Here is a 112614-nt window from a genome sequence, read left to right as displayed (position 1 = left end):
GCGGTCGTAGACCGGCTTCATCACCAGGCCGGTGCGGTGGATGAACTGGCCGAGCTGCTCGACGTAGGCCTCGACGTCCTCCAGCGGGCGGGTCGCGACGCCGGACTTCATCGCCGCCAGCGCGACCGCCGGGGCCAGCATCACCAGCAGGCGCGGGTCGAACGGGCGCGGGATCAGGTAGTCCGGCCCGAACGTCGGCACGTCGCCGCCGTAGGCGCTGCCGAGATCGCCGGCCTCCATCCGCGCCAGCCGCGCGATCGCGCGCACGCAGGCGAGCTTCATGTCCTCGTTGATCACCGTAGCGCCGACGTCGAGCGCGCCGCGGAAGATGTACGGGAAGCACAGTGCGTTGTTGACCTGGTTCGGGTAGTCCGAACGGCCGGTCGCGATGATGCAGTCCGGGCGGACCGTCTTCGCGTCTTCCGGCAGGATCTCCGGGTACGGGTTGGCGAGCGCGAGGATGATCGGCTTGTCCGCCATCGTCGCGACCATCTCCGGCTTGAGGATGCCGCCGGCGGACAGGCCCAGGAACAGGTCGGCGCCCTCGACGATCTCGGCCAGGCTGCGCTTGCCGGTGTCGCTGGCGTAGCGGGCCTTGTCCGGGTCCAGGTTCGGGCGGCCGCTGTAGATCACGCCCTCGCGGTCGTACGCGGTGATGTGCTCCTTCTTCACCCCCAGCGCGACCAGCATGTCCAGGCAGGCGATGCCGGCGGCACCGGCGCCGGTGGTCGCGACCTTGATGTCCTCGATGTTCTTGCCGGCGACTTCCAGCGCGTTGAGCACGGCCGCGCCGACGATGATCGCGGTGCCGTGCTGATCGTCGTGGAACACCGGGATCTTCATCCGCTCGCGCAGCTTGCGCTCGACGATGAAGCATTCCGGCGCCTTGATGTCTTCCAGGTTGATGCCGCCGAAGGTCGGCTCCAGGCTGGCGATGATGTCGACCAGCTTGTCCGGATCGCGCTCGTCGACCTCGATGTCGAACACGTCGATGCCGGCGAACTTCTGGAACAGCACGCCCTTGCCTTCCATCACCGGCTTGCCGGCGAGCGCGCCGATGTCGCCCAGGCCGAGCACCGCGGTGCCGTTGCTGACCACCGCGACCAGGTTGCCGCGGGCGGTGTAGTCGCGGGCGGTGTTGGGGTCGGCGGCGATCGCCTCGCAGGCGTAGGCGACGCCCGGCGAGTACGCCAGGGCGAGGTCGCGCTGGGTGACCATCGGCTTGGTCGCGGTGACCTTGATCTTGCCCGGCGGGCTGAGGCGGTGGTAGTCGAGCGCGGCTTGCTTGAAGGCGTCGTTGTCGGACATCAGGGCGTGATGTGATTTCGCTGGCGGGCTGGTGATTCTACCGGCGATATCCCCAACGGGCAGTGAGGGCGGCTGCATACGGGAGCGTGCGGACGGAACCGATCGCGGGGCCGCCCCCTCCCCGCCCGGGGCCGGGGCCGGGGCTCCTACAGCTGCAGCGGCTCGCTGCCGCCGGCGATCGCGTCCAGGCGGATGCGGTTGGCGAACAGCGAGAACGCCAGCATCCCGGCCAGCCCGTTCGCACGGGTGATCCAGTGCGGCATCCAACGCGCGGGTTCGAGCACCCCGTCGGCGAACAGCGGCTCGAAGCGCTGGACGTCGGCGAGGGTCATCTTGCCGGCGAACAGCCAGCGGCACAGCTGCAGTTTCTGCTCGCGCAGCGCCCAGCGGAAGAAGGTGTGCACCGAGACCAGCCCGCGCAGGTAGACGGTGTCCTTGGTGAACGCCGCGCCGCCGGTCACCGGCACCCCGCGGAACACCCGCTGGGCCGAGGCGAAGCTCTCCTCGGCGGCCTGGCCGGCGTCGAGGAAATAGCGGAACACCTCGATGAAGTCGGCGCCGCCCAGGGCCATGTCGACCGCCTCGATGCGCAGGCTGATCCGCTTCATCCGGCCAATGTCGATGCTGCCGGTGATCTGCTCGGCGAAGGTCGCCAGCCCCTCCTGGGTCTCGGTGCTGCGCGGCGACGACAGCCCCAGGCTCGGCAGCACCGGCTGTTCGCGGCCGTTGAGCGCGGTCAGCGAGTGGACGAAGGCCTCGTGCTGCAGGAGCTGGTCGCGGTCGTAGTCGCTGAAGGCGGCGTTGCTGCGCAGGCGGATGCGGGTGGCGCCGGCGGCGGCCTTGGAGATCAGCTCGGGATCGAGCTCGACCTCGATCACCCGCTCGCCGAAGAAGTTGTCCAGCTCGCGCTGCAACTGCAGCTGCAACGCGGTCGCCGACACGGTGATGTGCTCGGCCGGCGCCATCAGCTCGCGGTCGAGTTCATCGGCGATCGAGATGAAATGGCGGGCGGCCTCGCGCGCGCTCGGGCCGTCGCCGGGCAGGGCCTCGTCGGGACGGCCGAACAAGCGCACCGAATGCTGCGTCACCGCGGGTGTGCCCAGCGATTCCAACAATTGCGCCGCGGTCGCCCAGCTGCGGGCGGACTCGCGCAGGTACTGGCCGAGCGGATGGTCGGGATCGGCGGCGGCGGCGATCGCCTCCAGCTCGGTGCGGACCTCGCCGAAGTCGTGACGCGGGTATTCGATCCGCGGCAACGCCAGGCGGCCGGCGGCGCAGGCGTCGAGGAAGCACCGCTCCTGCCCGGCCGGCCAGCTGGTCAGGGTCAGCAGGCGGATCCCGCGCGCGGCACGGACCATCCGCGCATCGAGTGCGGCGTGGTGGGCGATCGCGGGATCGGCGGTCGTCGTCCCTTGCATCCGGCCATGCTACCCGTTGCCGGCGTTGCCGTACCGCTCTGCCGCCCCCGCCGGCGCTCCGGGCAGGAGCGACGCGGCGATCCGGCAGTGATGGAATAATCCGGCCCTCGACGCAGGCGCCTGCGAGCAGCGTCCGTCAGACACTCCACAGCCAGGAACCCCCATGAACGAAACCGGGACCGACAAGTCCGCCGTACGGGGCGACAGCCGCCTGTTCGAGATCGTGATCGGCATCGGCGTGCTGGTGATCTCGATGGTTTCGGTCTTCGTCGCGGTCAACGCCAACCGCACCCAGGAGCGCATCCTAGCCGCCAGCGTCTGGCCCTCGCTGATGTTCGGCACCAGCAATGCTTCGCTGGACGGAGCCCGCCAGGTCACCCTCGACCTGCTCAACCGTGGCACCGGCCCGGCGCGCGTGCGCTGGGCCGAGGTCCTCTACAAGGATGCGCCGGTCCGCGACTCCGGCACGCTGCTGTCGCTGTGCTGCGGTGTGCCGGCAAACGCCGGGGACGATCCGCGGCTGCTCGCCAGCGGCATCCAGCGGCGCGTGATCGCGCCCGGGGAGTGGATCAACCTGCTCCGCGTGCCCCGCCCCGAACCGGTGACGCCGGTCTGGGAAGCCCTCGACCGCGAACGTCACCACGTCCGGCTGCGCGCCTGTTACTGCTCGGTGCTCGACGAATGCTGGCTGCTGGACAGCGACCGCGACGATCCCGAGCCGGTCAGGCAATGCCCCCGCACCCCCGGAGTGCTCTGGGGCGGCTGAGCCAGGGACGCGACGCCAGCAAGGCTCTGGACAGCTTGGCATCGCCCGATGCCGTTCATAGCGGATTTATTGGCGCGGCTTGGCGGGCAGGTATTGCTGCTTGTCCCCGCTACGTTTCCCGTTCCGGTCCACGTTCACGCAGATGCGGCCGTCGCAAAGGGTGGCATCGGAGGCATAAAACGCCTGCACGACCGGCACCGCATTCTCGTAGCGCGCGAGCTCGTCCTGGGTCTGGGCGAGCTCGCGGCGGTAGTAACCCAACACACCCCAGCCGATCGCAAAGAACAGCACGGCCAGCATCACCAGGCCGCCGTACCAGGTCCACACAGTCCTACTGGCACCACGCAGTTGGGCCGAGGTGCCGGCGACGGCACGGCCATACTCCGATGCCACCGGACCCATTGCCACCTTGGCTTCCTCGGTGATTCGGGCCTGGGCACCGTTGACGATGCCGCTGATCCGCTGGTGCAGCTGGTCCACTTCGCTCTCGAGCTTCTGCAGCTTCTGGTCGACCGCAGCCTGCATCCGCGCCTCGCGCTGCTCGAACTTGGCGACCAGGGCCGTCAGCAGCCGGGCGACTTCCTTCATCGGATCTCCGCCGTCCATGCATCCTCCAATGATTATCCGAGGGAGAGGGCAGGCCCCTGGTGCTGATGGGCTTGGCGCTCCTGCTCCTGTTGCCGCTCCTGCTCGGCGAGCATTCTATGGCCCTCCTGGATCATCGCCTGGACCTCCGGCGACTGCTCGACCTCGGCGGCAATCCGGGAGATGGCCTCCTCGTCATCGGCAAACAGTGCGGCAGCCAATCGGTCGAGTTGAGGGTCGCCAGTGCTGAATGCCTGAGGATCGTGCTCGGCCGATGGCGTAACAGGGGCAGAGGGTTGAGCACGCCCGGGCTCATTGTAGTCGGGCTCATCAGTCGCTCGACCTGACGGCGAATCTGCCCAATGCGCTGGTGGATTTGTCCAGTGCAAGCCGCGATCGGCCGTCATTTCGTATTCGAAGCCCCTGGTACTGTGGAGAGTTACAGTGCCTTCTCCATCTAGCTCGATACGTGCCATTTCGAGTCGGGCTTGCTGGTTGATCCCAGTGATGACCACCGGCCGGAAATGCGAATCGGGGTCGTCAATGGCTGCGAGGACTTGGCTTCCTGCAACCGGGTTGCGCATCATCCCATCGAATAACTGGGCCGTAGGATTGTTATTGAAGTCCTGAGTCAGGCTGACATTGCCGTTTGTATGGATCTCTTCTCGCCACGCTCGCCCTAAGTGTTCCTCGTTCATTTCCAGCGCGTTGAATAAACGAATCCCATGCAAAGCATTGTCTCGCCCCGATATGATTGCTGTCTGAGCGCTCTCCCTCAAACCATTTATACCGTGCGTCCCGATCCACGTCCGCGTTTCATCTGACGTCAACTCGTTCTCTTGAAGATGCGCAAGCAGTCGGCCACCTCTAACTTCATTTTGGTTGTAAAGCTTGCTCGTCATTGCCACTATTTCGGCAGCTTGCTGAGGGTCGTTTTCAGCCAGTCGCTGCATCCATTCTATTTGAGATAGCGGCTCTCCCACGCGCTCCCATTTTCGTTCGATTTGAGCTTGACTTAGCTCGTCTACGAATGTTCGGCCTTGATCCGAGCGAAGGTAGTCTTCGAGCTTCGTTTTTTCGTCGACCGACAAGTCATTTCCTACTTGTCCGCGTGTTTTGAGCCGGCCTGATAACGACGCCAGCTCCAGGTCTGCGAACCGATCATCAGGCTGCGCCCACGCCTGATAGCCACTCAGCAGATCGTCAACCTTGTCCCCACGTCCCGGCTGTCCAAAGTCCCACTGGATTGCACCAACAGACCATCCTGAATTGCCCGTGCTGTGGGTAAGAGCATATGCAGGATAGGTGTTGATCTCACTCGCGCGTCCGATTGCGTTGTAGGCAATGGCTTCGAACGTTGATCGGTCGAGGGGGTTGTAAGTGCAGTTTTCTGTCATGACGCCGCTCCTTAGCTTTTCAGTTCAATCGCCAACTCTTCCAGCTGTTGAATTCGATCGTTTGTCATGTCAAGCCGACATGCTTCTGTAATGTCGCCCGCTTCCGAACGGCTCATCCCGTCGATGAATGGCTCAAGCTGACATCGGGCATCCCGATGCGCCTCCCACGCGGCAGACTCTTCTTCCAAATAGCTGACCAGATCACTTACGTACGCTTCATCGCTTTCTGCATAAGAGGCATACTTCAGCTTTGAGATTGACACGATCTCTGCATTCAACTCTTTTATTCGTTGGCTCGCCGCATACATTTCCTGGTAGGGACGGCAGGTCAATGGACTTACGCGCTCGCACTCTGCCATATTCTGCTCAGTCATTTGTGCGAAACAGCGCTCGCGATCATCGATTTTTCCTATCGCGAAGCAATTTTGATCCTGATCCGACGGAGAGGCATCAGCCTGTTGCGCTGCACGTGTTGTGCTGCATGCAGACAAAGCGACAAACAGCAATGTGGCGAAGCGCAGCTGCCGGCGGCCAGTACCCACGACGATGTCCATTCGATGCTCCTGCTGGGGAAATAGGCTACAGATTGATTTCGGAAGGGCCTGGATATTTGTCAAGAAGATCGGCTCTTTGCACCAACCTTATCAGCTCGTTCAGCACAACTTGAGCATTTTCTACCTGCCCCCGCCGTACAACATTGCCTCAAGTGACTCATCCTTTGAGCGTGAATTCAACCATGCATACTGCGCGTTGATTAATTGCGCACGCATCTTGCCGTCAAGCATGCGAAGCAACTCCTGATATAGATCATTAAGCCGCTTGTCCTGGCAGACTTTCTCCTGCGAGATGCATTGCATGCTTTCCAAGGTGACGTAAGCGCCCCTTTTCAAGCAGGAGTATTATTCCTCGGAAATGCCTGCCGGCATCCCCATTCTTGCCATTCGATCATCATCGAAATTTTCAAGAGAAGCATCTTCGAGCCCCATCTCGTCTTCACCGCCATCCTGCGAAGAGGCTGCTTCGGTCTCTATTGGTGCCATCCCCTCCGAGGTATCAGGCTCGGCCTGGACTTCGGATCCGCATGCCGAGGCCAGAAGCATCATTGCCAAAGCGACGACGTTCAGACTTCGCATCATCCATGTTCCCTACGAGGCGTAGACGTTGGAGGCATTCTTGCGTGCTTTCCGTGAGCTACGTGTTGGGGTGGCAGTGTCGGCGCCCGCCGAGGCCAGGACCACTGGGTTACCTGATGGCGCGGCCCATTGCCAGTGACAATGACAGATTACCGCGACATTCGACGGCGGCGGATAGGAACAGTGTTCGATATAGATGGGAAGTCTCCCACCCGGCGCTGGTCAGGCAATACCCGCAGCACACCCGGCGTGCTGTGGGGCCACTGAGTCCCACTCACGGCAGGCGCTACCGCTTGCCGTACTTGTCGTCCAGCCGCTTGTTCAGCGCCTTGCTCTGCACCCGCGCCTGCGATTTCTGGGCGAGGCGGTCGGCGAGCTTGTCGGCGGCGCCGGCGACCTCGTCGCGCAGCTTGAGGTAGTTGGCGAAGCGCTGCGGATCGAGCGTGCCGGCCTCGATCGCCGCGCGCACCGCGCAGCCGGGTTCGCGGGCGTGCGCGCAGTCGCGGAAACGGCACTGCCCGGCGAGCGCCTCGATGTCGGCGAAGCTCTCGCCGACGTCCTCCTCGCCGGTCGGCTTGAGCTCGCGCATGCCCGGGGTGTCGATCAGGCAGGCGCCGGACGGCAGCGGGATCAGCGCACGGTGGGTGGTGGTGTGGCGACCGCGCGAGTCGCTCTCGCGGACCTCGCCGGTCTTCATCCGTTCGATCCCGAGCAGGCTGTTGGTCAGGGTCGACTTGCCGGCGCCGGAGCTGCCGACCAGCACCGCGGTCCGCCCGGGTCTCAGCCACGGCGCGAGCGCGGCGACGCTGTCGCGGTCGCGTGCGTTGACCGCGCAAACCGCCAGCGATTCGTCGCCGAGCGCGCGCAGGGCCTCGACCGCATCGGCGACCGCGCCCGGCGTTGCCGCCTCGGCCAGGTCGGCCTTGGTCAGCACGATCACCGGTTCGATCGCCGGCTGCTCCCCGGCGTCGCCGGCACCGCGCACCAGCAGCAGGTAGCGCTCGATCCGGCGCGGATTGAAATCGTCATCCAGGCCGCTGACGACGAATACGGTGTCGACATTCGCCGCGATCAGCTGCTGGCGGTAGTGCTCGCCGGCGGCACCGCGCTTGATCGCACTCCAGCGCGGCAGCAGCGCGACGATCCGCGCCGAGCCGCCCTCGCCCTCGACCAGCACCCAGTCGCCGACCGCAGGACGCTCTTCCGGGGCCGTCTCGCCCTTGCGGTATTGCGCGGGCCGCGTCCATTCGGGCAACGACTCGGCCGGATAGCTGTTGGGAGACGAGCCGCTGTTGGGAGCCGAGTCACCGGTGTCCGGCGACTCGGCGACCAGGTAGCCGCTGCGGTGCTGCTCGACGATCCGTGCCGGCCGTGCGTGCGGATGCGCGTCGATCAGGTCGGCCCAGCCGGGCGGGAAGGCGTCGGCCGGCACGCCGGCCGGATCGGCACGGCGGCCGTTCACGGGCCAGCCGATCGACTGCAGGTCGGCAACGGAGGAGGTCAAGAGCGGCGGCTGTCGGATCGCATGGCCGGATTCTATCCGTGCCGGGCATCGCCGCGGTCGCGGATGCGGCGCCCGGAGCATCGGGGCCGCCGCTGGACACGGCCCGGCATTCGGATAGTCTGGCGGACAATTCGCGCTCCGCGCGCCCTCCGCCCCTGCCGTCCCCACGCCGATGTCGCCCTCAAGCTCGAAAACCAGCCTCAAGACCCGCGAACGCCTGTCCGAAGTCCGTTACGAGATCCGCGGCGAGCTGGCCCGGCGCGCACGCGAGCTGGAGGCCCAGGGCCGCAGCCTGATCAAGCTCAATATCGGCAACCCGGGCGCCTTCGGGTTCCGCGCGCCGGCGCATCTGCAGCGCGCGATCGTCGATGGCATCGACCAGACCGATCCCTACACCCACCAGCAGGGCCTGCCGGCCGCGCGCGAGGCGGTGGCCGCGCACTACAAGGCGCGCGGCACCCCGAACGCGACCCCGGAGCGGGTATTCCTCGGCAACGGGGTCAGCGAGCTGATCGACCTGTCGCTGCGCGCCCTGCTCAACCCCGGCGACGAGGTGCTGCTGCCCTCGCCCGACTACCCGCTGTGGTCGGCGGCGACGATCCTCAACGACGGCCGCCCGGTCTACTACCGCTGCCTGCCGGAGAACGGCTTCCTGCCCGATCCGGACGAGATCGAGGCGCTGGTATCGAGCCGCACCCGCGCGCTCGTGCTGATCAACCCGAACAATCCGACCGGCGCCAACTATCCGCGCGAACTGATCGAACGGATCGTCGCGATCGCCGCACGCCACAACCTGCTGCTGCTGTGCGACGAGATCTACGATTCGATCCTGTACGACGGCGCGGTATTCCAGCCGGTCGCGCCGCTCGCCGGCGAGGTGCCTTGCCTGTCGTTCGGCGGGCTGAGCAAGGTCCACCGCGCCTGCGGCTGGCGGGTCGGCTGGGCGGTGCTGTCCGGCGATCCGCTGGCGATCGGCGAATTCCATCATGCGATGGACCTGCTCGGTGCGCTGCGGCTGTGCGCGAACGTGCCCGGCCAGTTCGCGGTCGAGGCGGCGCTGCACGGCGACAACACCATCGACGCGCTGTGCGCACCCGGCGGCCGCCTGTACGAGGCGCGCCGCGCGGTGGTCGAGAGCGTCGCCGCCAGCCGCCACCTGGAGCTGGTCGCCCCCGCCGGCGCGCTGTACGCGTTCCCGGCGGTCACCGGCGCCGCGCTGGAGGGCGGCTTCGACGATCACCGTTTCGCGCTGGAGCTGCTGGAGACCGAGAACGTACTGGTGGTGCCCGGCAGCAGCTTCAACGTCCCCTACCGCAACCACTTCCGGGTGACCCTGCTGCCGCAGCCCGACGAGCTGCGCGAGGTGTTCCGCCGGATCGAACGGGTGCTCGACCGCAGGGTCGGGCGCGACGCCGGCGATGGAACCGTCCGTGCGGCGCTGGGCTGAACGACGCCGGCCTGTCCGAACGCTGCCGCATGCGCCGCAGGTGTTGCGGCTGGCCGCCCTCCTGCTGTCGACGATGGCGATGCTGTCGGCCTGCGCCGCCGGCAGCCACCGCAAGGAACCGACGATGACGACCTATCTCGCCCTCGGCGACAGCTACACGATCGGCGAGGCCGTTCCCGAAGCCGGCCGCTGGCCCGAACAGCTGGCCGCGGCCCTGCGCCGCGAAGGCGTCGCGCTGGCCGCACCGCGGATCATCGCCACCACCGGCTGGACCACCGACGAGCTGGCCGCGGCGATGGACGCGGCCGAACCGCTCGGCGAGTGGGGCTTCGTCAGCCTGCTGATCGGCGTCAACAACCAGTACCGCGGGCGCAACCTCGACAACTACCGCAGCGAGTTCGATGCGCTGCTGGTGCGCGCGATCGGCCATGCCGGCGGCCGTCCCGACCGGGTCATGGTGCTGTCGATCCCGGACTGGGGAGTGACCCCGTTCGGCGAGAAGGACGACCGCGGCGTGGACGTGATCGGCCGCGAGATCGACGCGTTCAATGCCGCCGCACGCGAGCTGTGCGCCGCGCGCGGGATCGCCTTCGTCGATATCACCCCGGTCTCGCGCGAGCGCGGCGCCGAGGCGGTGATGGTCGCCGCGGACGGCCTGCACCCGTCCGCGGCGATGTACGCCGAATGGGCCCGTGTCGCGCTGCCGGTCGCACGCGAGCTGCTGACGAGGTGATCCGGGCGGCATGAGCGACGGAGCGCGCCCGCTGCCATCCGCGACCGCGCGCGCGATCGCCGGCGCCTACCGGCCCGAACGCCCCCTGGGCAACTACTGGGACTACTTCTACGTTCGCGCCAAGCTGACCAGCGATCCGCTCTATCCGGGCGTGGTCGACGCCCTGCGCGGCACCGACGCGCCATTGCTCGATCTCGGTTGCGGGCTCGGCCTGCTGGCCCATGCCCTGCGCGATGCCGGCCTGGAGCTGGCCTACCGCGGCGTCGACAACGATGCAGGCAAGGTCGCCCGCGCTACGCGTGCGGCCAGCCGTGCGGGACTCGGCGATGCCGGTTTCGCCTGCGTCGACCTCGCCCGCGGGCTGCCCGTCCACCATGGCAGCGTCGCCATGCTCGACGTGCTGCAGTTCGTGCCGCGCGAAGCCCACGCCGGCATCCTCGATGCCGCGGTCGCGATGCTGACGCCCGGCGCCAGACTGGTGATACGCACCGGTTTCGACGACGGCGGCCGCCGGGCCCGGGTGACCCGCGTGGTCGACGTGTTCTCGCGCGTCCTCGGCTGGATGAACACCGCGCCGCGGCACTACCCGGAGCGCGACGCGCTGTGCGCGCGCCTCGCCAATGCAGGCCTGCAGGTCGAAGTCGCATCACTGTCCGGAGACACCCCGTTCAACAACTGGCGGGTGGTCGCACATGCGCCCTAGAGGCGCATGCGCGACTCGCCCAAAGTTTGCTGCGCAAACCTTGGGCCCCGACGGGCATGCTCCCACACTCCCATTCGCGCCTGCGGCGCAGCGTGCCTCCAAACCCCATTCGCGCATGCGGCGCGAATCGCCCCCTGACTCAGGGGGCTGGATTGCAGTTCCATGGCTCGGGTGGCTTTGGTTTACCCGGAGGAGCGGCGTGAGCCGCGATCGGGCCTGCCCATGGAAGCCTCATCTCGGTTGACGCCGCTCCTGCAGCGGCGGGTATCGGGCTGCGCTCAGCCTGCTTCCAGATCCTCCGGCAGCACGCTGCGATAACCGAGTTCGTCCATCCGGCGCAGCCACAGCGCCAGCGCCTCCACGCTGCGACCGTGCGCAGCCCCCTCGTGCAGCAGCACGATCGCGCCGGGCCGCAGGCCGCCCTCCAGCCGGGTGACCACGATGGCGGGGTCCTGCTCGACCGTATCGAAGCCGCGCGTGCACCAGGCGACCCGCGCCAGGCCCTGCCGCTTCAGCACCGCGGCCACGAACGGGTTGGCCATACCGACAACCGCGCGGAACCAGCGCGGCGGCTGTCCGGCGAGTCCGGCGAGCACCGCCTGCGCCTCGCCGATCTGCCGCGCCAGCGCGCGCGGGCCCAGCATCCAGAACCTCGCCGACGGATGATCGAGGCTGTGATTGCCGATCGTGTGCCCGCGGCGGACGATCTCGCGCACCAGCGCAGGCCGCGCCTGCGCCCGCGCGGCGACCAGGAAGAAGGTCGCACGCGCGTGGTGCGCGTCGAGCAGGTCGAGGATCGCCTCGGTGTCGTCGGACGGGCCGTCGTCGATGGTCAGCCAGGCCGCCGGTTCGTCGACAGGCAGCCGCGTGAGCACCGGACCGAACAGTCGCGACTGAGGCTTCAGCGTGCCCCAGACCATCGCCGCGTGCGTCAGCAGCAACGCCGGCAGTCCCCAGTGCCAGCCGGCCCAGATCCACAGCGCCACCACCGCCAGCTGCGACGTGCCGAACAGCCACGCCCAGGCGCGAGGGCGACGCGGCGGACGATGCAGGAGCGGAGCGGACATGCGCCCGATCATGCCATGCCGAGCGCAAGCGGATGCCGGCCTTACCGACGACCCTGACCGCCAGGTCGCAGCCGGTAGAATCGCCGGATCTTCCGCGGACGGTGAACGCAGGCCATGCAGGGAATGCCCCGCTGGATCGTACTCGCACTCGCCCTGATGGCGCCGGTGGCGGCGGCCGACCCGGGCATCGATTTCGAACATCACGACTGGCTGCTGGCCTGCGACAACACCGGCACCTGCCGCGCGGCCGGCTACCAGTCCGAAGCCGCGACGCTGCCCGTCTCGGTCCTGCTCACGCGCCATGCGGGGCCAGGGCAACCGGTGAATGCCGTGGTCCAGATCGGCGAAGCCTGGGACGCATCCGAGCCATCCGCCGGGCCAGCATTTCCGCTGTCGCTGCGGATCGACGGCCGCGACCTCGGCACGGTCGCCGCCGGCAATGGCGACCTCGTGTCCGGCACGCTTTCTCCGGCGCAGACCGCGGCCCTGCTGGAGGCGCTCGCGCGCGATAGCCGGATCGAATGGACGTCTGCGGATGGAAAGGTCCATGTGCTTTCCGATCGTGGCGCCGCCGCCGTGCTGTTGAAGATGGACGAGGCGCAGGGCCGGGTCGGCACCCGTGGCGCGCTGCTGCGCCCGGGAACGCGCGACGAGTCCGCGGTGCCGCCGTCGCGTCCGCTGCCGGTGGTCCGCGCGCCGGCGACCGACGACACCGACATCGTGTTGCCGCCCGGCGAACGGGCCGCCCTGGTCCGCGAGCTGAAGGCGCAACTGGAGCCCGACGCCTGTCCTGATCTCTCCTCCGGACCCGATGCGGAGGCGGACGAGGATGCGGAGCGTCTCGCCGTTACCGGGCTGTCGCATGGCAAGCGCCTCGCATCGTTGCCCTGCTGGCTCGCCGCGTACAACGCCGGCAGCGCCTACTGGGTGATCGATGCGGACGCCCCCTACCGGCCGGTGCTGGTGACCACCAACGGCAGCGGCTACGGGGGTGGCCGGATCGACGCGTCGCACAAGGGACGCGGCCTCGGCGACTGCTGGAGCTCGCGAGGCTGGACCTGGGACGGCGTCGCGTTCGTCGTCAGCCACGAGCAGACCTCGGGGCTGTGCCGCGGCTTTCCGGGCGGGGCGTGGACGCTTCCGACCCGGGTGAGCGACGTGCGGGCGGGCGCGTCGGCCGCCGCACCGGCGGCCCACGGCGACGAAGGGTAAAATGGTGGGCTCCCACGCCCCACGGTATCCCGACATGTCCCTCGCCCCCGCCGTGCGCTCGCGCATCGAGTCCCTGCTGCAATCGAACAGGGTCGTCCTGTTCATGAAAGGCGCGCCAGATGCGCCGCAATGCGGCTTCTCGGCCAAGGCCGCCGGTGCGCTGAACGCGCTGCTGCCGGATGGCTACGCCCATATCGACGTGCTGTCCGACCCGGAAATCCGCGAGGGCATCAAGGAATACGGCCAGTGGCCGACGATCCCGCAGCTGTACATCGACGGTGAGCTGGTCGGTGGCAGCGACATCGTCGAGCAGATGCTGAATTCCGGCGAGCTGCACGGCGTGCTCGGACTGCCGGCCCCGGACCGCTCCCCGCCGAAGGTCAGCGTGACCACGGCCGCGCGGCAGATGCTGCGCGAGGCCGCCGCCAACGCCGGCGAAGGCTACGCGGTGCAGGTCGAGGTCGACCCGCGTTTCCAGACCCGCCTGCAACTGGCGCCGGCCGACGCCAACGCGATCGCGGTCGAGATCGACGGCCTGCGCCTGCAGTTCGACCTGGCCGGCGTGCGTCGCGCCGACGGCCTGTCGATCGACTGGGTCGACGACGAACGCGGCCGCGGACTGGTGATCGACAACCCGAACGCGCCGCCGAAGGTCCAGGCGATCACACCGGCCGACGCCGCCGAACGGGTCGCCGCCGGCACCCTGACCCTGGTCGACGTGCGTCCGGCTGCCGAACGCGAACTGGCCTCGGTCAGCCTTCCGTTCTCGACCCTCGACGAGGGCGGCATGCAGCGGCTGGAGACGCTCGACAAGGGCACGCCGATCGCCTTCCTGTGCCACCACGGCGGGCGCAGCGCGCAGGCGGCCGAGCACTTCCGCGGCCTCGGCTTCCGCGAGCTCTACAACGTCGAAGGCGGCATCGACGCCTGGGCCGATCTCGACAGCTCGATCGCGCGCTACTGAGCACTTACCCCTCATTCCGGACCACAAGCGTCGAGGCAACTCGACGCTTTTTTGTTGTCTTCACGCCGACCGAATCACTCCATCTGGTTGCGCACCTTTTACTTCTAGTTCCCAGCCTGTATGGGACGAGATCGTCAAGTTGGGGAAGTCTGGGGAGACTGAGGATGACGTTCTCCGACGCGTCCTCGGACTATCACCGGCTCCGGAAACGACATTGCCACCCTCTATCAGACGGGCAAAGACCGGCCGAGGTCGTTCACTGGCGACCGACAAGCACACGACGCATGTCGCGAATGGCTGTTTACATGTCCCGTTCGCGAGCGGGGCATTCAATGACTGGAAGCTCCCACTCAGAGGCGACAAGGCAGCTATCCGTAAAGTTCGAGACGCCGCCACAGCGCTTGCTGAGAAGCATGGAGCGACACCTGGACAGGCGGCTGCCGTAGAAGGACCCTGATTGAGTCCGGATATCACTTGATCAAGTGGCATCTCAATTGCCGCTCTCGTCACAGCGGAACGCTTGGAGCAGCGAGCGCTTTCAACTGATCATCTGCATATCGATTGGATATCGGCCTCACAAGCAGACGGCCCGCGTCCCGGCTGGGGCGCGGGCCGTCTGCATCGCGGCCTCAGGCGGCGCGGCGCAACGCGACCTGCGGGAAGTCCAGCGGCACGTCGAATGCGATGTTGACGTAGTTGGTGAACAGGTTCAGCGCGACATGGGCGAGGATCTCGACGATCGCCTCGTCGTCGAAGCCGGCGTCGCGCAGGGCCTGCACGTCGGCGTCGTCGAGCCGGGCGCGGCGCTCGACCACCTTCAGCGCGAACGCCAGTGCCGCCGCGGTCGCCGGGTCGTCGCTGTGGCCGGACTGGGCCCGGGCCATTTCCTCGGCACTGGCGCCGGCCTTGCGACCCAGCGCGGTGTGCGCGGCCAGGCAATAGCCGCACGCGTTGCGATTGGCGACCGCCACCGCGATCTGCTCGCCGAGCTTCGCCGGCAGGCGGCCGGAGCCCAGCGCACCGAAGCTGCCCCACAGCGCCGCCAACGCCGCCGGCGACTGCGCGACAGTGCGGAACATGTTCGGAACGACGCCGAAGGCGCCCTTGATCGCGTCAAGCTGAGGGCGGCTGGCGGCGGGCGCGGTGTCGACGGTGGTCATCGGAATGCGGGACATGGGGTTTCTCCTTGAAGGGGGTGGACGCCGGAAGCGGCGCCACGCCAATGTCGCGCAGATCACGAGACCTGAAGTCACGTATAGTCCGAAATATCAAACAAATCGTCCAGAACTCGCCTCCGGATCTCAAGCCCCTCCATGGACCGACTGCACGCCCTGCTCCAGCGCTTCAGTGTCAGCGCCGGCATGTTCCACTCCGGCCCGCTGTGCGGGATCAACGATTTCCCCGAGCATGCGGACGCCGGCCAGTTGCACCTGATCCGCCGCGGGCCGGTCGAGGTCTGGCACGGCGGCGACGCCCGCGACCTGATCGAGGTGCCGAGCCTGCTGCTGTATCCGCGGCCACGTGCGCATCGCCTGGTCACCGATCCGCAACACGGCGCCGACATGGCCTGCGCCAACGTCCGCCTCGGCGCGACGCCGGACAATCCGGTCACCCGCGCGCTGCCGCCGGTGGTGGTGATGCCGCTGGATGAGCTGGCCGGAGGCGCCGGGGTGCCGGAGCTGCTGTTCGAGGAGGCGTTCGGCGGCCTGTGCGGGCACCGCCACGTGGTCGACCGCCTGTTCGAGGTGGTGCTGGTGATGGTGCTGCGCCGGCTGATGGACCAGGGCCGGCTCGATGAGGGTCCGCTGGCGGGTCTGGCCGATCCCCAACTGGCGCGGGCGTTGACCGCGATGCACGAGTCGCCGCAGAGAGCTTGGACGCTGCCAGCCCTGGCCGCGTGCGCCGGGATGTCGCGCAGCCGCTTTGCCGAGGCGTTCGCACGTACCGTCGGCCAGACGCCCGCGGCCTACCTCGCCGGCTACCGGATCGCACTGGCGCAGGACCTGCTGCGTCGTGGCCGCCCCCTCGGGCTGGCCGCCGAGGCGGTCGGCTACGGCAGCGCGACCGCGCTGTCGCGCGCGTTCAGCCAGCACTGCGGAGTCGCGCCGAGGGCGTGGCTGAAATCGCTGCAGGGGCGTGCGACCGGCCGCTGAGGCTGGAAGCGGTCCGCGGAATCAGCCCCTGAATCCGCCGGCGTCGAGCCAGGCCTGCTCTTCGGCGGTGGTCTCGCGGCCGAGCACGGCGTTGCGGTGCGGGAAACGGCCGAAGCGTTCGATGATCTCCTTGTGCAGCACCGCCCACTTCTCGACGTCCTCGCCGTCCAGGTTGCGGTGCAGCTCGACCGAACGCTCCTGGTCGGCCAGGTCCTCGGAATGCTCGAACGGCAGGTAGAAGAACACCCGCAGCGCCGGATCGACCTCGGCGTCGTAGCCGCGATCGACCGCCTCGGCGGCGTAGCGGCGCGCCATCTCGTCGTAGGCGAACGCCCTGGCGGTGCCGCGATGGATGTTGCGCGGCATCTGGTCGAGCAGCAGCACCAGCGCGAGCGCGCCCTCGGCCGAGCCCATCCAGGCCTCGCCCTTGCCGGCGGCGGCATCGTCCATTGCATCCTCGAACGCCATCTCGCACATGTCGTCGAAGGTCTCGTCCTTGGCGAACCAGCGTTCCGGCCCGGCATCGCGCCAGAAATCGACGACTTCCCTTGCGGTCACGTTCACGGCAATACACCTCGTTGCTTGCGTGGGCGCCCTACCATAGGGCCTGCCGGCCGATCCCGGTAGACCGCGGCGATTTCGCGGTCCGCATCGCGGAGCGGCTCATCCGCGCCTGCGGTGCAGCGCCCACATGCAGACGGGCGTCGCGACCAGCGCCGGCAGCATCAGCACGCGCGCGACGCCGGCTCCGCCCCGGGCATCGGCGATGCCCAGCACGAACGCCACGCAGATCGACGCCACAAGCGCGGCGGCCAGCACCAGCGCATGGGCCAGCAGGCCGCCGCCGAGCGGACGCAGCAGCCCGGCGACCATGCCCGCGACTGCAGCCTGCACGCCTCCGAAGATCCAGCCGAACGGCAGCATCAACAGGCCGGCCTGCAATGCCTCCTGCGCCGGGACGCCGGACCCTTCGGCGAAGATCAACAGCGCCAGCCACAACGCCAGGGTCCCGACCGGCGGGCCGAGCAGCACGAACAGCGCGGCGCAAAGTACCGCATCGCGGGTCGCGTCCCAGGCCTGCGCCTGCCATGGCGGCGACAGCGGCTCCGACGCCGCTCTGCGCTCGATCACCAGCCGCCCGGTCGCAGCGGCCAACGGCAACGTCCCCAGCGCCAGCCAGGGCCATGCGTCAACGACGTTCAAGCGCCAGCCTCGGCCTCCGGCTCGGTCGCATCGCCGCCGTCCTCGCCATCGCCGTCCTCGTCCTCGTCGCCCAGCTGCATCTCCAACTCGCTGATCCAGGCCAGGGTCACGCTTTCCAGCGTCACCGCGTGGATCAGCGGGCGCAGCGCGCCGCCGGAATAGGACGCGGCGATGAAGCGGGCATAGCGCTCGCGGTAATCGAGCCAGCGCGCATGCGCCTGTTCGAACGTATGCAGGGCCTCGCCGTCGAGCTGCCGGCGCAGGTGCGCGACCACGCAGTCGAGTTCGGCATCGGTGCGGCGGAAGGCCAGCGTCGCCTCGTGGTCGATCGCATTGACCGGCGCCTCGTCCTCGCGGGCATGCCGTGCGACCTCCTCGGCCTTGCTGAAGTAGTTGTCGGCGATCCGCGCGGCGGTCTCGGCACGGCCGAGCAGCCGATGCTCGAAACGGCGCAGCTCCTCGAGACTGGTCTCGGCCGTCTCCAGGCCGCGCATCAGCGCGAGCAGCTTCTGGTGACGCTCGATCGCGTCGACCTCGCCCCGCCGCTCGACCCGTCGCTGGACGAAGTAGAACGCCCAGGTCAGCGCAGCGCCGACGATCAGATACAGCAGCTTTTCCATCCGTTCCCGCTCCTCGTTGCCGATCCTGCCACCGCGTGCCCCATGCACGCGCCCGTAGTCGGTACTTTTCCGTGCCGATAGTGTGCCCGCTGGAGGTCTCAGACACTGCGAACCGCCTCGCCGGCGGTCACAGATCCCGGGCCATGACCGCGTCGTCGTACTGCCGCTCGCCGATCTGGAACCGGCGCTCGCCGACCACGGCGAAACCGGCGCGCCGGTAGAACGCCTGCGCCCGCACGTTGCCGGCGTATACGCCCAGTGCCAGCCGCCGGCTGCCGCGCCGGCGGGCCTCCTCGACCGCCGCCTGCAGCAGCCGCGCGCCCAGCCCGCCCCCGTGGAAGCGGTGCAACAGGTAGATCCGCTTCAGTTCGAGGTCGTCGTCCTGCGGATCGGGCAACGGCAGCGCCGCCGGGGTCAGCACCGCGTAGCCGACCGGCGCGGCGCCGAGGGCTGTCTCGGCCAGCCACAGCGCGGCATCGGCGCGCTCCAGCCAGTCGACGTAGACCTGCACAGCGTGCTGGCGGCGGCAGTGGGCGAGGATGTCGGCGCCGTCGAGCACGCCGGCGAAGGTCTCCAGGAAGCTCGCCGCGCCGACCAGGGCGAGCGCGTCTGCGTCGCTTGCGCTGGCCGGGCGGACCCGGACCTCGACCGGGACCGCGCTCATTCGTCGAAGCGCAGGTGGCGGACCGATTTGCCGTGGCGGCGGATCAGCCGCAGCGCCTCGATGCCGACGTTGATGTGGGCATCGACGTAGTCGGCACTGACCCGGGCATCGGAGGCCTCGGTCTTCACCCCTTCCGGGATCATCGGCTGGTCGGAGACCAGCAGCAGCGCACCGCAGGGGATACGGTTGGCGAAGCCGGCGGCGAACACGGTCGCGGTTTCCATGTCGATCGCCATGCAGCGCATCGCGCGCAGCCGCTCCTTGAACGCGTCGTCGTGTTCCCAGACCCGGCGGTTGGTGGTGTAGACGGTACCGGTCCAGTAATCGTGCTCAAGGTCGCGGATCATCGTCGAGACCGCACGCTGCAGCGCGAACGCCGGCAATGCCGGCACCTCCGGCGGCAGGTAGTCGTCGCTGGTGCCCTCGCCGCGGATCGCCGCGATCGGCAGGATCAGGTCACCGAGCTGGTTCTTCTTCTTCAGCCCGCCGCACTTGCCGAGGAACAGCACCGCCTTCGGGCAGATCGCCGACAGCAGGTCCATCACGGTGGCGGCATTGGGGCTGCCCATGCCGAAGTTGATCATGGTGATGCCGTCGGCGGTCGCGCTGGGCATCGGCCGGTCGATGCCGACGATCTCTGCGCCGGTCAGGCGCGCGAACACGTTCAGATAGCCGCCGAAGTTGGTCAGCAGGATGTGCTCGCCGAACGCGTCCAGCGGTACCCCGGTGTAGCGCGGCAGCCAGTTCTCGACGATTTCTTCTTTGTGTTTCATGGGACATGGGTCGGTGCGGGGAACCCCGCCATCTTAGGGGCTGTCGCGTATTTCGCCGCCCCCTGTCCGACGCCCGGCCCGCCCATGACCTTCGTCAGGGTTGGCACCGCAGGCGCAGGCCTCTACGGTCGCTGGGTTGTCCACCGCTTCACTGGGGAATTGCCGACATGCTCCGATCCGCCCACGCCACGCTCGCCGTGGCGCTTGCCGCTGCGCTTGCCTGCGTACCGGCCGCTGCCGCCGACCGCAGCGACGCCGGGAAGCCGCGCGCTTCCGAATCGCGCTTCATCGACGACCCGTACCCGAGCACCTACGCGCCGATCGCGTCGCCGCCGGTGCTGATCCGCAACGCCACCGTGCTGACCGGCACCGGCCAGCGCCTGGACGGCGCCGACGTGCTGATGCGCGACGGCCGCATCGTCGAGGTCGGCCACGGGCTGTCCGCGGACGGAGCGACGCTCATCGACGGTACCGGCAAATGGGTCACCCCCGGCATCATCGACGTGCACTCGCACCTGGGCGTCTACGCCAGCCCCGGCGTCAACGCGCACGGCGACGGCAACGAGATGACCTCGCCGGTCACCGCCAACGTCTGGGCCGAGCATTCGGTCTGGCCGCAGGACCCGGGGTTTGCCGCGGCGCTGGCCGGCGGCGTGACCTCGCTGCAGATCCTGCCCGGCAGCGCCAACCTGGTCGGCGGCCGCGGCGTGACCCTGAAGAACGTGCCGGCCACCAGCTACCAGGCGATGAAGTTTCCCGGCGCGCCCTGGGGCCTGAAGATGGCCTGCGGCGAGAACCCCAAGCGCGTCTACGGCGGCCGCGGCACCGCGCCGGGCACGCGGATGGGCAACGTCGCCGGCTACCGCGCGGCCTTCATCGATGCCGCCGAGTACCTGGCCAAGAACAAGCCCCGCTCCGCCGATCGCGGCAAGCGCCGCTGGTGGCAGGGCGACGGCGACGGTGCGGACAGCGACCAGGCCACCGGCGGCAAGCGCGACCTCAAGCTCGACACCCTGGCCGGCGCGATCAACGGCGACATCCAGGTGCACATCCACTGCTATCGCGCCGACGAGATGACCACGATGCTCGACCTCGCCGACGAGTTCGGCTTCAAGGTCGCCGCGTTCCACCATGGCGTGGAGGCGTACAAGATCGCCGACAGGCTGGCCGCCGAAGGGGTCTGCGGCGCGCTGTGGGCCGACTGGTGGGGCTTCAAGATGGAGGCCTTTGATGGCATCCAGGAGAACATCGCCCTGGTCGACCGGCCAGAGGGCGGCTGCGCGATCGTGCATTCGGACTCCGCCGAGGGCATCCAGCGGCTGAACCAGGAGGCGGCCAAGGTGATCGCCCACGCGAAGCTGGCCGGGATCGACATCCCGCCCGAACGGGCGATCCGCTGGCTGACCTCGAACGCGGCCCGGTCGCTCGGCATCCTCGACCAGACCGGCACCCTGGAGCCGGGCAAGATGGCCGACGTCGTGGTCTGGAACCGCGAGCCGTTCAGCGTCTACGCCCGCGCCGAACAGGTCTATGTCGACGGCGCGCGGGTATTCGACCTCGCCGATCGCAACCGCCAGCCGGTATCGGATTTCATGCTCGGCCATGGCGCGACCGACCGCGCCGGCATCACCGGAGGTGTCGAATGAAGCGCTTCAGCCTGACCGCGCTCGCCGCGGCCGCCCTCGCCTTCTGCGCCCCCGCGGCGGCCCAGGACCTGCTGATCCGCAACGCCCGGGTCCACACCGGCACCGCGCAGAACGCGGCGGAGAGCGAGCGGCTGGAGACCGGCTGCGTGCTGGTTTCCGGCGGCGTGGTGCGGGAGGTATCCCCGGGTCATGCGGACACCTGCAACCGTTCCGCGATGCCCGGCGTCGAGGTGATCGACGCCGGCGGCCGCCACCTGACCCCGACGCTGTTCGGCGGCATCACCGGGATCGGCCTGGAGGAGGTTTCCGCGGAGGAGAGCACGGTCGACGCGTCGCTCGCGTTCGGCGCGGAGACCAAGCAGATGGTGGTGCGGCCGGAGTTCGACGTCACCTTCGCCTACAACCCGGCGTCGGTGCTGGTGCCGGTCAACCGCATCGAGGGCATCGGCTGGACCCTGCTTGGCGCCGGCAGCCCGGAGGGTGGATCGATCGTCGGCGGCCAGGGCGGTACCGTGCGGCTGGACGGCAGCGCCGACCCGATCGGCGACCGCGTGCTGTTCGTGCAGCTCGGCGGCGGTGCCTCCGGATTGAGCGGCAAATCGCGCGCGGCGCAATGGATGCTGCTCGACCAACTGGTCGACGAGGCGCGCGGGCGGATCCCGGCCGACGCCAACGCCGCCCTGCTGACGCCGGCCGGACGCCGTACCCTGCTGCGCTACCTCGATGGCGGCGGCCGGGTGATGGTCGACGTGGACCGTGCCGCCGACATCCGCCAGCTGCTGCGCTGGTCCAGGCGCCAGAACGTGCGCATCGCGATCGCCGGCGGTGCCGAGGCCTGGCCGCTGGCCAGCGAGATCGCCGCGGCGAAGGTGCCGGTGTTCGTCGATCCGCTCGCGAACCTGCCGTCCAGCTTCGATGCGATCCATTCCAGCTTCCAGAACGCCGCGCGGCTGGCCGCGGCCGGGGTGCAGGTCGGCTTCACCCAGGGCGGCGACGCATCGCACAACGCGCGCAAGATCCGCCAGCTGGCCGGCAACGCGGTGGCCCATGGATTGCCGTGGGAAAAGGGACTGGCCGGACTGACCTCGGTACCGGCGCAGGCACTGGGGCTGGCCGACCAGGCCGGCCGCATCGCAGTCGGCCAGCGCGCCGACCTGGTGCTGTGGAGCGGCGATCCGCTGGAGGTCAATGCCGTCGCGCTGCAGGTATGGATGAACGGTCGCGCGGTGCCGATGCGCAGCCGCCAGACCGAGCTGCGCGACCGCTACCTGCGTCCGCAGCCGCCGCGCGAACAGGGCGGCCTGCCGCGCGCGTACCCGGCGTCGGCCGAGCAATAGGAGTGAGAGCACAGGGGTGAGGAGCAAGTAAGCGGCAAACGCGTAGAGACGCTTCTCCTCTCGTTTCTCACTCCTCGTTTCCCGCTCCTCCCTTCTCGCCCAGCACCACCACCCGGTTGCGGCCGGCGTGCTTGGCCAGGTACATCGCCTCGTCCGCGCGCCGGATCAGCGAGTCCGCTGTGTCGTGCGGCGTGCATTCGACCACGCCGATGCTCAGGGTCAGCTTTACCGGCACCCCCATCACCCGGCGGCAGCGCGACTCGACCTCCGAACGCAGCCGTTCGGCGGTGCCGCGTGCCGCGGCCTGCGTCGCCCCCGGCAGGTACAGCAGGAACTCCTCGCCGCCGACCCGGCCGAGCTGGTCGCCGAGCCGGGCCTGGTCGCGGATCACCTCGACCACCGCGCGCAGGCAGGCATCTCCGACCGGGTGGCCATAGCCGTCGTTGATCGCCTTGAAGTGGTCGAGGTCGAGGAACAGCACCGCCAGCGGCTGGTGGCCGCGGCGGGTCTCGACCAGCGCACGCTCCAGCCGGCTGGTGATGCCGTCGCGGTTGAACGCCCCCGTCAGCCCGTCGCGCTCGGCATGGCGCTGCGCGGCGTCGCGCTCGCGCCGGAAGGTCAGCATGCGGTCGGCCAGACCGAGCACCAACACCACCGCCGCGAACGCCATCAGCAGCGGCAATCCATACTCCAGCCATGGCGTCAGCGGGATGCCCGCGCCCAGCTGGACGGTTCGCGCGGTCGACACGCTGACCATCGGCACCCAGGCGATCAGCACGAAACCGGCGTGGCGTCCGCCACGCAGCCAGACCACCGACAGGGTGACGATCGCCAGCAGGTTGGCCAGCAGCAACAGGCCGTTGCCCAGCGGCGGGAACCACGACTTGTCGCCCCCGGTCGGCAGCAGCAGCCCGATCAGCAACAGGCCGGGCAGCAGGAAGCCGACCAGCAGCAACGCACGGCTCAGGCGCGGCGCACGCGGCCGCAACTCGGCGAAGTCGAGCAGGAACAGCACGGTCACCATCGTCGACACGGTGGCGACGAACCAGATGCCCTGTACGCCGAAGCGCGCCAGCCACGCCAGCGCGGCCAGGCTGTAGGCGTCGCCGTACGCGCACAGCACGTACAGCAGCTGCAGCGCCATGCTCAGCGAGAACAGCAGGTAGACGCGCTCGCGCAGCAGCGACCAGAACAGCAGCACCGCCAGCGATACGCCGACCAGTATGCCGCCACTGCCCCACAGCAGGCGCAGGTGCGCCTGGTCCTGCACGGCATAGTCATGGGCATCGACGATCTCGACCGGCAACGGGTAACGCGCGCCCTCGACGCCGACGTAGAGCGGACCTTCGCCGTCGAACGGGAACACCAGCGCGCGCCGCGAATACGCCGGATCCGGTGTCGAGGAAAAGATCGATGCGGTCGTCGGCCGGTAATCCGGGGGCGCAGCGACCGTGACCTCGGCGCTGTACGGGTAGTAGACCAGCAGCACGCGCCGGGTCGGGCCGCGCTTCCTGGCGGGTGCGACCCGGGAAGCCGGTTCGGGCCGTATCCGCCACCAGCCGCCACCCTTGACCGCACCGTCCAGATGGACGGTCTGCGGCAGCGGCCGGAAGTGCTCGTCGCCGGCACTGGCCACGGTCTCCGCCGACAACGCCGAGGTGTCATCGACATGGCGGTCGATCCGGGCGATGCCGTCTCCTTGCCGGGGCGCGCACGCGACCAGCAGGATCGACAGCAGCACAAGCACGAGTCTGCGCATGGCGCTCCCGTATGCGTGGCTCCAGTCTCGGCCCGCAACGTCGTCATCGCAAGTCCGTGCGGCCCGGGCCGGTGGCAGGAGACGTACGCGGCGCTATCGTAGGCCCGAGTGGATCTTCCGCTTCACCCGCCCGACCCGGAGCCCGCGATGCCGCTGACCTGGTACTTCGACTTCATCTCGCCGTTCGCCTACCTGCAATGGCAGAAGATCAAGACGCTGCACGACAGCGGCGTGGCCGTCGAGCCGGTCCCGATCGTCTTCGCCGCGGTGCTGTCCGCGCGCGGCCAGAAAGGTCCCGCCGAGATTCCCGGCAAGCGCGAGTTCACCTATCGCCACGTGCTGTGGCAGGCGGTGCGCGAGGGAATCGAACTGCGTTTCCCGCCGGCGCATCCGTTCAATCCACTACCGTCGCTGCGGCTGTGCATCGCCGCCGGCAGCGGGATCGCGGCCGTCGACGCGATCTTCGACCGGATCTGGCGGCAGGGCGAGGCGGTCGACAGCGCCGGCGCGATCGCGCCGCTGGCACGGGCGCTCGGCATCCCGGCCGACGCGATCGACCGCGCCGACGTCAAGGATGCGCTGCGGGCCAACACCGGGCGCGCGCTGGACGCCGGCGTCTACGGAGTGCCGACACTGGCGATCGGCGACCAGTTGTTCTGGGGCAACGACGCGCACGATTTCGCGATGGCGGTGCTCGCCGATCCAGCATTGCCGGCATCGGCCGAGATGCAACGGGTATCGAGCTTGCCGGTCGGCGTCCAGCGACGCGGCTGAACGCCTGCGGACCATCCGCCCCGCAGGCGTTTGCGACGGCAGACAGAGAGCCCAAGCTGCGACGCGGTTCTCGCTCGCGATGTGTCGCGGCGCAACATGAGGCCGCCCGCGGTTAGGCCTATGCTGGCGCCAGACCGCTTCCGTGACCGCCTGGGATCGCATATGCGCATTGGACTAGTCGTCGACTCCGCCTGCGACCTGCCCCTCGGGTACCTGCAACAGCACAACATCACCATCCTGCCGATCACCGTGAGGATCGGGGAGGCGGTCCTGGCCGACCACCGCAACGAGCAGGCCACGCTGGAGTTCCTGCATGCCCACGTCGCCGAACGCGGCGCCGAGGCGGAAACGATGCCGTTCACGGTCCAGCAGATCCACGACCTGTTCCTGGAACGGCTGGTGATCGACTACGACTACGTCTTCTGCATGACGATCACCCGCTCGCGCAGTCCGATCTACGACAACGCTCAGCAGGCCGGTTTCGCGATTCTCAACGACTACAAGGCCACCCGCGCCGCCGCCGGCATCACCACGCCGTTCGCGCTGCGGGTGATCGACACCCAGAACCTGTTCGCCGCCCAGGGCATCACCGCCGTGGAGGCGGTGCGCCTGCGCGAGGCCGGCGAAGGCGCGCCGAAGATCCGCGCCCGCCTCGAGAACCTGGCCCTGCACACCCACGGCTACATGATCCCGCGCGACCTTTACTACCTGCGTGCACGGGCGCGCAAGAAGAACGACCGCAGCGTCAGCCTGCTCAGCGCGGCGCTGGGCAGCGCGCTGGACATCAAGCCGGTGCTGCACGGCTACCGCGGCGAAACCGGCCCGGCCGCCAAGATCAAGGGTTTCGAACCGGCGGTGGAGAAGCTGTTCGAGGTCACGATCGGACAGATCCACGCGGGACTGATGACCCCGACCGTCTGCATGAGCTATGGCGGCGAGCTGGAGGAGATGCGCGCGCTGCCCGGCTACGACGCGCTCCGGCAGGCCTGCGCGGAGCACAACATCGAGCTGTTCGAGAGCGTGATGAGCCTGACCGGGATGGTCAACGTCGGCAAGGGCGCGCTGGTCGTAGGTTTCGCCGCCGAGCGCGTGCCCTCTTTCGGCTAGGAGCACCGCCGCGGATGTGCGCAGGACGGGACTGAGCCGCGACGGAGCTTGCATGGAAAGCCCGATCGCGTCCCATGCCGCTCCTGCGTCAGGAAGTCCAGCTCCCTGAGTCGGGGGGGCGATTCGTGCCGCAGCCGCGAATTGAAGGAAGGCATGCTGCACCGCAGGTGTGGATGGGGGTGTGGGACGCAACCACGCGGCCCAAGGTATGCGCGGCAGACTTTGGAATTGCCGGGCACAGGCCGGGAAGCGCGGCTCGCGCCTATGGGCGGCGGCGCCCACGACTTTCGGCCCGGGGCCGGGCGGCCGCGGCCGGGTTAGGCTGCCGGGTCTTTTGTCGAGGAACCCGTGCCGATGATGTCCCGCCGCCTGCTCGCCGTCGCGCTCGCCAGCGCACTGTCCGTCCCCGCCGTGCCCGCGTGGTCGCAGGATGCGCCGCCCGTCGACAAGGACGAAGAGGCGCAACTGGAACAGGACGCGCTCGAGCCGGTCGCCGCCGATCCGGCCGAAGCCCCGCCACAGTCGGCCAGGGGCCGGCGCAAGCCGGGCGGGAACGGCGCCGAGGAGCCGGCCTGGGACGTCAACGCGCCGCACGGCCCGGTCAGGACCGTGCGCTTCGAGACCGACGAAGGCACCTGGATGGACGTGGACGTGTCGCCGGATGGCCGCAGCGTCGCGTTCTCCCTGCTCGGCGACCTCTACACCCTGCCGATCGGCGGCGGCAGCGCGCGCCGGATCACTTCCGGTCCCGCCTGGGACGTGCAGCCGCGGTTCTCGCCGGACGGCCGCGAACTGGCCTTCACCTCCGACCGTGGCGGCGGCAACAACCTGTGGCGGGTCGGCGTCGATGGCCACGACCCGGTGCAGGTCACGAAGGAGGACTTCCGCCTGCTCAACAACCCGGCGTGGACACCGGATGGCCGCTTCATCATCGGCCGCAAGCACTTCACCTCCGAGCGCTCGCTCGGTGCCGGCGAGCTGTGGCAGTACCACGTCAGCGGCGCCGCGGCCGGCGGCGGCCTGCAGTTGACCGAGAAGAAGAACGACCAGCAGGACCTCGGCGAACCGGCGGTGTCGCCGGACGGCCGCCATGTCTACTTCTCCGAGGACGTCAGTCCCGGCCCGACCTTCCAGTACAACAAGAACCCGCATGGCCTGATCTACGCGATCAAGCGGCTGGACCGCGAGACCGGCGAGGTCGAGACCCTGGTCGCCACCCCCGGCGGCGCGGTCCGCCCGCAGCCGTCGCCGGACGGCCGCTCGCTCGCGTTCGTCAAGCGCGTGCGCGAGAAGTCGGTGCTGCATCTGCTCGACCTGGAGAGCGGCGAGGTTCGTCCGGTCTGGGACGGCCTCTCGCACGATCAGCAGGAAGCGTGGGCGATCTTCGGACCGTACGCGAACTTCGACTGGACCCCCGACAGCAAGGCGGTGGTGATCTGGGCACAGGGCAAGCTGTGGCGGGTCGACATGGCCAGCGGCCAGGCGCGCGACATTCCCTTCACCGCCAGCGTCGAGCAGACCGTGGCCGAGCCGCTGCGCTTCGCCCAACGCATCGACGAAGGCAGCTTCGCTCCGAAGATGATCCGCGACGTCGCCACCAGCGCCGACGGCCGCAGTGTGGTGTTCCACGCGGTCGGCCAGCTGTGGCGCAAGCGCCTGCCCGACGGCCGTCCCGAGCGGCTGACGTCCAATGCCAACGTCCACGAGTACCAGCCCAGTTTCAGTCCCGACGGCCGCCAGCTGCTGTACACGACCTGGTCGGACGCCGGCATGGGCGCGATCTACGTCCGCAGCGCCGACGGCGGCGGCAGCGGCCGGCGGCTGACCCAGGAGAAGGGCTTCTACTACGGCCCGCGCTTCTCGCCGGACGGCCGGCGGATCGTCTACAGCAAGTCCGGTGGCGGCGGCCTGACCGGTTCGTTGTGGTCGGGCGACCGCGGCGTCTACGTGATGCCCGCCGCTGGTGGCGAGCCGGTGCGCGTCGCCGATTCGGGCGAGACCCCGCAGTTCAGCGCCGATGGCGAGCGCATCTACTACCTGACCGGCGGCGGCCTGGAAAAGAAGCTGATGTCGGTGGGACTGAACGGCGAAGACCCGCGCGAGGTGTTCAACCTCAAGTACGTCGATTCGGTCAGCCTGTCGCCGGACGGCAAGTGGGTCGCGTTCACCGAGCTGTTCAACGCCTACGTCGCGCCGCTCGCCACCGCCGGCAAGCCGGTCGAGCTGAGCAAGGACACCAAGGCGGTACCGGTGACCCGGGTCAGCGCGAACGTCGGCAGCTATCTGCACTGGGCCGCCGACAGCCGCTCGCTGCACTGGATGGTCGGCGACCGCTACTTCTCGCGAGAACTGAAGGACAGCTTCGCGTTCCTGCCCGGCGCCCCCGCGGCGCTGCCCGAGCCGAACAACGACGGCGGCATAGCGATGGGCCTGCAGGTGCCGGTCGATGCGCCGAAGGACGTGGTTGCGTTCACCAACGCCCGCATCGTGACGATGCGCGATGCCGAGAACCGCGAGGAGGTGATCGAAAGCGGCACCGTGCTGGTGCGCGGCGACACTATCGAAGCGGTCGGCAGCAACGTCGCGGTCCCCGCCGACGCGCGGGTGATCGACGCCAGCGGCAAGACCATCGTGCCCGGCTACATCGACGTGCACGCGCACGCGGCGCACTTCGGCCAGGGCGTGGTGCCGCAGCAGAACTGGGCCTACTACACCAACCTGGCGTTCGGCATCACCACGATGCACGATCCGTCGGCGACCACCGAGTTCGTGTTCTCCGAGAGCGAGCTGCAGAAGGCCGGGCGCATGGTCGGCCCGCGCGTGTTCTCGACCGGCACGATCCTGTACGGTGCCGACGGCGACTTCAAGGCGGTGGTCGATTCGCTCGACGACGCCCGCGGCCATCTGTCGCGGATGAAGGCCAACGGCGCGTTCTCGGTGAAGAGCTACAACCAGCCGCGCCGCGACCAGCGCCAGCAGATCAACCAGGCCGCGCGCGAACTGGGCATGCTGGTGGTCGAGGAAGGCGGCAGCACCTTCCACCACAACATGACGATGATCCTCGACGGCGCCACCAGCATCGAGCACAACATCCCGGTCGCGCCGCTGTACAAGGACGTCGTGCAGCTGTGGTCGCAGACCGACGTGCGCAACACCCCGACCCTGGTGGTCAGCTACGGCGGCCTGTCCGGCGAATACTGGTGGTACGCGCGCGACAATGTCTGGGAAGACCCGAAGCTCAACCGCTTCTTCCCGCGCGAGACCCTGGACGCGCGCAGCATCCGCCGCGAGACCGCGCCGGACTGGGACTACTGGCACGTCGAGGTCGCCAAGGCGGCGAAGACGCTGCGCGATGCCGGCGTACGGATCCAGGTCGGCGGCCACGGCCAGTTGCAGGGCCTGTCGCCGAACTGGGAAACGTGGATGCTGACCCAGGGTGGCTTCAGCAACTTCGAGGCGCTGCGTGCGGCGACCTTCGACGGCGCCGACCTGCTCGGCCTGTCGGGCCAGATCGGCTCGATCGAGGCCGGCAAGCAGGCCGACCTGGTGGTGTTGAACTCCAATCCGCTGGAGAACATCCGCAGCACGATCGATACCCGCTACGTGATGGTCGACGGCCGCCTGTTCGATGTCGACGCCGACATGGCCGAGATCGGCAACCGTGGCGAAGCCGCGCCGCAGTTCTACTGGCAACGGCACCGCGACGGCCAGACCTTCGGCGTCGAATTCGGCCCGACCGCGATCTGCCACTGCCCGAAGGGGCACGGTGCGCCGGGCGGGCACGTGCATTGATGGGACGATATCCGGCTGCGCCCGGATCTCCCCCGGGGTCTGCCATGCAGGCCCCGGCCTACGGGCATGTTTGCGCCTCCACATCCCCATTCGCACCTGACTCTGGGGGCTGCGTCCGAGCCCTGGTGCTGTAGGAACAGCGTGAGCCGCGATGGGGCTTTCATGGGAGGCACTCGCGGCTTACGCCGCTCCTACAGAGAGGGGACTCATCCCGACTGGTGGGAGCCGGAGGTCGGCGGCACGCTGCGGCAACCGTCCTAGTCCTGTGAAACCTGTAGGAGTGGCGTAAGCCGCAATCCCCGGGCTGCACCCGGGAATCCCCGGATTTTGCTGCGCGAACCTTGGGCCCTGCCGTTGCGCTTCCACCCCCCATTCGCGACTGCGTTACGAGCCGCGCTCATGGGATGGCGATCGCAGCCGCGGGCTTTAACGCGCTGCGAATGCCCGATGCCCTAGCCTGACCACAGCCAACCGCACGAAAGGATCCCATGGCGGCCCGCTACTACCTCACCCTTCCCGATGGCAACGCCGCACGCGGCGAGGAGCCGTCGCTGTCGTTCACCGCCCAGGGCGGCGAGGCTTTCGCAGAGCAGCTGCAGGATGCGCTGCGCCACGACGCACTGTTCGAACGCTGGCGACTGATGCAGGACGATCCCGACGAGGTCGACCCCACGCTGGGCGCCACCGACCCAGACGCCACGGTCAGCGGCGAACAGCACCACCTGCGCATCAACCTGGTGGCGACCACATCGCTGCCCGGACGCGTGCTCAAGCACCGCATGCGGCTGCTGGCCGGGCGGCATTGGGAACTGCGCGACGTGACCTCGGCCTGAGCCGCCAAGCGCGCAGCGAACAAACGCGCTCGCAGGAGCAGCGTAAGCCGCGACGGGCCTTCATGGGAGCACCCCATCGCGGCTTTCGCCGCTCCTACGGGTCCTGCGAGGCCCAGTCTGAACGATCGAGGCGATAGACGAAGCAGTCGTCGTCGCCGAACCAGCGCCGTTCGACGAAGCGGAACCCGAACCGCTCGTAGAACGCATGCGCGCGCACGTTCGACGCCAGCGGATCGATCAGCGCCGCCACCACCTCGTCGGCGGCGAAGCATCGCACCAGCGCCTGCCGCATCATCTCCGTGCCGAAACCGCGGCCGAGATCGGAAGCCTCGCCGATCCAGATGTCGATCGCCCGCAGGTCGGCGGCTACCTCGCCCCAGTAGTGGCTGTCCTCGCGCGCCGGGTCGATGATCTGGATGAACCCAAGCGGCCGCCAGCCCGCGCCGTCGTCGACCTCGGCGATCAACAGCTCGCGCCAGTCCGGCCTGCGCCGCAATTCGGTCTCCCAACCCCAGTCGTCGTTCGGGTCGGCGGCGACCACGTGCGGCTGCTCGTCCCAATGGCGCAGCAGGTCCAGGTCGTTCTCGTCCGCATCGCGCAGGCGCACGCGGTCGCGCATCGGCTCAGCCTCCCGGCGTGTCGAACTCGGCATGCAGGCGTCCTCCTTTCTTCAGCCACGGCGTCACCATGCCGCGTGCGCGTCCGGGTTCGCGATGGAACAGCCCGACCCGCACCGCGAAGACCAGATCGAAGCGGCCGTGCTCGCGGCAGTAGTCGCCCAGGTCCAGATGTTCGAGCTCGGCGATGCGGAATTCGACGATACCGGCCTCGACATGGGCCGCGTTGCGGCGGCGCGCGGCAGCGATCATCTTCGGCGAGCGGTCGATCGCCAGCAGTCGCCCGCCGGAGAGCCGCTCGCACACGTAGCCGGCAGCCACGCCGTGGCCGCAACCGATCTCCAGCACGTGCGCGCCTGGGCGGATATCCAGCGCATCGACGACCCGCCGCAGGCGCCCGCCCATCTCAGCCGCCCCGGTCCGACCAGACCGCCAGCTCGTTGCCGGCCGGGTCGGCGAAATGGAAGCGACGGCCGCCGGGGAATGCGAAGATCGGCTTGACCACGCGCCCACCGCAGGCGACGACGGTGTCGAGCGTCGCCTCCAGATCCTCGGCGTACAGCACCACCAGCGCGGCGCCGGCGGCGGCGCTGGAACTGAGCGGCGCACGATGGAAGCCGCCGTCCATCTGGCCGTCGTTGAACGCGGCATAGTCGGGCCCATAGTCGGTGAAGCTCCAGTCGAATGCCTTCGAGTAGAACGCCTTGACGGCGTCCAGATCACTGGCGGCGAATTCGATGTAGTTGATCGTGCGGTCGGCGGGCATGGCAATCTCCTGGGGCAGGGTTCAGGCGCGCCGGTGCCACTCGCCCAGCGGTACCAGCACGGCCGGTTCGCGCGGCCGCTGCAGCAGCTCCGGCAACCGCGCCTCGTAGGCCTCGCGATACGGCTTAGCCTGGCGCTGCAGGAACGCATCGACCGATGCTTCGCGCCAGCGCTCGTACAACGTGAACAGGTTCGGATCCTGCGCATCGCGATGCAGGTGGCAGGATACGAAGCTGTCTTCCTGCGACATCTTCTCGATGACCGCGGTCACCGCCTCGCGCCATTCGTCGACGCGCTCCGGCTTGACGTGAAGTTTGACGTAGAAGACCAGATCCTCGTTGAGCATTGGCACTGCCTGTCAGTTTGCTGATGCGTGCAACGATACCGCGCCTTCATCCGCACGATGACAACGCGTCGTGACGATGAAGGAATGCCTCCAGGACCCGCATGCGGCCGTCCGGATTGCCATCCCACAGGCGGGCGACCTATGGTATCTGCCGGATATTCCCGCGAATTCGGATATGAAGCCTGGAAGCATTCTCCACGGATGGATCGGCCAGTTGCTATGCGGCCCGCTGCTGTGCAGCCTGCTGGCGAGCTGCTGGGCGGGGCTGCCGAGTACGCCGGAAGCGCTGGCACGGCAGCGCGCGGAAGGCGTCTTCGACGATCCGCGCGCACAAGCGCTCGCGGTGGCGGCCGAGCTCAACCGCACCGACGAGATGCGCCGGCTCATGCGCGATGAAGGTGTCGACCCGGACCTGTTCTTCGGCAAGCAGAACGACCGCCTGCCCCTGGTGGCCTGGCCGATATTGGCCCGCAGCCCGGAAGGGTTGAAGGCGATGCTCGAGAACGGCGCCGACCCGAATGCGCGCAGCCCCGACCAACGTGTCACCAAACATGACGACGGCAGCGGCGGCACCTATTTCCTCGGCATCACCGCGCTGCAGGTCGCCGCGCCATTGGACGATCAGACCTACCTCAAGCTGCTGCTGGAGCACGGCGCCGATCCGGATACCCCGACCCGGGGCACGGAGTCGATGCTGTACTACGCCAAGGTCAATGGCGCCCCCTGGTCGTCGATCCAGATGCTGATCGAGCGTGGCGCCAAGGTCACCGGCTACGCCGGCATGGGCGCCTCGATCATAGGCAGCTATGCCAGCTTCGCCGACTTCGACAAGGTCTACTGGCTGCTGGAGCACGGCGCCGACCCGATGGACCCGGCCGACCATGGCCCCAGCCTGCCCCCGCCGCAGTCACACGTCATCGACCATATCTACTGGTACCCTGCGAAGACAGCGGACGGTCGCCGATGGCAGCGCAAATCCCAGCTTTGGCTGCTCGAGCATGGTTACCCGCAGCCGGAGAAGATGTCGGACCACATCCGCAAGACGCGTGCGGACTTCGGCTGCCCGACCGACGAAAAGGATATTCCGTTGCCCCGCCCGGGCGACACCCTGAACGACACCAAGGAAGATTTCGATGTCGACCCCTGCCAATCACCAGGAGCGTCGGGCCTTTTTGGAGCAGCTGCAGGCCCAGGCTGACCCCGAATCCCTGCGCCAGGCCGATGCACTGCGCCGGCTCTATCACGACCGCGAAATGGCCGGGCTGGCCGACGATGTCTACGACGCCGCCATGCGCCAGGGCGAGCCCCCACCGGGCTGGAAGCGGGCCAGCGAGCATCTGGACGAGCTGCGTGTGTTGAGGCCGGAACTGGCCCAGTACAGCAGGGATCAGTTGCAGGAATTGCTGCAGCCCGTTGACTCCAGGTTCCGTGCCGAGATCTACCTGCCCGATGAAAGTGTGCTCGGCCCCGGCTACCAGCCGACGGCGGTGTTCAAGGGCTCGCGCGGCGAGGTGATGACGGCCGACGGCCTGGTCGACAGCACGGCGGAGGACTTCATCGCGAACAATTTCCCGCAGTCGGTCGGGCTGAAGACCGACTACTATGACCGCGCGATGGAGCTCGGCACCCGCTTGAAGCGTGCCGGTCTGGAGTTCGAAACCGCCGGCCATTCGCTCGGTGGTGGCATGAGCTCGGCGATGTCGGCGGTGACCGGGGCCCCATCCACCACCTTCAACGCCGCCGGCCTGCATCCGGAAACGGCCGCACGCTATGCCCGCACACACCCGAATGTCCAGTTGCATGACACCGACCGCACCGTCCGCGCCTACCAGGTCGAGGGCGAAATACTGACCGACGGTGTCCAGGAGAACCTGACCTCGCTGGGGGCCGTCCAGAACGCGCAACTGGCCGGGGTGATCCGCGAGACGGCGGAGCTGACCCGCGACCTGCCGCAGGGACGCGCCCTGCTCCAGCAGTTCATGAGCAACCAGATTTCGCCGTCGTCGCACCCGGTCGTCGAAGCGTTCCTGGCGCGGATATCGGAGCGCGACACCCCGCAATTGCTGCGCGAACTTCCGCTGGCCGCCGGCCAGGAGCAGCCACGACTGGCGGCGATGACCAATGGCGACGACGGCCCGGTCGCACGCGATGACATCCCCTCGCTGCGCGAACTGGTGCCGGATGCGGCCCCGCTGCTGACCAGCCTGCATGCGACCGCCTACGGCGCGCGCGCAGGCCAGCGGTTCGGCGAAGGCATCGAGTGGACCTTCTGCTCGACCGGCCGCTCGATGGATGGCGTCGGCGATCTGTATCGCAGCTACCACATGACCCTGGGCGCGACCGCCGACGGCTCGGCCCGTATCGTTGGTGAAGCGACCGGAACCGCCGTGCGTTGGGGCGGCGAGGTCGTCGCCCAGACCCACGAGGCACGGGCGGGATTCAGTGCCACGATCGAGCTGGCCGAAGGCTATCTGGAAAAAGGCCATGCGGATCTCAAGGCCGGCGTACTGCGCGGCATCGGCGACTGGCTGCCCGACTCGCTCGGCGAGCGTTTCCACGCAAGAGCCGAGCGTATCGAGCAGGCCGGCGAACAGGCGCGACGCCGGAGTATCGACGAAGCCGCCACCGAGCTCGGGGACGGACGCGACGCCGCCGAGTCGGCCCGTGCCGGATCGCGCGAACTCGGCGAGCGGATCACGGATCTCGGTCGGGATGCCGGCACCCGGATCCGAGACGGATACGCCGACCACGGCAGGCAGGTCGATCAGGCACTCGATCGCGGTGGCGACGCGCTGTGCCAGACCGGCCGTCAGGCACCGGCATACGGCGCAGCGGTCGGCGGCGCGACGACGGGCCTGTTGACGGCTGGCGTCGTGCACAACCCCACGACTCTGCACGGTGTCGCCAATCTGGAGCGTACCGGGCGGTTCGTCAGCCAGATCGGACCGGCCGCGAGCGAAGCGACCGCACGCCACCTGATGTCGGACACGGTATTGCCGAGCCTCGACCACCGCATCCGGGAAGTCGAACAGGCCGCGCGCGAGCGGCTGCAAGGTCGCCAGGCTCCGGTTGCCGGCGAGCAGACCCGGGCTGACGCCGTCGATGCGGCACCCGGGTACCCGTCACCGGCCATCGCCAACGCCCATGAGCGACTGGAGCGACTGCTGGCGGGCGGGATCGACCCGGCCTCGCGGGCCGAATGGGATCGTGAAGTGGCGATGCATCGCGAACGCATGGAGCCGGCACGCGAGGAGCGGGAACTCACGCAGATACAGCAACAAGTCGCACAGCCTGTGGAGATGGCACGCTGACGTCAGTGGTGGCGCGGCTGCGCCAGTCGCGCACACGACCTGCCCGGCGACCTGCCGGGCAAGCCGATCCAGGTCACCGGTCCATGCCACCGAGTGCAGGTCACCGCGTCCGGACCTCTGTGCTCAACCGCGCAGCGCGGCGGCGTGGTGCGCGACGTGCTCGCCGATGAAGCTGGCGATGAAGTAGTAGCTGTGGTCATGGCCGGCACGCATGCGCAGCTCCAGCGGATGCCCGGCAGCCTCGCAGGCGGCCTGCAGACGGGTCGGCTGCAGCTGGCTGTCGAGGAACTCATCGTCCTCGCCCTGGTCGACCAGCAATGACAGCTTTTCCGCACCGGGTTGCGAACCGATGATCAGCTCGCAGGCGTCCCACTCGCGCCAACTTTCCGCATCCAGTCCGAGATAGGCGCCGAACGCCTTGTGCCCCCACGGCACGCGTGTCGGTGCGACGATCGGCGAGAACGCCGACACGCTGCGATAGCGTCCCGGATTGCGCAGCGCGACGACCAGCGCGCCGTGCCCGCCCATCGAGTGACCGCTGACCGCGCGCGCGGTCGTGGTCGGGAAATGCGCATCGACCAGCGCCGGCAGCTCCTCGACTACGTAGTCGTACATCCGGTAGTGGGCCGCCCACGGCGACTGGGTCGCGTTGAGATAGAAGCCCGCGCCCTGGCCGAGATCGTAGCTGTCGGCATCGGCGACGCCTTCGCCGCGTGGACTGGTGTCCGGCGCGACGATGATCACTCCGTGCTCGGCCGCGTAGCGCTGCGCACCGGCCTTGGTGATGAAGTTCTGCTCGCTGCAGGTCAGCCCCGACAGCCAGTACAGAACCGGGCAGTCGCCGCGCGCGGCCTGCGGCGGCAGGTAGATGCCGTAGCGCATCTCGCAACCGAGCACGCCGGAGCGGTGCTGCCAGACTTCCTGGGTGCCGCCGAAGCAGGCATGGGATTCGATGCGTTGCATGTGCGTTCCTCGCGGCCCCTCTCCCGCCTACGGCGGTGGAGAGGCGTGTCTGCGAGCCACTGGCTCGCGTGCCGATCAACGCCCGCGCGCTGTACGCGAGGGCCGGGGAAGGGTTGGGGTGAGGGCGGATCCGGACGCCCTCACCCGCCCTTCGAGCACCCTCTCCCGCAGGCGAGAGAATGAAAGCAAGGTCAGTAGTGAATCACGGTGCGGATCGACTTGCCCTCGTGCATCAGGTCGAAGGCCTCGTTGATCCGCTCCAGCGGCAGCGTGTGGGTCACGAACGGCGCCAGCTGGATCTCACCGGCCATCGCCTGCTCAACCATCCCCGGCAGTTGGCTGCGGCCCTTGACCCCGCCGAACGCGGTGCCCATCCACTTGCGCCCGGTGACCAGCTGGAACGGCCGCGTGCTGATCTCCTGCCCCGCGCCGGCGACGCCGATGATCACCGACTGGCCCCAGCCGCGGTGCGCGCATTCCAGAGCCGCGCGCATCACGTTGACATTGCCGATGCACTCGAACGAATGGTCGACACCCCAGCCGGTCATCTCGACGATGACCTCCTGGATCGGCCGGTCGTGGTCCTTCGGATTGACGCAGTCGGTCGCGCCCATCTGCTTCGCCATCGCGAACTTGTCCGGGTTGGTGTCGACCGCGATGATCCGGCCCGCCTTCGCCTGGCGCGCGCCCTGGATCACCGCCAGGCCGATCCCGCCCAGGCCGAATACCGCGACGCTGTCGCCTTCCTGCACCTTGGCGGTGTTGTGGACCGCGCCGATGCCGGTGGTGACGCCGCAGCCGAGCAGGCAGACCTGCTCATGATCGGCCTCCGGGTTGATCTTCGCCAGCGACACCTCGGCGACCACCGTGTACTCGCTGAAGGTCGAGCAGCCCATGTAGTGATGCACCGGCTGGCCGTTGTACGAGAAGCGGGTGCTGCCGTCCGGCATCACGCCCTTGCCCTGGGTCGCACGCACTGAAGTGCAGAGATTGGTCTTGCCCGACTTGCAGAACAGGCACTCGCCGCATTCGGCGGTGTACAGCGGGATCACATGGTCGCCTGGCTTGACGCTGGTCACGCCCTCTCCGACCTCGACCACCACGCCGGCGCCCTCGTGACCGAGCACGGCCGGGAACAGCCCTTCCGGATCGTCGCCGGACAGGGTGAAGGCATCGGTGTGGCAGACGCCGGTGTGGCTGATCTTCACCAGCACCTCGCCCTTGCGCGGCGGCTCGACGTCGAGCTCGACGATCTGCAGGGGCTTTCCGGCTTCGAAGGCGACGGCGGCACGGCTTTTCATGGCGACTCCTGTTGCGTATGCATGCGGCCGATGCGGGCGCACCGACCGGGATGTTGAACGGGGGTTATTTCAGGTAAGCGCGGATCAGCGCGGTGACCTCGCCGACGCGGGCGTCGCGCTGCTGTTCGGAGGCGGCGGCGTGACTGAATTCCTCGCGGATGTGCGACTCCAGCACCTCCGACATCAGCCCGTTGACCGCACCGCGGATCGCCGCGATCTGCTGCAGCACCGCCCCGCACTCCGCGCCGCCTTCCAGCGCCCGTTCCAGCGCCTCGGTCTGGCCGCGGATCCGCCGGATCCGCGCCAGCACCTTCTTCTTTTCTTCGGGGGAATGCGGCATGCGGCCGGCTCCGGCTAATGAACAATACTAGGGTATAGTATATGAAGCCGGGCGGCGACGTACAGCACGCCCCACTGCAGGGTTCTGCTCAAAGCCAAGGCACTCTGGAAACCGAACCCGTTCCTCGGGCCGAAAAGAGGCTGATCGAGCGTCACGGCGCAGCCCGGACGAGCGCAACACATCCGGGGGCGCTCGCTAACCGAAGCACGCCCCGGGGGCGGCCGATGGGCCCCGGAGCTGGGCTGGCTGCCGCACGGCCAGGTACGGGACCTGCCGCCGGTGCGGCGCTCGGCATCGCCCGAGTTCCGCGGCATCGTGTCTGACCGGACACGCCGGATACTTCGATGCCTCACGCCAGGAAGCAGCCAGCTGCCTATCAGGACTGCATCACCCGGGAGCGCGGCTCCCGAAACTCGTAATGGAACACCTTGGCGACGATCTGCCAGCGCCCATCGAGCTTCACCAGGGTCAGCAGGTCGGTGAAGAACTTCGGTGGGATGGAGCACTCCACCCGGGCAATGGCCGTGACCGGCCCTTCCAGTTCGATCGACAGGATCCGGTCGGTGCGCGCGCAGCCGCGACTGGCCGGGGATGGCCGCGCATCGACGATCAGGAAGTACTGCTCCATGTCCAGGTGCAGCAGCGTGCCGTCCGTCGCCGAGAAGTAGTGCGCTTGCGGATGGAAGGCCCGGCGCAAGCGCCGGGTGTCGCTGAAATGCAGGCCGTCGAAATAGTCCTGCAGCACCGCCGCGATGGCGTCCTTCTCCCCGCTCTCATCCATTCCGCTCTCAGCCATTGCCGCGCTTCCGGAACTCGTCCACCGGCAGCCCGCCCAGTCCCCAGTTGTCGGGCTCGACTTCGTCGATGACCACGTGCGTGGTATCTGGATTCTTGTCGAGCACCCGCACCAGCAGTTCGGTGACGCCGGCGATCAGCTCGGCCTTCTGCCGACGCGTGGCACCCGGGGTTATCCGGACGTTGACATAGGGCATCACTCGACTCCCGTGCGAAAGAAGCCACCGACTTCGGCGATTCGTGCGCCAAAGCGCCGTGCGGTCGCCAGATCCCCCGGAATCATCTCGTCAACGGACGCATCCGCGGGCGTGGCTGCCATGAGTCCCGAGAACGACGCGAGATAGTTCAGGTCGTCCCGTGTCGCGGCCCGGGTATTGCTGGGCATCATGCCGGTACCGAGCCAGATCATCCCGTGCTGCTGCGACAGGGTGAACAGCGCCTGCAACGTGGACAGCTTGTCGCCGTTGATGCCCGCGCTGTTGGTGAACCCGGCCGCCAGCTTGTTCTTCCACCCCTGCCGGGACCAGACCGCCGCGCTCGTATCCAGGAACTTCTTGAACTGCCAGCTCACGTTGCCCATGTAGGTCGGCGACCCGAACACGATCGCGCGGGCGTGATCGAGCTGCCTCCATCCGCCATCCGCCAGCTCACCGCCCCCGTCGATCTCCAGCAAGCTGCCCAGGCAGCCTTCGGCGATGGCCTCGGCGATCCGCCGGGTATGGCCATGGCCGCTGTGAAACACGATGCAGATGTCCTGATTCATGCCTGTTCCCGATCACTGTGCCGGGGAACAGGCTATTGCTCAAGATATTGTTTATAAACACAATCCAGATACAAACATAAATTACACAAGGTAAATAATGAGCCGCCAGTTCAGCGCTGTCTCCCTCGGCAGCATCGAGCTCTTCTGCCTGGCTGCCGAGCTGGAAAGCTTCACGGCGGCCGCCGCGCAGGCCGGGCTCACGCCGGCGGCGGTGAGCCGCACCATCGCCAGGATGGAGGAGCGCCTGCAGGTACGCCTGTTCACCAGGAGCACGCGCAGGATCCGGCTTACCGACGGGGGCCGCGCCTACTTCGAGCAATGCAGGCAGGCACTGGGGCAGATCGTGGACGCCGAGCGCGAGCTGACCGGCGCACAGGCCGAGCCCACGGGCGTGTTGCGGATGAGCCTGCCGACACCGCTCGGACATCGCCGGGTGCTTCCCCTGCTACCGCGCTTCCGCGAGCTGTATCCGAAAGTCCGGATCGACGTGCAGCTGAGCAACCGCAACGTGGATTTCGTCGCCGAGGGATTCGATGTCGCCATCCGTGCGCGGCCACAACCGGACTCGGGCCTGGTCGTGCGCAAACTGATGGATGCCGGACTGGTCGTGGTTGCGGCACCCGCCTATCTGCGACGTCAGGGTACCCCGCGGTCGCCCGACGAACTCGGGCAGCACGACTGCATCCAGTTCCTGCTGCCCAACACCGGGCAGCCAGTTCCCTGGCTGTTCAAGGCCAAGGGGAAGGACCTGGAGATCGCGACGGAGGGCGCGTACACGTGCATGGAAGACCTTCTCGGTATCTCCACCCTGGCGTGCAGCGGTGCAGGCCTTGTCCAGACCTATCGTTTCATCGTGGAAGACGAGCTGCGCGACGGCCGGCTGGTCGAGGTCCTGCAGCCCTTTGGCGGTCGCTCGCGGCCGTTCTCGGTGGTGTACCCCGGCACCCGCCACATGCCGCTGCGCCTGCGCGTCTTCATCGACTTCCTCATGCGCGAACTGGCCGGCGGGCGCGGCCCTGCCGCCTGACGTCGTCCTCACCCCGTGTTCTGGATCCCCGCCGCAATCCCGTTGACGGTCGCCACCAGCGCGCGCAGGCGTTCGTCGTCGGGGCTGCCGGCTTCGCGCCAGCGGGCGAGCAGGTCGACCTGCAGCAGGCTGATCGGGTCGACGTAGGGGTTGCGCAGGCGGATCGACTGGCGCAGGCGGTGGTCGTGGGCGAGCAGGTCGGACTCGCCCTTGATCGCAAGGACCGCGTCGCGGGTGCGCTCGAACTCCTCCGCGATGCCGGGGTGCATCGTCGCGTGCAGGTCGCCGGCCAGGCGCGAGTAGCGTTCGAAGATCGCCGGGTCGGACTTGGCCAGCACCATCTCGACGTCGTCGACGAGGGTGCCGAAAAACGGCCAGTCGCGGGCCATTTCCGCCAGCGCGTCGCGGCCGTGCGCGTCGAGCGCATTGCGCAGCGCGGTGCCGACGCCGTACCAGGCGGTCAGGCCGCAGCGGTTCTGCGCCCAGGCGAACACCCACGGGATCGCCCGCAACGAACCGATGCCCGGCGCGCCACCGCCGCTGGCGCGCTTGGCCGGGCGCGAGCCGATCCGCAGCCGCTCGATCACGTCGATCGGGGTCGCCGCGCGGAAGTAGGCGGGGAAGTCCGGATGTTCATGGACCAGCGCCCGGTAGTGCGCGCGGGCGTCGCCGGCGAGCTGCGTGGCGATCTTCCGCCAGCCGGCCTCGCGCGGTTCCGGCGGCCGCGGGCGCAGGGTCGCGCGCAGCACCGCGCCGGTGGTCTGTTCGAGGTTGCGCAGCGCGATCGCGCGGATGCCGTACTTGCGGTGGATCACCTCGCCCTGCTCGGTCAGGCGCAGGTTGCCGTCGACCGAGCCGCGCGGCGCGGCGATCACCGCGCGCTCGGTCTTGCCGCCGCCGCGGCTGATCGATCCGCCGCGGCCGTGGAAGAACGCGATCCGGATGCCGCTGTCGTGGGCGAGCTGCGTCAGCGCGATCTGGGTCTGCTGCAGCGCCCAGCGCGAGGCGACGATGCCGCCGTCCTTGGCGCTGTCGGAATAGCCGAGCATCACCATCTGGCGGTTGCCGCGCGCGGCCAGGTGGGCGCGGTACAGCGGGTCGGCGAACAACGCCTCGAGGGTGGCGGGGGCGGCGGCGAGGTCGTCGACGGTCTCGAACAGCGGCGCGACGTCCAGCGGCACTTCGCCGGCGGCGTCGGTGCACTTGGCGACCCGCGCCAGCGCCAGCACCGCCAGCGCGTCGGCGGCGCTTCGGCTCATGCTGATGATGTAGGGGCCGAACGCGCGCTCGCCGAAGCGCGGCCGCAACTCGGCGACGGCACGGAACACCGCCAGCACCGAGGCCGCCGGCCCGGGCTCGACCGCCGGCGTCTCGACACTGCCGTCGACGATGCCGTGCAGGCGGACGGCGCGCACGCCGGGCGAGCGCTGCGCCCACTGCGGGTCGTCGAACAGCGCCGCCAGTGCGGCATCGTGCACGGCCGAGTCCTGGCGCAGGTCGAGCGTGGCCAGGTGGAAACCGAAGCACTGCACGCGCCGGCGCAGGCGCCGCACCGCGAACAGGCCGGCGTGCTGGCCGCCGTTCGCGGCCAGGCTGGCCTCGATCGCCTCGACGTCGGCGAGGAAGCTCGCCGCGTCCTCGTAGCCGCCCGGTGCCTCCTTCAGTGTCAGTTCGATGCGCTCGATCATCAGCGCGAGCAGGTTGCGGTACGGCATGTCGGCATGGCGCGGGCGCAGGCGTTCGGCCGCCAGCGGCAGCAGCCTGCGGTAGGCCTCCAGCCGCTCCAGCACCGCGGCGTCGATCGCTACCCGGTGCAGCGACTGGCTGAGCAGTTCGCCGAGCGAGGCCAGGTCGCGCCGGTACGCCGCCAGCACCAGTCCGCGCTGGCCGACCAGCGAGGCGACGACGGTGTCGGCACCGACGTTCGGGTTGCCGTCCATGTCGCCGCCGACCCAGGTACCGAAGCCCAGCAGCGGCGGCAACGCATCCTCGACGCCATAGCTTTCGCGCAGCGCCTCGTCGAACGCCTCGTGGAACACCGGCAGCACCTTGTACAGCACCTCCGACAGGTAGAAGCCGACGTGCTCGAACTCGTCGGCGACGCTGGGCTTGGCGCTCGGGGTCTCGGCGGTCTGCCAGCTCGCGGTCAGCGCCAGGCGGATGCGTTCGCGGTCGGCACGGCGCTCGGCCGGAGTCAGGCCACGGTCGATGTCGTCGACCAGGCAGGCGACGATCTGGCGTTCCTTCTCCAGCAGCGCGCGGCGCACGGCCTCGGTCGGATGCGCGGTGAACACCGGCTCGATGCGCAGGCGCGGCAGCAGCTCGAGCAGTTCCTCGGCGCTGACGCCCTGGCGGGCCAGGCCGCCGAGCACGTCGCGCAGGCTGCCCGGCTGCGGGCTGGCGCCGCGGCGCTCGTAATCGCGCCGGCGGCGGATCCGGTGCACACGCTCGGCGAGGTTGACCGCCTGGAAATAGGTTGCGAACGCACGCACCAGGTCGCTGGCCTGGGACAGTTCGATGCCGGACAACGCGCCGGCCAGCTCGTCGACCGGCGCGCCCGCCTCGCGGCGGCGGATCGCGGTCCGGCGCAACGCCTCGACGTCGGCGAGGAACACATCTCCGCGTTGCTCGGCCAGGATCTCGCCGACCAGCGCGCCAAGGGTTTTCACGTCCTCGCGCAGCAATGCATCGGTGGGTGCGAATTCAACGATCCGCAACGGTTCTTCGGACGACTCGGCGTACAGGGGACGGGCTTCGCTCATCCGCCGAGCGTACCGCACCGCAACATCGCATGCGCATCGGTTGCGTCCGCAACCACTCCCGGCCCGCACGCAGGCTTTGCAAGCCCCGGCGCAGCGGCACACACTATCGCCCGCTTCCGGATTGGAATGACCGCATGCCGTACCTGGGCCTTGGCCTGCACGTCGTCGTTGCCGTGCTCTTCGCGATCCACGCCGTCCGCAGCGGCCAGGACCGCTACTGGCTGATCATCCTCTTCATGTTCCCGCTGCTGGGCAGCGTCGTGTACGCGCTCGCGATCTGGCTGCCGGAGCAACGGCACTCGCCGCAGGCCCGCGCGCTGCAACGCGGCGTGCGCCAGGTGATCGACCCCGAACGCGAGCTGCGACTGGCGAGGGCGGCGTTCGACGACAGCCCGACCACCGACAGCCGGATGCGCCTGGGCGACGCACTGCTCGACTGCGGCCGCGCATCGGAAGCCATCCCCCACTACCAGGCCGCGCTGCGCGGCATCCATGCCGACGATCCGGACATCCAAGTCAAGCTGGCCCGCGCCCAGCTGGAGTCGGGGCACGCGTCCGAGGCCCGCGAACTGCTCGACCGGCTGATCGCCGCCCGTCCCGACTACCGCTCGCTGGATGGGCACCTGACCTATGCGCGGGCGGTCGCCGCGACTGGCGAGCGCGACAAGGCCCGCGAGGAGTTCGAGACCCTGGTCGGCTACAGCAGCAGCTACGAGGCCGTCGCCTGCTACGTCGAACAGTTGCTCGAATGGGACGAGACCGCACAGGCGACCGAGGTCGGCGAAGCCGCGCTGGCGCGTGCCGGCCGTCTGCCCGGCTACGCCCGCAAGCTGCAGAAGCCGTACCTGGTCCGGATCCGGCAGGCGCTCAAGCGGGTGCCGGCCATCGCCTGATCATCGACGGGCGCCACCGGCGCCCGATCGATCCCGGGCGTTGCAGGTTCGATGCGTAACGGCAACGGCGGCGACACCGCGCGCGGCTCCGCGAAACGCCGTACGCGCCGGCAGGCAGCCCTCGCGCCGTGCGGCCCTTGCGTCCATGCTTCGCGCACGACGGCCACGACCGCGCCGTCCGTGCGGGGACTTCAGTAGGCGAACTCGCGGAATACCGGATCCACGCTGCCGTTCCAGACGCCGTGGAACAGTTCCAGCTTGCGCTCGGCCGGCGTGATGCCGGCTTCGGTGAACTCCATCAACGGTTCGAGGTAGACGGTTTCGTCGGCACCGCTGGGGTTGACGTTCGCGCGTCGCTTCAGGCCATGCGCGGAGATTTCCAGCGCGCGCCGTGCAAGATCGAGCACGGTGCCGCCACGGAATGGCAGCTTGAAGGCGTGTTTCGGCACGCCGTCGCGCAGCGCCTGCAGTTCCTCCAGGCTGAAGTCCCTGACCAGGTCCCAGGCCGCGTCGAGCGCGGTGGCGTCGTACAGCAGCCCGACCCAGAACGCCGGCAGCGCGCAGATCCGGTTCCACGGCCCCGAGTCGGCGCCGCGCATCTCCAGGTACTTCTTCAGCCGCACCTCGGGGAAGGCGGTGGTGCTGTGGTCGGCCCAGTCGCGCAGCAGCGGGCGCTGACCCGGGTACGCGGGCAGCCTGCCGTCGAGGAAATCTCGGAACGACTGCCCGCTGGCGTCGATGTACTTGCCTTCGCGGTAGACGAAGTACATCGGCACGTCGAGCAGGTAGTCGACATAACGCTCGTAGCCGAAGCCGTCCTCGAACACGAAGTCGAGCAGACCGGTGCGGTCCGGGTCGGTGTCGGTCCAGATATGCGAGCGGTAGCTGAGAAAGCCGTTGGGCTTGCCCTCGGTGAACGGCGAGTCGGCGAACAGCGCGGTGGCCACCGACTGCAGCGCCAGCGACACGCGGAACTTCTTCACCATGTCGGCCTCGTCGGCGACGTCGAGGTTGACCTGCACGGTGCTGGTGCGGGTCATCATGTCGAGGCCGAGCGAGCCGACCTTCGGCATGTACTCGCGCATGATCTTGTAGCGGCCCTTCGGCATCCACGGCATCTCATCGCGGCGCCACTTGGGCTGGAAGCCCATGCCGAGGAAGCCAAGGCCCATGGGCTCGGCGACCGCGCGCACCTCGCGCAGGTGGGTGCTGGCCTCGCGGCAGGTCTGGTGCAGGTTGTCGAGCGGCGCGCCGGACAGTTCGAGCTGGCCGGCCGGTTCGAGCGACACCGACGCGCCGTCGCGCGAAAGCGCGATGACCCGGTCGCCTTCCTTCACCGGCTCCCAGCCGAACTGCACCAGCCCCTTCAGCAACGCTTCGATGCCACGCTCGCCATCGAACTCCGGCGGCCGCAGGTCGTCGCTGCGGAAACCGAATTTCTCGTGCTCGGTGCCGATCTTCCAGTCGTCCACGGGGCGGGTGCCGCCGCTGAGGAACTCCAGCAGGTCGCGGCGGCTCTCGACGGCGACATCCTTGACGTTGCTGGGACCGGACACTTGCACCTCGGACGGGAGAACGCGCGGGCGGCCGCTGCCGCGGGCGCCACGGATGGGCGGAACGCCGGTACCGCGGCGCGGTGCTCCGGACGGCAATGCCGCATCCTGCGGGGATGCGCACCTGGCGCAGTGTAGCGGGGGCATTGGGGCCGACAAGCGCGGCGCACGGAACACTGAAGCCCACGGGCGGGCGATCGATGGCACCTGTGGGCCGGACTTTACGTGCTTCTTTATCTGCAGGGCCCGCCTGCAGCCTTCATGGAGGATCCACCGCATGTCCATCCGCATCGTCGTCAGCGGCGCGCTCGCCGCCGCGCTTGCCGCCGTGCCGGCACTCGCCGCGCCCCCACCGGAAGTCGATGCCGAGCAGCCCGGCATCGACGCCGGCACCACCCTCGCGCTCGGCGGCTCGGTCTCGCAGCAGCTGGCGCAGTCGTTCACGCTGTACCGCAAGGGCTATCTGAGTCACGTGATGGTGCCGATCAGCTGCCAGCCCAAGGCCGTCGTGCACGTGACCATCGAGAAGACCAGTGCCGGCGCGCCGAACGGCAGCGTGCTCGCATACGAGGCCGTGCCGGGTCACGTGTTCACGTCGGTGCCGACGCCGGCGATCGGCATGCGGATGATCGAGTTCACCTCGCCGGCGAAGCTCGGCCCCGGCCAGTACGCCTTCACCCTGACCGCGAAGGACGGCGACTGCGGCGTGTACCCCGGCCCCAACGGCAGCAGCTACGGCGGCGGCCAGGGCTGGTTCATCGCCGACGGCAACCCGCCCGGCTGGATCGAGCTGTTCGATACCGGCGGCGTGCGCGATCTCGCGTTCCAGATCTACGTCAGGCCCTTGTGAGTCCGGGCCACAACGAGCGGCTGGCACGGAACCCCCGTCCCGCGGGGATTACCGGGCAGCGGCTCAGAGCTGCAGCCAGCGGCTGACCACGCCGCGCGCCTCGTCGACACCGAGCCGTGCGGCGCCGGAGAACACCTGCACGCCGACGCTGTCGCCGAACGCGGACTGCAACTCCTTGCGCACCGCCAGCATCGACTTCGCCTGCTGGCCGCGGCCGAGCTTGTCGGCCTTGGTCAGCAGCGCATGCGCGGGCAGTCCGCGGCTGACCGCGTAACCGAGCATCTGCCGGTCGTAGTCCTTCATCGGATGGCGGATGTCCATCACCACGACCAGCCCCTTCAGCGCCTGGCGGGTGCGGAAATAGCCATCGATGAACGCCTGCCAGTGCGCCTGCAGGTCCTTGGGCACCTTCGCGTAGCCGTAGCCGGGCAGGTCGACCAGGTAGCGGTCGCTGGCCGGCGGAATGCTGAAATAGACCAGTTGCTGGGTGCGGCCCGGCGTCTTCGACACCCGCGCCAGCGCATTCTGCTGGCACAGCGCATTGAGCGCCGTCGACTTGCCGGCGTTGGAGCGGCCGGCGAAGGCGACCTCGAAACCGCCGTCGGGCGGCAGTTGGGCCGGGGTGTGCGCGGCGAGCAGGTACTGGGCGCGGGCCAGCGGGTTGGCTGGTCTGTGGACCGGCTTGGCGACCGGCTTCGCGGGCGTCTCGGGCTTGGGGGCGGAGGGATGGGCCATCTCCATAGCATCGCATGCCGCGTCGATCGGCCGCCGCCGGCGGTCGAGACGCACTCCCGGCAGGCCCGTCGCAACGGCCGCATCGCAGGGCCCGCGTTGACCCGTCCATGGCCGGCGACGATAATTCCACGGTTCCGGCGTGCGTTTTGCCCGCCACTCAAAGAAAGTTCGGAGCCCAGCCTGATGAGCCAAGCCCGCGTCCTCGGCATGATCGGCGTCGCCGCCCTGGCGGCCGCAGCCGTCGCCTATGCCCAGACCACGGTCACCCCGATCCCGGAAAGCGAGCCGGTGGAAGCCGCGCCGCTGACCACGACCCCCGAGCAGGTCACCTGGGGCGACGCGGAAGCCGGCGCGACCAAGGCCACCACCTGCGCGGCCTGCCACGGCGTCGACGGCAACCCGAGCGATCCGCAGTATCCGCGCCTGGCCGGCCAGAACGAGCGCTACATCGCCCACCAGATCGCGCTGTTCAAGAGCGGCGAGCGCAATACCGGGATGGCCGCGGTGATGAAGCCGTTCGCCGACGCGCTGTCGGCGCAGGACGCGCGCGACATCGGCGCCTACTACGCCAACCAGAAGGCCGGTGCCGGCGTCGCCGACGACAGCGTCATCGCCAGCGGTCCGAACGAGGGTATGAAGTTCTACGAGGTCGGCGAGAAGCTGTTCCTCGGCGGCGACAGCGCCCGCGGCATTCCCGCCTGCATGGCCTGCCACGGCCCGGACGGCGCCGGCAACCCCGGCCCCGCCTACCCGCAGCTCGCCGGCCAGCAGGCCGCCTACACCCAGCGCCGCCTCGAGGAGTATCGCGCCGGCGTGACCCAGGAGCAGGACCCGCACCTGTTCAACGTGATGGCGACGGTCGCCAGGTCGCTGAGCGACGAAGAGATCGGCGCCCTGTCCAGCTACCTGCAGGGTCTGCACCCGCGCGCCGACGACTTCGCCGCGGCCGACGCCCCGGCAGCCCCGCTGCCGACCGCACCGGCGCCGGCCGAACCGTCCGCTCCAACCGAGGCCGTACCGGCGGAGCCGGATACCGACGCCGGTGGTACCGCCGGGACCTGACGACGGTCAGGACCGCGGAACTTCCCGGGCCTTCCCGGGTCCGACCCCGGGTCCCGGGTGAAACCGCCAGCCACGTCACGCCGGCCGCCTGCGCGGTCGGCGTTTTCGTTTCTGTCGCCTGGTGCGGACCGGTATGGTCGCCGGTGCTCCTCACCGAGCCGGATGCACAGGCAGCCGGATGCCCATCGGGCTGTTCCGCCACGGGGTTCCATCACCGTTTCCACTGGATGACGAGGTCGCCACGATGACTGCACGCTTCGCCCGCCACTCCGCCCTGCCCGCCTGGCTGTTCGCCCTCGCCCTGGCCACGCTCGCGCTGATGCCCGACGCGGCGAAGGCTGCCGATCCCGCGCTGGTGCCCGGCGTCGATTATGCCGAGATCCCCGGCGGCACCCGCCTGGGGCCTGACGACGGCAAGGTCGAGGTGGTCGAGGTGTTCGGCTACTGGTGCCACCACTGCGCCGATTTCGCACCGATGCTCGAGAACTGGAAGCACGAAAGGCGCAACGACGTGCGCGTGACCTATCTGCCGCTGCCACGGGGACAGGACGATGCGCTGGCCGCCGCGTTCTTCGCTTCCCGCAAGCTCGACAGCCTCTCGCGTACTCACGACGCGACCTTCCGCGCGATCCACGGCGAACGGCTGCTGCCGCGCAACCCGACCGTCGACGAGATCGCGACGTTCTATGCGTCGCTCGGCGTGGATGCGGCGCGGCTGAAGGCCGCGATGGCCTCCAGCGAGGTACAGGAACGGCTGCCGGAGGCCCGCGAGTTCGCGATCGGCAGCGGCGTCGAAGGCACTCCGACCCTGATCGTCAATGGCCGCTACCGGGTCATCGGACGCTCGCTGGAGGACGTGCTGCGGATCGCCGACGCGCTGGTCGCGCGCGAGCGCGCGGCCGCGCGCTGAGCCACGCGCCGAGCGTCCGCGACGCTGAACCGCGTACGGATATTGCCCACCCTGCCCTCCCGGCCGTCGTTCACGGCCGGTATCCTTCCCACACGCCGGGCGCACGCGCGATCGATCGCCGACGCCGCGTGCGCCACCCGATACCCCGTTGCGGAGAACGCCCGATGACTTCTCGCCCGACCCAAACCGGCCTGATCCGAGCCGGCCTGCTGCCCCTGTTGCTGCTCGTGTCCACGCTCGCGGCCTGCTCGTCCGAGACGCCCGCCCCTGCCGCCACTCCGGCCGAGACCGCCACCGCTCCGGCTCCGGACACAGGAACCACACCGGCGGCGCCCGCCGAGGCCGGCGAAGCGCCTGCCGCCGACGGCAGCACCCCCGAAGCGGCCGGGCAAGCCGCCGCGAACGACAATCCGGTAGTCCCGCCGCAGGGTCCGGCACCGGTGCTGGGGACCGACTATGTCGAGATCGCTGGCGGCCAGCCGTTCGCGCCGGCGATGGGCAGGATCGAGGTGGTCGAGGTGTTCGGCTACACCTGTCCGCACTGCGCGCAGTTCGAGCCGGTGTTCAAGGCGTGGAAGGCGCGCCAGCCGGCCGACGTCGTCGTGGTTCCGCTGGCGGCGCCGTTCGGCGGCTACTGGGAGCCCTATGCACGCGCGTTCTACGCCGCCGAGTCGATGAACCTGCTCGAGAAGACCCACGACGCGATGTTCCGCGCGGTCCACCTCGAGCGCAGCCTGCCGACCCCACCGACCGTGGCCAAGCCCGAGCAGATCGCCGCGTTCTATGCCAAGTTCGGCGCCGATGCCGGACAGTTCGCCGGCGCGATGAACAGCTTCGCCGTCAACGCCAGGATGAAGCGCGTCGGCCAGTTCCTGATGCGCAGCGGCGTCGACTCGACCCCGAGCCTGGTCGTCAACGGCAAGTACCGCGTGACCGGCGGCCGCAGCCACGAGGATCAACTGCGCATCCTCGACCACTTGGTCGCGATGGAACGCGCTGCAATGGAGCGCAACGCTGCGGACAGCGGCGCGGCCGCCGGCAGCCGCTAAGCGCACCGCGCAGGAGCCGTCGCAGCGTCGCAGCCATGTCCGCCCAGAACAACGACCGGCAGCGCCTGCGGCTGCTCAGCGCCAACATCCAGGCCGGCTCCAGCACCCGCCGCTACAGCGATTACGCGACCCGCAGCTGGTCGCACGTGCTGCCGGCCGGCAACAAGCGCGGCGCGCTCGACGTGATCGCGCGGCTGGCCGGCGAGCACGACATCGTCGGACTGAACGAGAGCGACCCGGGCAGCCTGCGCTCGGGCTTCACCAACCAGACCCACTACCTCGCCCAGCGCGGCGGCTTCGACTACTGGAGCCACCAGCCCAACCGGCGCGTCGGCGGCGTCGCATCCAGCGCCAACGGCCTGCTCAGCAAGCTGGAGCCGATCGAGGTCACCGACCATGCCCTGCCTGGCCGAATCGCCGGGCGCGGCGTGCTGCTGGCCCGCTTCGGCGAGGGAGACGTGGGCCTGACCGTCGCGGTCGCGCACCTGTCGCTGGGCAGCCAGTCGCGCGCCTCCCAGCTCGCGTTCATCGCCGAACTGCTGCACGACCACCCGCACGCGGTGCTGATGGGCGACTTCAACTGCGCGACCGACCGCCCGGAGATGCAGCGCCTGTTCCGCGAGACCCGGCTGCAGCCGCCGGCCTGCGAGGTACCGACGTTCCCGAGCTGGAGTCCGCAGCGCGCGATCGACCACATCCTGGCCAGCGATGGCCTGGTCTGCGCGGAAGCCATCGCGCTGCCGGCCGCCCTGTCGGACCATCTCGCGCTGTCGATGGAGCTGCATATCCCCAACGAGGCGTTGCGACGCTGAGACCAGTGCCCCGGATGCGTCCGGGACCTCCCGACGGCGTTCGTCGGCACCGCGATCGGCAAGACCGGCATCGACAAGATGCATGAAGTCAATCTGGCCGTTCTGGCTCGCCTCGATCGGAGTGTTGCTGCTGGTGGTGACGTTCCCGCAGCTTTCGCTGTGGCTTCCGGCGCTGTTCAAGGGCAGTTGAGCCGCGCGGCGGTGCGAAGGTTCCTGCGTCGATGGCGACAGGGCCCCCGGCTTCCGCTGCCGGCGCGGCTATCCTGTGGAGCACGGCCAACGCGAAGGCGCCATCCGGGGAGAACGGACATGACGACAACTGCGGTTCGATTCCGGCGCGGCGCGGCCTGGCTCGCGTTGCTGCTGGGTTGCCTGCTGACCCTGCCCGGCGCCGCGTCCGCGACCGACGATCGCGCCGGCTTCGTGTGCGTCGAAGGCGCGCGCTTCGTGCTCGACGGCAAGCCCTACCGGTTCGCGGGCGCCAATTTCTGGTACGGCGCCTACCTCGGCGCGCCGGACGGCATCGGCGACCGCGCGCGGTTGCGCGCCGAACTCGACCAGCTCAGGGCCGCCGGCATCGACAACCTGCGTGTGCTGGCGATGTCCGAGGCCAGCGATTTCAGGCGCGGCGTCGATCCCGCGATCATGACCGCGCCCGGCCCGCTCGAGGGCGGCCCGCTCGACAGGAGCATGTTCGATGAACGTCTGCTCCAGGGCCTCGACGTGCTCCTCGACGAGATGGGCCGGCGCGACATGAAGGCGGTGCTGTACCTGAACAACTTCTGGCAATGGTCGGGCGGCATGTCCCAGTACGTCGCATGGTTCACCGGCGAGCCGGTGTTCGATCCCGACGAGAGCGGTGACTGGAACGGCTTCATGCAGAACTCGGCGCGCTTCTATGCGATACCCGAGGCGCAGAAGCTGTACCGGAACGCGATCAAGGCCGTGATAACCCGCCGCAACAGCATCAACGGCAAGGCCTACGCCGACGATCCGACGGTGATGTCGTGGCAACTCGCCAATGAACCGCGACCGGGCAGCGACGCCGACGGCCATGCCAACTTCCCCGCCTACCGGCAGTGGATCCACGACACCGCAGGCTACATCCGCAGCCTGGCGCCGAAGCAGCTGGTCAGCACCGGCAGCGAGGGCGCGATGGGTTCGCTTCGCGACGATGATCTCTACATCATCGCCCACGCCAGCCCGAACGTGGACTACCTGACCTTCCACCTGTGGCCATCGAACTGGGGCTGGATGGATCACGACGACCCGGTCGCACGGCTGGAGTCGGGGCTTGAAACGTCGCTGGCCTACATCGACCGCCACATCGACATCGCGGGCAAGCTCGACAAGCCGATCGTGCTGTCGGAGTTCGGCCTCGACCGCGACGGCGGCTCCTACGACCCCGCTTCCAGGGTTACCGCGCGAGACCGCTTCTACCGGGCGATCCTCGCGCGCCTGCTCGAGCGGGCGAAAGCCGGCGACGCCATCGCCGGTTCCAACTTCTGGGCCTGGGGCGGACGTGGACGCACCACGAATCCCGACTTCATGTGGAAAGCCGGCGACCCGTTCACCGGCGACCCGCCGCAGGAGCCGCAGGGGCTGTTCTCACTGTTCGACAGCGACGCCTCGACGCTGGAGATCGTGTCCGGGCATGCGAAGGCGATGAAGGCGGTGGATTGATCATTCCGTCCGGGGTCCGGCCGGCGGCAGAGGAGATGCCGATGGAGCATCTGACGCTTCGAACGACGTGACCGCGGCCATCCCTGGCGCAAATCGACAGGCTTTGGACCGCCCGGCCCGGCCATCCATGCCCGGGCGTTCGGCAGGCCGCGCGGCAGTGCCGCGCAAGCGGCCTGCCTCACCCTTCCATCTGTTCCAGTTCGCGACCACGCGTCTCGTGCACGAACTTCAGCACGAACACCACCGACACCGCCGCCGCCAGCGCATACAACCCATACGCCGCCGCCAGCCCGATTCCCGCCAACAGCATCGGGAACGTCCACGTGATCAGGAAGTTGGAGCCCCACTGGAACAGTCCGGCGACCGCCAGGCCCGAGCCGCGGATCTGGTTCGGGAACATTTCGCCGAGCATCACCCACATCACCGGACCCCACGACAGGTTGAAGAAGATCACGTAGACGTTGGCCGCGACCAGCGCCAGCACGCCCATGTTGTCGCTGAGCACCAGCTTGCCGCCGGCATCGAGCGAACCGGTCGCGAACGCGACCGTCACCAGGCCGAGGCTGGCCGCCATGCCCAGCGAACCGATCCACAACAGCGGCTTGCGGCCGATGCGGTCGATCAGCACCACCGTCAGCAGGCAGGCGCCGATGCTGAGGCCGCCGGACAGCACGTTGATCAGCAGCGCGTCGCTCTCGGAGAACCCGACCGCCTGCCACAACACCGCGCCGTAGTAGAACACCACGTTGATGCCGACCAGCTGCTGGAATGTGGCCAGGCCGATGCCGACCCAGACGATCGGCCGGACCCGCCCGGTCGCCTTGCTGATCAGGTCGGAGAAACGCGGACGATGGTGATCCTGCGCCAGGCTGGCCTCGATCTCGCCGAGCTTGGCGGTGCCGGCCGTGGTGCCGTAGAGGCGGGTCAGCACCGCCAGTGCCCGCTCCCGGCGCGCCTTCACCACGAGGAAGCGCGGGCTCTCCGGGATGAACAGCAGCGCGACCAGGAACAGCAGCGCCGGCGCCCCCTCCATCCAGAACATCCAGCGCCACGCCTCGTGCCCGCCCCATAGCGGCTCGGTCGAGGCGCCGGCGAACTTCGCCAGCAGGTAGTTGCTCAGGAACGCGGCGAACAGGCCGCAGATGATCGCGATCTGCTGCACCGTCGCCAGCCGGCCACGGTAGTGCGCGGCCGACACCTCGCTGATGTAGGCCGGCGACATCACGCTGGCCGCGCCGACCGCGAGTCCGCCGAGCACGCGGTAGAACACGAACTCCGGCGACGACGTCGCCACGCCCGAGCCCCAGGCCGAGACGATGAAGAACACCGCCGCGACGATCAGCAGGGTGCGCCTGCCGTACAGGTCGGCCAGCCGGCCCGCGAAGAACGCACCGAACGCGCAGCCCAGCAGCATCGAGGCGACGTTGAAGCCGGTGCCGACCGAGTCGGAGTCGAACGCCCGCTGCAGGCCGTCGACGGTACCGTTGATCACGCCGCTGTCGAAGCCGAACAGGAATCCGCCGATGGTGGCGACCAGGCTGATGAGGAGGATGAAGCGGGTGTTCTCGCTGTCCTGTGCCGTGACGCCGACGGCGGTGCGGGCTTGCGCCATGTTGATTCCCCGTGTGGAAGTCTGTGGACCGGGTCGAGTATCGCCGCTGTACGCATGCCGTGCGCATCCAGATCGCATGTAACGTCGATGTAACGCACGAAGCACGCGAATACTGTCCCGAAACCCGCCACCCGGGCTGTCCCGGAACGAGGGGCGAACGCAAACCGGCACCTCTCCCGTCTCATCGGGAGGACGGCATGGCCACGCCCTATCCCGCTTCCATCCCGTTTCGCGATGGCGACGCAACGGCCGGTGGTCGCCCACCGGCCGTTGCCATTCACTGCTGTCCTACTTGCGTACCGGCGGTCAGAACCGGTAGTCGGCGCTGACGTACCAGAATGCATCCGGCAGGTCGTAGGTGCCCGCGTCGTAGCCGTTGAGCGAGCAGCTCAGGCAGACCGGAGGCTCCTTGCCGAACACGTTGTTGGCGCCGGCCGACAGCTTCAGCCCTTCGAGGTTGAAGGCATTGCTCCAGGCGACCTGCAGGTCGTGGAACGTGGTCGAACCCAGCGTGTTCTTCTCGACGCCGCCCATGCAGCCCGGCGCGTCGCCGACCGGCACGTTGCTGCAGTACTCGTCGACCGCGCTGATGTAGCGGCTGGTCCAGTTGACGTTCCAGTCGCCCAGCGCCCAGCCGATCGAGAGGTTGGTCTGCCAGTCCGGGATCGCGCTGTCGTTGACCTCGATGCCGACCTCGCGCTGCGACTTGTTGCCGTCGATGTCGACCGCCTCGTAGTTGAACACCGTGGTCGCCTGCAGCGAGGCGCTCAGCCTGCCCCAGCCCCACTCGGGACCGTTCCAGTTGACCTTGATGTCGAGACCGTCGGTTTCGACCGTGCCGAGGTTGTCGAGGAAGTTCTCCGGCGGATTGAGATTGCCGCTGGACTGGCGGGTGAACGGTGCGCAGGTGGGCGAGGACGCCACCGTGCCGCCGGCACGCAGGCAGGCCTCAAGCAGCGCCTGCAGATCGCGCGCCTGGATCGCGCCGTCGATCTCGTGGTTGTAGTAGCTCAGCTCGAAGTCGAGCCGGTCCGACCACGCCTGCCCTTCCGCCCAGGCCGGCGCATAGACGACACCGAAGGTGTAGCTGTCCGACTCCTCGGGCTCCAGATCCGGATTGCCGCCTGTGAAGGTGGTGATCTGGGTGTTGGCCTGCTCGAAGTTCGGCGGAGCGCCCTGCGCGGCGCAGCCGGCGGCGAAGTCGGGCGATACCGGCCCCGGGTTGCCGGTGGGGCCGCAGGGGTCCACCAGGGTCGCGCCGAACTGGGTCAGGCCGTACAGCTCGCCGAGGTTCGGCGCGCGGAAGCCTTCCGAGTAGGTGCCGCGCAGCACCAGGTCCTCGATCGGCTGCCAACGGAATCCCACCTTGCCGGTGGTGGCGCCACCGAAGGTCGAATAGTCGGAGTAGCGGATCGCCGCACTCACGTCGAGGGTATCCAGCAACGGGAAGTTGCCTTCGGCGTAGACCTCGCTGACGTCGTACTCCTCCGACACCGCCGCAGCGAACGAGTCCTGCGACTCGCCGCTCTGGCGCAGCGGGTCGGGGTTGAAGTCACCCTTGTAGTTGCGATGCTCGACGCCGGCAGCGAAACCGGCGTAGCGGTCGCCGATCGGGAACAGGTCGCCGGTGATGTTGGCCGACAGGATGTCGAGGGTCTGCTTGCTGGAGTCGATCTGGGTGGTGCGGATGTAATCGATCATCTCCTGGGTCATCGGCCGGCCCTGACCGCCGAACAGATCCAGCGGCACGCAGCCGGGCACCAGCGCGCAGACCGCGGGATCGCCGAGCGCGAGCTTCATCTTGGCGACGTTGTAGCCGTTGGTGAAGCGCTGCTCGGCCTTGTTCTCCGAGTGCACCAGGTTGATGTCCCAGTTGTAGCCGTTGCCGACGTTCCACAGGCCGTCCAGCCCGAGGTTGAAATAGATGGTGTCGACGTCCTGCTCGAAGATGCGCGGGCCGACCTCGACCGGACGCTTGGTGATGAAGCCGAAGTTGCTGGCCGGATCCAGGGTGATGCCGTACGGGTTGTACGGGTTGTCCTCGTGGACGATGATCGTGTCGGCGATGCCGCCGGTGCCGGCGAACGGACCGACGAAGATCGGCTCGGGCGCAGCCTGGTTGGTCGAGGTGCGGTTGTTGTACAGCGCCTTCGCGTGCAGGCGCACGTTCTCGGTGATGTCGAAGTTGAGGCTGGTGAACAGCGCCTTGCGCTTGCTCGGCGTCAGCAGCAGGTTGTAGGGCGCGAAGTTGAAGCGGTCGGCGCCGGTGAAGCCGTGGTAGGTGCCGGCGTCGGGATCGGCCGGGTTCCAGACCGGGTTGGTGGTGCCGTCGTCGAGGGTGACGTCGTACCAGAACTCGGTGGCCGGATCGCAGAAGCCGACCGTCCCGGCCGGACGCGACGGGTCGCAGAAGATCGCGCGCCCCTGCGGGGTGCCGGAGCTGCCGCCGCGCACGCCGGTGCCCGGGGTCGGATAGGCCGACTGCTCCCAGTCGCCGGAGCTGATCCGCTTCTGCTCGTAGTAGCTTGCACCGAACACGGCGTTGAAGCGCTCGCCGCCGCCGCCGATGGTCAGCGAGGCCTCGGTGGTCTCGCCGCCCTTCGAGTACTCGCCGTAATAGCCGCGGATCTCGGTGCCTTCGAAATTGCGGCGGGTGATCACGTTGACCACGCCGGCGATCGCGTCGGAACCGTAGATCGCGGACGCGCCGTCCTCCAGCACCTCGATGCGCTCGACGATCGCCAGCGGAATGGTGTTGACGTCGGCGCTGCCGGACACGCCCGAAGCCGACGACTCGTTGACCCAGCGAATGCCGTCGACCAGCACCAGCACGCGCTTGGAGCCGAGATGGCGCAGGTCGACCTGGGCCGAACCGGCGCCGATGCCGCCGCCATCGGGCGGATAGCCGAAGTTGCCGGACGAGTTGAACTTGGCGTTCAGCGCCTGGCCGCTGGCGGTGAGCTGCTGCAGTATTTCACCGACCGACTGCACGCCGGTCTCTTCCAGCTTCTGCCGGTCCAGCACGAACACCGGTTGCGCGGTGACCGCATTGGTCTGCTTGATCCTGGTACCGGTGACGGTGACCGTGTCGAGGGTCTTGGCCGGGTCGGTGGTGTCCGGCGGGGTGTCCTGGGCCGAAACCAGCATCGGTGTCGCCAGACCGATCAGCAGGGACGCGTGGATGGCATACGCCAGGGTGTTGCGTCGTTGCGCTTTCATCGAACTCTCTCTCCCTAAGAAAATGCGGTTGAACCACACATCGAATGGCGCGCCGCTCCCCTGTCGCTCTCCATGCGGCGCACAGGGCGTTGTAAACTTTTTGTAAAGCGGCCACAACAGGCAAAGTGACACAGTGCCATCCGGCACAGCCTGTCCCGGTCCGTCCCCGGGCCTCCCGTCGACCCGTGCGCCGGCTCCCGGGCGAGCGGCAGGGGCGCAAGTACTTGATCCGGCGGATGCAGGATGCGGCCCTTCCGCACCCGCGGCGGCCGCACGCGCGGAAGGCCGGTGCGCGTGGACCGACCGCGCGACACCGCCATCGCCACCCGCCGATGCGCGGTGCATCATGGAACCTCCCTCGCTACCTCCCACCACGATGGCTTCCGCGATCAATCTGCTGGACAAGTTCACCGGCTTCCACGAGACCTGGTCGCCGCGGGTGATCGCCGAGATGAACGACTACCAGTTCAAGGTCGTACGGATCCACGGCGAATTCGTCTGGCATCGCCACGACGACACCGACGAGGTCTTCCTCGTCGTCGAGGGCCGCATGACGATCGAACTGCGCGATGGCATCGTCCACCTCGCGGCGGGCGAGATGTATGTGGTACCGAAAGGGGTCGAGCACCGTCCGGTCGCGCGGTCCGAATGCAAGGTGCTGCTGGTCGAGCCCAGGGGCGTGGTGAACACCGGCGACGCCGGCGGCGCCTACACCGCGCCGAACGACGTCTGGATCTGAGGCGTCCGGACCAGGGCCGCGTCAGCCGCCAAGCAGCAGGCTGACGCCGACCAGCACCAGGAAGGCGGCGAATACCCGCTTGAGCGTCTCGCCGGATAGACGATGGGCGAGCCGGGTGCCGTATGGCGCGGCGAGCACCGAGGCCGCCGCCACGCCCATCGCTGCCGGCAGGTAGACATAGCCGACCGCATGTTCCGGCAGCGCGCCCGGCGGCGCGTGCAGGGCGTAGCCGACCGCGCTGGCCAGCCCGATCGCGACGCCGCAGGCCGACGAGGTGCCGACCGCGCGGACCGGCGCGGTACCCAGGGCGACCAGCAGCGGCACGGTCATGCTGCCGCCACCGATGCCGACCACCGCCGAAACCGCGCCGATGCCGGTGCCGGCGACGGTGATCCCGACTCCACGCGGCGGTGGCGCACCGTCGGCGGCCGTCGGGCGGCGGCGCCCGAACAGCAGCTGCGCGGCCGCAAGCAGGCAGTAGCCGGCGACGATGTAGCGCAGCACGTCGTCGTCGATCCTCACCGCCAGGCCGCTGCCGAGCCAGCCGCCGAGCAGCAGGCCGGGCACCATCCATGCGACCGTCGGCCACAGCACGCTGCCGCGGCGATGGTGCGCGCGCGCCGATGCCGCCGCGGTCAGCACGATGCTGGCCAGCGAACTGGCCAATGCCGCGTGCATCGCCGCCTCCTGTGGAACGCCGATCAACGGCAGCAACCAGGCCAGCGCGGCGACCAGGACCAGCCCGCCACCGACGCCGAGCAGGCCCGCGAGCACACCGGCGATCGCGCCCAGCGCAACGAACAGCAACAGCGTCAGCGGCAACGACATCGACGACCCGTGGAGGATGGACCAGCGCGCAGGGTACGTTAAAAATTCGCGCCGTTGTCCGCCTGTCTCGGGCGTGGAACGGGTCGTTGCCGAAGGCGCCGCAAGGCCGCGTCGGCAGGCCCGCGACCGGGCATGCGTTGCCGCGACCGTGTTCGAAATTTCCTTCATCTTCGCTCCGCTATAGTGCGGACGATGATCGCCTCCCCCTCCCTGCACGCCGCTCTTGCGTTGACGCTGATCGCGCTCGCCACGTCCGCCTGCGCGCAATCCGCTCCCGCCCCGGCCAGCGCGACGCCGGCCACCGATGCCAGTCCTTCGGCGGTCGCCTCGACGCTCGAGCCCCTGCACGATCCGCACCTCGCGCGGGTCGGGGCCGCGATCGAGGCTGCCGAGGCCGGCCGCTTCCGCGCCGTCGAGTTCCGCGACCTCGCCAATCACCCGCTGTTCGCCTGGATCGAGTACGCGAGCCTGCGCCGCGGCCTCGACGGGCTGCCGACCGCACGCGCGCGGGATTTCCTCGAACGCCATGCGGGCACGCCGGCCGCGGAAACCTTCCGCCACGCGTGGCTGATCCAGCTGGCCCGGCGCGAGGACTGGAACGGGTTTCTCGCCGACTGGCACGGCGATACCGACGACACCACCCTCGCCTGCCATAAGCTGCATGCCGAGCAGGCCCTCGGCCGAGCCGGCGGGGACTGGAACGTGCGGGCGCAAGCGATCTGGTCGCGCACCGGCGAGTCGCTGCCCAAGGCCTGCGACGCGGTCTTCGATGCGCTCGCCGCCCGCGGCGGCCTGGGCGCCGACATGCGCTGGCAGCGCTTCGACAAGGCGGCCGACGCCTGGCAACCCGGGGTGATGCGCAGCATCGCCAGGGGCCTGCCGGCCGACCAGCAGGCGCTGGCCAACGACTACGCCGCCTTCATCGATGCACCGCATGCGCGCGCGCTGGACTGGCCGAAGACCGAGCGCAGCCGGCGGGTCGCGTCGCAGGGACTGGCCCGGCTGGGCAAGGCCGACCCGGACCGCGCCGAGCAGTTGCTGCCGCAGTACGCGCAGGCGCTGCGGTTCGACCAGGCCGATCGCGGCCGCGCGCTGTACCAGATCGCACTGTGGACGGTGGCGTCCTACCTGCCGGACTCGGCGCGCCGGCTCAATGCCGTGCCCGACGCCAGCTACGATCCGCGCCTGCACGAGTGGCGGGTGCGCGAGGCGCTGTCGCGCTCGGACTGGAGCGCGGCGCTGGCCGCGATTCGCAAGATGGACGCCGAGCAGCGCGCCGAGTCTCGCTGGCGGTATTTCGAGGCGCGGCTGGCGGAGAAGACCGGCGACCGTGCGACCGCGCAGCGCCTGTACCGGCAGGCCGCGACCGAAAGCGACTTCCATGGCTTTCTCGCCGCCGATCGCGCCGGGCTGCCGTACACGCTGTGCCCGTGGCAGCCGCGCGCGGACGCCGCCGCGATCGCGAAGGTCACCGGCGATCCGGCCCTGCGTCGCGCGGTGTCGCTGGCGCGCCTGGAGCGGGCCGGCTGGGCGGTCGCAGAATGGAAGGACGCGTTGTCGCGCTTCAGCGATGCCGAACGCCTGATCGCGGTCGAGTATGCGCAGGCCAACGGCTGGTTCGATCGCGCGGTGTTCGGGCTGCAGCTGTCGAATCCGGACGAGCGCCGGCTCTACGACCTGCGCTTCCCGCTCCACCACGACGCGACGATCCGCCGCGAGGCGGCGAAGAACCGCCTCGACCCCGCCTGGGTTGCCGCGGAGATCCGCGCCGAAAGCACCTTCAACCCGCGCGCGCGCTCTTCGGCGAACGCACTGGGCCTGATGCAGATCCTGCCCGGCACCGGCGCCGCGACGGCGGCGCGGCTGGGCCTGCCCTGGGGCGGCGCGGCCAGCCTGTACGATGCCGACACCAACATCATTCTCGGCAGCGCCTACCTCCGGCAGATGATGGACGAGAACGGCGGCCAGCCCTACTTCGCGATCGCCGGCTACAACGCCGGCCCGACCCCGCTGCTGCGCTGGCGCACCCAGCGTCCGGGAATGGACCCGGATTTCTGGATCGAGACCGTCAGCTATCGCGAAACCCGCGAATACATCGCCCGCGTGCTGGCCTTCAGCGTGATCTACGACTGGAAGCTCGACGGCGACGCGCTGCGGCTGGAGGACAGGATCCGCGGCCGCACCCAGGGCCCGCGCAAGGGCTTCGTCTGTGCGGCGACGGATGCGCAGTCGGCGGCCGTGCGGGAGGACGGCGGCCAGCCATGAACGCACCGGCACGTCACGTGGTCGTGCTCGGCGGCACCGGCTTCGTCGGCCGTTCGCTGGTACGACGCCTGCTCGACGACGGCCGCCGCGTCACCGTGCTCAGTCGCGGCCCTGGACCCGACCCGGCCGCCTACCGGGCCAAGCGCGCGCTGCTGACCCGCGACGCCAGCCTGCTCGAAGGCGACGTGCACGACGTCGACTTCCTCCGCGCGGTCCTCGACGACGCCGACGCGGTGGTCAACCTGGTCGGCATCCTCAACGAGAAGGGCGACAGTGGCGAGGGCTTCGAACAGGTCTTCACCGAACTGACCCGTTCGCTGCTGACCGCGATGCACGACAACCACGTGCGCCGGCTGCTGCAGATGAGCGCGCTCAATGCCGGCCTCGGCGACAGCCACTACCTGCAGGCGCGCGGCCATGCCGAGCGCGAGGTGCGCGCATCGCGGCTGAACTGGACGATCTTCCAGCCCTCGGTGATCGCCGGTCCCGGCGACGGCCTGTTCTGCCGCTTCGACAGGCTGCTGAAGCGGGCTCCGGTGCTGCCGGTCGGTCGTGCCGAGGCCCGCTTCCAGCCCGTCTGGATCGGCGACGTGGTCGAGGCCTTCGCCCGGGCGATCGACGATCCGGCCAGTGTGCACCAGACCTATCCGCTGGTCGGCCCGGAGGTCCTGACCCTGGCCGGGATCATCCGCCTGACCGCACGCGCCCGTGGCCGTCACCGTCTCGTGCTGGCGCTGCCCGAGGCGCTCGGCAAGCTGCAGGCCGATGTCGGCGAGCTGTTGCCGGGCAAGCCGATCAGCCGCGACAACTGGCGCTCGCTGCAGCTCGACTCGATCAGCCGCGAGGACGGCCTCGCGCGGCTGGGAATCGAGGCGACGGCGGTCGCGGAGCGGGTGGAAGAGATCCTGACCGCCTCCTAGCCGGGCATTTGCCGGCCGGATCCGCAGGCCCGGCGAGCCGGCGTCCTCTTCCTCTTCGACTCGCTACGATGTTCCCGTGACCACCCTCCTCCCTTCCACCACGTATCTCGTCGGCGGCGCGGTCCGCGACCGCCTGCTCGGGCTGGCGCCGGGCGATCGCGACTGGGTGGTGGTCGGGCGCACACCGCAGCAGATGCTGGATGCCGGCTTCCGCCAGGTCGGGCGGGACTTCCCGGTATTCCTGCATCCGGACAGCGGCGAGGAGTACGCGCTCGCGCGGACCGAACGCAAGAGCGGGCGCGGCCACGGCGGCTTTGTCGTCCACGCCGATCCGTCGGTGACGCTGGAACAGGATCTCGCCCGCCGCGATTTCACCATCAACGCGATCGCCGAGGACGCCGGGGGCCGCCTGGTCGACCCGTTCGGCGGTGCGCGCGACATCGGGACGCGGACCCTGCGGCACGTCGGCCCGGCCTTCGTCGAGGATCCGCTGCGGGTGCTGCGCGCGGCCCGCTTCATGGCGCGGCTGGCGCCGCTGGGGTTCCGCGTCGCCGCGGAGACGATGGCGCTGATGCGCGGGATGGTCGACTCCGGCGAGCTCGCCGAGCTGGTCCCCGAGCGGGTCTGGCAGGAGCTGCGTGGCGCGCTGTCCGCCGCCGCCCCGGCCGCGTTCCTGCAGACCCTGCGCGGCTGTGGAGCACTGGCCGTCGTGTTGCCGGAAGTCGACGCGCTGTACGGGGTCCCGCAGCGGCCGGAGTATCACCCCGAGGTCGACACCGGCGTGCACGTCGAGCTGGTCTGCGACATGGCCGCGCGGCTCGCACCCGGCGACGACCGGATCGGCTTCGCGGCACTCGTGCACGATCTCGGCAAGGCACTGACCCGGGTCGACCGGCTGCCGGCCCACGTCGGCCACGAACACGCCGGCCTGGCTCCGCTGCAGGCGCTGTGCGCGCGGCTCAAGGTACCGAACGAACACCGCCAGCTCGCCGAGATCGCCTGCCGCGAGCACCTGAACGTGCATCGCCTGCGCGAGCTGCGTGCGGCCACCGTGCACGACCTGCTCGCGCGCTGCGACGGTTTCCGCAAACCCGAACGGATCGCGCAGCTGGCGGTGGTCTGCGAAGCCGACAAGCGCGGCCGCAGCGGGCTCGCCGAAGCGCCTTATCCACAGGCCGCGCTGCTTCGCGCCGTCCATGCCGCGGCGATCGCGGTACGGGCACAGGACGTGGCAAGAGGACTCGACGGCCCGGCCGTCGGAGCGGCCATGCGCAAGGCACGCATCGCGGCGATCGCCGCAGTCCGGGCCTGACACGGCAGAAGCCTGCAGGAGCGGCGCAAGCCGCGATGAGGCTTTCCCACGGAGATCCGGCCACGGCCCACGCCGCCCCGCGGCCGCCGGGCCACCCGGGCAAGCGGCGTACAAAAAGTGATGCCGGGCGGTCTCCCCACCGCCCGGCATCTCTCCCCCTCTGTGAACGCAGCGCGGGCGATCCCCCAATCGTTCCGTCAGCCGCCGTTCATGCTGGAATGTAACGGTTCCTGAATAAATTGCAAACCTTGTCAGGGGCCGCCGGCGGCCTTCGCACGCCGGATTGCGGAAAGGGGTCGCAGTTCCAGGTCCCGCCCGCCCGCGTCGGAACGGGCGGGCGGGCCGCTTCGGGTCGGCCCGCCTGCCGACGGTTCAGAACCGGTAATCCAGCCGCACGTAGTAGCTGCCGCCATTCATGCCGAACGGCATCGTCTCCCAGCCGTACTTGAAGCCGAGCTGCGGGAACGGGAACCCGTCGACCTCGTCCCACTTGTCCGGGTACTCGTCGAAGATGTTGTTGCCGCCGACGGTCAACGCCAGCGCGTCGGAGAACGCATAGCGGACGCTCAGGTCGAACAGCGTCTTGCCGCCCCAGGTCTGCTTGATGCCCGGGGTGAAGCCTTCGCCGGCGACCGAGCCGTAGTAGTTCGCGCGACCGGTCAGCTGCCAGGCATCCTTGTTCCACACCGCCTGCAGCACGTGGTGCTCGCCCGGCTGGCCTTCCTCGAGCAGGGTGACCTGGGTGTCGTCGAACAGCGCCTCCGGCGACAGGATCGGCGACTGCGAACGCCGCGCGGTCACCTCGGTCTTGTTGAAGTGCAGCAGCGCGGTCAGGTTCAGGGTCGATCCGCCGGCGAACTCGGTGTTGTGGTTGGCGACGATGTCGACGCCGGTGGTGCGGGTGTCGATCGCGTTGGTGAAGAACAGCACCTGGCCGACGCCGATCGGGTCGAGGATCGCGGCGATCGGGCAGTTGGCGTTGTCCGGTGTGCACGGGTTGCCGTCGGTGCCGACCGACTCGGGCTGTATGTTGCTGGAGAAGATGATGCGGTCGTCGATGTCGATGCGGAACAGGTCGACGGTCAACGAGAAGCGGTCGCTGGGGGTGAATACCAGGCCCAGCGAACCGCTGGTCGAGGTCTCCTCCTGCAACGGCTCGATGCCGAACGCGCGGGTCACGTCGCTGTCCTGGCGCGCGGTCAGGGTGTCGGTCAGCACGCCGGCGGCGTTGAGGTTGGTCGAGCGCTGGCCGTAGAACAGCTGCTGCACGCCCGGCGCGCGGAAGCCGGTCGCCAGGGTGCCGCGGATGGCGAACGCATCGGTCGCGTCGAAGCGCGCCGACAGCTTGCCGGTCGTGGTGCTGCCGAAGTCGGAGTAGTCCTCCCAGCGGGCCGCGGCGCCGACCAGGAAACGCTCGCTGAGGTTGGTCTCGGCGTCGATGTAGAGGGCGACGTTGTGGCGTCCGTCGTCGACCGCCTCACGCGGCGAGAAGCCGGGGAAGCCCTGGATGCCGGGCTGCGCGGTGTCGCCGGTCTGGCCGACGATCTCGATGCTGCGATCGTCGGTGCGGCCGTAGGTGTAGGACACCGGGTCTCCGGCGCGGATCGCGTAGTTCTCGCGGCGGTATTCCAGGCCGGTTCCGAGGTAGATCGGCTCGTCGTTGAAGCCGCCGACGCTGCCGCGGAAGTCGAGGTTGAAGGTGGTCTGGTCGTATTCCAGGGTGCCGGTGTCGGCCGAGGTCGGCGAATCGGCATGGATGCCGGCGGCCGGGTTGGCCGGATCGATCGGCTCGTACCACCAGCTGACGTTGACCGAGTTGCTCTCCTCGAAGCCGAACTTGCTGCGGCCGTGGTTGACCGAGATGTCCCAGTCCCAGTTGTCGCCCAGCGGAGCGCGATAGCCGACCGCGAGCGAGCCGTCGTCGACCGTGGTCAGGATGTTGGGCAGGAAGCCGTCAGGATACAGCTCGGGCACGGTGCGGTTGTCGCCGGCGCTGCGGAAGAAGCCCGAGGAATCCCCTTCGCGCCGCGACAGACCGCCGAACGCGTACAGCTCGCCATTGGCCACCGGCAGTCCGCTGTTGAACCACAGGTAGTAGTCCTTGGCGTCGGCGTCGCCCAGACGCTGGGTCACCCGCGGCGGGTCCACGCGCAGGCTGTCGGGGCCGGCGCGGTTGGTCTCGTTGCGGTTGCGCGCTTCCGCCGACAGGTTGACGAAACCCTCGGCACCGAGCTTGAAGCCCGTGTTGACCGAACCGTGCAGCATCTCGCCGTCGCCGGCGTAGTACTGCGAGCCCTCGGCCACGATCTCGGTGTGGTCCGTCTGCTTCTTCAGGATGATGTTGATCACGCCGGAAATCGCGTCCGAGCCGTACTGTGCGGCGGCGCCGTCGCGCAGCACCTCGATGCGCTCGATCGCCGAGACCGGGATCGCATTGATGTCGGTACCCGCCGAGCCGCGACCGATCGTCTGCTGCACATTGACCAGCGCCTGCTGGTGGCGGCGCTTGCCGTTGACCAGCACCAGTACCTGGTCGGGACCGAGCGCACGCAGGGTCGCCGGACGCAGGATGTCGGTACCGTCGGAGACGAAGGTGCGCGAGAAATTGAACGACGGCTCGAGCATCTGCAGGATCTGGCCCACTTCCATCGCGCCGGTCGTGCTGATCTCCTCGGCGCTGATGATGTCGACCGGTGCGGCGGTGTCCTCGGCGGTACGGCCGGGCACGCGCGAACCGACGACTTCGATCCGGTCGAGGGTGGTGGCCTCCTGGGCCTGTACGTCCGGAGCGGCGGGGAAGGCACTGGCGGCCAGGGTGGCGGCAATGGCCAGGCTCAGGCGATGGCGATGGGTGGCAGCAGCGGGCATGTCTCGATTTCCTTCCTCGATGGCGGATGGGCACCGGCCGTCCACGACCGGTCCGGATCGAGATTTACCCTTTCTTAACCTTTGCGCAATCAGACGAATCGCTTTTCTTCATCTGTCTTTGTGACGTCATTCGCGTTATTGCGATCTCGTTGCAGCGCGCAACCGCCGGTTCGCCACTCGGTGCCTCCGCCGGATCGAACCGCAGGCAGATCAAGGACTTGCCGGGAAAACGATTTCACGGAAAGCCCGCCCTCGACGTCGTGCGAGAGCCTCGGGCTACGGCAGCCGTGCGTCCAGGCCGAGCAGCCACAGCCGGGCCGGTGTCCAGCCCAGGCTCCAGCCGACCAGCACCCCGAGTGTGTTGGCCAGCGCGTCGAGGCCATCGGCCTGGCGCGAGGCGGTCAGCGCGCCCTGGGCGAATTCCAGTCCGATCCCCAGTGCGACCAGCGCAAGCGCCAGCAGCAGTTGCACTCCGCGGCGCGCGAACAGCATGACCGCGCCGGCGGCGAGGACCGCGTAAGCGAGGAAATGTTCGAGCTTGTCGATGCCGTCGAATGGCGCCGGTGGCAGCTCGCGGGCCGGCAGCAGCGAAGCGGCGATCACCAGCGCGACCAGCATCGACCAGGCCGCCAGCCACAGCGCGGGCCGGCGGAATCCGCGCATCGCGGGCGACTCTTCCCGGCTCACAGCCGGAAGCTCAGGTCGCCGGCGAGGAAGGCGGTTCCGAACTCGACGTCCTTCTCGAAGCCCATCGCCTGGAAGCGTTCGCCCATTGCGCTGGGCAGGGTCAGCTTCTTCACCTCCTCGGTGCGGCGCAGGCGCTCGCCCTCGTCGGCGATACGCTCGATCCGCTCCAGCACCCCGGCCAGGCCGTTGCCCATCAGGAAGCTGGCCTGCGAGCAATAACCGGCGAAGTCGAAGCCGGCACCGATGCCGGCCTCGGCCAGCGCGGTGAAATCGACCGACGCGGTGATGTCCTGCAGCCCCGGCCACAGCAGCGGGTCGGCATGCATGTGCTGGCGATAGAACGCGCGCAGGGTGCCGTCGCTGCGCTCGGGCAGGTAGTACTCGCCGCGCGGATAACCGTAGTCGACGAACAGCATCGCGCCGCGCTTCATCCCGCCGGACACCGCCTGGATCCAGTACGGCAGCTGCGGCAGCAGTTCGGCGCGGTAGCCGTCCGGCAAGCGGCGTTCGAGCCGCTGCTCGATGTGACGCACCGCGCTGGTGAGGAAGGCGTCGGCCGGGCGGGTGATGCGGGCGAAGCCGCGGCCATCGCCCACCTCGTCGATCACCACGAACTCCTCGTGCACTTCGCCGTCGACGATCGCGAAGCGCGGAGTCGGCAGCGCGTCGATCACCTCGTTGGCGAACAGCACGCCTTGCCAGTCGTGCGGAAAGGGTCCATCCACCCATTCGACCAGGTCGAACAGCGGAGGCGGCAGGCGCCGCTGCAGCCGTTCGCGCTGGCGCTCGCGCAGCTGCGCGCTGGGCTCGAGGATCGCGTAACGGTCGGGCAACGCGTCCAGCTCGGTCAGCCGTTTCAGCACGACCTCGGCGAACGCGCCGGTACCGCCGCCCAGCTCCAGGAACAGCCCCTCCGGGCCGATCTGCTGCATCACCGGCGCCAGCGCCTCGGCGCAGCAGGCGGCGAACACCGGTCCCAGCTCGGGTGCGGTGACGAAGTCGCCTTCCTCGCCGAACTTGCTCGCGCCGGCGCTGTAGTAGCCCAGTCCAGGCGCATACAGCGCCAGTTCCATGAAACGCGAGAACGGAATCGCGGCGCCGGCGGCGGCCTGGATCTCGGCGCGGATGTGTGCGGCAAGGCGGTCGCTGTGGGCGAGCGCGTCGGGATCGGGAGGCGGAAGCGATGTCATCGGCGCATTATCGCAGGGCCGAGGGCAGACGGCCGGGCGGTTGGCGGTGAAGCGCTCACTCGCTACGCTCGACGCGATCCCCTCCGCGACCTCCGCAATGCCCGAGACCCGTTCCGTTGCCCTCGTCACCGGCGCAGCCCGCCGCATCGGCGCCGCGATCGTCCGTCGCCTGCATGCGGCCGGGCACGACATCGCCCTGCATTACCGGGGCTCGGCGGATGCTGCGCAGACACTGGCGGCCGAGCTGGAAACCGCACGCGCCGGCAGCGTGCTGCTGTTGCAGGCCGACCTGGCCGAATTCGACCGCCTGCCCGAACTGGTCGCGCTGACCGTCGGCCGCTTCGGCCGCCTCGATGCGCTGGTCAACAACGCCTCGACCTTCGAACCCACGCCGATCGGCGACACCACCCCGGCGCAGTGGCAGCGGCTGTTCGCCAGCAACGCGCATGCGCCGTTCTTCCTCGCCCAGGCCGCCGCGCCTCACCTGCGCCACGCCGGCGGCGCGATCGTCAATCTCACCGATCTCTACGCCGAGCGCCCGCTGCGCGAACACACCGTGTACTGCATGGCCAAGGCCGCACTGCTGGCGATGACCCGGTCGCTGGCGCTGGAACTGGCGCCGCAGGTGCGGGTCAATGCGGTCGCACCGGGGGCGATCCTGTGGCCCGAACCCAACGGCAGCGGGATCAGCGGCGACGGCTGCAGCGCCAAGCAGGCGCAGATGCTCGAACGCACGCCGCTGGGGCGCACCGGCACGCCGGAGGAGGTCGCCGAAGCGGTGCGCTGGCTGCTGGTGGATGCCCGCTACAGCACCGGCCAGGTACTGCACCTGGACGGCGGACGGATGCTGTCGGTCTGACGGTTCTCGCGAATCCCATCGCATAAGCCCACTCATGCAAAACCCGTAGGAGCGGCGTAAGCCGCGATGAGGCTTTCCCATGAAGGCTCCATCGCGGCTTACGCCGCTCCTACGGCGGCGATCAGGTCACGCGCATGGACCGTGCGATCACTTGGCCGCGAACGCCTGCGCCAGCGGCACGTCCTCGAACCCGGCGGGCGTCTCGCCGCGGGTCACGTACTGGTACAGCGCGGCCGAGTACACGCCGCTGAGCGCGGACTGGTAGATGCCCAGCAGCAGCACGCCGATCACGAACAGCACGCCGACCGCGACCGCCAGTCCGGTCGACGCCTGCGCGGCGACGAAAGCGCAGCCGACTCCGACCAGGACCACCACGACGGTGATCAGGCCGAACGCGGTGCCGATCCCGATCTGGCCGATCGCGTTCTCGCCCCAGGTCCGCTTCAGCAGGTTGACGCTGCTCTTGAGCGCGTCGACCGGACCGACGTCGGTGCTGACCAGCACCGGCACGACCAGGAAGGTCGCCAGCGTCCACATCATGCCCAGGCCGCTGCCGATCAGCCTGACGATGAAATTGTTGTCGCGGCCCTTCATCGCGTTGAGCAGCATGCCGACGGTGGCCGCTATCGCGGCATAGCCGAGGATTGCGCCGAGCCGCGACTTCGCCGCGTGCAGCCCGTCCGACAGGGTCGGATCGCCGCCCTCGAGCCGGATCAGCGCCGCACCGACCAGGGCGCAGTTGAAGAAGATGATCACGGTGTACTGGCAGAAATAGAACACGAACGCCCACACCGCGCCGATCGCGCCGACGCCGTTCTCGAAGATGCGGAACGCGAAGGTCGGGATCGCGAAGGTCGCCAGCACCAGCAGCGTGGCCGCGGCCGAGACCAGCGGGAACAGCATCAATTCCTTGTCGGAGCGCAACACCGACGCGCTGGCCTTCACCAGCGCCCAACTGCGCTTGAACTTTTCGAACATGAGCCTGAGATCCTCTCCGCAAGGATCCCCCCTTGGCGCCGATTATGCCCGTTCCCGATGACGGATGAAGGAGCGGCCGATCGCCGGCGTCCGGGCGGCGGTGCGCACGGCGCCACGCGGCCGTCGCGAGGCCGGGAGCCCGGTCGCTGCCCTCGCCCGTCGGCCGCTGGCCCGCGGCGTGAGCGCGCACCGGGTGATCACGCCCGCGGATGTCGATCGGCCGCGGATCGGTGGGGCGACGCGGCTACAGCGCGACCGTCTCCATCGCCTGCTCGCGATCGGGGTGGCCGGCCCAGATCTGCGCCAGCGTGCGCCCGTCTCCGGGCACCACCACGTCCGGCGCGATCTCCGCCAGCGGACGCAGCACGAACGCATGCTTCAGCTCCGGCCGCGGAATGTGCAGGTTGCCGGCGCCCTGCAGCACGCGATCGTCGAACAGCACGATGTCGATGTCGAGGGTGCGATTGCCGAACCGCGGACCACTGCGGTCGCGGCCATGCGCGTCCTCCAGCGCGTGCAACCAGGCGTTGAGCGAATACGGATCCATCCCGGTCTCGATCACCGCCGCCGCGTTGAGGAAGTCGGCGCCGTCGAAGCCGACCGCGGCGGTGCGGTAGACCGGCGACAGCACGATCTCGCCGAACTGCTCACGCAACGCGTCGATGCCGCTGGCCAGGTTCGCCTCCGGGTCGAGGTTGCTGCCCAGGCTCAGGTACGCGCGGCTGACCCGCGGGCGGCTCATGCGGACGCCTCGGAGCGGGCCCGCAGCGCCGCGATGCCGGCCAGCACGTCGCCGCCGCCGGGCTGTTGGAACAGCCGCAATCCGAACTCCGGCAGGATCGCCAGCAGGTGGTCGAAGATGTCCGCCTGGATGCCCTCGTACGCGCCCCATTCGGTGGTCGCGGCGAAGCAGTAGACCTCCAGCGGCAGTCCCGTCGATCCCGGCGCGAGCTGGCGCACCATCAGGGTCTTGCCGTGGTCCACCTTCGGATGCGATTCCAGGTAGGCGGTGACGTAGGCACGGAAGCAGCCGATGTTGGTCAGACGGCGCGCATTGACCGGTTCGGCGCCGCGCTCGGGGGCCTGCGCGTTCCACTCGTCGAGTTCGGCCTTCTTGCGCCGGAAGTGCGACTGCAGCAGCGCGAACCGGCCCAGCTTCGCGCGCGTCGCGTCATCGAGAAAGCCGATGCTGCCCTGGTCGACGAACATCGCGCGCTTGATCCGGCGCCCGCCGGAGTCGCTCATCCCGCGCCAGTTCTTGACGCTGTCCTCGATCAACCGGTGGGTCGGCACCGTCACGATCGTCTTGTCGAAGTTCTGCACCTTGATCGTGTGCAGGGCGATGTCGATCACGTCGCCGTCCACGCCCAGCGACGGCATCTCGATCCAGTCGCCGACCCGGACCATGTCGTTGGACGCGATCTGCACGCTGGCGACCAGCGACAGGATGGTGTCCTTGAACACCAGCAGCAGCACCGCGGCGAACGCGCCCAGGCCGCCGAGCAGCACCAGCGGCGACTTGCCGATCAGCACCGCGACGATGCCGATCAGCGCGACCGCGTAGGCGATGATCTTGCCGAGCTGGATGTAGCCCTTGATCGGCCGGTTGCGGGCGGCCGGGCGCCGTTCGTAGAGGTCGTTGAGCGCCGACAGGAACGCACTGACCGCGATCGCCACCACCAGCACGATGTACGCGAGCGCGGCCTTGCCGATCACCATCGCCAGCGTCTCGTGCAGGTTCGGCACCAGGCCGATGCCGAAATGGATCACCAGCGCGGGCGCGATGTGCGAAACCTGCCTGATCACCCCGTGCGCGAGCAGGGCGTCGTCGATCCGGGTCGGACTCGCCCGTACCGCACGGGTCAGCAGCGGGCGGCCGATGCGCGCGGTCAGCCAGTCCACCAGCGCGGCCAGCACCGCCAGGCCGGCCAGCACGCCCAGGGTCACGGTCCAGTTCATGCCGTCGGACTGTGCGGCGAGCGCCTCGAGCTGGGCTTTGATCGATTCGGGTTGCACGTGTTCTGGTGTTCCAGGCTGGTCGGATCCCAAGGATGCCCTGATCCATTCCCTTCCCCAACGCCATCGTCGTTGGGGAGAGGACCGGAGCGATGGGGCTCTGCCGTAGTCCTTCAAGCCATCGAAGGACAACGGCCACGGCACTCGCGCCTGCGGCGCTCCCGTCACCTCGGCCCTCGTCCCCGGATGCGACCGGGGGAGGAAGTCGTTCAGAGTCCCCCAAGGGTAGGCGCACGGGGCCCCGGTTCAACCCCCGCACCGGTGACGCGGACCTCCACGATTCAGTCGGACGCCGGAGCGGCGACGGTATCGTCCGGCCGCGAACGTTCGATGACCACGCCGACCGCACGCGCGCCACGCACCGCTCCGGGCTTGCTCAGCCTGAGCCGCAGGCGACGCACGCCGAACTCGTCGAGGATGATCTGCGCGACCCGCTCGGCGAGCGTCTCGACCAGGCCGAACTCCGAGGCCTGCACGTAGGCGATCACGCGCTTGCTGACCGCCTTGTAGTTCAGCGTGTCGGCGATGTCGTCGGTCGCCGCCGGCACCCGGTTGTCGAACGCCATCTCGATGTCGAACACCAGCGGCTGGCGGACGCGACGCTCCCAGTCGTAGATGCCGATCAGGGCGTCGATCTCGAGGCCTTCGATGAAAACGTGGTCCATGAGGGGAAAAGTCAGAAGTGAGAGCGGAGGAGTGAGAAGTGGGAGAAGAGCTCGGGGGCCGAAGGAGGGATTGTCATGGCGGTAGCGGCTTCGATCCAGCAGATGTCCATGGTCCTTTGCCTTTTCTCACTCCTCACTTCTTTTCGCTCACCACTGGCTCCAAAGACGCCATGTCCCAGCGCGGGGTCACCCGCACCGAGGCATCGTCGTGCTGGCCGGCCTGCAGTCGCAGCGCACCGGCGAACGCGATCATCGCGCCGTTGTCGGTGCAGAACGCGGGGCGTGGAAACCCGACCCGGCCGCCGCGCTGCTCGGCCATCGCCTGCAGCTTCGCGCGCAGCCGCTTGTTGGCGCCGACGCCACCGGCGACGACGAGCGTGTCGCATGCCGGGGTATCGCCGCCGGCCGCATCCAGCGCGCGCGCGCACTTGATCGCCAGGGTGTCGACCACCGCGTCCTCGAAACCGCGGGCGATGTCGGCACGGGTCTCATCGGACTGGTCGCTGCCCTGCCAGGCCAGCAGCACCTGGGTCTTCAGACCGCTGAAGCTGAAATCCAGGCCGGGCCGGTCGGTCATCGGCCGGGCGAACCTGAATACGCCCGCACGGCCCTGTTCGGCCAGCGCCGCCAGCTGCGGCCCGCCCGGATACGGCAGCCCCATCAGCTTGGCGGTCTTGTCGAAGGCTTCGCCGGCGGCATCGTCGAGCGTCTCGCCGAGCAGGCGATAACGGCCGATCGCCTCGACGTGGATCAGCTGGGTATGCCCGCCCGACACCAGCAGGGCCACGAACGGCGGCTGCGGCCGCCCGGCCGGGTCGTCCTCCAGCAGCGGCGCCAGCAGATGTCCCTCCATGTGATGGACGCCGATCGCCGGCACCTCCAGCGCCCAGGCCAGCGCGCGCGCCACGCCGGCGCCGACCAGCAGCGCCCCGACCAGCCCCGGACCGGCGGTGTAGGCGACCCCGTCCAGTTCGCCAACCTCCAGGCCGGCCTCGGCCAGGGTCTGGCGGATCAGCGGCAGCAACTTGCGGACGTGGTCGCGGCTGGCCAGCTCGGGCACCACCCCGCCGTACTCGGCATGCAGGTCGATCTGGCTGTACAGGGCGTGCGCGCGCAGACCGGCGTCGGTGTCGTACACCGCCACACCGGTTTCATCGCAGCTGGTTTCGATGCCTAGGACTTTCATTTGCTTGAGGGCTGGGCGAGGGCTGGGGACTGGGGAGAGCGTAGGGCTCCAGGTCCGGGTGGAGCGGCCGTAGGAGCGGCGTAAGCCGCGATGGGGCTTTCATCGGAGCGCGCGATCGCGGCTTACGCCGCTGCCACGCTCTCCCCACGGACACAGCGACGGGATCCATTGTCCGTGGTGGTGGAGGGTCGGGCGCGACTTGCGCCGCCTCGGCCACAACCGCTATCATACGCGGCTCGCCCGGAAGGACCGGGCCTGTTCCCGTACCCGAGATACCACATGCCCAGCGTCAAAGTCCGCGAAAACGAGCCTTTCGAGTTTGCCCTGCGCCGCTTCAAGCGCACCTGCGAGAAGGCCGGCGTCCTCGCCGAGACCCGCAAGCGCGAGTATTACGAGAAGCCGACCCAGGAACGCAAGCGCAAGGCCGCCGCAGCGGTGAAGCGTCAGGCCCGTCGCGCCTCGCGCGACGTGACCAAGCGTCAGCGCCTGTACTGATCAGGCACGTGCGGATCGGGCCTGCCTGATCCGCGCCGAGCGGCCGTGAGCCGCCGGGACCGGAGTCCCGGACGCCGCTCCAGTCGCCGAAGTCCGCAAGAAGCCGGCCGCGCACTGCGCCGCCGGCTTTTTGTGTTGTCCAGCCGCCGTCCCGGCGCCCCAGCCCCATTCAGCCACACGGAGCCGAGCCATGAGCCTCAAGCAACGACTGATCGACGACATGAAGACCGCGATGAAGGCCGGCGACAAGCACAGCCTCGGCGTGATCCGCCTGGTCAATGCCGCGATCAAGCAGAAGGAAGTCGACGAGCGGGCCTCAGGACAGGGTGGCGAGCTGGACGACGCCGCGGTGCTCGCCGTGCTCGACAAGATGGTCAAGCAGCGCAGGGACTCGGTCAGCCAGTACGAGGCCGCCGGCCGCGAGGACCTGGCGAGGGTCGAGCGCGACGAGATCGAGGTGATCGAGCGCTACCTGCCGGCCAAGCTGGGCGAGGCCGAGATCGCTGCCGCAATCGATGCCGCGATCGCCCAGATCGGCGCAGCAACTGGTAAAACCAGCCCGGCCGACATGGGCAAGCTGATGGGCGTGCTCAAGCCCCAGCTCGCGGGCCAGGCCGACATGGGCCTGGTCTCGAAGCTGGTCAAGCAGCGGCTGGCAGGCTGAACGCGATGGCGGAGGCCCTGGCCACCCCGCATCCCGGCGTGGCGCTGCGCCCCGCCGTTCGCGCCGACGTGCCGCTGATCCTGGCGCTGATCCGCGAGCTGGCCGAGTACGAGCGCGAACCCGATGCCGTCGTCGCCACCGAGGGGATGCTGGAGCGGCAACTGTTCGACGAGCGGGCAGCGGAGGTGATCATCGCCGAGGCCGACCGCGAGCCGGCCGGTTTCGCGTTGTTCTTCCACAACTTCTCGACCTGGCAGGGCCGGCGCGGGCTGTATCTGGAAGACCTGTTCGTGCGCCCGCGGTTCCGTGGGCGCGGAGCCGGCCACGCCCTGATCGCCTATCTGGCCCGGCTGGCGGTGCAGCGCGACTGCGCCCGCTTCGAGTGGAGCGTGCTGGACTGGAACGCCCCGGCGATCGAGTTCTACCGGAAGATCGGCGCGGTCGGCATGGACGAATGGACGGTGCAGCGGGTCGACGGCGAGGCCCTGCACAGGCTCGCGGCCAGTTTCGAACGCCCCGCGGACTGACCGGATCCGCCATCGCGCGTGGCATCCTAGCCGATCATGGCCCGCATCCCCGACGCCTTCATCGATGACCTGCTCGCGCGTACCGACATCGTCGAGCTGATCAACGCGCGCGTGCCGCTCAAGCGCCAGGGCAAGGAGTACTCGGCGCGCTGCCCGTTCCACGACGAGCGCTCGCCCAGCTTCACCGTGTCGCCGACCAAGCAGTTCTACCACTGCTTCGGCTGCGGCGCGCACGGCACCGCGCTCAAGTTCCTGATGGAGTACGACCGGCTCGAGTTCCTCGATGCGGTCGAGGAACTGGCCCGCGCCGCCGGCATGGAAGTGCCGCGCGAGACCCGGCAGCGCAACGTCAATCCGGAAAGCCAGGACCTGTACGCGGTACTTGAAGACAGTGCGCGCTTCTACCGCAAGCAGCTGGACGCCAGCCCGCGGGCGCTGGCCTACCTCGACAACCGCGGCGTCGATGCCGCGACCCGCGAACGCTTCGGCATCGGCTATGCGCCGGGTGGCTTCAACGCGCTGCGCGACGCGCTCGGCAGGGACGAGCGGCGGATGAGGCTGCTCGAACGCGGCGGCATGATGTCGCGCAACGACAGCGGCCGCGTCTACGACAAGTTCCGCGAGCGGGTGATGTTCCCGATCCTCGACCGCCGCGGCCGCACGATCGCGTTCGGCGGCCGCGTGCTCGACGCCGACGACTCGCCCAAGTACCTCAACTCGCCGGAAACGCCGCTGTTCCACAAGGGACGCGAGCTGTACGGCCTGTGGCAGGTGCGTCAGGCGCACAGCAGGATCCCGCACATCGTCGTGGTCGAGGGCTACATGGACGTGGTCGCGCTGTTCCAGCACGGCGTCGACACCGCAGTCGCCACGCTCGGCACTGCGACCACGCCCGATCACGCCGAGCTGCTGTTCCGCAACGCGCCGGACGTGTATTTCTGCTTCGACGGCGACCGTGCCGGACGGGCGGCGGCGTGGAAGGCGGTCGAGTCGGTGCTGCCGCGGATGAAGGACGGCCGCCAGGCGTTCTTCCTGTTCCTGCCCGACGATGAGGACCCGGACTCGCTGGTCCGCCAGGAGGGTGCCGACGGCTTCAACGCGCGGCTGAAGCAGGCGACGCCGCTGTCGCAGTTCCTGTTCGACTCACTCGCCGCCGACGTCAACCTGGCCACGCTGGAAGGCAAGGGCCGGCTGGCCGAACGCGCCAAGCCACTGCTGGCGCAGATTCCCGACGGTGCATTCGCCGACCTGATGCGCCAGCGGCTGACCGAATTGACCGGCGTCGGCGCCCGCGCCAGCACGCCGGATACCCACGTGCCGGCGCAGCGCGCCCGTGCCGGGGCGGGTCCGGCGCCGGCCAAACGCAGCCTGGTGCGCAGCGCGATCGCGCTGTTGCTGCAGTCGCCTGCACTCGGCCTGGAGCTGCTGCCACCGTACCGTTTCGCGCCGCTGCGGCAGCCGGGCGTCGAGCTGCTGTGCGAACTGCTGCAGCTGATCTACGAGCGTCCGGACATCGGTACGGGCAGCCTGATCGAACACTTCGCCGGCCGCGACGAACAGGCCGCGCTGCAGAAGCTCGCCGCCGCTTCGATGCCCGGCGAGGAAGCTGCCTGGCGCACCGAGTTCCATGAGACGGTCGCACGGCTCGAACACCAGACCCTGCTGCAAAGGCGCGAGGAGCTCTGGAACAAGATGCGCGAGGGCGGCAACTCGGCGCTGTCTGCCGAAGAAAAGCAGGAACTGAGCCAGACACTCGCCGCGCTGTGGCGCGAGCGCGGCCGTGGAGCGCAGGGCGCCTGAGAAAACGCCGTTCCAGAAGTCCCGTGTGCCGCGGATGGCGTACTTGCGGATCAGGCATGCGAGCACCCGCTCCTGCGCGGCACCGGCGGCTCTGCTCCAGTGGATGCTGCCTTTATGCCGCCTAGCCCCACACCTCCCGCATCACCCGCGCGAAGTTGCCGCCCAGGATCTTGGCGATACGCGCATCGGAATGGCCTCGCCGCGACAGCAGCGCGGCAAGCGTGTCGAAACGGTCGGCGGTGTTGAGGTCGGGAATGAAGGTGTACAGCTCGTCCGGACGGTCCTTCGCGAAGATGCCGTCCTCCTTCATCCCGCGCATGAACTCGCGGTTGTCGTGCTCGAACTGGGGCGTGCGCTCCACCGGCGCGACCGGAATGTCGGTACCGATGCCGACATGGTCCTCGCCGCAGACGTCGATCGCGTGTTCGATGTGGCGCACCACGTCGATGGCCATCGGCTGGGTGTCGGTGCGCAGGTAGGGCCAGAAGATGATCCCGGCGACCCCGCCGCGGTCGGCCATCGCGCGCAGTTCCTCGTCGGTGGTGTTGCGCGGCAGGTCGGCCAGCGCGCGACAGCCGGTATGGCTGATCAACACCGGCGCCTTCGATGCCTCGATGCCCTCGCGGATCGTGCGCTGCGATCCGTGCGCGAGGTCGACCACGATGCGCTCGGCATTGAGCCGCTCCACCACCTCGCGCCCATAGTTGCTGAGCCCGGCGTTGCCCGGCTCCATGCAGCCGTCGCCGACGAGGTTGCGGCGGTTGTGGGTCAGCTGGATCACCCGCACGCCCAGTTCGCGGAACATCGGGATGCGCTCGAGGTCCTCGCCCAACGGCTCGGTGCCCTGGAAGCCGTAGATCATCCCGAGACGGCGGGAGGCCTGGGCGCGGACCAGGTCATCGTGGCTGCGGATCGACGCCAGCCGGCCCGGGTGGCGCTCGATGATCTCTCCCCATTTGCGGATGTTGGCGCGGGTCGCCTCGAACGCGGCGTCGTTCAACCAGAAGCGTCCGGACGGCGCGACCGTGAGCAGGGTTGCGGTCAGCCCACTGTCGAGCGCGGCCTGCAGCTCGCGCTCGACCGCCGGGTCGTCGTCTTCCAGATAGATCAGCATCAGTCCGGAAGCGCCGTCGATCGCGAGGGTGTCGCGGTACGGCGGCCATGCCGATGATCCGGCTTCCGCGGCGAACGAGGGCCACGCCGCCCCGGCCGCGGTGGCGGCCGCCAGCGCCGTCATCTGCTTGAGGAACCCGCGCCGGTCCGACATGCGACTCTCCCTGGTTGGACGCCCTCCCGGACTCTAGGGCCTGAGAGCGCCGTTGTGTATACCGCTCGACCGGAAGGGCGGTACCCGCGGTCGCACCCGACCCCGCCCAATGGCCCACCTGCGCCCGGACCGCACGGGTTAAGCTCACAGCTTCGATGCCTTAGGGGAGAACACGTGATGGGAATGGATCGAACCTGCCGCATGGCCGCGCTGGCCGCCGCGCTGGCCTTCGCCGGCACCGCCTTCGCCCAGGCCGCACCGGAGCCCGTGGGCACCGCCGACAAGGCGGTTTTCCGGCAGGAACAGGGCAACCGCATCAGCGAGAACATCCCGGCGATTCCGGATGCGCTGATCGAACGGCTCAACCGCTACCAGAACACCCGCGGCGCGGACGTGGCCGGCTGGCTCGACGCCGACTGCCTGCTGGTCGCCACCCGCTTCGCCGAGACCGCCCAGGCGCACCGGGTCTGCCAGCCGCTGGGCATGCGTGAACAGCTGACCTTCTACCCCGAGCCGGTCGCCGGCCTGGTACCGTCGCCGCCACAGGCCTGGCGCGACGGCTTCGTGTTCGCCAAGGACAACGGCGGCGACGAGTTCTCGCAGCTGTACTGGTTCGATGCCGAAACCCGCGGCAGCACCCTGCTGACCGACGGCAAGCGCACCCAGAACACCGGCGTCGTGCTCAGCCGCGACGGCAGCCTGATGGCCTACACCAGCACCGCCCGCAACGGCACCGACCGCGACATCTGGGTGCGCGACACCCGCAGCGGCGAGGCGCGCGCGGTGGTCACCGAGGGCGGCAGCTGGGAGGCGCTGGACTTCTCGCCGGACGGCCGGCGCCTGCTGGTCAGCCGCTACGTGTCGATCGCCGAGTCCTATCCGGGCGAGGTCGACCTCGATACCGGCGCGCTGACGATGTTCCCGGTCGACGGCGGCAAGGCCGCGTTCGACGGCTTCCAGTACGCGCCGGACGGCCGCGCGGTGTACTTCGTCTCCGACGAACCGGTCGACGGCAATACCGAGGAGTTCCGCACCCTGCGCTACCACGATCCGGCCAGCGGCGCGTTCGAGATCCTCAGCGCCGACATCCCCTGGGACGTCAGCGAATTCACCGTCGCTGACGACGGCCGCCATCTCGCCTTCGTCAGCAACGAGGACGGCATCGGCCGGCTGCACCTGCTGTCGCTGCCCGACCACCGCCCGGTGGCGCTGCCGGAACTGCCGATCGGGCTGGTCGGCGGCCTCGCGTTCTCGCCCGACGGCGGACGCCTGGCGCTGACCCTCAACAGCGCGACCTCGCCCAGCGACGCCTACGTGATCGACATCGGCGCCCGAGAGCTGACCCGCTGGACCCGCAGCGAGGTCGGCGGACTGGATGCCGATCGTTTCGTCGCGCCGACGCTGGTGCACTTTCCGACCTTCGACACCGTCGACGACGGCGACTCGACCGACGGCCGGCGGATGATCCCTGCGTTCTATTACCGCCCTGCCGGCACGCCGCCGGGACGCAAGCTGCCGGTGGTGATCCAGATCCACGGCGGCCCCGAAAGCCAGGCGCGACCCGGCTTCAGCCCGACCGCACAGTTCCTGGTCAACGAACTCGGCGTCGCCGTGCTGGTGCCGAACGTGCGCGGCTCGGCCGGCTACGGCAAGACCTACCTCGGCCTGGACAATGCCGCGAAGCGCGAGGACTCGGTGCGCGACATCGGTGCCCTGCTCGACTGGATCGCGGCCCGGCCCGAGCTGGATGCCGACCGCGTCGGCGTGTACGGCGGCAGCTACGGCGGCTACATGGTGCTTGCCTCGCTGATGCACTATCCCGAGCGGATCTGCGCCGGCGTCGACATCGTCGGCATCTCGCACTTCGGCACTTTCCTGAAGAACACCGAGGACTACCGCCGCGACCTGCGCCGTGCCGAGTACGGCGACGAACGCGACCCGGCGATGGCGGCGTTGTTCGACCGCATCTCGCCGCTCAACGGCGCATCGCGGATCACCTCGCCGCTGTTCGTCGCCCAGGGCCGCAACGACCCGCGGGTGCCGTGGACCGAGGCCGAGCAGATCGTCGAGGCGGTGCGCGGCAACGGCCAGCCGGTCTGGTACCTGCTGTTCAGCGACGAAGGGCATGGCTTCCGGAAGAAGAGCAACGCCGATTACTTCATCGCCGCGACGATGCTGTTCTGGCAGCAGCACCTGCTGGACGAGTAGCCGCGTGCGGAGGCGCTGCCGCGGGACCTACCGCAGCAGCGCCGTCGCCACCGGTTCCAGCTCGAGTCCCGGAACGATCGGCGCATCCGGCTGCAGCCACGGCAGCAGCCAGTGGTCGACCAGCAGGAACGCGAACAGCGCCATCAGGTAGACGATCGAGTAGTTGAACACCCGCATCGCGTAGAACTCGTCCGGCGGGTCCATCAGCTTCCATGCATGGGCAAGGAACACCAGGCCGAGCACCAGGGCACCGCCCAGATAGAACAGCCCGCTCATGCCGAACACCACCGGCAGCACACTGACCACCACCAGCAGCACGGTGTAGAACAGGATCTGCCAACGGGTGTACTCGACACCGTGCGTGACCGGCAGCATCGGCACCAGTGCGCGCGCATAGTCGTCGCGACGGAAGATCGCCAGCGCCCAGAAGTGCGGTGGCGTCCACACGAAGATGATCAGTACCAGCAGCAGCGCATGCGGCCAGTCCCACTCGCCGCGCATGCCGGTGACCGCGGCCCAGCCCAGCAGCGGCGGCGCCGCGCCGGCGATGCCGCCGATCACGATGTTCTGTGGCGTCGCCCGCTTCAGGAACACGGTGTAGACCACCGCGTAGCCGATCAGCGAGGCGAAGGTCAGGATCGCGGTGACCGCATTGACCCAGACCACCAGCACCATCATCGACAGCGCCGCGAGCACCAGCGCGAACGCCAGCGCCTTCGCCGGCGTGATCTGCCCGACCACGATCGGGCGCCACGCGGTGCGCGCCATCTTGGCGTCGATCCGCGAGTCCAGCAGCTGGTTGATCGCCGCCGCGCTCGACGCCGCCAGCCAGATGCCGAGGAAGCCGAGCACCGATTCGCGCAGCGGCGGCAACCCGGGCACCGCGAGGAACATGCCCACCAGCGCGGTGAACACGATCAGCGCGACCACCCGCGGCTTGGTCAGGTCCCAGTATTGCTTCGCGGTGGCGGCGAAGCCTTGGCCGGTCGCGGGCGTCATCAGTGTTCCGGCGCCTCCAGGCGGGCCAGCAGCGACACCATCGCGAACAGCAGCAGGACCGCGCCGGCGTTGTGCATCACCGCGATCGCAAGCGGCAGGCCCAGCATCACGTTGGCGATGCCAAGCCCGACCTGGACCAGCGCCATCGCCAGCACGAACGCACCCCAGCCGCGCATCCCCGGCAGCCGCATCAGCCGTACCGCGAACGCGACCAGCCAGGCGAACACGACCACCGCCATCATCCGGTGCGAGAGCTGGATCGCTATGCGCGCCTCGCCGTCGAGGATGCCGCCCTCGTAGTCGACGCCGATCCCGCGCCACAGCACGAAGGCCTCGCCGAAATCGTGCCGCGGCCACCACTGGCCGACGCAGGTCGGGAAGTCGTTGCCGCAGGCCAGCGCCGCATAGTTCGCGCTGGTCCAGCCGCCGAGCGCGATCTGCACGCCCAACAGCAGCAGGCCGAACATCACCCAGCGCCGCAGCTGCGGCGTGTCGGCCAGGCGGATCGGCACGCCGGTCGCGCGCCAGGCCATCCACAGCAGCAGCGAGAAGGTCAGCAGGCCGCCCAGCAGATGACCCATCACCACGATCGGCTTCAGCAGCCAGGTCACCGTCCACATGCCGAGCAGCGCCTGAAAGATGATCACCGCGAGGGTCAGCGCGGCGATGCGCGACAGGTCGGCATTGCTCCAGCGCAGCGCGGCGGCGATCAGGATCGACTCGCCGAGGATCGCCAGCACCGAGGCGGCGACGTGCTCGCCGTGCATGTACAGCGGAATGCCGATCGCGACCAGTCCGGCCGCGACCAGCACCTGGGCCATCCCGAAGCGTCGTTTGCGCGCGGCGAGCAGCGCCAGCGCCAGCACCAGCAGGCCGAGCGTCGCGGCCAGGTGGCGGTGCACCTGCTCGCGCCAGGCCTTGTGGGACTCGAACGGACGGATCGCGGTCGCGGCATGGTCGACCGCATCGGCGGTCGCGCCGGGCCAGGTCGCGCGGCCGTAGCAGGTCGGCCAGTCCGGGCAGCTCAGGCCGGCATTGGACAGGCGCACGAAGGCGCCGAACACGATCACGCAGGTCGCCAGCGCCACCGCCAGCCAGGCGATGCGGTGGAAATGCTTGGAGAACGTAGCGGCCTTGAATGCGGTGTTCATCGGATCTTGTCGTCGGGCCTGTCGGTCGGAACTGTCTGTCGGGAGCGGAGCCGCCGGGAGCGCCGGCCGGGCCGGGATCAGCGCAGCTTGAGCAGTTTGATCATGTCCTTGCGCAGGCCGCCCGGATCGAAGCCGGGAGCGTATCGCAGAACCACGAAGCCGTTCGGATCGAGCACGTAGACCGGCACGCCGCCGGCATCGGCCTGCGGCAGGCGGCCGCGCAGGCCGTCGTCGTCGCCGATCTCGAACAGGGTCGCCGGGCGCTTCGCCGCTTCCGGCCAGCGCCCCAGCCACAGCACGTGGACGCGGTCGGCGTCCTTGCTGAACAGCTCCCAGACCAGCTCGACCTGCCTCGCGGCTTCAATGCAGTCGGCGCCGCAATCGGCCGGCGCGGCGACGACGATGCGCCAGGTGCGCGCCTCCGGCATCCAGCGGTATTCGCTGCCATCGAGGCCGCGCGGCACAACCGTGCGGGCATCCACGGCCGGCTGCAGCAGCTCGCCGTGGTTCTTCATCCCCTGCGGCTGCCAGCCGGAGAAGCGCAGCAGACCGGCCACCGCCATGCTGCCGAAGAACATCACCGCGATCAGTACCAACGCGGTTCTGTTGCGGTTGCGCTTGCGGGTCTCGGTCTCGTTCATCGGTCCGTTCGTTTTCTTCTGAAAGTCAGTATCAGCGCGGTGGCCAGCACCGCCAGCGCTAGCGCGAACCATTGCACGGCATAGCCGCGGTGCTTCTCCGGCGGCAGGGTGTTCGCCAGCAGTTCCAGGTCGCGCTCGTAGCCGAGCTCGAGCTGCGGATCCAGCCGAAGCACGCGCGGCGCGAGCGGCAGCTCGGGGTCCCCGATCGCCTCCTTCACCGCCGCCATGTCCAGCCGCGTCATCAGCCAGACGCCATCCCGCTCGACCATCGGTGGCCCGAGCGCAAGCCCGGGCGATGGCGGCGGCGCCAGCAGGCCCCTGATCCGCAACGGGCCCGGTTCGGCCGGCCCGATCACCGGCAGGGTCCTGTTGCCATCGACCGGCAGCCAGCCCAGGTCGATCAGGATTTCCGCATGCTGCCGCGGATGGAACATCCGGTAGACGCGCACGCCGGGACGCCCCTCGCGGATCTGATTGTCGAGCAGCAGCGGCCGGCGCGGGGCGAAGCCGCCCTCGAGCTCGACCCAGTCGTAGCCGCGGGCGCGCCCCGGGTCCAGCGCCTGCGCCGGGACCGCAGGTCGCCGCTCCGCCAGCACGGCCTGTGCGGCATCCAGCATCGCCTGCTTCTCGGCCGCGCGGCGCGACTGCCACAGCCCGAGGTTGGCGAACAGCACCATCGCCGCGACCGCCAGCGGCCAGCCGATCAGCAGGTTGCGCCGGCGGCTCATGCCGACCCCGTCGACGACTTCCGCGGCACGGCCTGCGATAATCGCGGGCTCGCACCACCTGGCTGCCGATCGGAGGCCACCATGAACGACTCCCTGAAGACCCTGCTGGTCATTGCCTTCCTGATCGTCATCCTCTGGAACCTCGGCGCCGGTCTGTACTACATGCTCGTCGACAAGGGCGAGAGCAAGCGCACCGTCAATGCACTGACCCGCCGCATCGCGCTGTCCGTCGCCTTGATCCTGCTGGTCGTCCTGTCCAGCTACATGGGCTGGATCGAGTTCCATGGCGTCGGCAGCAACCCGTAACCCGGGATCCCGTCGCGGACAGCGGGAACCGGAAAGCAAAAGGCCCAGGGCACGGGCCGTCCGGCCCCAGCCCTGAGCCCTTGGCCCTCTCGTCTTACAGCACGTAGACGAACAGGAACAGGCCCAGCCAGACCACGTCGACGAAGTGCCAGTACCAGGCCACCGCCTCGAACGCGAAGTGGTCGTTCTTGCTGAAGTGCCCCTTCAGGCAGCGGAACCAGATCACCGCCAGCATGATCGTGCCGAGGGTGACGTGCGCGCCGTGGAAGCCGGTCAGCATGAAGAAGGTCGACCCGTAGATGCCCGAACCCAGGGTCAGGTTCAGTTCCTGGTAGGCGTGGATGTATTCCTCGGCCTGGAAGAACAGGAACACGCAGCCCAGTACCACGGTCAGGCCCAGGAACAGCAGCAACTGGGCGCGGTGGCCGGCCTTCAGCGCATGGTGGGCGATGGTGACGGTGACGCCGGAGGTCAGCAGGATCAGCGTGTTCAGCAGCGGCAGGCCCCAGGCCGGAATGGTCTGGAAGCTGCCGCCGATCGAACCCGGACCGTTGGTCGGCCAGGCGTTGCTGAAGCTGTCCCAGAGCAGACTGTGGGTCATCACGCCGTCGCCCTCGCCGCCCAGCCACGGCAGCGCGAACTGGCGGGCGTAGAACAGCGCGCCGAAGAACGCGCCGAAGAACATCACCTCGGAGAAGATGAACCAGACCATTCCCATCCGGAACGAGGTGTCGACCTGCTTGTTGTAGTTGCCGCCGACCGACTCGCGGATCACGTCGCCGAACCAGCCGAACAGGACCGCGACCAGCAGCGCGACGCCGACCAGGAAGGTCGGGGCGCCCCAGCCCGCCTCGTTCATCCAGCTGGCGAGGCCGATCATGGTCACGAACAGCGCGATCGACCCCAGGAAGGGCCAGCGGCTGCTGTGCGGGACGAAGTAGACGTTGGCGTCTGGCGAGTGGGCTTGGGCCATGGCGGCGGTTCCGTTCAGAGCTGGAGCGTTTGCAGATCAGGGCGCGGCCCGCGGCGCGGACGTCGCATTCCCGTGCGGGGAAGCGGCGGCCTGCTCGGCGGTCAGCACGTCGTTCTTGAAAAAGGTGTAGGACAGCGTGACCGTCTTGACGTCGGCCGGCAGGTCCGGATCGATGATGAAGCGCACCGGCATGTCGCGGGTCTCGCCCGCCTGCAGGGTCTGCGCGGTGAAGCAGAAGCACTCGGTCTTGTTGAAGTAGCCCGAGGCGCGCGCCGGCGCGACCGACGGCACGGCGCTGCCGACGATGGTGCGATCGCTGTTGTTGTGCGCGTAGTAGGTGGTGTCGTACGGCTCGCCGACCTTGACCCGCATCGTGGTCTGGTTCGGCTTGAACGCCCACGGCAGCTTCGAGTTCACGCCGCCGTCGAACTCGACCGTGACCCAGCGGGCCTCGGCGGCAGCGGCGGCGGTTTCCTCGGCGGCGGTGCGCTCCAGACGGATGCCGAACACCTTCTCGCAGGCGATCCGGTACAGCGGCACCAGCATGAACGAGAACGCGAACGCACACACGCCGACCCCGACCATGATGGCGGCCATGCGCGCGGTGGCACTGCGGCCGCGGGCGCCCTGTCCGCTCATCGTCCGAGCACCCCGCTGAGCAGGAACGCGACATACACACCGACCGCGATCAGCGCCACCCACACGGCCGTGCGACGCGCCGCCTTGCGGCGTGCGTCGACATCGTTGCGCGGGTCACTCGGTGCAGTCATGTATTGGAACAAGCGCCTTCTTTAGTTAACAGTCCGCACATGGATGTGCGGGTTCGTCGCGAATGGACGCGCGATAAATCAATGCGTGACGTCACCGTGGGCGAGGTCGCCGTCGCGGATCACCGGCGGGGTGCTGAAGGTATGGTGCGGCGCCGGGCTCGGCACGGTCCACTCCAGGCCCTTCGCGGTCGGCCAGGCGCGCGCCTCGGCCTTGACGCCGGCGGCCTTCGAACGCCACAGGATGAAGGCCATCATGAACGGCGTGACGAACATGCCGAACGCGCCGATCGAGCTGACCAGGTTCCAGTCCGCGAACACCACGTTGTAGTCCGGGATGCGGCGCGGCATGCCGGCCAGGCCCAGGAAGTGCTGCGGGAAGAACAACAGGTTGACGAAGATCATCGTCCACCAGAAATGGAACTTCGCCATGCCCTCGTTGTACATGCGGCCGGTCCACTTCGGCCACCAGTAGTAGACCGCGGCGATGATCGAGAACAGCGCGCCGGTCACCAGCACGTAGTGGAAGTGCGCGACCACGAAGTAGGTGTCGTGGTACTGGAAGTCGGCCGGCACGATCGCGAGCATCAGGCCCGAGAAACCGCCGATGGTGAACAGGATCACGAACGCGATCGCCCACAGCATCGGCGATTCGAACGAGATCGAGCCGCGCCACATCGTGGTGACCCAGTTGAACACCTTCACGCCGGTCGGCACCGCGATCAGCATCGTCGCGAACATGAAGTAGATCTCGCCACCGAGCGGCATGCCGACGGTGAACATGTGGTGCGCCCAGACGATGAAGCTCAGGAACGCGATCGACGCGGTCGCGTACACCATGGCCTGGTAGCCGAACAGCGGCTTGCGGCTGAAGGTCGGGATGATCTCCGAGACCACGCCGAACGCCGGCAGGATCATGATGTAGACCTCGGGGTGACCGAAGAACCAGAAGATGTGCTGGAACATCACCGGGTCGCCGCCGCCGGCCGCGTTGAAGAAGCTGGTGGCGAAGAACTTGTCGGTCAGCAGCATGGTGACCGCGCCGGCCAGCACCGGCATCACCGCGATCAGCAGGAATGCGGTGATCAGCCAGGTCCAGCAGAAGATCGGCATCTTCAGCAGGTCGATGCCCGGCGCGCGCATGTTGAGCACGGTCGCGATGACGTTGATCGCACCCATGATCGAGCTGATGCCCATCATGTGGATGGCGAAGATCACGAAGGCGACGTTGTTGCCGCCCTGCAGCGACAGCGGCGGGTACAGGGTCCAGCCGCCGGCGGGGCCGCCGCCCGGCAGGAACAGGGTCATCAGCAGCAGGCTGAACGCGAACGGCAGGATCCAGAACGACCAGTTGTTCATGCGCGGCAGCGCCATGTCCGGCGCGCCGATCTGCAGCGGGATCATCCAGTTGGCCAGGCCGACGAAGGCCGGCATCACGCCGCCGAAGATCATCACCAGCGCGTGCATCGTGGTCATCGAGTTGAAGAACTCGGGGCTGACGCCCTGCATGCCCGGCACCGCCAGCTCGAAGCGGATGTACACCGACATCGCCGCGCCGATGATGAACATGATGAAGCTGAACACCAGGTACAGCGTGCCGATGTCCTTGTGGTTGGTCGAGAAGAACCAACGCTCGATGAAACCCTGCTTGTGGGCGTGGTCGTCGTGAGCGTGCTCGTCGTGGTGCGGATCAACGTGGGTGACGGCCATGGCCTAACCTCGAAGGAACGTGCTTTCGCGTAACTAAAGGGGACGATCAGCCGGCGACTGCCGCGTCGGCGACGTCGGCAGTGGCGGTGGCCTCGGTGTTCTGCTCGCCGGCTTCCGCCGGTGCGGCTTCCTCGGCGGGCGCGGCGGGCGCGGCCTCGACCGGGGCCGCTGCAGGCTTCTGCGCGGCCAGCCACTGCTGGTACTCGTCCTTCGGTACCGCCTTGACCACGATCGGCATGAAGCCGTGGTCCTTGCCGCACAGTTCGGCGCACTGGCCGCGGTAGATGCCCGGCTCGTCGATCTGCGTCCAGGCCTCGTTGACGATGCCCGGGATCGCATCCTGCTTCCAGCCCAGCGCCGGCACCCACCAGGCGTGGATCACGTCGTCGGCGGTGATCACGAAACGGATCTTGGTGTCGGTCGGCAGCACCAGCATGTTGTCGACATCGAGCAGGTAGTGCTCGTGGTCCGCGGCGCTGACGGTGGCGCCGCTCTGGCGCAGTTCGTCGCTCTTGCGGTCCAGGCGGCTGGTGAACTCGACGCCCTCGCCCAGGTACTCGTACTTCCACATCCACTGGAAACCGGTGACCTTGACCGTCATCTCCGAGTCGCGGGTGTCGTACATGTTGATCAGCTTGCTGGTGGCCGGGAAGGCCATCAGCACCAGCAGCGCGACCGGGACCACGGTCCAGATGATTTCCAGGCGGGTGCTGTGGGTGAAGCCGGTGTCGGGCTTGGCGCCCTTGGAGTGGCGGAACTTGACCATCGCCACCGCCATCGCGCCGAACACCAGTATGCCGATGCCCACGCAGATCCACAGGGCCAGCATGTGGGCCTCGTAGGCGTTCTGCGACAGGTGGGTTACGCCCCGGCCCATGTTGAGCTGCCACGGCTTGGGATCCGCCGCCTGCGCCTGCGCCAGCACCGGCAGCGCCATCGCGGCGACGCCTGCTGCCCACTGCTTGAACCAACCGGCTTTCATCACTCTCGAGCCCCAGTAAATCGAATCAATCAAATGGTGTGTTGGGTTGCTCCGCGGGCTGCCCGACCCGGCCCGGTTCGCGCGCCGTGACAGGCAGATGTGCGCGGAAGGACCGTCCGAATCAGGTGGCTGGCGAGCCCATCGCGCCATGCGGGGGCCCATCACGCCGCGTCCGGCGCTACGGAAAACCGGGAAATGGTAGCGAGCGGGGGGGCCTGCGACAAGACGCCAGCGCCTTCGGATGCCGATGAGGCCGCCGCCCCGTCGCCTACAAACGACTGAAAACGCTCGCAAAAACCGCCACCACGGGAACAACCGGCGCGCGCGACCGGTTCGCCGCGGCACCTGCGGGGACGCAGTTCCGGCACCGTCCCTGCGCCGTTGCGGCAAGCTTCCGGCCACGGCCGGCGCCAAGTCGCCACCGTACGGGTGTCCGTGCAATCGAAGCCCTACACTAATGGGCTTTCCCCCGGCCGTTCCGTGGTCACGATGCCCGCCAACCCCACCTCCCCTGCCGTCGACCAGGACGGCCCGCCGTCCCGTCCGATCCTCTCTACCGAGCTGCCGCCCGTCCCGGCCGCCCCCCGCGCGGCGATCACGGCCGGCTGGCGGCGCGACGAGGCCGACCATGTCCACGTCCTGCTCGATGCCGCACGCCTGCCCGATTCCGACCGCGCTGCCGCGCAGGCGCTGGCCGCCGACCTGGTCACCCGGGTCCGTGCCCGCGCCGAGGACCAGGGCGCGATCGAGGCCTTCATGCGCCAGTACGACCTCGGCAGCGAGGAGGGCGTGCTGCTGATGTGCGTGGCCGAGGCGCTGTTGCGCATCCCCGACCAGGACACCGCCGACAAGCTGATCCGCGACAAGCTCGGCGAGGCCGACTGGAAGCGCCACATGGGCCGGTCCGAATCGGTCCTGGTCAACGCGTCGACCTGGGGCCTGATGCTGACCGGCCACCTGGTCGACCTGGCCGACGAGACCAAGCGCGACGTGCATGGGGCATTCAAGCGCCTGATCGGGCGTGTCGGCGAGCCGGTGATCCGGCTGGCGGTACGCCAGGCGATGCGGATCATGGGCCACCAGTTCGTGATGGGGCGGACCATCGGCGAGGCGCTGGCCCGCTCCAGGAAGGGCACCAACGCCGCCTACCGCTATTCGTTCGACATGCTCGGCGAGGGCGCGCTGACCACGAAGGACGCGCTGCGCTACCTGAAGGCCTACCACGACGCGATCCATGCGATCGGCAAACACGTTTCTCCCGATGTCCGGGAAGCCGGTGGCGACGCCTCCGGCGACAAGGTATTCGCCGCCCCCAGCATCTCGGTCAAGCTGTCCGCCCTGCACCCGCGCTACGAGCACGCCAAGCGCGCGCGGGTGATGGACGAGCTGGTGCCGCGTGTACTGGAACTGGCGCGGCTCGCGAAGTCCTACGGGATCGGTTTCACCATCGACGCCGAAGAGGCCGACCGCCTCGAACTGTCGCTGGACGTGATCGCCGCCGCCTACGCCGACCCGTCGCTGGACGGCTGGGAAGGCTATGGCCTGGCGATCCAGGCCTACCAGAAGCGGGCGCCGGAGGTCATCGACTTCATTGCCGATCTCGCCCGTCGCCACGGCCGCCGCATCCCGGTGCGCCTGGTCAAGGGCGCGTACTGGGACAGCGAGGTCAAGAAGGCCCAGGTCGACGGCCACGAAGGCTTTCCGGTGTTCACCCGCAAGCCGAACACGGACGTGTCGTACCTGGCCAACGCGCGGCGGATGCTCGAGGCCGGCGACGCGATCTACCCGATGTTCGCCACCCACAACGCACAGACCATCGCCGCGGTGTGGCAGCGCGCGAAGCTGCTCGGCCGTGAACGCCGATTCGAGTTCCAGAAGCTGCACGGCATGGGCGACGACCTCTACGCCGAGGTGATCCCGGTCGACCGGCTGGGGGTGCCGTGCCGCGTCTACGCGCCGGTCGGCAGCCACGAGGACCTGCTGCCCTACCTGGTGCGCCGCCTGCTCGAGAACGGCGCCAACTCCAGTTTCGTCAACCGCATCACCGACGAGGAGATCGCGATCGACGATCTGGTCCAGGATCCGGTCCAGACCGTCGCCGCGTTCGAATCCATCCCCCACCCCCGCATTCCGCTGCCGGTCGACCTGTACCGGAGCTTCGCGGCTTCAGAACAGCATTCGGAAAGGAGCAACTCCATGGGCGTCAACCTGGCCAACGACGATCGGCTGCGCGCGCTCGCCGAGCAGGTCAACGCCGCCGCGCAGCCGTGGCGCGCCGCGCCACTGGTGCCGGGCGCGAAGACATCCGGTCCCGACATCGCGGTGACCAGCCCGGCCGACCGCCGCGAGGTCGTCGGCCACTGGCAGGCCGCCGACGGCGCCACCGTCGAGCAGGCGCTGGCCAATGCCGTCGCCGCTCACGACGGCTGGAACGAGACCCCGGCCGCCGGACGCGCCGCGATCCTGGAACATGCCGCCGACCTGCTCGAACAGCGGATGCCCCAGTACATCGCGCTGTGCACGAAGGAAGCCGGCAAGACGATCCCGGACGGGGTCGCCGAGGTCCGCGAGGCGGTCGACTTCCTGCGCTACTACGCGCAGCAGGCACGCAAGCTGTTCGCGCCCGAGCCGCTGCCCGGCCCGACCGGGGAGAGCAACACCCTGCAGTTGTCCGGCCGCGGTGTGTTCGTCTGCATCAGCCCGTGGAACTTCCCGCTGGCGATCTTCACCGGCCAGGTCGCCGCGGCACTGGCCGCCGGCAACAGCGTGATCGCCAAGCCCGCCGAGCAGACCAGCCTGATCGGCTATCACGCGGTCAGGCTGCTGCACGAGGCGGGCGTTCCGGAAGCGGTGCTGCAGTTCCTGCCCGGCGACGGCGCCACCGTCGGTGCGGCGCTGACGAAGGATCCGCGCGTGGCCGGCGTCGCCTTCACCGGTTCGACCGAGACCGCACGCGCGATCAATCGCGCACTGGCCGCACGCGATGCCGCGATCGGCGTGCTGATCGCCGAGACCGGCGGCCAGAACGCGCTGATCGCCGACTCGTCCTCGCTGCCGGAGCAACTGGTCAAGGATGCGATCGGTTCGGCGTTCACCTCGGCCGGCCAGCGCTGCTCGGCCGCGCGGGTGCTGTTCGTGCAGGAGGACATCGCCGACAAGGTGATCGGCATGCTGGCCGGCGCGATGGCCGAGCTGAAAGTCGGCGACCCCGGCCTGCTGTCGACCGACGTCGGTCCGGTGATCGACGAGGACGCACGCCAGATCCTCGTCGACCACGCCGCCCGCATGGACCGGGAGGCGACCCGGATCGCCGAGGTCGAACTGGACGACGGCACCGCCCATGGCTGTTTCTTCGCTCCGCGCGCGTACGAGCTGAAGTCGCTCGACCAGTTGCATCGCGAGGTGTTCGGTCCGGTGCTGCACGTGATCCGCTGGAAGGCCAGCGAGCTGGACGCGGTGATCGCCGCGATCAACGCCACCGGCTACGGCCTGACCCTGGGCATCCACTCGCGGATCGACGAGACCGTCGAGAGGATCGCCAGCAAGATCAAGGTCGGCAACTGCTACGTCAACCGCAACCAGATCGGCGCGGTCGTCGGCGTGCAGCCGTTCGGCGGCCAGGGCCTGTCCGGCACCGGGCCGAAGGCCGGCGGACCGCACTACCTGCCTCGTTTCACCACCGAGAAGACTATCACCATCAACACCACCGCCGCCGGCGGCAACGCATCGCTGCTGACGCTGGGAGACTGAGGCGCCGGTCGCACACACGAAAAACCCCGCCGCTGGCGGGGTTTTTCGTGGCCCAAGGACTGCGGATGAGCAGACCTAGAACGTGTAGCCGACGCGCACGTAGTAGAAGCCGCCATTGAAGCCGTACGGCGCGTGTACCGGGTACTGCGCGCCGGCGATACCCGCCCACGGGTTGTCGTCGGGCACCTCGTCGAACAGGTTCTGCGCACCGACCTTGAAGTACAGGCCGGAGGCGAATTTCCAGCCGACCTCGGCATCCACCGTGACCGCGCTGCCGCCATAGATCGGCAGGCCGCCGTCTGCGATCGAGACCACGTCGCTGTCGAGGTGATCCTCGTAGAACGACCCGTAGTAGTTCACCCGCGCGCTGGCATGGAAGACCTCGCGCTGGTGGCTGACGCTGAGATAGCCCTTGGTCCGCGGCAGCGATTCCTCCAGCTTCTTGATCCTCGCCTCGCTGATGATGCCCGGGGTGAAGTCGTCGACCTCGGTCTTGTTCCAGTTGGCCGCCAGCGAGTAGGTGGTGGTGCCGCCGAAGTGCCCGCTCTCGTAGCTGGCGACGAGGTCCAGGCCGGTGGTCGTGGTGTCGAAGTCATTGACGAAGAAACCGACGCGGCTGAGCGAGGCCAGATCCGGGCGACCGCGGGCCGCCAGCTCATCGCGCTGGGCCTGGGTCACGTCGAAGTCGGTGCTGCGCGCGATGCGATCGGTCACTTCGATGCGGTACCAGTCGGCAGTGACCAGCCAGTTGCCGCTGTTCCAGACCAGGCCCAGCGAGGCGTTCTTCGATTCCTCCGGTTGCAGCGGCTCGGCGCCGGGAAACAGGCCGGCGAGCAGGGCCGGCGGCAGGGTGGCGGTGTCGCGCAGCTCGCCGTCGATGAAAGCGGTGGTCACCTGGCTGACGTTGGCCTGGCCCGGGGTCGGCGCGCGGAAGCCGGTACTGAAGGCGCCGCGCACGGCGAAGGTATCGGTGAAATCGTAACGGCCGGTCAGCTTCCAGTTGGTGGTGTCGCCGAAGTCGCTGAAATCCTCATGCCGCACCGCCGCCGCCAGCAGGAACTGCTCGGTAAGGCGGGCTTCGGCGTCGACGTACACCGCCCAGTTGTCGCGGCTGTGGCTGCCGGCCGTGCTCGGGTTGAAGCCCGGGAAGCCATTGGAGCCGATGCTGAAGCCCTGCTGGGTCAGCGGGCCGATCGCGGTCGAGGCGGCATCGCCGGCGATGATCTCGAACTCTTCCTCGCGCCATTCCGCACCGAACGCCAGGCTCAGCGGCCCGCTGGTGAAGCCGGTGTCGAAGTCCCGGCCGATGTCGAAATTGAAGTTCGTCTCCGTCTGCACGTTGCCGCCGGGATTGAAGCGGTTGCCTGCCGGCTGCTCGGGCCCCTGCGAGGCGTTGATCGTGTTGAGCATGTAGAAATCGATCTCGTTGCGACCGTAGCCGCCGCTCAGGTCCCAGTGCCAGCCGTCGCCCCACACGCCCTTGATGCCCAGCACCAGCGAGCGGTCCTCCATCTCGCCGCCAAACCGCGGAGTGAAGCCGCCCGGGTACTGCGACAGGAAGGTGAAGCAGTGCGACGGCAGCGCAGTGACCGCGGCGCCGACGGTCGAGTACGGCAGCAGGTTGCCGCTGCCGTCGCGCAGGGCGATGGCCGGGCACGGATTGCCGTCCAGCGAGCCGATCAACAGGGTTTCACCGCCGTCGTTCGAGTACACGCCGCCACGCGAGGTCGGGTCACGGAAGTAGAAGCCGCCCTCGACTTCGCGCCTGGCGTAATTGCCAAAGCCGTAGAAGTCGATGCTCTCCCCCGAAACACCGAAATTGGCGACGAACTTGAAATCTTCCTTGGTCTCCGGCGAGCCCCAGATCTGCGCCGGATTGCGCACGCCGGGGTAGCCTGCCGCCACGGCTGCCGCCGCATCATCGCGCTGCACGCTGCGCGACGTCGGATCGGCCGTCCGCCATTCGGCGGTCAGGGTGGCGAACCCGTTCGCGCTCAGCGGCAGGCCGACCTGGGCGTCGTACTGCTGGGTGAAGCCGTCGCCTTCGTAGTACTGCCCGGCGAAGGCCTCGACGGTACCGCCGTGGTCAAGCCGCTTCAGCCCGAAGTTGATCACGCCGGCAATGGCGTCGGAACCGTACTGCGCGGCCGCGCCGTCGCGCAACACCTCCACCTGCTCCAGGGCCAGCGACGGGAACACCGAGATGTCGGGACCCTGCGAGCCGTCCGACAAACCGTGGCCGAGGAAGGTGATCACTGCTGCACGGTGGCGGCGCTTGCCGTTGACCAGCACCAGGGTGTTGTCCGGCGGCAGGCCGCGCAGGTTGGCGGGGCGCACCAGGGTGGCGGCGTCGTCGATCGGAATGGTGCTGACGTTGAACGAGGGCACCAGCGTGCGCATCTTGTCGAGCACGTCGACCGAAGGCTGGTTATGGAACTCCTCGCCGCCGAGAATGTCGATCGGCACCGCCGATGAAGCTTCCGTGCGCGGCTTGGTTCGCGAGCCCAGCACCGACACCGTCTCCAGCGTGGCGGCGGCCTGGTCCGTTTCCGGCTGCGCCGGGGCCGGCTGCGGCTCCGAAGTCTGTGCAACGGCCGCACCGCTCGCGCCCAGCACGACGGCGGCCAAGGCCAATCTCACCCCTGAGGAAAGCAGAGTGGCGGCGTACCCACGGTGCGGCTTGTGCTGTTTGCTCATCTGGAACGTGCCTCCTCGAACGTGCGGTTGGGTTTGGGCAGCGGCTCCCGGCCTGCCGGGACCTGGCTCTTTCCAGGCCCCGGAATCGAGTATTAACGGAATATGAACATAATAACAACATATTTCGCACGATATTTAGGCGAATTCGGCAAAGTTCGCGCCACGTTGCGGCGGCCGGCAGGCAACAAAAAACCCCGCCGAAGCGGGGTTTTTTGCCGTTGCGGGGAACCGGACCGCGATCAGAAGCGGTACTGGCCCGAAACGCCGAGCAGGTGCGCGTCGCCGTCGAACGAACCGAACAGGCGCTGGCCGCCCGCCTGCGGCGGCGTGATGATGCCGATGCGCGGGGTATCCGGATCGATGTAGGTGTAGGCGAAGTTCACCTCGAGCGCCTCGCTGACGGTCCAGGTCGCGCCCAGCGAGTACCAGCGACGGTCCTCGTCAGGCAGGCGCGGGGTGCGGTGCGTGAACGTGGTCGGGGTCTCGTCGTAGGCGAAGCCCGCACGCACGGTCCAGGCCTCGTTGAGCCTGTAGTCGGCGCCGATCGACGAGAAGCGGGTGTCGCCCCAGTCGAACGCCTCGACCGAATCCGGGTCCGGGCCGTCGAAGTCGATGCGGACCTCGCGCAGCGAGTGCCAGTCGGTCTGCACGTGGCTGGCCGACATCGAGAACGCATCGGTGAACTGGTAGCGCACGTCGAGCGAGGTCACCGACGGGGTGGTCAGCTTGGCGCTGGCACCGCCGTCGTTGAACAGCACGCGGGTCATCGGGTTGGAGTCGAACACCGCGCGCACGTTGGCCGGCACGGTCCAGTCGACGTCGCCGTCCAGCTCGAAGTCGATCTCCGAGCGGTGCGACAGGCCGATCGTCAGCTTGTCGGTCGGACGCAGGTTGAAGCCGAGCAGCCAGCCGAAACCGACGTCGTCGCCCTGTACCTCGGCGAAGCCGTCTGCAGCCTGCGGACGCGCGAACGGCAGCGGGCGGGTGGCCGGGTTGCCGAACAGCGCGGTGCCGAAATCGACGCCCTTGGACAGGGTCACGTCGGCGCTGGAGAAGATCAGGCCGGCGCCGACCGAGAAGCGGTCGGTGATGTCGATCGCGCCTGACAGGGTCAGGTCGACGATCTTCACGTCCGACTCGGCGGCATAGTAGCGGCCGATCCAGTCGCGGTCGTACTCGGTCTTCAGGCCGAACGGCGCGCTGACCATCGCACCGATCGCGGTGCCGTTGTCGAACTTGTGCACGATCGACAGCGCCGGCACCGGGGTCACGTCGCCCGCCTGGCCGCCGTTGCCGCCGGTCAGCGGCTGGCCGAGCACGTCGTAGCCTTCCAGGTCGTCGGCCTCGTAGTTCAGGTCGATGACGGTGAGGTCGCCCTGGATGGTGGTGCCTTCGAACTGCGTCATGGTGGCCGGATTGTTGGTGACCACCGAGGCGTCGTCGTTGCGGACACCGGCGCCGGCGAATGCGCTGCCCATCGACTTGACGCTGTTTTCCTTCAGCTGGAAGCCCGAAGCGTGGACCTGGCCGAAGGCCAGCGCGCCGGTGATGCCCAGCGCGAGCGCCGACAGGCGCGTGATGCGGTGTGCGTGTTGCATGCGTGTCGTCTCCATTGGAGTGTTATTTGGTCTTCCGGGTCGTGCGCACGGTAACGGTTTCCCTGTTCCGGGCCTGCCGGAAGCCCCTCCCGACATACGACGCCGTATGCACTATAGCGCGCGGATTAACCCGATGCTAACAACCCATCGGCATATTCCCGTGCCCCGGCGCCCATCGCCCGGCACGGATGGCTTATCGTCGGGGGCAGGCGACGTGCGCCCAGTCCCACAGGTCATGCCTGTCCGGTAATGCGTCCCGAATCCCTCCACAACCGGCTTCCGTCGCGCCCGCTCCGATGTTCATCGCCGTCCCCTCCCGCAAGAAGGCGCCGCTGCGCTGGGCCACGCCCCTGCTGTTCGCCGCTCTGTGGCTGTGCTTCGCCTGGGTGACCCTGCTGCCGGCAGGCGAGCAGCAGCATCTGCTGATGGAATGGGGCGCGCTCTCGGGCGGGCTGACCTCGTCGTCCGCGGCCGACTGGCAACGCCTGGTGACGGCGTTGTTCCTGCACGCGGACTGGGTGCACCTGCTCGGCAACCTCGTGTTCCTGCTGATCTTCGGTTTGCCCGCCGAACGCAGCATGGGACCGTGGCGACTGCTGCTGGTGTTCTTCCTCGGCGGAGCGATCGCCAATCTCGCGGCGGTGATCACGATCGGCACCCCGGACGGGCTGATCATCGGCGCCAGCGGCGCGGTATCGGCATTGATCGGCGCCTATCTGGCGCTGTTCCCGAACGCCAAGCTCGGCGTGGTCCTGCCGCTGGGCCTGTACCTGCAGTTCCTGCGGGTGCCGGCGTCGCTGCTGATCGGGATCTGGGCGCTGATGCAGATCCTGTTCACCTGGTTCGGCCCCGCATTCGGCGCTGTGGCCTGGTCCGCGCATCTGGCCGGGTTCGCGTTCGGCGGTGCGTTCGCGCTCGCGACCCGGGCCGGCATCGCCCGGCGGATGCGGCAAAGAAGCGGCTACTGAGAAGATCCGTCTCGCGTAGCTCCGCGAACGGCATCGCGGCCGCGATCCGGCGCTTGAGGAAGCCCGCGCCCGCCCCCATCGTCTGACCGGGACCCTCCATACATTCCGAATCCCATGCCCAAGACGGTCTACAAGGTCACCTTCCTCAACGCCGGCAAGGTCTACGAGCTGTATGCCCGGAAGGTGGCGTCCGGTGCGCTGTGGGGATTCACCGAGGTCAGCGAGCTGGTGTTCGACGTCAGCGACGGCGTGGTGATCGACCCGACCGAGGAACGCCTGCGCGACGAGTTCGGCAACACCCGCACGCTGCACCTGCCGATGCAGAGCATCATCCGCATCGAGGAAGTCGAGCGCAAAGGCCAGTCGGCGATCCGCGATGCGGCCACCGGCGAGAAGGTGGTGACGCCGTTCCCGCTGCCGGCCAAGCCGCCGCCGCGCTGAGGCACTGGACTGAAAACCTTCACCGAAACGGAAGCGACGCGATGGACGGCCCCGGGCGCGACGGCGAGTCGGCCACCGAAGGCATCATCGAACTCAAGGACCTGCGCATCCCGGTCCGTAATGCGCGCCTGTACGGCTGGCTCTACGAGGATGGCGGCGGCGGACCATGCTGGTCGATCGAAATATCCGGTCGCGCGCACCGCTTCGGCGACGAAGAATTCTCCCAGCTGCTGCGCCCGCGCTTCTACGACGAGTCGATGCCGCTGCGCGTCGACGATTGGCGCAGGCTCGAAGGCCAGGCCTATCGCTTCCGTTGGCAGGACGACGAGACCGAAGGCGACAGCCTGCCGACGCTGTACCTATGCTCGCACGAAGGCCTGACACTGAGCGATTTGAGCCTTGGCGCGCGCACGGGCCATCGCTTCGCACTGCACTGGAGCGGCCTGGCCGAAGCCAACTGGGACGAAGACTACGGCCGCGAAATGCCGTTCCGGATCGAGCTGTCGATACCCTTCATCGAGCAGGAAGTGCGCTTCTGGCAGCACGACGACGAGGACTTCGAAACGGCCGCACGCACGATCATGCGTCACCACGGCCTGTCGGATGCGCACTTGCGCTATCGCGAATACCGCCGCTTCAGCGACGATCCCGGCAGCGAACACTACCGGCTGGTGCGGACGCTATTCGACCCTGTCGGGTGAACGGTGCGGCCCGTGACCGCGCTCAGTGTCCAATCGCGGGCGCCGTCGGCGGGGGCCGGGGCGCCGACGCCATTCTCTTCAGCTCCGCCAGCGCCGAGGCGATGTGGCTGTCGCCGGAGAGCACCTCGCCCGCCTGTCCGCCGTCGGCCTCCTCGCTGCCGGTCAGGTGACCGGGCAGGGTGGACTCGACATAGCTGGCCCGGCCGCCATTGGCCGCCCCTTCGGCCGGATGCAGCAGCACATCGGGAACGATGCCGGACGCCTGGATCGAGCGGCCATTGGGCGTGTAGTAGCGCGCGGTTGTGAGCTTGACCGAGTCGCCGTTGTCGAGCGGCAGCACGGTCTGCACCGAACCCTTGCCGAAGGTGCGGCTACCGACCACGCGCGCCCGGCCGTTGTCGCTCAGTGCGCCGGCGAGCACTTCCGAGGCGCTGGCCGATCCGGCATCGACCAGCAACACCACCGGTGCGCCGTCGAGGCGATCGCCCGGGGTGGCGGAGAACTCGGCGTCGCTGATCGCGAGGCGGCCGCGCGTGCTGACGATCACGCCCTGCTCGAGCAGATCGTCGGCGATCTGCACCGCCGCGGTCAGCAGGCCGCCGGGATTGCTGCGCAGGTCGATGACCACGCCATGCAGGCGTCCACCGGCCTGCTCCTTCAGCGCCGCCAGCTGTTTCTCGAAGTCGGCGGCGGTGTCGGCCTGGAACGCGCTGACACGGATATAGCCATAGCCCGGTTCCAGCATCTTGCCGCGCACGCTGGTGATGCGGATCACCTCGCGGGTCAGGGTCACGTCGAACGGCTTGTCGCGGCCCTCCCGGGCCACGGTCAGGGTCAGCGAGGAACCGGCAGGGCCGCGCAGCGGTGCCGAGGTGTCGCCCTCGTCGGGTTTGAAGGTCTTGCCGTCGATCGCGATGATCAGGTCGCCGGACTGCAGGCCCGCACGTGCGGCCGGGGTGTCGTCGATCGGCGCGATCACCTTCAGGGTGCCGTCGGGCTGGCGCTGCAGCTCCACGCCGATGCCCTCGTAGGCGCCGCGCGACTGTTCGTCGAACTCCTCGGCCTGGCTCTTCTCAAAATAGACGCTGTGCGGATCGAGGTCGAACAGCAGCCCGCGGATCGCCGACTGCATCAGGTCGCCGTCCTCGACCGGTTCCACGTAGGCCTGCTTGATCGCGCTGTAGACGGCGACATAGCGACGGATCTCGTCGAGCGGGATCCTGTTGTCGGCGGCCTCGCCGGCGTCGCTGGTGTCGCCCGCATCCGCGGGCGGCGCCTCGTCGGCCGCGGCCGGCGGCGCTTCCTGGGCGGCTGCGCCGTCCACCAGGCCGGACATCGCCAGCAGCAGCGCGGACAGCAGGACAGGGAAGCGGAATTTCATGCAGGCCCTCCGGGCGTTTCCAGTCGGATCACCGTCGCGGCGAGCGGCGGCCGTTCGAATATGAACACGTTAGGCGGTGGCGACGGAAGCTTTCGTTAACCTCTTCGGGTCCGTTGAACGCGCGATTCAGCGACGCAGCCATACGTTCGGGTCGACCGGCTGGCCGTTGCGGCGGAGTTCGAAATACAGCGCCGGACGGCCATGCCCGCCTGAACTGCCGACGGTGGCGACGGCGTCGCCGCGCTTGACGTTCTCGCCGGCATCCTTGAGCAATGCGTCGTTATGGGCGTACAGGCTCATGTAGCCGTTGCCATGATCGATGATCAGCAACAGCCCGTAGCCGGTCATCCATTCGGAATAGACGACCTGGCCGTCGGCCACCGCCTTGACCGCGGTGCCGGCGCCGGCGGACAGCAGCAGGCCGTCGCTGTTGCGGCCGTCGGGCATGCGTGCGCCGTAGCCCGCCAGCAGCGTACCGCTCAACGGCCAACCGACGCCGCCGACCTGCGGACCGCCGACGGTTGCGGTCGTCCTCGCCGGGGCCGGCCTTCCTGTCGCGGCGGCTTCGCGCGCGGCCCGCTCGGCCGCGGCGCGGCGTTCGGCGGCGGCACGTGCGGCGGCCGCGCGCAGTCGGGTCAACAGCTGTTCCAGCCCCCTGGCGTCGCGACCCAGCGCACGTTCGCGGGCCTGCCGGTCCTGGTAGCTCGCATCCAGTTTCGCGACCAGATGGGCACGGGCCTTGCGATCGTCCTGCAACTGCGCGAGCTGGCGATCCAGCGCTTCGCGGGACTCGCGCAGCTGCCGCTGGCGTTCGCCGATGTCGCGCTCGACCACATCGAGTTCCGCCAGCGCGGTGGTGAGTTCGCCGATACGGGCGACGCGGTCGCGCTGCAGGTAGCGGTGATAGGCGAGCAGGCGGTTGGCCTCAGCGACGCTGTCCTGCGACAGCAGCACCTTCAGCGGCGCCTGGCCGCCCTGGGCGTGAGCCGCGCGCAGCAGCCGCGCCAGTTCCTCGCGCTGGCCCTGCATCGCCTGCCGCATGTCGGCCCGGCGCGCCCGCAGTGCGTCCAGCGATGCCTGCTCATCGGCCAACTGCAGTTCGATCTGGCGCAGGCGCCGGCTCGAACGACCGACCTGCTCGTCGGCCTCGCGCAGTTCGCGGGTGGCCGCACCGCGCTCGCCCTCGATCCGGCGCCGTTCGGCCGCGACCGATTTCAACTCGCGCCGGATGTCCTGCAGCTTGCGTTCGGTGTCGCGGCTGTCCTGCGCCGGTACCGCGACCGCGACCGTCGCCAGCACGACACCGGCGATCAGGGCGACGGCGGAACCGCGCCGGATCCGCATCAGCGCTCCAACAGGCTGCGCCCGCTCATCTCCGCCGGCTTCGGCAGGCCGAGCAGATCGAGCATGGTCGGGGCGACGTCGCGCAACGCGCCGCCGCCGCGCAGCGAGGCCGCGCGCGGACCGTCGTAGACGAACGGCACCGGGCCGACGGTGTGGGCGGTGTGCGCCTGGCCGGTGACCGGGTCCTTCATCATCTCCAGATTGCCGTGGTCGGCGGTGACCAGCAGCGCGCCCCCGGCCGCCCGCACCGCCGCACGGATCGCGCCAATCGCGACGTCGACCGCCTCCGCCGCCTCGACCGCGGCCTCGAACACGCCGGTGTGGCCGACCATGTCCGGGTTCGCGATGTTGCAGACGATCGTGTCGAAACGGCCCGAACCGATCGCCGCGACCAGCTTCGCGGTCAACTCGGGACAGCTCATCTCCGGCTGCAGATCGTAGGTCGCGACCTGCGGGCTGGGGATCAGGATCCGCTCCTCGCCGCGGTACGGCTCCTCGCGACCGCCGCTGAAGAAGAACGTGACGTGCGCGTATTTCTCGGTCTCGGCAATGCGCAGCTGGGTCATGCCCTCGTGCTCGAGCACCTCGCCCAGGGTGTTGCGCAGGTCGTCGGGCGGGAACGCGACCGGCGCCGGCAGTTTCGCGTCGTACTCGGTCAGGCAGACGAAGCGGGACAGCACCGGGCGTCGCGCATGGAAGCCTTCGGCGTGCTGGCCGAAACCGGGTGCCACGAAAGCGGCGGTCAGCTGGCGCGCGCGGTCGGCGCGGAAATTCATGAACACGACCGCATCGCCGTCGCGCATCGTCGCGCCGTCGTCGACCACGGTCGGCGACACGAACTCGTCGTTCTCGTTGCGCGCGTAGGCATCGGCCAGCGCGGTCAGCGGATCGGGCGAATGGTGCTCGCTGGCAGCCTCGACGATCGCATCCCAGGCGCGGCGCACGCGGTCCCAGCGCCTGTCGCGATCCATCGCGTAGTAGCGGCCGCTGAGGGTCGCGATGCGCGCGTTGCCGGCGGCCTCGCATGCGGTCTGCAGCGCTTTCAGGCTCGCCTCGGCCGAGCGCGGCGGCGTGTCGCGGCCATCGAGAAATGCATGCACGGCCACCCGCGGCACGCGTTCGCGCGCGGCCAGCGCGATCATCTCGAACAGGTGCCGCTCGTGGCTGTGCACGCCGCCCGGCGACAGCAGGCCCATCAGGTGCAGGGTGCCGTCGCTGGTCCGGGCCGCATTGCAGGCGGCCAGCAACTCGACGTTGCCTGCGAAGCTGCCGTCCTCGATCGCGGCATCGATCCGGGTCAGATCCTGGTAGACGATGCGGCCGGCGCCGAGGTTCATGTGGCCGACCTCGGAGTTGCCCATCTGTCCGTCCGGCAGCCCGACGTGGCGCCCCTCGGTGTGGATCAGGGTGTGCGGGGCCTCGGCCAGCAGCGCATCCCAGTTCGGCAGGCGGGCGGCGGCGAGCGCGTTGTCGGCCGGGTCTTCGCGGTGGCCCCAGCCGTCCAGGATCAGCAGGACGACCGGCTTGATGCGGGGAGTATCGGACACGATCGTGGGGTTCCGTGACTTCGGGCAGGGGCCCGGGATGCATGAGAGTGCGATTGTATCGAAGCGCTCCGGCGGCGCGACGAAACGGCAGTTCGCGTGCGCCGCCACGGCAGGACGACACGCCGGCGGATCGGGATCCGCGACAGACGGCGTTAAACCCACCGGGTCCACCGCGCATCCCAGCAGCGGACCCCATCATGAACGGATACCGCCCATGACCCATCAGCATCCGACCGCACCGTTCCGCCGCCGCGCCGTCGGCGCCCTCCCGCTGGCCCTGGCGCTGGCGCTGATGCCGCTGGCGGCCGGCGCCCAGCAGAGCATCGACAAGGTCAACGGCAGCATCACCGCCGAGGCCGGCCAGCAGTACGGCGACCTGGAAACGGTCAACGGCAGCATCAGGATCCACGAGAACGCCCAGGTCCGCGACGCGGAAACCGTCAACGGCAGCATCAAGGTGGCCGCGTCCGCGCGCACCGGCGACCTGTCGACGGTCAATGGCGGCATCCGCCTGGAGGAGATGGTGACCGTCGACGGCGGCCTGGAGACCGTCAACGGCGGCATCTTCGTCGGCCGCCAGGGCAAGGTGTCGGGCAACATCGAGACGGTGAACGGAGCCATCGGCCTGGTCGACGCCGACATCGATGGCGACATCGAAACCGTGACCGGCGACCTGACCGTCGGCGCCGGGTCGTACGTCCGCGGCGGTATCCACTACGAAAAGCCGAACACCGGCTGGATCGACATCAAAGTCAAGCGCCGCCCGCCGCGGGTGATCATCGGTCCGAACGCGGTGGTCGACGGGCCGCTGCGGTTCGAGCGCGAGGTCACCCTCTACGTCCACACCACCGCCCGCACCGGCCCGGTCACCGGCGCGACCGCGATCAGCTACGACAGCGACCGCGCGCCGTCCGAATAGGCCCGCCCGGACGGCCATACGGTGGCCCGGGCACGCTCCGGGCCACCGTCGTATGATCGAACCTTCGTCCTGCATCCGCATCACGGAGGTTCCATGTCCCGCAACCCCGCCCGAACCCCGCTCTCCGCGGCCACCTCGCTGGTCGCGGCCGCGCTGGTCCTGTCGGCCTGCAGCAAGCCGGCGCCGGAGGCTTCGACCGACGCCGCGCCGGCCGGCGATGCAGCGGCCGCACACGCCTTCGCCGCGGACATCAACGCCGGCGACTTCGCCGAGCGGGTGAAAACGCTGGCCTCGGACGAGTTCGAGGGACGCGCGCCCGGCAGCGCCGGCGAAACCCGCACGCTCGACTACCTGAAGTCGCAGTTCGAGGCGATGGGCCTGAAACCCGGCAACGGCGACAGCTGGTTCCAGACCGTGCCGATGGTCGAGACCACCGCCGACGAGTCGCAGACCACACTCACGCTCGACGTCGCTGGCGAGCCGCGCAAGCTGGCGTTCGGCACCGACATGGTGATCGGCACCCGCACCGGCGAGCCCGAGGTGAAGATAGACGGCAGCGAGCTGGTGTTCGTCGGCTACGGCGTCAACGCACCCGAGCAGGGCTGGAACGACTACGCCGGCGTCGACGTCAAGGGCAAGACCGTGGTCATGCTCGTCAACGACCCCGGCTTTCATGCCAAGGACGAATCGCTGTTCGAAGGCAAGCGGATGACCTACTACGGCCGCTGGACCTACAAGTACGAGGAGGCGGCCCGCCAGGGCGCGGCGGCGGCGATCATCATCCACGACACCGAAGGCGCATCCTACGGCTGGGACGTGGTGAAGAACTCCTGGTCCGGCGCCCAGTTCGACCTGCGCGCGGCCGACGATCCCGAACCGCGCCTGCCGGCGCAGGGCTGGATCACCGGCGATGTCGCCCGCACGCTGATGGCCGACCTCGGGCAGGATCTCGATGCGCTGTACACGGCCGCGAACAGGAAGGGCTTCAAGGCGATCCCGCTCGATGCGAAGCTGTCGCTCGACCTCAAGAGCACGATCGCCGAAAAGGAGTCGAAGAACGTCCTCGCACTGCTGCCGGGCAGCACGCGCCCGGACGAGGCGGTGATCTACATGGCGCACTGGGACCATCTCGGCAACCACGCCGCTTCCGCCGGTCATGAAGGCCACGGCGAGGACGCCGGAGCCGGTGGCGAGGACCACATCTACAACGGCGCGGTCGACAACGCGACCGGCGTGGCCGGCATCATGGAGATCGCCGAGGCCTTCGCCGCGCAGGATCCGGCGCCGGAGCGCTCGGTGCTGTTCCTCGCGGTCACGCTCGAGGAGTCGGGCCTGCTCGGCTCCAAGTACTACGTCGCCCATCCGAGCATCCCTCTCGACAGGACGGTGGCGGTGGTCAATCTCGATGCGATGCCGGTGATCGGCAAGGCCCGCGACATGACCGTCGTCGGGTTCGGCAGCTCGGAGCTGGAGGACATCCTCAAGGCGCACGCCGACCAGCAGGGCCGCACCCTGGTCGCCGAGGCGACCCCGCAGGACGGCTTCTATTTCCGTTCCGATCACTTCAACTTCGCCAAGGCCGGGGTGCCGGCGCTGTATGCCAAGGGCGGCGACGACCTGGTCGCCGGCGGCACCGAAGCGGGCGGCGCGGCGCAGCGTGACTACCGCGACAACCGTTACCACAAGCCTGCCGACGAGTTCAGCGCCGACTGGAAGCTGGAAGGCGTCATCCAGGATCTGGAAGCGTTGTACGGCGTCGGTCATGACCTTGCCGGCGGCGACCGCTGGCCGGAGTGGTACGAAGGCAATGCGTTCCGCGCTGCGCAGGACAAGCTGAAGCAATCGCGCAGTACCGAATAGGGGAACGATGTCGGCGGCCCCTTCGCCGGGGCCGCCACGGCTGCATCGCGACGACGGCGCCGGATGGCGCCGTCGTTCTTTCGGAGCCGTCCGCGCCACCCGTTCGCGGTCGCACCGGTTTCGGCTACGCTGTCCGCACGGTCCCCGCGCGATGCGGGCCGTCGCCCGGCACGAGGCCGGCGTTAGCACCGTCCCGCAGGAGAACCCCGATGACCCTGGCTACCGCCTACTGGTGCGTGCTGATCGCCGCACTGCTTCCGTACCTCTGGGTCAGCGTCGCCAAGGCCGGCGGCGAGCGCTACAACAATCACGATCCGCGCGGCTGGCTCGCGCGCCAGGACAACCCGCGCCTGCACCGCGCCAACGCCGCCCAGCTCAACGCCTTCGAGGCGTTCGCGCCGTTCGCCGCGGGTGTCGTGCTCGCGCAGCTTGCAGGCGTGCCGGAAGCGCGGATCGCTGCGCTGGCGGTCGCCTTCGTCGCGTTGCGCGTCCTCCACGGCGTGCTCTACATCGCCGACCAGCCCGCGCTGCGCAGCCTGTCGTGGTTCGCCGGCCTCGGCTGCGTGCTGGCGCTGCTGGTGCAGGCGGCGCTGCGGATCGGCGGCTGACCGACCTGTCCACGGATGCGATTCGCGGCCATGCATGAACCCTCCGATCCCGATCCGGCACGCGCGGCCCGCATCCACGACACGCTGATGCGGGGACAGGGCTTCGACTTCGTCGAAGCGGCGACGATGCGCGACTGGCTGGCCGGTACCGGTCCGCTGGACGACTGGGAGCGGTTCACCGCGAGCTGGGACGGACTGGCGCCGGATGCCTACCTGGCGATGCACGGCAAGCATCGCCGCCGCCGGCACGCGGTGTTCTCGCTCGACGGCATCGGTGCCGAAGCGCCAGCGATCCGCCGTCAGCCGCACCAGCCGCATTACCAGTCGCTGGACTACAACCCGCTGCAAGGCGATATCGAACGCTGGTTCGAACCGGTCGAGGATGCGGTCGCCGACAGCCACAGTCTGCGCACGATCCTGCGCCACTGCCAGATGTTCTTCGGCGCACTGGCGCCGCGGGTCCGCCGCTGGCGCACCGAAGTCCACCAGTTCAGGATCGAGGCACGCGCCGGCACACCGGGGCAGCCGACGCCCGAGGGCCTGCATCGCGACGGCGTCGACTACGTGCTGGTCCTGCTTATCGATCGCCGCAACATCGCCAGCGGCACTACCAGCATCCATGCGCTGGACGGTCACGAGATCGGCCATTTCACCCTGACCCGTCCCTTCGATGCCGCACTGGTCGACGACCGCCGGGTCTACCATGGCGTCACCGCGGTGGAAGCGTTGGACCCCGCCCGTCCAGCGCATCGCGACGTGCTGGTGGTGACCCTGCGCGCGGACGCTCCGGTGACCTGAAGCGCGTCCCGGCTTCTAACCCAGATAGGCGCCAGGCGACACCGCAGAGCGGGCCCGGCGCGGCAGCGTCCGCAAGCCCGCCGGGCTCTGGGACATCGGCGGATTCCCCGGCCAGGGCCTCGGACTCGGCCATACCGGCCGGTCGGCCCCTTCCAGCATCCGTCGGATCTCCCGCGGATCCAGCTGGGGCGCAAGCAACTGGATCAGCTGCAGCGCGTAGTCGCGAATCACCGAGCTCGATGGCAGCAGCGCCCAGGCCACGCATTCGGGCAGCGCCGGATCCGCATCGAGCACGGCGAAGGTTTCTCGGTCCTCGTCTTCCACCGCGAGCTCGCCGACCAGACCTATCCCCAGCCCTGCCCGCACATAAGCCTTGATCAGCCCTGCGTCCTGGGCCGAACACGCGAAACGCGCCTCCAGTCCGGCACGCTCGAGCACACGGCGTAGCGAGGAATCGCGGCGGCGCGACGCCTCATAGGTGACCAGTGCCTCGCTGGCCAGTTCCTGCAGGGTCAGTGCACGCTCCAGCCGCGCGAACGGGTGCGCATGCGGCACCAGCACGACCCGCTTCCAGGTGAACAGGGGAATCGCGTTGCCGGTCGGCACCCGGTCGCCGGCCGTGCTGACCAGGACGATGTCGTCGCCGCCTTGCATCTGCCGCTCCTGCAGTTCGCCCTCGGCGGTGGTGCGGATGTGCACGTTGAGCCGCGGATGACGCCTGACCAGTTCCGAAAGCACGGACGGCAGCACATGGCGCGCATAGATCTGCGGCATCGCCAGGACCAGGTCGCCGGCGCTCTCGCCGCGCACGTTCGCGGCGTAGGCACGGATGCTCGCAACGTCGCCGACGATTCGGCGCGCGATGCGAATGACCTCATGGCCGGCCGGCGTCACCTCGGTGAGGCAGCGTCCGTGGCGAACGAAGAGCTGGAAACCCAGCTCTTCCTCGAGCAACTTCAGATGGCGCGAAACGCTGGGCTGGGTCGCGTGCAGCGCCTGTGCCGCCGCGCTGACATTGAGCTCGGCATCGACGATCGCCAACAGGCATCGGAGTTCCTTCAGCGTCATGGCAACGTCCCTGCGTGGTCCATCGAGATCGACCCGATCCGCGGACGCGCCGGTCATGGCGCATCCGCAGCCCCGTCGTGCATGCCAGGACGCGCCGGTCTCGACGCGCCCGCCCCTTGGCAGAAGGTCCGATATAGCACATATGACGGCCAGATAAAGCGAACAGGCGCGGATTCGGAAGCGGCGCGGGCCGTTCCGGGAAACGCCGCCGTATCCGGGCTTCCGGGGCAGGAGGCGAGCCGCGCGCCAGTGCACGACCGGCATGCCCGCCCGGTACAGGATGACCGGACCGATCCGGCCCACCGGTGCGGAACGGGCGCTCTGCAGAGGCGATACAGGGTTCCGGCGCCCTTCGTGTCGCAGGCGTGGGCGCAAGAGTCGGGGTCGTCCGGTTATCCAGTTTCCGGACGCTCATATCCAATTGTTCTATAAGGAAAAACGCGAATAACGTCATCCGGAATCGGTATTGGACGCCCCCACCGGTTCGCGCTTGACTCGACTGGCCGATCGGGGGAGACGGGCAGGCTCAGGGGGGAAAGAAACGGACCGTACGCCTACGGTCCGGCTCATCGCCGTCGCGACTCTTCCGTCGGGCCGCTCTCGCATGTCGATGGCCGAACGGAGCATTGGACCGGGACATCGGCACGCGGCTGCGGTTACGTCACGCCCGCGGCGCCGCTTCGATCCGGAGCGCATCGCGGTTCCTACATCCAGCCATGAGGAAAGTACCGTGATCCGTAGAACCACTCTTCTAGCCGCCAGCATCGGCAGCGTCCTGATGATCGGCGCCGGTGCCGCCCATGCGGCCGACGCCGAACTGCGTTTTGCCAAGGCGCCCATCGAGGGCCGCTACATCGTCGTGCTCAAGGACACCGCAGCCACCCTTGCGCAGGAGGTCCAGTCGCCCAACCGTCCGAGCGTGGCCGCGGTCGCCGCGGACATGGTCGGCAAGCGCGGGCGCGGTCGAGCCAGCATCGTCACCACTTACCGCAACGTGCTGCGCGGTTTCGTGGTCGAAGCCGACGACGAGGCGCTGGCCCGCCTGCTCGCGGACGATCGCGTTGCCTACGTGGAGGAAGACGGCTACATGTACGTCTCGGCCACGCAGAACAACGCGACCTGGGGCATCGACCGCATCGACCAGCGCGACCTGCCGCTGAGCGGAACCTATACCTACGACACGACCGCCGGCAACGTCCACGCCTACATCATCGACACCGGCATCCGCGCGACCCACAACGATTTCGGCGGTCGCGTCGGCAGCGGCTACACCGCGATCAACGACGGCAACGGCACCAACGACTGCCACGGCCATGGTACCCACGTCGCCGGTACCGTCGGAAGCGCGACCTGGGGCGTCGCCAAGGGCGTGAGCCTGTATCCGGTCCGGGTGCTCGGCTGCAACGGCTCGGGCAGCAATTCCGGCGTGATCGCGGGCATGGACTGGGTCGCACAGAACCACACCAAACCCGCCGTGGCCAACATGAGTCTCGGCGGCGGTGCCTCGTCGACCACCGACCAGGCCGTCGACCGGATGGTCAACGCTGGCGTGACCGTCGTCGTCGCTGCCGGCAACGACAACAGCAATGCCTGCAACTATTCGCCGGCCCGTGCGGCCAGCGCGATCACCGTCGGGTCGACCACCTCGACGGATTCACGGTCGTCGTTCTCCAACTACGGCACCTGTCTGGACATTTTCGCCCCCGGCTCGTCGATCACCTCGACCTGGAGCTCCAGCAACACTGCGACCAACACCATCAGCGGCACCTCGATGGCATCGCCGCACGTTGCCGGCGTTGCCGCGCTGTACCTGGCGAACAACCCGAACGCAACGCCGGGCCAGGTCACCAGCGCGATCGAGAACAGCGCCACGCCGAACAAGGTCGGCAATCCTGGCAGTGGATCGCCCAACCTGCTGCTGTACAGCCTGTTCGGCAGCGATCCGGATCCGGATCCGGATCCCGATCCGACGCCGGGCGAACTCGAGAAGGGCGTGCCGGTGAACGTGTCCGGTGCGAGCGGCTCGGAGACGCGCTATACCTTCACCGTTCCGGCCGGTGCCAGCAACCTGAGCTTCAACACCAGCGGCGGCAGCGGCGACGCCGATCTGTACGTACGCTTCGGTGCGGCACCGACCACCAGCACCTATGACTGTCGGCCGTACCGCAACGGCAACAACGAGACCTGCAGCTTTGCCAGTCCGCAAGCCGGCACCTGGCACGTGATGCTGCATGGCTACAGTGCGTACTCGAGCGTCACGCTGGTTGCGGACTACAGCACCGGCGGTGGCGGCGATGCGCCGTGTACCGGCTGCACCCATTACAGCGGTTCGTTGTCCGGTACGGGCAGTTCGCAGGTGCAACCTGGCGGCACCTATTACCAGGCCGCTGCAGGCACGCATCAAGGGTGGCTGCGCGGGCCCTCGGGGACGGACTTCGATCTTGAGCTGTACCGTTGGAACGGCTTCAGCTGGAGCAAGGTCGCCGAGTCGATCACGCCGACGAGCGAGGAGTCGATCTCGTACAACGGCAGTACAGGCTATTACTACTGGCGTGTGCTGTCGTACTCGGGCAGCGGCAGTTACGACTTGTGGCTGGACACGCCGTAACCGGCGGCAGTCCTCTCATCGGCCGTGGAAGCAGGCGGGCCCCGGGAAACCGGGGTCCGCTTTTTGATGTGGGCTCCGCCGTTCCGGGCCCGCTGTACCTGGCAGGCCTGTTTGCGGCCGCGGGACCTGCTCGGGGGCGGCCGTGACTACCGCGGTTCAGCCTTCGCCGGGTGCCGGCGTGGACGCCCATCCGCGCCGGGAGGGAGTTCGGCCGAGCCCAGTTGTGGGCGGTGTTGCAAAGAAGAAGGCCGGCCCCTTGTGGGGACCGGCCTTCGGTGTAAATGTTCAGCGATGACCTACTCTCGCATGGCTTGAGCCACACTACCATC

At 68.8% G+C, this 112614-nt stretch carries 99 protein-coding genes (1 of these 99 only partly in view); 43 read left to right on the top strand and 56 right to left on the bottom strand.

The genetic code is table 11. The features are described 5' to 3' along the window. Positions 1-1308, bottom strand: the 5' portion of a protein-coding gene (locus L3V18_RS10450; protein WP_237054634.1) for an NADP-dependent malic enzyme. The gene continues 978 nt to the left of window position 1, outside the view; 1308 of the gene's 2286 nt are visible here — the first part of the coding sequence; it begins with the start codon at positions 1306-1308; its stop codon lies beyond the left edge, outside the window. Between the two features lie 146 nt (positions 1309-1454). Beyond that, the gene (locus tag L3V18_RS10445; protein ID WP_237054633.1) at positions 1455-2726 is read right to left on the bottom strand and encodes a flavohemoglobin expression-modulating QEGLA motif protein; all 1272 of its coding nucleotides are present in this window, start codon (positions 2724-2726) and stop codon (positions 1455-1457) included. Positions 2727-2889: 163 nt separating this feature from the next. On the opposite strand from L3V18_RS10445, the gene L3V18_RS10440 reads away from it, so the two are divergent. Continuing rightward, positions 2890-3492: a hypothetical protein gene (locus L3V18_RS10440; RefSeq protein WP_237054631.1), complete on the top strand. Its 603-nt coding sequence runs from the start codon at positions 2890-2892 to the stop codon at positions 3490-3492. A 66-nt stretch (positions 3493-3558) separates the two neighbouring features. On the opposite strand, the gene L3V18_RS10435 is transcribed toward L3V18_RS10440, so the two are convergent. The 6 genes from L3V18_RS10435 to rsgA form a co-directional block, all read right to left on the bottom strand. Beyond that, positions 3559-4080 carry a hypothetical protein gene (locus L3V18_RS10435; RefSeq protein WP_237054630.1) on the bottom strand — a complete coding sequence of 174 codons (522 nt, stop codon included), beginning with the start codon at positions 4078-4080 and terminating at the stop codon, positions 3559-3561. Between the two features lie 32 nt (positions 4081-4112). Next, positions 4113-5474, bottom strand: coding sequence for a hypothetical protein (locus L3V18_RS10430; protein WP_237054629.1), 1362 nt, complete (start codon positions 5472-5474; stop codon positions 4113-4115). Between the two features lie 11 nt (positions 5475-5485). Further along, the gene (locus tag L3V18_RS10425) at positions 5486-6028 is read right to left on the bottom strand and encodes a lysozyme inhibitor LprI family protein (protein WP_237054628.1); all 543 of its coding nucleotides are present in this window, start codon (positions 6026-6028) and stop codon (positions 5486-5488) included. Between the two features lie 120 nt (positions 6029-6148). Then, a complete protein-coding gene (locus L3V18_RS19445) occupies positions 6149-6340 on the bottom strand; it encodes a lysozyme inhibitor LprI family protein (protein WP_425493511.1) in 192 nt (63 codons plus the stop codon). 33 nt (positions 6341-6373) lie between these two features. Beyond that, the gene (locus L3V18_RS10420; protein WP_237054627.1) at positions 6374-6610 is read right to left on the bottom strand and encodes a hypothetical protein; all 237 of its coding nucleotides are present in this window, start codon (positions 6608-6610) and stop codon (positions 6374-6376) included. 283 nt (positions 6611-6893) lie between these two features. After that, on the bottom strand, positions 6894-8111 hold the full coding sequence (gene rsgA, locus L3V18_RS10415; protein WP_255783922.1) for a ribosome small subunit-dependent GTPase A: 1218 nt from the start codon (positions 8109-8111) through the stop codon (positions 6894-6896). A gap of 172 nt (positions 8112-8283) precedes the next feature. On the opposite strand from rsgA, the gene L3V18_RS10410 reads away from it, so the two are divergent. From L3V18_RS10410 to L3V18_RS10400, 3 genes are all read left to right on the top strand, one after another. After that, entirely contained in the window at positions 8284-9558 is a 1275-nt protein-coding gene (locus L3V18_RS10410) for an aminotransferase class I/II-fold pyridoxal phosphate-dependent enzyme (RefSeq protein WP_237054626.1), read from the top strand. 124 nt (positions 9559-9682) lie between these two features. Then, positions 9683-10291: an SGNH/GDSL hydrolase family protein gene (locus L3V18_RS10405; RefSeq protein WP_237054869.1), complete on the top strand. Its 609-nt coding sequence runs from the start codon at positions 9683-9685 to the stop codon at positions 10289-10291. A gap of 10 nt (positions 10292-10301) precedes the next feature. Beyond that, complete coding sequence (locus L3V18_RS10400; RefSeq protein ID WP_237054625.1) at positions 10302-10994, top strand: methyltransferase domain-containing protein; 693 nt, start codon at positions 10302-10304, stop codon at positions 10992-10994. Between the two features lie 278 nt (positions 10995-11272). On the opposite strand, the gene L3V18_RS10395 is transcribed toward L3V18_RS10400, so the two are convergent. After that, on the bottom strand, positions 11273-12061 hold the full coding sequence (locus L3V18_RS10395) for a polysaccharide deacetylase family protein (RefSeq protein WP_237054624.1): 789 nt from the start codon (positions 12059-12061) through the stop codon (positions 11273-11275). A gap of 123 nt (positions 12062-12184) precedes the next feature. Here L3V18_RS10395 and L3V18_RS10390 point away from each other — a divergent pair, with 123 nt between their 5' ends. Next, positions 12185-13273, top strand: coding sequence for a DUF1176 domain-containing protein (locus L3V18_RS10390; protein WP_237054623.1), 1089 nt, complete (start codon positions 12185-12187; stop codon positions 13271-13273). Positions 13274-13307: 34 nt separating this feature from the next. Continuing rightward, entirely contained in the window at positions 13308-14237 is a 930-nt protein-coding gene (gene grxD / locus L3V18_RS10385) for a Grx4 family monothiol glutaredoxin (RefSeq protein WP_237054622.1), read from the top strand. A gap of 629 nt (positions 14238-14866) precedes the next feature. Here the strand turns inward: grxD and L3V18_RS10380 are convergent. Continuing rightward, the gene (locus L3V18_RS10380; protein ID WP_425493510.1) at positions 14867-15397 is read right to left on the bottom strand and encodes a carboxymuconolactone decarboxylase family protein; all 531 of its coding nucleotides are present in this window, start codon (positions 15395-15397) and stop codon (positions 14867-14869) included. A 153-nt stretch (positions 15398-15550) separates the two neighbouring features. Between L3V18_RS10380 and L3V18_RS10375 the strand changes: the two genes are divergently transcribed. Beyond that, entirely contained in the window at positions 15551-16390 is an 840-nt protein-coding gene (locus L3V18_RS10375; RefSeq protein WP_237054620.1) for an AraC family transcriptional regulator, read from the top strand. Between the two features lie 21 nt (positions 16391-16411). On the opposite strand, the gene L3V18_RS10370 is transcribed toward L3V18_RS10375, so the two are convergent. The 5 genes from L3V18_RS10370 to L3V18_RS10350 form a co-directional block, all read right to left on the bottom strand. Next, entirely contained in the window at positions 16412-16954 is a 543-nt protein-coding gene (locus L3V18_RS10370; protein WP_237054619.1) for a DUF924 family protein, read from the bottom strand. Positions 16955-17053: 99 nt separating this feature from the next. Then, positions 17054-17593 (bottom strand): hypothetical protein, encoded by a 540-nt coding sequence (locus tag L3V18_RS10365; RefSeq protein ID WP_237054618.1) that lies wholly within the window; start codon positions 17591-17593, stop codon positions 17054-17056. Beyond that, the gene (locus L3V18_RS10360) at positions 17590-18213 is read right to left on the bottom strand and encodes a lysozyme inhibitor LprI family protein (RefSeq protein WP_237054617.1); all 624 of its coding nucleotides are present in this window, start codon (positions 18211-18213) and stop codon (positions 17590-17592) included. The genes L3V18_RS10365 and L3V18_RS10360 overlap by 4 nt, the downstream gene beginning before the upstream one ends. A 127-nt stretch (positions 18214-18340) precedes the next feature. After that, the gene (locus L3V18_RS10355) at positions 18341-18877 is read right to left on the bottom strand and encodes a GNAT family N-acetyltransferase (protein WP_237054616.1); all 537 of its coding nucleotides are present in this window, start codon (positions 18875-18877) and stop codon (positions 18341-18343) included. Then, a complete protein-coding gene (locus L3V18_RS10350) occupies positions 18874-19650 on the bottom strand; it encodes an AMP nucleosidase (protein ID WP_237054615.1) in 777 nt (258 codons plus the stop codon). Before L3V18_RS10350 ends, L3V18_RS10355 begins: the two co-directional genes overlap by 4 nt. 167 nt (positions 19651-19817) lie before the next feature. On the opposite strand from L3V18_RS10350, the gene L3V18_RS10345 reads away from it, so the two are divergent. Then, positions 19818-21296 (top strand): amidohydrolase, encoded by a 1479-nt coding sequence (locus L3V18_RS10345; protein ID WP_237054614.1) that lies wholly within the window; start codon positions 19818-19820, stop codon positions 21294-21296. After that, on the top strand, positions 21293-22633 hold the full coding sequence (locus L3V18_RS10340; RefSeq protein ID WP_237054613.1) for an amidohydrolase family protein: 1341 nt from the start codon (positions 21293-21295) through the stop codon (positions 22631-22633). The genes L3V18_RS10345 and L3V18_RS10340 overlap by 4 nt, the downstream gene beginning before the upstream one ends. Positions 22634-22700: 67 nt before the next feature. On the opposite strand, the gene L3V18_RS10335 is transcribed toward L3V18_RS10340, so the two are convergent. Next, positions 22701-24392, bottom strand: a complete 1692-nt coding sequence (locus tag L3V18_RS10335) for a sensor domain-containing diguanylate cyclase (RefSeq protein ID WP_237054612.1) — start codon at positions 24390-24392, stop codon at positions 22701-22703. Between the two features lie 147 nt (positions 24393-24539). On the opposite strand from L3V18_RS10335, the gene L3V18_RS10330 reads away from it, so the two are divergent. The 4 genes from L3V18_RS10330 (at position 24540) to L3V18_RS10315 (ending at position 30898) form a co-directional block, all read left to right on the top strand. Further along, complete coding sequence (locus L3V18_RS10330; protein ID WP_237054611.1) at positions 24540-25166, top strand: 2-hydroxychromene-2-carboxylate isomerase; 627 nt, start codon at positions 24540-24542, stop codon at positions 25164-25166. A 162-nt stretch (positions 25167-25328) separates the two neighbouring features. Beyond that, complete coding sequence (locus L3V18_RS10325) at positions 25329-26273, top strand: DegV family protein (RefSeq protein ID WP_237054610.1); 945 nt, start codon at positions 25329-25331, stop codon at positions 26271-26273. Positions 26274-26627: 354 nt separating this feature from the next. After that, positions 26628-30065, top strand: a complete 3438-nt coding sequence (locus L3V18_RS10320) for an amidohydrolase family protein (protein WP_237054609.1) — start codon at positions 26628-26630, stop codon at positions 30063-30065. Positions 30066-30553: 488 nt separating this feature from the next. Then, positions 30554-30898 (top strand): hypothetical protein, encoded by a 345-nt coding sequence (locus L3V18_RS10315; RefSeq protein ID WP_237054608.1) that lies wholly within the window; start codon positions 30554-30556, stop codon positions 30896-30898. A gap of 94 nt (positions 30899-30992) precedes the next feature. On the opposite strand, the gene L3V18_RS10310 is transcribed toward L3V18_RS10315, so the two are convergent. Genes L3V18_RS10310 through L3V18_RS10295 form a run of 4 tightly spaced genes read right to left on the bottom strand, consistent with a single transcriptional unit; the run spans position 30993 to position 32626 of the window. Beyond that, a complete protein-coding gene (locus L3V18_RS10310) occupies positions 30993-31550 on the bottom strand; it encodes a GNAT family N-acetyltransferase (RefSeq protein ID WP_237054607.1) in 558 nt (185 codons plus the stop codon). Next, positions 31522-31920: a class I SAM-dependent methyltransferase gene (locus L3V18_RS10305; RefSeq protein ID WP_237054606.1), complete on the bottom strand. Its 399-nt coding sequence runs from the start codon at positions 31918-31920 to the stop codon at positions 31522-31524. The genes L3V18_RS10310 and L3V18_RS10305 overlap by 29 nt, the downstream gene beginning before the upstream one ends. A gap of 1 nt (position 31921) precedes the next feature. Then, complete coding sequence (locus L3V18_RS10300; RefSeq protein ID WP_237054605.1) at positions 31922-32281, bottom strand: VOC family protein; 360 nt, start codon at positions 32279-32281, stop codon at positions 31922-31924. Between the two features lie 21 nt (positions 32282-32302). Continuing rightward, a complete protein-coding gene (locus tag L3V18_RS10295) occupies positions 32303-32626 on the bottom strand; it encodes a putative quinol monooxygenase (RefSeq protein ID WP_237054604.1) in 324 nt (107 codons plus the stop codon). 76 nt (positions 32627-32702) lie between these two features. Between L3V18_RS10295 and L3V18_RS10290 the strand changes: the two genes are divergently transcribed. Together L3V18_RS10290 and L3V18_RS10285 are read left to right on the top strand one after the other, a co-directional pair. Further along, complete coding sequence (locus L3V18_RS10290; RefSeq protein ID WP_343226328.1) at positions 32703-33824, top strand: ankyrin repeat domain-containing protein; 1122 nt, start codon at positions 32703-32705, stop codon at positions 33822-33824. Further along, positions 33760-35937, top strand: a complete 2178-nt coding sequence (locus tag L3V18_RS10285) for a Tle-like phospholipase domain-containing protein (protein WP_237054602.1) — start codon at positions 33760-33762, stop codon at positions 35935-35937. The genes L3V18_RS10290 and L3V18_RS10285 overlap by 65 nt, the downstream gene beginning before the upstream one ends. A gap of 123 nt (positions 35938-36060) precedes the next feature. Here the strand turns inward: L3V18_RS10285 and fghA are convergent, their stop codons facing one another. The 6 genes from fghA to L3V18_RS10255 all read right to left on the bottom strand — a co-directional run bounded on the left by fghA (position 36061) and on the right by L3V18_RS10255 (position 40099). Further along, complete coding sequence (gene fghA, locus L3V18_RS10280) at positions 36061-36900, bottom strand: S-formylglutathione hydrolase (RefSeq protein ID WP_237054601.1); 840 nt, start codon at positions 36898-36900, stop codon at positions 36061-36063. Positions 36901-37091: 191 nt separating this feature from the next. Next, positions 37092-38201 (bottom strand): S-(hydroxymethyl)glutathione dehydrogenase/class III alcohol dehydrogenase, encoded by a 1110-nt coding sequence (locus L3V18_RS10275; protein WP_237054600.1) that lies wholly within the window; start codon positions 38199-38201, stop codon positions 37092-37094. A gap of 64 nt (positions 38202-38265) precedes the next feature. Further along, the gene (gene frmR, locus L3V18_RS10270; protein WP_237054599.1) at positions 38266-38541 is read right to left on the bottom strand and encodes a formaldehyde-responsive transcriptional repressor FrmR; all 276 of its coding nucleotides are present in this window, start codon (positions 38539-38541) and stop codon (positions 38266-38268) included. A gap of 376 nt (positions 38542-38917) precedes the next feature. Then, positions 38918-39322, bottom strand: a complete 405-nt coding sequence (locus L3V18_RS10265) for a nuclear transport factor 2 family protein (protein WP_237054598.1) — start codon at positions 39320-39322, stop codon at positions 38918-38920. Positions 39323-39329: 7 nt separating this feature from the next. Then, complete coding sequence (locus tag L3V18_RS10260; protein ID WP_237054597.1) at positions 39330-39533, bottom strand: tautomerase family protein; 204 nt, start codon at positions 39531-39533, stop codon at positions 39330-39332. Then, the gene (locus L3V18_RS10255) at positions 39533-40099 is read right to left on the bottom strand and encodes a flavodoxin family protein (protein WP_237054596.1); all 567 of its coding nucleotides are present in this window, start codon (positions 40097-40099) and stop codon (positions 39533-39535) included. The genes L3V18_RS10260 and L3V18_RS10255 overlap by 1 nt, the downstream gene beginning before the upstream one ends. Positions 40100-40196: 97 nt before the next feature. On the opposite strand from L3V18_RS10255, the gene L3V18_RS10250 reads away from it, so the two are divergent. Then, the gene (locus L3V18_RS10250) at positions 40197-41126 is read left to right on the top strand and encodes a LysR family transcriptional regulator (RefSeq protein WP_237054595.1); all 930 of its coding nucleotides are present in this window, start codon (positions 40197-40199) and stop codon (positions 41124-41126) included. Positions 41127-41134: 8 nt separating this feature from the next. Here the strand turns inward: L3V18_RS10250 and ppc are convergent, their stop codons facing one another. Continuing rightward, on the bottom strand, positions 41135-43888 hold the full coding sequence (ppc, locus tag L3V18_RS10245) for a phosphoenolpyruvate carboxylase (RefSeq protein WP_237054594.1): 2754 nt from the start codon (positions 43886-43888) through the stop codon (positions 41135-41137). A gap of 134 nt (positions 43889-44022) precedes the next feature. Here ppc and L3V18_RS10240 point away from each other — a divergent pair, with 134 nt between their 5' ends. After that, positions 44023-44781, top strand: coding sequence for a tetratricopeptide repeat protein (locus L3V18_RS10240; protein WP_237054593.1), 759 nt, complete (start codon positions 44023-44025; stop codon positions 44779-44781). Between the two features lie 191 nt (positions 44782-44972). Here L3V18_RS10240 and L3V18_RS10235 read toward each other — a convergent pair whose 3' ends face one another. Further along, a complete protein-coding gene (locus L3V18_RS10235; RefSeq protein ID WP_237054592.1) occupies positions 44973-46337 on the bottom strand; it encodes a glutamate--cysteine ligase in 1365 nt (454 codons plus the stop codon). Between the two features lie 274 nt (positions 46338-46611). Between L3V18_RS10235 and L3V18_RS10230 the strand changes: the two genes are divergently transcribed. After that, positions 46612-47184, top strand: coding sequence for a hypothetical protein (locus tag L3V18_RS10230; protein WP_237054591.1), 573 nt, complete (start codon positions 46612-46614; stop codon positions 47182-47184). Between the two features lie 63 nt (positions 47185-47247). On the opposite strand, the gene yihA is transcribed toward L3V18_RS10230, so the two are convergent. Then, positions 47248-47919 (bottom strand): ribosome biogenesis GTP-binding protein YihA/YsxC, encoded by a 672-nt coding sequence (gene yihA, locus L3V18_RS10225; protein WP_237054590.1) that lies wholly within the window; start codon positions 47917-47919, stop codon positions 47248-47250. 183 nt (positions 47920-48102) lie between these two features. Here yihA and L3V18_RS10220 point away from each other — a divergent pair, with 183 nt between their 5' ends. From L3V18_RS10220 to L3V18_RS10200, 5 genes are all read left to right on the top strand, one after another. Beyond that, positions 48103-48981, top strand: coding sequence for a c-type cytochrome (locus L3V18_RS10220; RefSeq protein ID WP_237054589.1), 879 nt, complete (start codon positions 48103-48105; stop codon positions 48979-48981). Positions 48982-49225: 244 nt separating this feature from the next. Beyond that, on the top strand, positions 49226-49891 hold the full coding sequence (locus tag L3V18_RS10215; protein ID WP_237054588.1) for a thiol:disulfide interchange protein DsbA/DsbL: 666 nt from the start codon (positions 49226-49228) through the stop codon (positions 49889-49891). Between the two features lie 164 nt (positions 49892-50055). Next, the gene (locus L3V18_RS10210) at positions 50056-50940 is read left to right on the top strand and encodes a thiol:disulfide interchange protein DsbA/DsbL (protein ID WP_237054587.1); all 885 of its coding nucleotides are present in this window, start codon (positions 50056-50058) and stop codon (positions 50938-50940) included. A gap of 35 nt (positions 50941-50975) precedes the next feature. Beyond that, complete coding sequence (locus L3V18_RS10205) at positions 50976-51752, top strand: endonuclease/exonuclease/phosphatase family protein (RefSeq protein ID WP_237054586.1); 777 nt, start codon at positions 50976-50978, stop codon at positions 51750-51752. Between the two features lie 309 nt (positions 51753-52061). Beyond that, on the top strand, positions 52062-53435 hold the full coding sequence (locus L3V18_RS10200; protein ID WP_237054585.1) for a glycoside hydrolase 5 family protein: 1374 nt from the start codon (positions 52062-52064) through the stop codon (positions 53433-53435). A gap of 178 nt (positions 53436-53613) precedes the next feature. Here L3V18_RS10200 and L3V18_RS10195 read toward each other — a convergent pair whose 3' ends face one another. After that, positions 53614-55047, bottom strand: coding sequence for a sugar porter family MFS transporter (locus L3V18_RS10195; RefSeq protein ID WP_237054584.1), 1434 nt, complete (start codon positions 55045-55047; stop codon positions 53614-53616). A 306-nt stretch (positions 55048-55353) separates the two neighbouring features. Next, complete coding sequence (locus L3V18_RS10190) at positions 55354-58266, bottom strand: TonB-dependent receptor plug domain-containing protein (RefSeq protein ID WP_237054583.1); 2913 nt, start codon at positions 58264-58266, stop codon at positions 55354-55356. 376 nt (positions 58267-58642) lie between these two features. Here L3V18_RS10190 and L3V18_RS10185 point away from each other — a divergent pair, with 376 nt between their 5' ends. Beyond that, positions 58643-59005, top strand: coding sequence for a cupin domain-containing protein (locus L3V18_RS10185; protein WP_237054867.1), 363 nt, complete (start codon positions 58643-58645; stop codon positions 59003-59005). Positions 59006-59026: 21 nt separating this feature from the next. Here L3V18_RS10185 and L3V18_RS10180 read toward each other — a convergent pair whose 3' ends face one another. Next, a complete protein-coding gene (locus tag L3V18_RS10180; protein ID WP_237054582.1) occupies positions 59027-59833 on the bottom strand; it encodes a sulfite exporter TauE/SafE family protein in 807 nt (268 codons plus the stop codon). A gap of 192 nt (positions 59834-60025) precedes the next feature. On the opposite strand from L3V18_RS10180, the gene L3V18_RS10175 reads away from it, so the two are divergent. The 3 genes from L3V18_RS10175 (at position 60026) to L3V18_RS10165 (ending at position 64330) form a co-directional block, all read left to right on the top strand. After that, positions 60026-62098, top strand: a complete 2073-nt coding sequence (locus tag L3V18_RS10175) for a transglycosylase SLT domain-containing protein (RefSeq protein WP_237054581.1) — start codon at positions 60026-60028, stop codon at positions 62096-62098. Then, positions 62095-63018, top strand: coding sequence for a complex I NDUFA9 subunit family protein (locus tag L3V18_RS10170; RefSeq protein WP_237054580.1), 924 nt, complete (start codon positions 62095-62097; stop codon positions 63016-63018). Before L3V18_RS10175 ends, L3V18_RS10170 begins: the two co-directional genes overlap by 4 nt. A 76-nt stretch (positions 63019-63094) precedes the next feature. Then, positions 63095-64330, top strand: coding sequence for a multifunctional CCA addition/repair protein (locus tag L3V18_RS10165; protein WP_237054579.1), 1236 nt, complete (start codon positions 63095-63097; stop codon positions 64328-64330). 372 nt (positions 64331-64702) lie between these two features. Here L3V18_RS10165 and L3V18_RS10160 read toward each other — a convergent pair whose 3' ends face one another. The 3 genes from L3V18_RS10160 to L3V18_RS10150 all read right to left on the bottom strand — a co-directional run bounded on the left by L3V18_RS10160 (position 64703) and on the right by L3V18_RS10150 (position 69075). Then, the gene (locus L3V18_RS10160) at positions 64703-67198 is read right to left on the bottom strand and encodes a TonB-dependent receptor plug domain-containing protein (RefSeq protein WP_237054578.1); all 2496 of its coding nucleotides are present in this window, start codon (positions 67196-67198) and stop codon (positions 64703-64705) included. Between the two features lie 276 nt (positions 67199-67474). Beyond that, on the bottom strand, positions 67475-67861 hold the full coding sequence (locus L3V18_RS10155) for a VanZ family protein (protein WP_237054577.1): 387 nt from the start codon (positions 67859-67861) through the stop codon (positions 67475-67477). A 20-nt stretch (positions 67862-67881) separates the two neighbouring features. After that, positions 67882-69075 (bottom strand): class I SAM-dependent methyltransferase, encoded by a 1194-nt coding sequence (locus L3V18_RS10150; protein WP_237054576.1) that lies wholly within the window; start codon positions 69073-69075, stop codon positions 67882-67884. Positions 69076-69172: 97 nt separating this feature from the next. Between L3V18_RS10150 and L3V18_RS10145 the strand changes: the two genes are divergently transcribed. Next, positions 69173-69934 carry a pteridine reductase gene (locus L3V18_RS10145; RefSeq protein WP_237054865.1) on the top strand — a complete coding sequence of 254 codons (762 nt, stop codon included), beginning with the start codon at positions 69173-69175 and terminating at the stop codon, positions 69932-69934. Positions 69935-70081: 147 nt separating this feature from the next. Here the strand turns inward: L3V18_RS10145 and L3V18_RS10140 are convergent, their stop codons facing one another. The 5 genes from L3V18_RS10140 to tsaD form a co-directional block, all read right to left on the bottom strand. Next, complete coding sequence (locus L3V18_RS10140; protein ID WP_237054575.1) at positions 70082-70912, bottom strand: DUF6159 family protein; 831 nt, start codon at positions 70910-70912, stop codon at positions 70082-70084. 244 nt (positions 70913-71156) lie between these two features. Further along, entirely contained in the window at positions 71157-71654 is a 498-nt protein-coding gene (gene folK / locus L3V18_RS10135) for a 2-amino-4-hydroxy-6-hydroxymethyldihydropteridine diphosphokinase (RefSeq protein ID WP_237054574.1), read from the bottom strand. Then, positions 71651-72928 (bottom strand): mechanosensitive ion channel family protein, encoded by a 1278-nt coding sequence (locus L3V18_RS10130; protein WP_237054573.1) that lies wholly within the window; start codon positions 72926-72928, stop codon positions 71651-71653. Before L3V18_RS10130 ends, folK begins: the two co-directional genes overlap by 4 nt. Before the next feature lie 281 nt (positions 72929-73209). Next, positions 73210-73593 carry a dihydroneopterin aldolase gene (gene folB / locus L3V18_RS10125; protein WP_237054572.1) on the bottom strand — a complete coding sequence of 128 codons (384 nt, stop codon included), beginning with the start codon at positions 73591-73593 and terminating at the stop codon, positions 73210-73212. 133 nt (positions 73594-73726) lie between these two features. Next, positions 73727-74779: a tRNA (adenosine(37)-N6)-threonylcarbamoyltransferase complex transferase subunit TsaD gene (tsaD, locus tag L3V18_RS10120; protein ID WP_237054571.1), complete on the bottom strand. Its 1053-nt coding sequence runs from the start codon at positions 74777-74779 to the stop codon at positions 73727-73729. A 279-nt stretch (positions 74780-75058) separates the two neighbouring features. Between tsaD and rpsU the strand changes: the two genes are divergently transcribed. From rpsU to dnaG, 4 genes are all read left to right on the top strand, one after another. Continuing rightward, positions 75059-75274 (top strand): 30S ribosomal protein S21, encoded by a 216-nt coding sequence (gene rpsU / locus L3V18_RS10115; protein ID WP_111267721.1) that lies wholly within the window; start codon positions 75059-75061, stop codon positions 75272-75274. 190 nt (positions 75275-75464) lie between these two features. Continuing rightward, the gene (locus L3V18_RS10110; protein WP_237054570.1) at positions 75465-75938 is read left to right on the top strand and encodes a GatB/YqeY domain-containing protein; all 474 of its coding nucleotides are present in this window, start codon (positions 75465-75467) and stop codon (positions 75936-75938) included. Between the two features lie 5 nt (positions 75939-75943). Continuing rightward, complete coding sequence (locus tag L3V18_RS10105) at positions 75944-76465, top strand: GNAT family N-acetyltransferase (protein ID WP_237054569.1); 522 nt, start codon at positions 75944-75946, stop codon at positions 76463-76465. Between the two features lie 36 nt (positions 76466-76501). Further along, positions 76502-78265, top strand: coding sequence for a DNA primase (gene dnaG / locus L3V18_RS10100; protein ID WP_237054568.1), 1764 nt, complete (start codon positions 76502-76504; stop codon positions 78263-78265). Between the two features lie 121 nt (positions 78266-78386). Here the strand turns inward: dnaG and L3V18_RS10095 are convergent, their stop codons facing one another. Beyond that, positions 78387-79532: a dipeptidase gene (locus tag L3V18_RS10095; protein WP_237054567.1), complete on the bottom strand. Its 1146-nt coding sequence runs from the start codon at positions 79530-79532 to the stop codon at positions 78387-78389. A gap of 183 nt (positions 79533-79715) precedes the next feature. On the opposite strand from L3V18_RS10095, the gene L3V18_RS10090 reads away from it, so the two are divergent. After that, positions 79716-81740, top strand: coding sequence for a prolyl oligopeptidase family serine peptidase (locus L3V18_RS10090; RefSeq protein ID WP_237054566.1), 2025 nt, complete (start codon positions 79716-79718; stop codon positions 81738-81740). Between the two features lie 27 nt (positions 81741-81767). Here L3V18_RS10090 and L3V18_RS10085 read toward each other — a convergent pair whose 3' ends face one another. From L3V18_RS10085 to L3V18_RS10070, 4 genes are all read right to left on the bottom strand, one after another. Beyond that, positions 81768-82739: a heme o synthase gene (locus tag L3V18_RS10085; protein WP_237054565.1), complete on the bottom strand. Its 972-nt coding sequence runs from the start codon at positions 82737-82739 to the stop codon at positions 81768-81770. After that, entirely contained in the window at positions 82739-83890 is a 1152-nt protein-coding gene (locus L3V18_RS10080) for a COX15/CtaA family protein (protein ID WP_237054564.1), read from the bottom strand. The genes L3V18_RS10085 and L3V18_RS10080 overlap by 1 nt, the downstream gene beginning before the upstream one ends. Before the next feature lie 77 nt (positions 83891-83967). Further along, positions 83968-84531 (bottom strand): hypothetical protein, encoded by a 564-nt coding sequence (locus L3V18_RS10075; protein ID WP_237054563.1) that lies wholly within the window; start codon positions 84529-84531, stop codon positions 83968-83970. Continuing rightward, a complete protein-coding gene (locus L3V18_RS10070; protein WP_237054562.1) occupies positions 84528-85259 on the bottom strand; it encodes an SURF1 family protein in 732 nt (243 codons plus the stop codon). Before L3V18_RS10070 ends, L3V18_RS10075 begins: the two co-directional genes overlap by 4 nt. A gap of 81 nt (positions 85260-85340) precedes the next feature. Here L3V18_RS10070 and L3V18_RS10065 point away from each other — a divergent pair, with 81 nt between their 5' ends. Continuing rightward, positions 85341-85565, top strand: a complete 225-nt coding sequence (locus L3V18_RS10065; protein ID WP_237054561.1) for a twin transmembrane helix small protein — start codon at positions 85341-85343, stop codon at positions 85563-85565. Positions 85566-85659: 94 nt separating this feature from the next. Here the strand turns inward: L3V18_RS10065 and L3V18_RS10060 are convergent, their stop codons facing one another. The 5 genes from L3V18_RS10060 to coxB form a co-directional block, all read right to left on the bottom strand. Further along, positions 85660-86538 carry a cytochrome c oxidase subunit 3 gene (locus L3V18_RS10060; RefSeq protein ID WP_237054560.1) on the bottom strand — a complete coding sequence of 293 codons (879 nt, stop codon included), beginning with the start codon at positions 86536-86538 and terminating at the stop codon, positions 85660-85662. Positions 86539-86574: 36 nt separating this feature from the next. Then, a complete protein-coding gene (locus tag L3V18_RS10055) occupies positions 86575-87177 on the bottom strand; it encodes a cytochrome c oxidase assembly protein (RefSeq protein ID WP_237054559.1) in 603 nt (200 codons plus the stop codon). Then, complete coding sequence (locus L3V18_RS19250; protein ID WP_255783921.1) at positions 87174-87308, bottom strand: hypothetical protein; 135 nt, start codon at positions 87306-87308, stop codon at positions 87174-87176. The genes L3V18_RS10055 and L3V18_RS19250 overlap by 4 nt, the downstream gene beginning before the upstream one ends. A gap of 78 nt (positions 87309-87386) precedes the next feature. Then, on the bottom strand, positions 87387-89015 hold the full coding sequence (gene ctaD, locus L3V18_RS10050; protein ID WP_237054558.1) for a cytochrome c oxidase subunit I: 1629 nt from the start codon (positions 89013-89015) through the stop codon (positions 87387-87389). Between the two features lie 46 nt (positions 89016-89061). Then, complete coding sequence (gene coxB / locus L3V18_RS10045; protein WP_237054557.1) at positions 89062-89997, bottom strand: cytochrome c oxidase subunit II; 936 nt, start codon at positions 89995-89997, stop codon at positions 89062-89064. A gap of 489 nt (positions 89998-90486) precedes the next feature. Here coxB and putA point away from each other — a divergent pair, with 489 nt between their 5' ends. Next, positions 90487-93747 (top strand): bifunctional proline dehydrogenase/L-glutamate gamma-semialdehyde dehydrogenase PutA, encoded by a 3261-nt coding sequence (gene putA, locus L3V18_RS10040; protein WP_237054556.1) that lies wholly within the window; start codon positions 90487-90489, stop codon positions 93745-93747. Positions 93748-93822: 75 nt separating this feature from the next. Here putA and L3V18_RS10035 read toward each other — a convergent pair whose 3' ends face one another. Both L3V18_RS10035 and L3V18_RS10030 read right to left on the bottom strand, forming a co-directional pair. Next, positions 93823-96444 carry a TonB-dependent receptor plug domain-containing protein gene (locus tag L3V18_RS10035; RefSeq protein WP_237054555.1) on the bottom strand — a complete coding sequence of 874 codons (2622 nt, stop codon included), beginning with the start codon at positions 96442-96444 and terminating at the stop codon, positions 93823-93825. Positions 96445-96683: 239 nt separating this feature from the next. Then, positions 96684-98042, bottom strand: a complete 1359-nt coding sequence (locus L3V18_RS10030) for an OmpP1/FadL family transporter (protein WP_237054554.1) — start codon at positions 98040-98042, stop codon at positions 96684-96686. Between the two features lie 296 nt (positions 98043-98338). Here L3V18_RS10030 and L3V18_RS10025 point away from each other — a divergent pair, with 296 nt between their 5' ends. From L3V18_RS10025 to L3V18_RS10015, 3 genes are all read left to right on the top strand, one after another. Further along, positions 98339-99010 (top strand): rhomboid family intramembrane serine protease, encoded by a 672-nt coding sequence (locus L3V18_RS10025; RefSeq protein ID WP_237054553.1) that lies wholly within the window; start codon positions 98339-98341, stop codon positions 99008-99010. Positions 99011-99124: 114 nt separating this feature from the next. After that, on the top strand, positions 99125-99451 hold the full coding sequence (locus tag L3V18_RS10020) for a DUF1820 family protein (RefSeq protein ID WP_237054552.1): 327 nt from the start codon (positions 99125-99127) through the stop codon (positions 99449-99451). A gap of 41 nt (positions 99452-99492) precedes the next feature. Further along, entirely contained in the window at positions 99493-100152 is a 660-nt protein-coding gene (locus L3V18_RS10015) for a hypothetical protein (protein ID WP_237054551.1), read from the top strand. Between the two features lie 22 nt (positions 100153-100174). On the opposite strand, the gene L3V18_RS10010 is transcribed toward L3V18_RS10015, so the two are convergent. The 3 genes from L3V18_RS10010 to gpmI form a co-directional block, all read right to left on the bottom strand. Then, positions 100175-101533: a S41 family peptidase gene (locus tag L3V18_RS10010; RefSeq protein ID WP_237054550.1), complete on the bottom strand. Its 1359-nt coding sequence runs from the start codon at positions 101531-101533 to the stop codon at positions 100175-100177. Between the two features lie 126 nt (positions 101534-101659). Further along, positions 101660-102877 (bottom strand): murein hydrolase activator EnvC family protein, encoded by a 1218-nt coding sequence (locus L3V18_RS10005; protein WP_237054549.1) that lies wholly within the window; start codon positions 102875-102877, stop codon positions 101660-101662. After that, positions 102877-104424 (bottom strand): 2,3-bisphosphoglycerate-independent phosphoglycerate mutase, encoded by a 1548-nt coding sequence (gene gpmI, locus L3V18_RS10000; protein WP_237054548.1) that lies wholly within the window; start codon positions 104422-104424, stop codon positions 102877-102879. Before gpmI ends, L3V18_RS10005 begins: the two co-directional genes overlap by 1 nt. A 214-nt stretch (positions 104425-104638) precedes the next feature. On the opposite strand from gpmI, the gene L3V18_RS09995 reads away from it, so the two are divergent. From L3V18_RS09995 to L3V18_RS09980, 4 genes are all read left to right on the top strand, one after another. Beyond that, positions 104639-105343, top strand: a complete 705-nt coding sequence (locus L3V18_RS09995) for a DUF4097 family beta strand repeat-containing protein (protein WP_425493509.1) — start codon at positions 104639-104641, stop codon at positions 105341-105343. 93 nt (positions 105344-105436) lie between these two features. Continuing rightward, entirely contained in the window at positions 105437-107203 is a 1767-nt protein-coding gene (locus L3V18_RS09990; protein WP_237054547.1) for a M28 family metallopeptidase, read from the top strand. Between the two features lie 209 nt (positions 107204-107412). Further along, a complete protein-coding gene (locus L3V18_RS09985; protein ID WP_237054546.1) occupies positions 107413-107811 on the top strand; it encodes an MAPEG family protein in 399 nt (132 codons plus the stop codon). A gap of 30 nt (positions 107812-107841) precedes the next feature. After that, positions 107842-108609 carry a 2OG-Fe dioxygenase family protein gene (locus L3V18_RS09980; RefSeq protein WP_237054545.1) on the top strand — a complete coding sequence of 256 codons (768 nt, stop codon included), beginning with the start codon at positions 107842-107844 and terminating at the stop codon, positions 108607-108609. A gap of 15 nt (positions 108610-108624) precedes the next feature. On the opposite strand, the gene L3V18_RS09975 is transcribed toward L3V18_RS09980, so the two are convergent. Further along, positions 108625-109677, bottom strand: a complete 1053-nt coding sequence (locus L3V18_RS09975) for a LysR substrate-binding domain-containing protein (protein ID WP_237054544.1) — start codon at positions 109675-109677, stop codon at positions 108625-108627. 730 nt (positions 109678-110407) lie between these two features. Here L3V18_RS09975 and L3V18_RS09970 point away from each other — a divergent pair. Continuing rightward, positions 110408-112285 (top strand): S8 family peptidase, encoded by a 1878-nt coding sequence (locus L3V18_RS09970; RefSeq protein WP_237054543.1) that lies wholly within the window; start codon positions 110408-110410, stop codon positions 112283-112285. Positions 112286-112614: the final 329 nt, after the last annotated feature.

The sequence above is a fragment of the Marilutibacter chinensis genome (assembly GCF_021725675.1).
Lineage (GTDB): Bacteria > Pseudomonadota > Gammaproteobacteria > Xanthomonadales > Xanthomonadaceae > Marilutibacter > Marilutibacter chinensis.
This window is presented reverse-complemented; position numbering and strand designations above follow the sequence as displayed.

What these genes read in the sequence shown, in the direction of transcription:
- L3V18_RS10420 (WP_237054627.1), bottom strand. Translation starts at nt 6,610, where the DNA reads ATGATGCGAAGTCTGAACGTCGTCGCTTTGGCAATGATGCTTCTGGCC.
- L3V18_RS19250 (WP_255783921.1), bottom strand. Translation starts at nt 87,308, where the DNA reads ATGACTGCACCGAGTGACCCGCGCAACGATGTCGACGCACGCCGCAAG.
- L3V18_RS10070 (WP_237054562.1), bottom strand. Translation starts at nt 85,259, where the DNA reads ATGAGCCGCCGGCGCAACCTGCTGATCGGCTGGCCGCTGGCGGTCGCG.
- L3V18_RS10390 (WP_237054623.1), top strand. Translation starts at nt 12,185, where the DNA reads ATGCCCCGCTGGATCGTACTCGCACTCGCCCTGATGGCGCCGGTGGCG.
- L3V18_RS10325 (WP_237054610.1), top strand. Translation starts at nt 25,329, where the DNA reads ATGCGCATTGGACTAGTCGTCGACTCCGCCTGCGACCTGCCCCTCGGG.
- L3V18_RS10340 (WP_237054613.1), top strand. Translation starts at nt 21,293, where the DNA reads ATGAAGCGCTTCAGCCTGACCGCGCTCGCCGCGGCCGCCCTCGCCTTC.
- putA (WP_237054556.1), top strand. Translation starts at nt 90,487, where the DNA reads ATGCCCGCCAACCCCACCTCCCCTGCCGTCGACCAGGACGGCCCGCCG.
- L3V18_RS10030 (WP_237054554.1), bottom strand. Translation starts at nt 98,042, where the DNA reads ATGCAACACGCACACCGCATCACGCGCCTGTCGGCGCTCGCGCTGGGC.
- L3V18_RS10335 (WP_237054612.1), bottom strand. Translation starts at nt 24,392, where the DNA reads ATGCGCAGACTCGTGCTTGTGCTGCTGTCGATCCTGCTGGTCGCGTGC.
- L3V18_RS10315 (WP_237054608.1), top strand. Translation starts at nt 30,554, where the DNA reads ATGGCGGCCCGCTACTACCTCACCCTTCCCGATGGCAACGCCGCACGC.
- ppc (WP_237054594.1), bottom strand. Translation starts at nt 43,888, where the DNA reads ATGAGCGAAGCCCGTCCCCTGTACGCCGAGTCGTCCGAAGAACCGTTG.
- L3V18_RS10405 (WP_237054869.1), top strand. Translation starts at nt 9,683, where the DNA reads ATGACGACCTATCTCGCCCTCGGCGACAGCTACACGATCGGCGAGGCC.
- L3V18_RS10185 (WP_237054867.1), top strand. Translation starts at nt 58,643, where the DNA reads ATGGCTTCCGCGATCAATCTGCTGGACAAGTTCACCGGCTTCCACGAG.
- L3V18_RS10060 (WP_237054560.1), bottom strand. Translation starts at nt 86,538, where the DNA reads ATGGCCCAAGCCCACTCGCCAGACGCCAACGTCTACTTCGTCCCGCAC.
- L3V18_RS10300 (WP_237054605.1), bottom strand. Translation starts at nt 32,281, where the DNA reads ATGCCCGCCGACCGCACGATCAACTACATCGAATTCGCCGCCAGTGAT.
- L3V18_RS09995 (WP_425493509.1), top strand. Translation starts at nt 104,639, where the DNA reads ATGACCCATCAGCATCCGACCGCACCGTTCCGCCGCCGCGCCGTCGGC.
- L3V18_RS10090 (WP_237054566.1), top strand. Translation starts at nt 79,716, where the DNA reads ATGGATCGAACCTGCCGCATGGCCGCGCTGGCCGCCGCGCTGGCCTTC.
- L3V18_RS10205 (WP_237054586.1), top strand. Translation starts at nt 50,976, where the DNA reads ATGTCCGCCCAGAACAACGACCGGCAGCGCCTGCGGCTGCTCAGCGCC.
- L3V18_RS10105 (WP_237054569.1), top strand. Translation starts at nt 75,944, where the DNA reads ATGGCGGAGGCCCTGGCCACCCCGCATCCCGGCGTGGCGCTGCGCCCC.
- L3V18_RS10150 (WP_237054576.1), bottom strand. Translation starts at nt 69,075, where the DNA reads ATGACATCGCTTCCGCCTCCCGATCCCGACGCGCTCGCCCACAGCGAC.
- L3V18_RS10445 (WP_237054633.1), bottom strand. Translation starts at nt 2,726, where the DNA reads ATGCAAGGGACGACGACCGCCGATCCCGCGATCGCCCACCACGCCGCA.
- L3V18_RS10155 (WP_237054577.1), bottom strand. Translation starts at nt 67,861, where the DNA reads ATGCGCGGATTCCGCCGGCCCGCGCTGTGGCTGGCGGCCTGGTCGATG.
- L3V18_RS10255 (WP_237054596.1), bottom strand. Translation starts at nt 40,099, where the DNA reads ATGAATCAGGACATCTGCATCGTGTTTCACAGCGGCCATGGCCATACC.
- L3V18_RS10355 (WP_237054616.1), bottom strand. Translation starts at nt 18,877, where the DNA reads ATGAGCGCGGTCCCGGTCGAGGTCCGGGTCCGCCCGGCCAGCGCAAGC.
- L3V18_RS10170 (WP_237054580.1), top strand. Translation starts at nt 62,095, where the DNA reads ATGAACGCACCGGCACGTCACGTGGTCGTGCTCGGCGGCACCGGCTTC.
- frmR (WP_237054599.1), bottom strand. Translation starts at nt 38,541, where the DNA reads ATGCCGCATTCCCCCGAAGAAAAGAAGAAGGTGCTGGCGCGGATCCGG.
- L3V18_RS10380 (WP_425493510.1), bottom strand. Translation starts at nt 15,397, where the DNA reads ATGACCACCGTCGACACCGCGCCCGCCGCCAGCCGCCCTCAGCTTGAC.
- L3V18_RS10425 (WP_237054628.1), bottom strand. Translation starts at nt 6,028, where the DNA reads ATGGACATCGTCGTGGGTACTGGCCGCCGGCAGCTGCGCTTCGCCACA.
- L3V18_RS09975 (WP_237054544.1), bottom strand. Translation starts at nt 109,677, where the DNA reads ATGACGCTGAAGGAACTCCGATGCCTGTTGGCGATCGTCGATGCCGAG.
- L3V18_RS10020 (WP_237054552.1), top strand. Translation starts at nt 99,125, where the DNA reads ATGCCCAAGACGGTCTACAAGGTCACCTTCCTCAACGCCGGCAAGGTC.
- L3V18_RS10065 (WP_237054561.1), top strand. Translation starts at nt 85,341, where the DNA reads ATGAACGACTCCCTGAAGACCCTGCTGGTCATTGCCTTCCTGATCGTC.
- L3V18_RS10290 (WP_343226328.1), top strand. Translation starts at nt 32,703, where the DNA reads ATGAAGGAATGCCTCCAGGACCCGCATGCGGCCGTCCGGATTGCCATC.
- L3V18_RS10220 (WP_237054589.1), top strand. Translation starts at nt 48,103, where the DNA reads ATGAGCCAAGCCCGCGTCCTCGGCATGATCGGCGTCGCCGCCCTGGCG.
- L3V18_RS10085 (WP_237054565.1), bottom strand. Translation starts at nt 82,739, where the DNA reads ATGACGCCCGCGACCGGCCAAGGCTTCGCCGCCACCGCGAAGCAATAC.
- L3V18_RS10320 (WP_237054609.1), top strand. Translation starts at nt 26,628, where the DNA reads ATGATGTCCCGCCGCCTGCTCGCCGTCGCGCTCGCCAGCGCACTGTCC.
- L3V18_RS10140 (WP_237054575.1), bottom strand. Translation starts at nt 70,912, where the DNA reads ATGTTCGAAAAGTTCAAGCGCAGTTGGGCGCTGGTGAAGGCCAGCGCG.
- dnaG (WP_237054568.1), top strand. Translation starts at nt 76,502, where the DNA reads ATGGCCCGCATCCCCGACGCCTTCATCGATGACCTGCTCGCGCGTACC.
- L3V18_RS09980 (WP_237054545.1), top strand. Translation starts at nt 107,842, where the DNA reads ATGCATGAACCCTCCGATCCCGATCCGGCACGCGCGGCCCGCATCCAC.
- tsaD (WP_237054571.1), bottom strand. Translation starts at nt 74,779, where the DNA reads ATGAAAGTCCTAGGCATCGAAACCAGCTGCGATGAAACCGGTGTGGCG.
- L3V18_RS10110 (WP_237054570.1), top strand. Translation starts at nt 75,465, where the DNA reads ATGAGCCTCAAGCAACGACTGATCGACGACATGAAGACCGCGATGAAG.
- L3V18_RS10275 (WP_237054600.1), bottom strand. Translation starts at nt 38,201, where the DNA reads ATGAAAAGCCGTGCCGCCGTCGCCTTCGAAGCCGGAAAGCCCCTGCAG.
- L3V18_RS10175 (WP_237054581.1), top strand. Translation starts at nt 60,026, where the DNA reads ATGATCGCCTCCCCCTCCCTGCACGCCGCTCTTGCGTTGACGCTGATC.
- L3V18_RS10330 (WP_237054611.1), top strand. Translation starts at nt 24,540, where the DNA reads ATGCCGCTGACCTGGTACTTCGACTTCATCTCGCCGTTCGCCTACCTG.
- L3V18_RS10190 (WP_237054583.1), bottom strand. Translation starts at nt 58,266, where the DNA reads ATGAAAGCGCAACGACGCAACACCCTGGCGTATGCCATCCACGCGTCC.
- L3V18_RS10195 (WP_237054584.1), bottom strand. Translation starts at nt 55,047, where the DNA reads ATGGCGCAAGCCCGCACCGCCGTCGGCGTCACGGCACAGGACAGCGAG.
- L3V18_RS10080 (WP_237054564.1), bottom strand. Translation starts at nt 83,890, where the DNA reads ATGAACACCGCATTCAAGGCCGCTACGTTCTCCAAGCATTTCCACCGC.
- L3V18_RS10145 (WP_237054865.1), top strand. Translation starts at nt 69,173, where the DNA reads ATGCCCGAGACCCGTTCCGTTGCCCTCGTCACCGGCGCAGCCCGCCGC.
- L3V18_RS10345 (WP_237054614.1), top strand. Translation starts at nt 19,818, where the DNA reads ATGCTCCGATCCGCCCACGCCACGCTCGCCGTGGCGCTTGCCGCTGCG.
- L3V18_RS10075 (WP_237054563.1), bottom strand. Translation starts at nt 84,531, where the DNA reads ATGAACGAGACCGAGACCCGCAAGCGCAACCGCAACAGAACCGCGTTG.
- L3V18_RS10215 (WP_237054588.1), top strand. Translation starts at nt 49,226, where the DNA reads ATGACTGCACGCTTCGCCCGCCACTCCGCCCTGCCCGCCTGGCTGTTC.
- L3V18_RS10200 (WP_237054585.1), top strand. Translation starts at nt 52,062, where the DNA reads ATGACGACAACTGCGGTTCGATTCCGGCGCGGCGCGGCCTGGCTCGCG.
- L3V18_RS09985 (WP_237054546.1), top strand. Translation starts at nt 107,413, where the DNA reads ATGACCCTGGCTACCGCCTACTGGTGCGTGCTGATCGCCGCACTGCTT.
- L3V18_RS10410 (WP_237054626.1), top strand. Translation starts at nt 8,284, where the DNA reads ATGTCGCCCTCAAGCTCGAAAACCAGCCTCAAGACCCGCGAACGCCTG.
- L3V18_RS10160 (WP_237054578.1), bottom strand. Translation starts at nt 67,198, where the DNA reads ATGCCCGCTGCTGCCACCCATCGCCATCGCCTGAGCCTGGCCATTGCC.
- L3V18_RS10010 (WP_237054550.1), bottom strand. Translation starts at nt 101,533, where the DNA reads ATGAAATTCCGCTTCCCTGTCCTGCTGTCCGCGCTGCTGCTGGCGATG.
- fghA (WP_237054601.1), bottom strand. Translation starts at nt 36,900, where the DNA reads ATGCAACGCATCGAATCCCATGCCTGCTTCGGCGGCACCCAGGAAGTC.
- L3V18_RS10285 (WP_237054602.1), top strand. Translation starts at nt 33,760, where the DNA reads ATGTCGACCCCTGCCAATCACCAGGAGCGTCGGGCCTTTTTGGAGCAG.
- L3V18_RS10395 (WP_237054624.1), bottom strand. Translation starts at nt 12,061, where the DNA reads ATGTCCGCTCCGCTCCTGCATCGTCCGCCGCGTCGCCCTCGCGCCTGG.
- folK (WP_237054574.1), bottom strand. Translation starts at nt 71,654, where the DNA reads ATGAGCCGCCCGCGGGTCAGCCGCGCGTACCTGAGCCTGGGCAGCAAC.
- folB (WP_237054572.1), bottom strand. Translation starts at nt 73,593, where the DNA reads ATGGACCACGTTTTCATCGAAGGCCTCGAGATCGACGCCCTGATCGGC.
- L3V18_RS10375 (WP_237054620.1), top strand. Translation starts at nt 15,551, where the DNA reads ATGGACCGACTGCACGCCCTGCTCCAGCGCTTCAGTGTCAGCGCCGGC.
- L3V18_RS10310 (WP_237054607.1), bottom strand. Translation starts at nt 31,550, where the DNA reads ATGCCGAGTTCGACACGCCGGGAGGCTGAGCCGATGCGCGACCGCGTG.
- L3V18_RS10265 (WP_237054598.1), bottom strand. Translation starts at nt 39,322, where the DNA reads ATGGATGAGAGCGGGGAGAAGGACGCCATCGCGGCGGTGCTGCAGGAC.
- L3V18_RS10210 (WP_237054587.1), top strand. Translation starts at nt 50,056, where the DNA reads ATGACTTCTCGCCCGACCCAAACCGGCCTGATCCGAGCCGGCCTGCTG.
- L3V18_RS10055 (WP_237054559.1), bottom strand. Translation starts at nt 87,177, where the DNA reads ATGAGCGGACAGGGCGCCCGCGGCCGCAGTGCCACCGCGCGCATGGCC.
- L3V18_RS10430 (WP_237054629.1), bottom strand. Translation starts at nt 5,474, where the DNA reads ATGACAGAAAACTGCACTTACAACCCCCTCGACCGATCAACGTTCGAA.
- L3V18_RS10005 (WP_237054549.1), bottom strand. Translation starts at nt 102,877, where the DNA reads ATGCGGATCCGGCGCGGTTCCGCCGTCGCCCTGATCGCCGGTGTCGTG.
- L3V18_RS10400 (WP_237054625.1), top strand. Translation starts at nt 10,302, where the DNA reads ATGAGCGACGGAGCGCGCCCGCTGCCATCCGCGACCGCGCGCGCGATC.
- L3V18_RS10180 (WP_237054582.1), bottom strand. Translation starts at nt 59,833, where the DNA reads ATGTCGTTGCCGCTGACGCTGTTGCTGTTCGTTGCGCTGGGCGCGATC.
- L3V18_RS10250 (WP_237054595.1), top strand. Translation starts at nt 40,197, where the DNA reads ATGAGCCGCCAGTTCAGCGCTGTCTCCCTCGGCAGCATCGAGCTCTTC.
- ctaD (WP_237054558.1), bottom strand. Translation starts at nt 89,015, where the DNA reads ATGGCCGTCACCCACGTTGATCCGCACCACGACGAGCACGCTCACGAC.
- L3V18_RS10350 (WP_237054615.1), bottom strand. Translation starts at nt 19,650, where the DNA reads ATGAAACACAAAGAAGAAATCGTCGAGAACTGGCTGCCGCGCTACACC.
- L3V18_RS10435 (WP_237054630.1), bottom strand. Translation starts at nt 4,080, where the DNA reads ATGAAGGAAGTCGCCCGGCTGCTGACGGCCCTGGTCGCCAAGTTCGAG.
- L3V18_RS10440 (WP_237054631.1), top strand. Translation starts at nt 2,890, where the DNA reads ATGAACGAAACCGGGACCGACAAGTCCGCCGTACGGGGCGACAGCCGC.
- L3V18_RS10360 (WP_237054617.1), bottom strand. Translation starts at nt 18,213, where the DNA reads ATGGAAAAGCTGCTGTATCTGATCGTCGGCGCTGCGCTGACCTGGGCG.
- rpsU (WP_111267721.1), top strand. Translation starts at nt 75,059, where the DNA reads ATGCCCAGCGTCAAAGTCCGCGAAAACGAGCCTTTCGAGTTTGCCCTG.
- L3V18_RS10305 (WP_237054606.1), bottom strand. Translation starts at nt 31,920, where the DNA reads ATGGGCGGGCGCCTGCGGCGGGTCGTCGATGCGCTGGATATCCGCCCA.
- L3V18_RS10095 (WP_237054567.1), bottom strand. Translation starts at nt 79,532, where the DNA reads ATGTCGGACCGGCGCGGGTTCCTCAAGCAGATGACGGCGCTGGCGGCC.
- yihA (WP_237054590.1), bottom strand. Translation starts at nt 47,919, where the DNA reads ATGGCCCATCCCTCCGCCCCCAAGCCCGAGACGCCCGCGAAGCCGGTC.
- grxD (WP_237054622.1), top strand. Translation starts at nt 13,308, where the DNA reads ATGTCCCTCGCCCCCGCCGTGCGCTCGCGCATCGAGTCCCTGCTGCAA.
- L3V18_RS10025 (WP_237054553.1), top strand. Translation starts at nt 98,339, where the DNA reads ATGTTCATCGCCGTCCCCTCCCGCAAGAAGGCGCCGCTGCGCTGGGCC.
- L3V18_RS09990 (WP_237054547.1), top strand. Translation starts at nt 105,437, where the DNA reads ATGTCCCGCAACCCCGCCCGAACCCCGCTCTCCGCGGCCACCTCGCTG.
- L3V18_RS10015 (WP_237054551.1), top strand. Translation starts at nt 99,493, where the DNA reads ATGGACGGCCCCGGGCGCGACGGCGAGTCGGCCACCGAAGGCATCATC.
- L3V18_RS10240 (WP_237054593.1), top strand. Translation starts at nt 44,023, where the DNA reads ATGCCGTACCTGGGCCTTGGCCTGCACGTCGTCGTTGCCGTGCTCTTC.
- coxB (WP_237054557.1), bottom strand. Translation starts at nt 89,997, where the DNA reads ATGAAAGCCGGTTGGTTCAAGCAGTGGGCAGCAGGCGTCGCCGCGATG.
- L3V18_RS10295 (WP_237054604.1), bottom strand. Translation starts at nt 32,626, where the DNA reads ATGCTCAACGAGGATCTGGTCTTCTACGTCAAACTTCACGTCAAGCCG.
- L3V18_RS10035 (WP_237054555.1), bottom strand. Translation starts at nt 96,444, where the DNA reads ATGAGCAAACAGCACAAGCCGCACCGTGGGTACGCCGCCACTCTGCTT.
- L3V18_RS10260 (WP_237054597.1), bottom strand. Translation starts at nt 39,533, where the DNA reads ATGCCCTATGTCAACGTCCGGATAACCCCGGGTGCCACGCGTCGGCAG.
- L3V18_RS10230 (WP_237054591.1), top strand. Translation starts at nt 46,612, where the DNA reads ATGTCCATCCGCATCGTCGTCAGCGGCGCGCTCGCCGCCGCGCTTGCC.